Origin of the sequence: Culturomica massiliensis (assembly GCF_900091655.1) — a bacterium.
In the GTDB taxonomy this organism is placed as follows: domain Bacteria; phylum Bacteroidota; class Bacteroidia; order Bacteroidales; family Marinifilaceae; genus Culturomica; species Culturomica massiliensis.
The window spans coordinates 1,211,101-1,326,443 of the sequence record NZ_LT594621.1 but is presented as its reverse complement, the minus strand read 5'-3'; the positions used below and the strand labels follow the sequence as shown (position 1 = coordinate 1,326,443).

Below are 115,343 nucleotides of genomic sequence, written 5' to 3'. Positions count from 1 at the left end.
AAGATTGGAGCCGACGGGGTGCATCTCGGTAAGCAGGATATGCCGGTGGGGGAAGCCCGGCGGTTTTTGGGAACTGCATTCCGTATCGGCGGGACAGCTAATACGTTTGAAGACATACGGCGACATGCGATGGACGGTGCCGATTATATCGGTTGTGGCCCTTTTCGGTTTACGACAACCAAGCAAAAGTTAGCTCCCGTGCTCGGATTGGAGGGATATCGAGTTATTTTAGGCCGGATGCATGAGGTTGGCATCGGATTACCGATTGTCGGAATTGGCGGTATTACAACCGAAGATATCCCGCCCTTAAAAGCTGTCGGATTAAATGGAATTGCTCTAAGTGGTAGTGTATTGCGTGCAGCCGATCCGGTAGCGGAAATGAAAAAAATCATTGAATTGACAAAATAAATTCCGGATAATTATGAAAGATCAAATTAAAATTACGTATCCCGATTCGGAGAAAATTTACATGCCCGGTAACTTGTTTCCTGAGCTACGGGTCGGCATGCGGCGTGTAAAGCTGACCCCGACGGTAACTGTGGTGGATGGCGAACAGGTGATGACCGAAAATACTCCGGTCTATATATATGATACCAGCGGAGCATATAGCGATCCGGAAACGGATATTGATTTGAAAAAGGGATTGCCTCGTTTGCGTGAAGAATGGATCCGGCAGCGCGATGTGGAGCGTCTGCCGGAGATCAGTTCCGAATACGGTAAGGCCAGGCTGGCTGACAGGAGTCTGGATCATCTTCGTTTCGACCACATTCAATTGCCTTACCGGGCAATAGAAGGGCGGGAGATATCCCAGATGTATTATGCCAGGCAGGGTATTGTTACGCCTGAAATGGAGTATGTGGCTATTCGTGAGAATATGAATTGCCGGGAGTTGGGTATCGACTCATACATAACAGCGGAGTTTGTACGACAGGAAATTGCGGCCGGTCGTGCGGTATTGCCGGCCAATATCAATCATCCCGAAGCCGAACCGATGATTATCGGTTCGAAATTTCTTGTCAAGATCAACACCAATATCGGTAATTCGGCAACGACGTCTACGATCGAGGAGGAAGTCGAGAAGGCGATCTGGAGCTGTAAATGGGGTGGAGATACCCTGATGGATTTGTCGACGGGCCGGAATATTCATGAAACCCGCGAATGGATTATCCGTAACTGCCCGGTACCTGTAGGAACTGTGCCGATGTATCAGGCAATGGAAAAGGTAGGAGGAAAGGCTGAAGAACTGACCTGGGAACTGTTTCGCGATACGTTGATTGAGCAGTGTGAACAGGGGGTTGATTACTTTACGATCCATTGCGGAATTCGTTTGAAAAATATCCGTTACGCCAATAGTCGCCTGTGTGGTATGGTAAGCCGTGGCGGTAGTATTATTTCCCAATGGTGTCTGGCGCATCGGAAAGAAAGTTTTTTATATGAGCATTTCGATGATATCTGTGATATTTGTGCACAATACGATGTGGCTTTGTCTCTGGGAGATGGGTTACGTCCGGGATCGATTTACGACGCCAACGACAAGGCTCAGTTTGCTGAGTTGGATACGATGGGCGAGTTGGTGCAACGGGCTTGGGCAAAGAATGTACAAGCATTTATTGAGGGACCGGGACATGTGCCGATGCATAAAATACGGGAGAATATGGAGAGGCAGATTGAGAAATGTCACGGTGCTCCGTTTTATACCCTCGGACCGTTAGTGACCGATATTGCTCCGGGATATGATCATATAACGAGCGCCATTGGTGCGGCTCAGATCGGCTGGTACGGTACGGCAATGCTTTGCTATGTAACTCCGAAGGAGCATCTTGCATTGCCTCAGAAGGAGGATGTGCGCGTGGGAGTCGTGACATATAAGATTGCAGCCCATGCGGCAGATTTGGCCAAGGGCCATCCCGGGGCCGATGTACGTGATAATGCATTGAGTAAGGCTCGTTATGAGTTTCGGTGGAAAGATCAGTTTAATTTAAGTCTTGATCCGGAGCGTGCTTTGCAGTACTACCGTGAAGCCAACCATCTGAATGGAAAATACTGTACAATGTGCGGACCTCATTTTTGTGCGATGCGTATCAGCCGGCAATTGCGTGATTGTGAATATACGGCTGAAACCGAGACAGAATCGACTGTCGGAGTAGAAAATAATCCATGTATAAAATAAGCTGAAAAGATGATTGAAACAAGAGTATCACAGGGAATCGTAAGTACCTATTTTGACAAATTACAGAGAAATCTTGATTTGGATGTTGCCATTGTCGGCGGAGGGCCGTCGGGTATCGTAGCTGCCTATTATCTGGCTAAGGCCGGTTTGAAGGTAGCTCAGTTCGACCGTAAACTTGCTCCGGGAGGAGGTATGTGGGGCGGTGCTATGATGTTTAACCAGATTGTTATTCAGGAGGAGGCAATGCCGGTTGTACGCGATTTTGAAATCCGTTACGAATCATGCGGAGACGGACTTTATGTTATGGATTCGGTTGAAAGTACTTCTTCATTACTTTATCATGCTGTGCATGCCGGGGCTACGATTTTTAACTGCTATTCGGTTGAAGATGTGATTTTTAAGAATAACAAAGTAAGTGGGGTTGTTGTAAACTGGACGCCTGTTTTGCGTGAAGGATTGCATGTCGATCCGTTGAATATTTTGGCTAAAACCGTTATCGACGGTACGGGACATGATAGTGAAATAGCTTCTACGGTTGCCCGTAAAAACGGTATCAAGCTGGCAACAGAGACCGGAGGTGTTATCGGTGAACGTTCCCTGGATGTAACTGCAGGTGAAGAGGAAGTTGTAAACGGTACGAAGGAAATTTATCCCGGTCTTTATGTTTGCGGTATGGCGGCTTCGGCTGTGTCAGGTACTCCGCGTATGGGGCCGATTTTCGGCGGTATGCTGATGTCGGGTAAGAAGGTTGCCGATGAGATTATTGCTCGCTTTAAGAAATAACGATTTTCAACACAAAAAAACAACAACCCTGTTCTGCCAAATGGGCGGGACGGAGTTGTTGCCTGTTTAAGAGACGGTTTGAATCAGCTTATCCAGATGCTGCAGAAAGGCTTCGGTGTCGTCGGGAGAGCGATAACGGTTCCAGACATCACCCAAAAGAGCTGCTCCGCCGAATCCCAATGTCCGGACCGTCGTAAGATTGTCGGCCGTTATCCCTCCCAGTGCAATGATTTTGGTATCTATAATGCCTTTGCGGGCAGCAGTCCGGAGTTGCTCCATTGAAAATTCCGACCGATACCCTTGTTTGGAAATACTGTTGAAAATAGGACTGAGAAAGAGGTAATCGGTTTGTTTTTTGTATTCGGTAATTTCTTCCAGTGAATGGCAGGAACGGCTTATCGAACCGTTATAACCGTCCGGTATGTCCGGGTTACGCTTGTTGAGATGTATTCCTGCCAGTCCGTACCGTTGCTGAAGGGTAAAATGATCGTGTAAAACGATGCCGGCACGATGTGAGGCCGGTAGCTCCTCGATCAGGGCTGCCAGCTCTTTTTCACTGCATCCCGGTTTACGTAGGTGAAGACGGAAGCCCTTATCGAGTATGGCTGTCAGTGCGGTTGCTTCCTGAGGCAGGAAATCCGGTGTTGTCAGGATGATCAGGCGTAAGTTCATAAGCATTTACTGTTTAGTGTATCCGGGAAATGCCATAGCGGACCGTTTCCCGCGCCGAGGTGTAAGTCACGGGCAGCAGCAATGGCATTGTCTGTGTATCTTTTGGCCTGCCGGACAGCTTCGGACAATGTGTAGCCGTATCCCAACAAAGTGGCGATTGCCGATGAGAGGGTACATCCCGTACCGTGGAGATTGGAGGTGTCGATGCGTGGACTGGTGAATACGTGTAATGTGCCGTCGTAAAGTACATCCGTCGTATCGTTTCCTTCCAGATGACCTCCTTTGACCAGAAAAGCACAACCATAACGGTTATAAAGGGTTGTTGCTGCGGTTTTCATTTCAGAAACAGTGCGTACCGGAGTGTCTAATAGCAGAGAAACTTCGTCCAGATTCGGAGTTACCAGGCAGCAAAGCGGAAACAACTCATGACAAACGGCTTCGATGGCGTCGGGTTGGGTTAAGGTTCGGCCACTGGTAGATACCATTACAGGATCGAGTATGACATTGCGGCAAGGGTAATGTCGGAGAACGGTGGCAACTGCCTGGACAATACCGGCAGTTCCCGTTATACCGATTTTGATTGCTGCGGGTTTCATGTCGCTTAGTACGGCTTCTGTCTGTTGTCTGACAAGTACAGGTTTCAGATATTCTACAGTCCTGACGCCTTGGGTATTTTGTACTGTAATGGCTGTAATGGTTGTGGTAGCATATCCGCCTAAGGCGGATATTGTTTTGATGTCGGCCTGTATTCCGGCGCCGCCTGACGGATCGGAACCGGCAATGGATAGTATGATAGGAGGCGTATTCATATTACGGAATCCGTTGATTTATTCTTTCAAGTCTTTATTCTTCCTGAATGGAGATGTCTGTGATTTGGGGTATTTATATTGACAAAGGTACATTTTAATTGTAGATTTTAGATTAACGGTTTTAGATTCTGTCTTACTTTAAAGAATAATAGCTTACTTTGCTTACAATATGCCATAGTTTCGTGGAAATTATAACCGGAATCAGTATATTTTACTTCAGGTTGTATGTTTTAACTGTAAATTTAAAATTACTTGACAGACCGGTTTGTTATTGGATTTATTCAATCCGGAATTGTAAATTTGCAATTAAAGCCTGTGGTTTATCAGTTAGCTGAAAACGGATTTTGGAAATTACTCTTATCTTTGCCGGCAGTGCGATACTAACTAAACTATACAATGATAAAAAACAACATCTTGGATACTATCGGGAATACCCCGATGGTAAGAATCAATTCATTATGCCCCAATCCCCGGGTAAATATCTATGCCAAATTGGAAGGGTTTAATCCGACAGGAAGTATAAAAGACCGTATTGCCTTGCAAATGATCGAACAGGCTGAACGGGAAGGGCGTTTGACGAAAGGAAAGACGATTATCGAGCCGACTTCCGGCAATACGGGAATAGGACTGGCTATTATCGGTATTATCAAAGGTTATCCTGTGGAAATTGTGATGAGTGAAGGTGTTTCAGTAGAACGCCGGAAAATTATCCGTTCTTATGGAGGTAAAGTAACTCTTACTCCGGCAGCAGAAGGGACTGACGGAGCTATTCGTAAGGCCCGTCAATTGGTGGCAGCCGCTCCGGAAAAATATTTTATGCCGGACCAGTTTTCCAATGCGGCCAATTATCAGGCGCATTATGAGAATACTGCCATAGAAATCTGGCAGCAGACAGAAGGAGAAATCGATTATTTGGTATGTGCTTTAGGGACTTCGGGTACGATTATGGGACTTTCGAAATTTTTGAAACGTTGTAAGCCGGAACTGAAGGTGGTTTGTGCCCATCCGATCAAAGGACATTATATTCAGGGACTTAAAAATATGGAGGAGGCCATTGTACCGGCTATCTATGATCCTTCCCGTATCGATATACAGGTGATGATCGAAAGCGAGGAAGCGATAGCGATGGCCCGGGAGATAATAGGCAAAGAAGGTATTTTTGCAGGAATGAGCAGTGGTGCGGCTATGCTCGCTGCATTACGTACGGCAGAACAGATCGGATCCGGAAATATCGTCGTCGTATTTCCGGACCGGGCGGAAAAATACCTCAGTACCCCGATGTTTGCTAATCTGGCGGATTACTGATCGGGTATTTCAGAACTGAATAGATAGATCAGTAAATGGGAATTTTATAGAGTAATCCCAAAGACAGGTATTGCGGATGTTCGTTTTTCATACCGAACGTCATAGCCCGGTCGGTATAATCGATTTGCCGTCCCCGGTAGAGAAGGTAGAAACGGAGATTTTCTTTCATGGGGAAATATTCGATTCCCCCCTGGTAACCGTAAGAAGTACGGTATTTGCCCTGTTCTGGCAGATTGGTTCCGGAACGGGCTGAAACGGTTTCGTACGATCCTTTGACAAAAATATTCAGTTTGGGGAAAATACGGTAGTTGAGCCGGCTCACCAATGAGAAATAATCACTGTGTGTCGCTCTGTACGGTTGTTCGGCATTACCGGATATTTCGGATAAGATTCCCAGTTTGTCGATTTCTTCGACAGAGTATAAACCGTCGATGTACATATTGAAATTCTCCTGTTCCCAGGCGGCAGCTAATGCCAGAAAGTATATATTTTGTTTCCGGCCTTCGTGGAATAAGGAAAAAGAACAGCGGGTAGTCAGTCTTTCATCCAAAAAATTCCCGTTCCAATTTATGGTGTATCCCAATGGAGTTTTGGCGGTTTTGTAGCCTTCGGGCTGTATTTCGTCATTTTCCTCTGCTTTGTCCGAACGGGCATCTGTGATTTGAAACCTGATTTCCTGAGTAGGAGTAAACCACCAGGACAGATTGATACCGACCAGAAAACAGGTGATATAATCACCTATGTCAGAATAGGAATATACCTCTGCCGGATCGGCATCGTATTCGAATCCTCCGAAATCGGCATATTGTTTTCCGGCAAAAGCCGATAGGGTAGGTGTGATATGAAAGCCGACACCCAGGCAATCGATGGAGGAAGGCATATTGTCCAGACTATTAGGTTTGTTGCTCCGGTTCAGGTGCTGCATCCATTTGTAGTAAATGCGTTCGGTGACATTGCCGGTTACTTCCAGACGCAGATAATCCATGCGGAAGGCCGATTGCTCCCGATCTCCTTCTGAAATGGCAGAATGAAAGGCCATACGGGTGTTGAGTTTTACGTTTAAAAAATCATTTTGCTTCCGGATGTGCGTAATCGTTTCATACAAGCTTTTTTCGGGGTGCAGAGTATCTTGTGCTGTTTGAAAATTAGCCATCACGGGCGAAACAATGATTGTACCGATAAAAAAATATAGGATTGAAAATGTCTTCATATTTTATTAAGCTGTCGGTTTCTTATACAGCCGGCAAAAATAGTAAAAACAGGGAGATATCCGTTATATATTTGTTGTTGTGTTTGCGAAGTAGCGGTACTGGTTTCTGAATTTCTGTTTTGAACCTTAACGAATAAAACAGGGCGTGATTTGTGTCGCGCCCTGTTTTATCTAGTAGTTGTTAAAGTATGTCTGTATGACTTTCGGATCTTTGGTTCGGGTTAAGGCAAGCATCAACAGAATGCGGGCCTTTTGGGGATTGAGTTCTTGGGAAGCAATAAAACCGTAACGGGTGTCGTCAACTTCGGCATCCTGTGTTGTCGGGCCAGTAGGTACCCGGCTGGAACGGACAACCAATATACCTTTGCTGCTGGCATTTGCTAATTTATCGAATAAGTTTTTGTGGATATTGCCGTTGCCGACTCCGGCGTGGACGATACCGGCGTAGTTATGTTCGATTAGGGCATTTAAAGCTTCCGGTTCGACATTGGAATAGCTGTAGACGATGCCTACTTTCGGAAGTGTATTCAGGTCGGAGACATCGAAAACGGATTGGATGGTATGTATTTTGTCTGTATTTTGATTATAGTTTGCCTTGCCGTTGAATACGTAACCCAAAGGGCCGGAATTCGGGGCCTGAAAAGCCTGAACGTTTATGGTATTCATTTTGGTTGCGGCATGTGCTCCGAGGATACTGCCGTTCATAACGATAAGTACGCCTTTCCCGATAGATTCAGGGGATCCGGCAGTAACGACGGCATTGTAAAGGTTCAGCGGACCGTCGGCACTAAGTGACGTAGAAGGGCGCATAGCACCGACCAGTACGACGGGTTTGTTACTTTTTAAAACGAGATTCAGGAAAAAGGCCGTCTCTTCCATTGTATCGGTACCGTGGGTAATTACCACTCCGTCTACATCCGGACGCTTGAGTAGTGTATTCAGGTAGTGAGCCAGTTTCAGCCATACTTCATCGGACATATCCTGGGAACCGATCTTGACAATCTGTTCTCCCGTAATGTTAGCGATTTTTTTCAGTTCCGGGACGGCATCAATCAGGTCGGCTATAGCGACTTGTCCGGCAGTATAGGCCGTGCCGGTGGCACTACTCCCTGTACCGGCAATCGTACCGCCTGTGGCGAGGATATGAATATTAGGGAGTTTTTGTGCTATTCCTTGCGCTATAGATAGCGCCGTAAGGATAAAAAAGAATAGAATGAATCTGTAGGTTTTCATGGTAGTATTAGTTTAGTTTATTTGTCAGAATATCAGTTTTACAAGGATGAGTCCGGTTGTCACTGATACAATGGTCGCTATCAGTCCGGGCATCATGAAAGAATGGTTGAGGACGTATTTCCCGATGCGTGTCGTACCCGTCCGGTCGAAATTAATGGCCGCAACGACCGTAGGGTAGTTGGGGATAAAAAAGTAGCCGTTTACAGCCGGAAACATGGCGATCAGCAGATAAGGCGAAATACCTAGGGCAAGGCCGAGGGGCATAAAGGCCCGTACCGTTGCGGCCTGGCTATAGAGCAGTATGGACATGACGAACAGGGCGATACCGAATAGCCAGGGCATTTGAGTAACGATGCCTTCGATGGAAGTTTTTAGGGCTGTCATATTGCCTTGCAAAAAAGTGTCACCCATCCAGGCGATGCCGAAAATAGCAACCACAGCCTGCATCCCCGCTGAAAAAACGCTGCCTTGTACGGCTTTCAGTCCGTTGGTTTTAGTCAGAAGCAATATAAGGGCGGCAGCCGACAGCATCAGTATTTCGATAATGGAGGGCATATCGGTTATGACGGTTTTTCCGTCGATGATGTGGGCCGGACGCAGGGTATCGAAAGAACCGAATATCACGATGAAAACTGTAGCCACGATAAATATCAGAACCGATAGCAGTGCTTTGTGTTTATTGTGTATATCTTTCAACTCATAATGACTGTCATTGAGCAGGCCCTCTTTCAAGCGGCGTTGGTATTCGGGGTCTTCTGTCAGGTCTTTACCTACCCGTAACGAGTAAAGGGCTCCCAATAGAACGCCGAACAGAGTCGCCGGGATGGTAATCATCAGAATCTGGATAAGCGAAATATTGAAACCGGCCAGTAATCCCAGTAAAGCTACTGTTGCGGCCGAAATAGGACTGGCGGTGATAGCTTGTTGTGAAGCTATGACAGCGATTCCCAAAGGCCGCTCCGGACGGATTTTAGTTTCGCGGGCGACTTCTGCGATAACCGGAAGTACGGAATAGGCGACGTGCCCTGTACCGGCCACGAAGGTGAAAATGTAGGTTACCAGCGGACTGAGGAGGGTGATCCTGGACGGATGTTTTCTGAGCAAACGTTCGGCTACCTTCACCATCAGATCGAGTCCTCCTGCTGCCTGCATGCAGGAGGCGGCCGTAATTACGGCCACAATCATCAGCATGACATCGATAGGGGGAGAGGTCGGTTGCAGTCCGAAAACAAAGGTCAGTATCCCCAGGCCTATACCTCCCATCACACCCAGACCGATACCTCCCAGGCGTGCTCCTACGATAATAGCAGTCAAAACAAAAGCTAATTGCAATAGCATCCGATTGTATTTAAGTTATTGAATTTTGTACTCCCAAAAGTATAAAAATGTTTCAAAAATACAGTGGAATAGCTTCACCTTATCCTCTGGTACGGGAACACACAGAGACAAAGCAAATATGTGTACATTTACCCCGTCCCCGGATGTTTACCCGGAGTTACTTATAAAGTTCTTGAAATAAAGTAATGACTTTACTTATGGAATATATGACTAACCCCAACAATCCTACTTCCACAAAAACAAAAATTGTATTTAATGTATCGAAATGCCAGAAGGAAAAAGTACTGACAGAAATTATTTCAATTGTGCTGGGTAACAAAGTATAAAATACGATTGTATAAATCAAGAATACAGGAATAAGTTTAAAATACAAGATGTTTTTTATCTTTTTTTTATACTTTCTCATTTTGTCTTTGTGTTCTTGTTGAGGTCTTTTGGACAAAATCGTTTCTACGTTTTGCTCTATTGAACTCAAAAGAACTGTAAGAAAAACAAGTAAAACACTGACTGCCGATAAAGTTTCTGCCATAAGATTATGCAAGCTCTTTGTTTAATAAATTGTAAGTATCGATAGAACACTGATATTTGCAAGCTGATCCTTTTACTTTTGAAATCGCCTCTAAAGCTCCTTCTTTTTGACTTATTATCAGATTCAATTCTTCAATGATGGTAGGAGAGGTACATATGAATTCGTAATAGTCAGCTTCTTTATTAAGAACAAAGGAACGAAATGTGGTTAATAAAGTTGCTTTTATAAAATTTGCAATTTTGGTTCTATATCTTGACTTTGTATTCCGTAATAATGATTTACTTTGCGATTGTGTCAGTTGAAAAATAGACGATAGTTCGTTTTCTGTAGGTAAACGATTACCGAAATAGTGAATTAACAGAAAAAAGAGTCTTTCTTGTTTGATCTCATCGGCCCTTGTCGGAAGTCCTTTTTCAATAAACATTTTCGTATATTCCATAAAAGAGGATTTAGCCAATTTAGACAAAGCATGAGTAAATGTAGTTTCATCCTCTATCCCGAGACATTCTTTTATGAGATTTTTTTCAGAAGCTGATAATTCTTCCTCTGTGATATTGATGATTATTTCCATAGATTGTAAATTAATAATGATAAAGATAATATTTTTTAACTATATTTCAAACAAATATGGAATTTCATTTGTCATAAAAGAGAATTTATTGTGAGAGTCGTTTTTTACTTCTACAGGTTGGAAGTTGTATTCGGTATACGTTTACTTATGGCTATATTTACGACGCTACAGCTGCGGTATAACTCCGGTATAAGAACGGTCTCCACCGCAGTTGTACCGGAGTTATACCGGAGTTGTACCGGAGTTAATAAGGCGAATCTCCGGCGAATCTCATGTGAGGAAGGCAAGGGGACAAGGCAAGTGTGTGTACAAATGCCCCGTCCCCATCTGTTTTAAGCGGTCTACTCATGAGTAAGGCTGTATTTATTCGGCAAAATTTACCAGCAATTAGCACTTTATCCCCGTCCCCGGGTACTGGCAAGAGCGGATTAATCGTCTAGCGGTTTAGCTTGCAATTTTTCAAATTCTGCGCGTAATTCAGGAGTATTTTTATATTCGATGCCATTAATTAAGACTGCAAATTGGTCTAAATAAATATTACATACCTTGTCGGCATTATATAGCTCTATTTTAGCACGGGTATTTATTCCGAAAGTACTGTCCCTATCTTGTACTTTTAATTCTTTCAGTAAATGGAGAATTTTATTAATATAAATTGAATCTTCATATATTTTAATGTAGCAATCATCTACAAATGCAACATCAAAATGTTGTGGAGTAATTTCTATTATTGTTTCCAAATCAAATCCGGCATATTTTAAAATGATTTTATCTGCGCTTTTCAGGCAATCCTTACTATCGACTTGTAATAATAATAGTAAATTAATTATCAATATCGTTTTCATTTTTTTTCTTCGATTTAGTAGGTTTTACAGTTGTTTCATTTACATCTTTATTTGAAACTGAATTTTCTGTTGTAAATAAAATCCCTTTAATATTTGTGCGAGTTACCTCTCCCTCTTTTATTTCTCCTGGAACTTTTGCTGTTAGTTGCTCTGACCCTGTAATAACCCGCCGTTCTTCTTCAGTCCTATACTCTTTATTCTTAGTATTTGAATCTTTCCAGTGCCCTTTAGGATCATTATTATGGCGTAGAGCATGGTCAACTTCATGATTTAATACTGTTGTTGGTGATAAAGCGATAAATTTATCTGTTAATACTCCCTGGCGGGAATTCCCAAAAATAGTTCTAATACTAGCTTTATATATACTTCCCTTGATAGGATTACCCTCTGCAATATAATATATTGTATTCGGAACGTTCTGAGAATTTGGCCATTTTGCTATTTCAGTGTTTTGTTCATGTGGTATACATGTATTATTTTTTTACATACTTGTTCCATATTTTCAACATGTGATTTGTTGGAAGAGTTATAGTCTAATCCCATATTGTTTACTAAAATATCAGTCAAACAATTCATTAATGATTGCTTATCATGAATAGATTTGAGGATTAGTGGTATATATCCTTTATATTCATCTTTTGCGGTAAATTCGCCGACACCTATAGGATCCCATTCGGCTAAAACTTGATTGATATTTTCAATTAGAGTTTTCATGATGATGGAAATGATATAAAAAATCCTTTATTTAGTCCTTGGGTTGTTTCTGGAGCGTTACTAAATACACGAATAACTTTCCCTTGGGCATTTACAACAACGGTATTCCCTCCTAATGTATACGTGATTGAGAACCGAATCGCCCAACTGCCTCAACCGTTTTCCCTTCTCTAACAATCTTTAAAATGTCAGAAGTTTTAAATCCATGTGTTATTGCTTGATTAATACAATGCTATTCGAAAAAATTTACTAGCAATAATAATCCACTGATGTTAATTTGTTGTTTGAAAAATTAAAATCCAATGTGGGAACTCTTCAATATATGGTAATTATTTGCCTGTTTTATAATTAAATTGTTTCTTTTTCCATCTTCTATTTAGTTTAATTAAAACTTATTATTTCCAACGATCGCGTTCAATATTAAAAAAATCATTAAAAAATAAATAATCAATCCTGTATTTATTTTTATTAAAAATGATACGAATGGCTACAATTATTTCACTGGAGAGTACAGCATTTTCAATTTCTTCTTTTTTTATTTCTACTGTATTCCATTCAGATACCAATTTTGTCATGTAATTTGTAAAAGATGATTCATTTTCAACATTGAATGTTTTTCCTTGATCTTCAGAAGAAACAATTAAAGAATCCTGTCGGTTCCAAATTGTTGAGGATAGTGCATATGATTCTATACTATTTCTTTGGAGAATGAAAACAGTATCAATCATGGAAATAGTTTTCATCCTTTTTAAAAACTCAGAATTTTTCCATAAGTTGTAAAAACCATAAATAGCACATTCATTATCTTTTACTAGAAAGTGATTTTTATATATATCCTTAAATATTTTATTCCAGTTTTGTCCGGATACATACACAGTTATTAGCAACAGACATCCTAACAGAATGATAAACTTTGTCTTCATATTATTAATATTTATGAGGTATTGCAAAAATTCTAGTTCCTGTAATCGATACAGTCTTTGTATAAAATCGGCTGAATCTTGTCCCGGGATATAGAATGCTTGTAGAATTAATTCCTGGACTATAATGACTTCTTAAAGGAAGGCCATGTTCTGCCCTTAATTGATTCTCAATATGGGTAGCATATTTTTCACAATGGGGAATTCTTATCACACCATTTTCTGTATTGATAGTTATCCAAGGTGATCTGTCGATAGTTCCATTCCAGGCATCCTGAATATGTGCTGCTTCATGCCCCAAACCAATATAGGGAGGTCTGGTTGTATTTCCTGTCTGGTCAGGACCTCCTGTCGTGGAATTCGGATCCCAGATAATATATTTTCCGTTCGGATCTGTAGAATTTTTTTGATTGCTTCTTGCTCTTCCTATTTCAACAATATTTGTTGAATTCATTAAATTATTTACTAATTTTTGTCCATTAGTTCCGCTTCTCAAATTTTCCAAAGCAATTGTTAATTTTGTAACAAATTGATCGTCTCCGGTATATAATTGTCCTTGATTATTCACAAATCCATAATTACCATTCACGTCTTTACCATAATAATAGGTTATGTTTCTTGTAATTCCATTTTCAGTAGCAGTGACTACAGTTGTTATACTATCTCCTCTTAAATCGATGTTTCCTATCGGACTGTTTCCGCAATACACGTACGGACTTAAGCTGTAGTATTTTTCGGAAAGCGGGTCGGCATTGAACCACCTTCCCAGCAGAGCGTCGTACATACGGGCCCCGTAGTCCAGAAAACCGAGGTTGCCTACGGTTTGCAGCTCCTTTCCGTTGTATTTGAAACGGTTGGCGGCCAGCTGGGGCAGTTCGCTTCGCGGCTGTCGCTGCCCGAAGGCATAGTAGTCGTTTGCTTCCAGCAGTTTCCCGTTTCCGTCGATGACGGCACGTATACTTCCCAAATGGTCCTTCAGGTGATAGCAGATGCCGCTGCCGTCTACCGTTCCCTCTCCGAATATTCCGCATTCAAAAATGTAAGAACTCCCCGTACACATATACACCAGGCTTCCCAGGTATGCATATCCTTTCCCGTCGCTTGCGGTCACCCTGAGTTTGCTGCCTGTATAAGCGTATTCGTATTCTGCCTGCAAGCCTGTACCTTGTTTAACAGAATGTATCAAATTTAGGATATTATATTCGAAATTCAAATTTTTGCGGCTGTCTTTTATCAGGTTTCCGTACCCATCGTAATCGTATGTTGCGGTGGCGGCATTTTGGCGCAGATAGATGTCTCCCGTTGCCGGGGTGGCTGCTTCCGTAAGACTGCTGAGTCGGTTACCGCTGTAGGTGTAGGTGAGGTTGTCGACGAGGGCGCCGTTGTTGAACCGTTTCAGCGACAGTATGTTTCCGTTTTTATCGTATGTGATTCCCTGTTCGGCATATTTGTTTACCAGAACGCCGTTTTCGTAATGGTTTCCTCCTGTAAATCGTCCTGCATCGTCGTAATTGAACGTATATGTCTGCTCCGGCTCTGTCCTGTAGCTGCATGTCCATTCCGCAATATCGCCGGCATAACGTGGAGTTGCTTTCAGTGGTTTTTCATACCTGAGTCCGATCCTGAACAGGGGTGATTCCCGGCTTGTTGTTCTTCCCTGTATGTCGTAGCTTATTTGTTCGGTAAGAATGTCCTCACCGTAACTCCGTTTTGTCAGTTGTCCGGGTGCATCGTATCCGTAACCGACTTTTCCCCTGTAGGCTCCGTTGAGGAATATTTTTGCGGACAGCAGCCTGCTGGCGTGGTCGTATGTATTTCTCTTTTCGATGGTCGTGGTTTCATTTCCGACCGTATGTTCTTCGCGTTCAGCGGTAATATTGCCTACGAAATCGTAGGCGTAGGAATACCTGCTGGTGCCTCCGAGGTGGTTTTTCTCCACCTGTTGAATGATGCGTCCTTTTTTGTCGTAATAGAAGCACCTTTCTATGTAGCGTGGTGATATGCCCGTTTCCGTCTCAGTGCTTCCGTCCAGTATGCGCTCTTTTTCGTATGTCAGCAGACCGTTGGTACGGGTATCGTATGAAGGGTCGTATCCGGTAATGGCAGTGAATGCGAGTCCCGTAACGGAGGGGTAGGTGTCGTATGCCCGCTGCAATACCGTTATGCTGTTTCCGTTTGCGTAGCGGTAGTATTCGTTCAGCAGCCGGTTGTGTGAGTCGTAGGTTGTAGTGAAATGCCTGTTGTCCTGGTCGCGTGCCATCGGCAGACCGGCGTCATTATATGTAATTTTTTCGGGAGCGAGTCCGGGCAGGCTACGTTCCGTAACGTTTCCGCGTTTGTCGTAGGCATAGCGGTAGCAATAGGCGGCTGTCTCTGAGGCGGTAAGGACGGCTTTCCCTCCCAGGGCCGGGGGGATGATGCATACGGGCCGGCCGAAAGTGTCGTAGATATAATAGGTGTCCAGAGTTTTTCCGGAAGAGATGCAGAGCCTTTCGAGTACGGTATTTCCCCTGTGGTCGGTAAAGGTTACCTTTCGGCGGTTGTCTTCGTCCGTAGTTTCCTGTTTGTATAAATATCCGGATGGATAATAGCCTGTGCCGTTGAGGGAGCCGTTGTCGTATGTATAAATCCGTACCTCGTTTGCCGTGTTCAGGGCGTAACTGTAGCGTAGGGTATGTCCGGCGGAGAGGCGGAATGCGTTTCCGGGGCGGCTGCTTTCTATCAGGCGTGCGGCCCCTGATTGTTCGTATCGTTTTTCTGTATATGCACAGGCATCTCCCTGGGTCTGTCCGAATATTCCGGCATAATAGTTGTTTTGGGCTTCCTGTGCGTTTTTTGTGTATAGGCCTTTGTCCGTGGTGCCCTGATAGGGGATATAGTCTTTCACACCCTGTCGGTTGCAGAAGTCGGGTATTACGGGTTTTAACAGGTCTAGCCTTGCGGGTGTGGCACCTGTTTCTACGGTTTGAATGCATCTTCCGAGTCCGTCGAAATAATTGATAGTTGCTTCTGCTTCCGATAATCCGAGTCTGTGTGAAATGGATTTTACCGGCAGGTGTGGGCGGTAGTGTATGGTGTAGTTCCGGTCGGAAGAAGGTGTGATGGTGTGCAGTGGCGGAAGAGGGATCAGGGAGTCCGGTTTGGCTTGTCCGGGTGCAATCAGTGCGTGCATTAGAAAGAGTAAACAAGATGTAGCTTTCATGGCAATAAGGATTTAAGTGAAGAAACAGAAATGTTGTTTTTTAATTGTTATTTTTTGCTATTAAATTTAATGGGTAAATGTGAATAATATTCAGATCAGAACACACAAAAACCTTATCACTGTCATTATAATGTATTGAAAATCAACAGCCATTTTTATAAAAACCTTATCACTGTAAAATGGCCCTGTTTTTTCCCTGCATGAACAGCGTAAAAATGCCTTTTCTTGTTTGTTGGATAAAAACGGCCGTCCGTTGATGTAGCACTTTACCCCCGTCCCTGGATGCTATTTTTTGAATGTGAGACGTTGGTTTGTAAATAAATAACATGGGGTGTATAATAGGTGATGTGGAGATATTTGAGGGAGTAGGGAGGGTAAATAAATGTTTAAAACCTTTTCGGAGATATTGGGAAAGTAAAAATGACCATTGGGAGATAATATTTCGTGGTAACGGATTGGAAGCTTATTTTTAACGTAGTGATAGTAGCACTTTAGCCCCGTCCCCGGGTGCTATGATGTTGTTTAGAGGAGAATAAAGGTCATTGGGAAGCGGGAAAGGGAGATTGGGAAATATTATTTCATTCAGGGAATAATGGAAATTATTTTTGATACGTGGATGGGGGATTTAAGCGGGAGAGATGTGAAGGTGCAGTTTTGCATATGGCTTTAAAGAATGCGGAAATGATAGATAAGGTTTTGGTGTATATAGCGGAAGGTTTGGACGGTTATCTGGGGAATCTTTATGAGGAACCGGCAGGACTGGCAAAGGTCGGAGGGCTTGGGGGAGAGGAAGGAGAGGTGCCGAACCAGATGGTGGTTGCGTTGTTGAATGTGGAGCGGGAAGGGGCGATGGGGATTTCTGCAGGGTTTCAGACCGAGGGAAAAGGTTTTTTGCAGAAGATGCCTCCCTGGTATTTGAATATGTATTTTGTGGTGGCATCGGTTTTTGAAGAGAAACGGTATACAGACGGGATAAAGATGTTGTCGGAATCGATCAGTTATTTACAGCAACATCCGGTTTTTTCCCCGGGGGTCGGAAAAAAGTTTATGATAGAACCGGTGACCTTGAGTATACAGGAACTGACGAACGTATGGAGTATTTTAGGGGGACGGTATTATCCTTCGGTGGTGTGTAAGGTGCGGATGTTGAGGTTTGAAGGGGACGATATCAGCCGGATGGTGGGAAGTGTGAGAGGAAAGTGAGAGGATGTTGATTTACGATTTACGATTTATGATTTTTGATTGAATGAAGGATGGTGGGTATTTTAGATTTTAAATTGAAGAGTGGGGTTGGTAAGAGAAGCGGGAGTATTTTTAGATTAGGTAAGAATTGATAGATTGGTGAATTGGGAGAGGGGGCCGTGAGAATTATGCTTTTTATTCGGGAGAAATTATGGACAGGATAGATTTAACAATGGAGCGGTTTGAGGTGTTGGTACGTTGGGAGGTGTGGCACGATTATTTCGAGGGTGGGGTATGCAGGTGTGTGGAGTTGATTCCTGACAGGCAGAGTATGGGGTTACTGAAACGAAGAGATGTGAAGTTTAAAAAACTGGAAACGAATGTGTGGGGATTGGTGGGGAAAAAAGATACGGTGTGGGACCCGGAGGATGAGGTGATACTGGAAACAGAAATAACGGATTCTTTTTTTGCCTGTTATACGGATGGGAATTTGCCGGAAGAAGTAAGATGGTCTCCCGGGGGAAAAGAAAAGACTGAATTGAGGTGTAAGGCGAAATGTCTGAAATGGGAATATGTAATATTGATGAAGGAGTGGCGGCCCGGTTGTCAGTGGGAATTGAAAGAAACGACAGGAAAAATGGAGTTCAGAAATGAAGGGATGATCCGAATGAACGGACGTCAGGGATTTCGGATGGTAGCGACGGTTCCGGTGATGTTACGGGAAAAATACGATTATACGATCCGGTTGAGCGAGCGGAAGTCGTTTGGGAATAAGGTGATATGCAAGCAATTACCGTGGCCGGTTCCCGGCCGGTTTCCGGAGTGTGGAGAGGGATGTGTGAGACAGATAGTAGTGGTATAGTTATTATCGGATAGGATGGAATATAATTATTTACATGTTTGTAAATTAAATAAATGCGAGTAGTAATTTAAATTAAAAGTGTATGGCAGCAATGAAAACACCAGGCGTTTATATTGTAGAAAAAAACGCTTTTCCGAATTCGGTCGTCGAGGTGGCGACAGCTGTTCCGGCTTTTATCGGTCATACCGAAAAAGCTATGAACGGGAACAAATCTTTAATCAATAAGCCGTGGCGTGTTACGTCTATGGCTGAATTTCGCTCTTATTTCGGCGGCGAGCCGACTCCTGTATTTGAAATTCAGGAAGCGGAAGGTACTGAACCGGAATTACTGTTGAACGGCAAAGGGTATAAAATGCAACAATCGAATACGGCCTATACGTTGTATTACAATATGCTGCTGTTTTATGCCAACGGTGGCGGACCGTGCTATATCGTTTCTGTCGGAGATTATACGATGGATTTCGATGCCGAAAAGTTTACCGCAGGTGTTGAGACTTTGATTAAGGAGCAAGAGCCGACAATGGTGTTGGTACCTGAGGCGATTTATCTGGAAAAATCGGCTTGCGTGGCTCTGCAGCAGGCCGTATTGGCCCATTGCGGTCTCAAAATGAAAAATCGTTTTGCTTTGTTGGATATTTACAACGGCTACCGGAGCCGTCAGGATCCGGAAGGTGATCCGGTAAATGAATTCCGGGAAGCCATTGGCAGCAATCATCTGGCTTTCGGAGCTACGTATTATCCGTGGATCAATACGTCAGTGGTATCGGAAAAGAGCATTACTTATGCAAATGTGGATGTTGCAAAACTGAAAGAGTTGATCGAGGCTGAAGTGGCCGAATGGAAGGATGAAAAACGGCAGGCACAGATTGCCGAACAGTTGCCGAAATTGGAAGATGCGGAATTGGAGCAGGTTGATAAGGATTTATTGCATACCGTGTTATTGCAAAATAGTCTGGTATACCGTTCCGTATTGAAAGAGATACGGCAGAAGGTAAACCTGTTGCCTCCGGGGGCAGCTATGGCGGGTGTTTATACGATGGTAGACAATACCCGTGGGGTATGGAAAGCGCCGGCTAATGTTTCGGTGAGTAATATTGTAGCACCGGCCGTAAATATTTCACACGATGAACAGGAGGATCTGAACGTGCCTTTGTCCGGCAAGGCCGTGAATGCAATCCGGACGTTTACAGGTGAAGGTATCAAGGTATGGGGAGCCCGTACATTGGACGGTAACTCGCTCGACTGGCGTTATATCAATGTAAGACGTACAATGATTTTTTTGGAAGAGTCGGTTAAAAATGCTGCCCGGGCCTATGTTTTCGAGCCAAATGAAGCGAATACATGGCTGAATATTAAGAGTATGATTGAGAATTTTCTGAGAGGTATATGGAAACGGGGCGGGTTGGCCGGATCGGTTCCGGAAGATGCTTATAGTGTGCATGTCGGTTTGGGAGATACGATGACACCGGAGGATATTCTCGAGGGAATTATGCGGATTACCGTGTTGGTAGCCATCACTCGTCCGGCTGAATTCATCGAGATCACTTTCCAGCAGCAGATGCAGAAGAGCTGATAATAGATTTGGATTTACGATGCTGTATTGTCGTATTCAATGAGCAGAAGTAAACCAGAACTGTTGTCACTCGCTGGGATACAGGTCTTTTAAACAGAAAAAAGAATTATTCATTTTTAATTTATAGAATTATGGCAGGAGAAGCACAAGACAGTGTATGGCCGTTACCTAGTTTTTATTTTAAGGTAGAAATCGACGGCATAGGGGAAATCGCATGCAAAGAGGTATCCGGTTTGGATATCGAGGCGCAGATTATCGAGTATCGTCACGGTAACAGCCCGGCTTTTTCAACGATTAAAATGCCGGGAATCAAGAAATCGAGCAATGTCAGTCTGAAGAAAGGCGTATTTGCCAAGGACAATAAGTTCTTCGATTGGTTTAATATGATCAAGTTGAATACTATTGAACGGAAGCCTGTTACAATCAGCTTGCTGGATCAGGACGGCAATCCGACAATGGTGTGGAAGCTGGAAAATGCCTGGCCGACGAAGATTACAGGTGTTAGCCTGAAGTCTGATGGAAATGAGGCTGCGGTAGAGTCTTTGGATATGGCTCATGAGGGCTTGACAATAACCAACGCATAATGGCAAAAAAGGCTGTTACTACATGGGCGCCTCCTGTCTCCTTTTATTTTAAAGTGGTGTTTCAGGGGGCACCCAAAATTGAAGATGCCGGTTTTATGGAAGTTTCGGGATTGAAAGAAGAAATGGAGTTGACGGAGATACAGGAAGGGGGAGAAAACGATTATTTCCATCAGGTTCCCAAGCGGGTAAAACATGGTAATCTGGTGTTGAAGAGGGCTTTGGAGGGATTGGATAATGGATTGGAAAAATGGATAAAAGAAACCATAGAGGGTGGCTTTGCCCGGAGAATAAAGCCGAGAAATATCGTAGTTATGTTGCTGGATGCAGAGGGTAAGGCTTTACGTTGTTGGTGGTGTTCGCATGCGTATCCGGTGAAATGGGAGGTGAGTGCGTTCAGTTCCCAGGAAAATAAACTGGTTATTGAGACGTTGGAATTGTGTTATAATTTACTCGAGAGGAAAAAATAGAAAAAGCGATATATCGGGGAGCTAAAGAAGGGGAGAAGCAAGAACGTAATAATTAAAGTCAATGTCCGCTTTAAGTCCTGAATTGTAGGTCTGAAATTCAGATGGTCCTTATTGTTTCTTCGCTTCTAAGTTCCTTGTGTTAAACCTGGAATAATCCGTGTATGACGATTGTAATTAAAGAGATTGTCGTGAAAGCGACGGTGGAAAACGAACGCAAGGAACGGCAAACGGAAGTGGTATCCGAAGAATTGATTGCCCGATTGAAGGATGATATTTTGAGAGAGATTCGGAGTGCCCGGTTAGTGGAAGCAGGAAAAAAAGAAAGGTAAAATAAGTTTTGGGTAGAGAAAAGGCTGTCAGTCTGTTCGGAGAATTGAAGCCGTTATAAATTTACGATTTTTGATTTACGATTTTAGATGAATGAATCTGACAACAAATCAGGTTGCCAAACAATTTAAAATCTGTATCAACCTTTTATATTGTGGATTTTGATTTACCGTTTTCTCTTTTTTGTAGGGGGGGGGATTGTGGGTTCAATCTAAAATCCAGAATCGTAAATCTAAAATTTATATGAACGTTTTTAGACTGATGTATTATGGAAAAGATGAAATTGACGGGGTATTCCGATAAGAATTTTAAGAATGAGATCGGGAATATGGTGGTGCAGATTGTGCCTAAGGAATACAAAGGGAAAAAAGGAATAAAATACGAAACCGGACAGGAAGGAGGGCAGAATGTACAGTCGCCTGCGTTTACAGGACAGCAGAATGAAGAGCTTATACTCGATTTTAGTTTTGATTGTACGGGTGCGATAGAGGGAACGAAAGACAGCGATACGATCGAGAGTAAGCTAAAACAACTCGATAGTATCGTTTACCAGTATAATGGGGATAAGCATGAACCTTCGTATGTGCAGGTAGCTTGGGGGACATTTCTTTTCAAAGGCCGGTTGAAGGAGATGCAGACAACGTTCGGATTGTTTACGCCGGAAGGAGTTCCGTTACGGGCCAAGGTAAATTTGACTTTTATTCAGTTTGTCAGTGCGGAGAAAGCTGTAAAACTGGCTAATAACCAGTCTCCCGATATGTCGCATTTGGTGACTTTGAAAGACGGGGATTCGATTGCTATGTTGTGTCAGAAAATATACGGGGATTCGACTTTGGTAGATGAGGTAGCCAAGATAAACGGACTCTGTGGTTTCAGGCGGATAAAACCCGGGACACTATTGTTGTTTCCACATTTGAGGAAAGATGGCTGATTCTCCTGCAAAATATAAGGATGAAGTACTTTGTTATACGGTGTATAGCGAAGGAAAGAAAGTCGGTGAGAAGTTCCGGTTGACGGAGGCGGAGGTACGTTTGGGGGTGAACCGGATCGGAAAGGCGACATTGTGGTTCGAGGCCGGGGATATGGCGGCCCGGACTTTCAAAGAAGCTGATGTTGCGGTATTTAAGCCGGGGGCTACCGTAAGATTGGATTTAGGCAGAAAGGAAGAGGAGAAAACGGTTTTTACCGGAAAGGTGGTGAGTTTGAATCTGGATATTGCTCCCAACCGGCGTTCCCGGATGGTTGTCGAATGTCGGGACGATTTGTTTACAGCTACATTGGTACGCAAAAATAAGGTTTTTGAAAAAATGAAAGACAGTGAAATTATCTCGGAGGTGCTGGGAGCTTATGGGTCGGTAGATGTGAAAGCAACGGATTTCAAGCATGCTGCTTTAGTACAGTATTATTCCTCGGATTGGGATTTCGCTTTGTCCCGTGCGGATGCTAATGGTATGTTGGTAGTGATGAGAGACGGTAAGGTGTCGGTTAGGAAACCCGATCCGGGTGCTAAAGCTGTTTTGACGGTGACTTACGGTGTGGACTTGATCGGTTTTAACGGAGGAGTATCGGCAACGGAACAGGTACCGGCAGTGGAGGCTGTAAGCTGGGATCCTACTCAGCAAAAAGTTGTAACGGTTACTTCTTCTGCTCCTGTTTTGAATAAGCAAGGGAATATCGATTATACGGAATTGGCGGGAGAAGATAAATTGTTACTGCAAACGGATGCTCCGACGGAAAGTGGGGCTTTGCAGGCCTGGGTGGACGGTTTGGCACAGAAGACCGGATTGGCCCGGTTTCGGGGGCAGATAACGTTTCATGGTAATGCGGCGGCTGTGCCGGGGTGTATTATCGAGTTGGCCGGATTGGGGGAGCGGTTTAACGGGAATGCTTATATCGGTTCGGTAGAGCATGTCGTTCGCAATCACGTGTGGACTACGAAGGCGGAAATGGGCTTAGCTCCCGAAGGAATTACGGAAGAGATGGATGTGGTGGCTCCTCCTGCTTCGGGGTGGCTGCCGGGAATAGAAGGGTTACATATCGGTAAAGTGAAAAAACTGGATGAGGATCCGGCCAAAGAACAGCGGATTTTGGTGGAGTTGCCTTTGCTGAACGGAAATAAAAATGACGTATGGGCCCGGTTGGCTCATCTGTATGCGGGGAACGGTATCGGTAGTTTTTTTGTACCCGAGGTGGGCGATGAGGTCGTTGTCGGTTTTTTCAATAACGATCCGGTTCATCCGGTAGTTTTAGGTAGTATGTACAGTAGCAAGCAATTGCCTCCTTATGAATTGAAAGCGGAGAATTATAAGAAAGCCGTAGTGACCAAAGAAAAAATGAAGCTGGAGTTCGATGAGGAAAAGAAGATCATCACGTTGGAAACACCGGGTAAGAACAGTATTGTCATCGATGACGACGGGACGCAAATCAAGCTGGCGGATCAGAATAAAAATGAGATTATCATGGATAAAGACGGTATTACACTGAATTCGGCGGGTAAGATTGTGTTGAAAGCAAAACAGGATATTTCCGGAGAAGCTACGGGGAAAATCAGTATGGCAGCTAAAGCTGATGTCGAGTTGGATGGAATGAATGTGAAAGCCACCGCAAAGACCGGATTTACGGCGAAAGGAAATGCTACGGCTGAACTGTCGGCTTCCGGACAGACGACCGTAAAAGGGGGTATGGTGATGATAAACTAGCAGAATAGAGAATTACAATGGAACAAAAGTATGTACAAAGAGTGTGTCAGGCAATGCAGAGCATTCGCCGACGGCAGATTTCGGTGGGTAAAGTGATTAGAGATCACCGTGTGAGTGATTTGTTACAAACAAAGAAAGCAATTGAGAGCGGTAATGTAAAGAAACCACCTATAATAAAAACGATGAAGGATTTGGATAAACATGTTTATAAGCATCAAGGAGAAGAAGATACAACAAACGCTTTCGCTGAACATGGATTGTCATTTGAAAAGAAGTCTTTGTTACCTTTTATTCAAAAACATGACATGATTGAAGTGGACGGATTTTATGATGTATTTTTAAAAGATTGCAAGGACCCCAGAAAAGCTATTTTTCTCGGGTATCAAGTTGAAAGTGAGGAAGCTACACTGAAACATGCTGGGCCTTTTGGAGTGGAACGTACAGCACAGTTGTAATATAAAAAGTATATAAATATTATGCCACCGGCAGCGAGATTGACAGATATGCATACTTGTCCGATGCAGACACCGGCTTTTCCTTCTCCTATACCGCATGTGGGAGGGCCTGTGATCGGACCGGGAGCGCCTACGGTTCTGATCGGAAAAATACCGGCGGCGGTGATGGGAGATAATTGCGTGTGTGTAGGGCCGCCGGATGTAATCGTTAAAGGATCGGCAACGGTGATGATTTGCGGAAAACCGGCGGCCCGGATGGGTGATCAGACGGCTCATGGCGGGGTGATTACAGTGGGGTGTCCGACGGTGCAGATTGGAGGATGAAGGGGGAGTTGTGATTTACGATTTACGATTTTTGATTTATGATTAAGTGGAGGGTGATAGGTATTGGGGATGTGAGAGGCAGAGGGAATTTTAGATTTTAGATTTACGATTGGGTATGGGGCGTATGGTTGGGGATTTGGGTAAAGTATGGTGGTTGGGGATTTAAAATTTTAGATTTTAGATTTAAAATTGAAATACAGGCAAAGAGTTTTAGAAGCACAGAGCTATTCTGATTTTAAGTTGAAATATTGTTTTACGGATAGATTATGATGAATAAGTCGTTTTTGGGAAAAGGATGGAGTTTTCCGCCGGAGTTCAGAAGGGAAGCTTTACCGAGCACAATGGTGACGGAGGAAGAGGATATCGGACAAAGCCTGCATATTCTGTTGGCAACGCGTCCGGGAGAGCGGGTACACCGGTTTGATTTCGGTTGTGGGATATACCGTTTCGTACACGAAGAGATGACTGTTACAAATCAGACTTTGTTGAAAGAGTTGATTGCCGATACCGTATTGATGTATGAGCCGCGGGTAACTCTGAACGAGGTGGCTTTCGATCTGGAATCGATATACGACGGAGTTTTGATTATTTGTCTGGATTATACGGTGAGACGTACAAATTCGCGTTCGAATATGGTATTTCCTTTCTATTTGCGGGAGGGAACGGCGTTGTAGGATTTACGATTTGTGATTTTTGATTTACGATTGAGGGAGGGGATTTATTGGTGGGTTTGAAAAGAAGCAAGAGAAGTTTTTGATTTACGATTTATTGATGGAAGGATAAGTGGTATGCGGGTTTGATGGTTGGTAAGTTTAAGAATTTGGATTATGAATACACTTTGGTATACGGATGGAACGGATCGGCGGCAGTTTGAAGGGAGGAAAGATATTCCTTGCCGGGTTGCTATGATTGAAGACGATTATCGGGTGCTGATGGGGCGGGTGATGGATATGGCCGGGAGTATCCGCTATTACAATTTGAAAAATCAGCCGGAAGGATATTGGCGGGAATTGTTTCGTTATCAGCCTTTGGCAATCTTATCGGAGATTGAAAGGACAGATATTCACGAACTTGAAAATCGTTTTCTGAAGTCGGGGAGAAGGCAACCGGAGATGATGCTCAAGCTGGCGAAAGAATTAATGGGGCGTTTGGATGATTGGGAATTGCGGTTGGTGTATTATCCTCGTTTGCAGTTGGCAAAAGATTTGTCTTCCCGGACAAAATTCCGTTTACCGGAGGAAAAAGATGAATTGAAAAAATCATTCTATGCTCTTTTAGGAGCGGTGAGGAAACTTCAGGTGAATTACGAACGTTACCGGGAAGAAATCCGGACATGCGGAGAGAATGATCCTGCTGCGGCTTTGCTGGATTCTTTCCTGCGGAATTACGAAGAGATTGCAAACCGTTTTAATGCCCGTTGGCAAACCTGGCCGGATTTTTATTTCCGGGAGATTTTACATGCCGGGTGCCGGGGAATTGTACCCGATCGGGTTTGGTTGTCCGTTGTGCGCGTTCCGGGTTCCGGTTGTGTTGTCATACCCGAAGCAACTGCTTTTGTTGCCGGTAAAAATAAGGGGGGAGGAGCGGTGTGTTACCGAAGTGTGGAAGAAGTTGTCGTAGAAGATATGAAATTAGCGCAGTTGCGTTCTTTTTTCCAAGAAAAGGACGGGGAACGCTATCCGGCTGCCCGCCTGGAATTTGTGACCGCCATATCGCAGAATACAATAGATCTGGAAGATATCGGCGATCATCAGAAACTATTCGGGGAGGCATCCGATTCCCGTTTGGAAATGGGGTTGATGATTTGTTCTTCCATGCTGTTGTTACGTGAAGGAAGGCGGAGATTGACGGTGTCGTTTTACCTCACAGAAGAGGGGAGCGGATATTTTCAGAAGATATTGAATCAGGTAACGGAAGGTGCGGAGGAAAAGTCCGGGGAATCGGTTGTCAAGTTATTGAAAGATGCTTTCTGTCTCGATATTACGACGGGAATCGGTTGGGAGCATATTGAAGAATATGTGGCGACATTCCGGGATAAGCAGTGTATTAGTCTGTTGTTTTGTTTGGATAAGGAGTTTCCTGCAACAGCCAGTGGAGATATTTCGTTACATGGTGTACAGACACAATGGCCTGTGTTACGTATCCGGATGAATCCGGAGGCGTGGCTTTTTCCCTATAGTTGGATGTCTGCTGTAAAATGCAACCGGGTAAAGTTGAATGTAGAAGTAGCAGGACTTTCAACGTTGAAATTATACAATAATATCGGGGAGTTGGATACCTCTACTCCTTTTTATCCTTTCGGTGTACAGCCTGCGCGGGGAGCTCAGGTTGTTTTCGGTAGTTATGAGATGGCTGTGAAACCTTTACAGAAAGTGAATTTGTATTGTAAATGGTTGCAATTGCCTTCCGGACCGGAAGGTTTTTACGGACACTACCGGGAATATGGGCAGCAGATCGACAATTATTCTTTCCGGGTGAGGACGGAGTGGCTGGACGGAAAGAAATGGAAATCGGATCAGGTTGGGATACAGGGGCTGTTCGGTTCTCCGGGAGACGGATATTCGACAGCAAAAGGTACTTTACCGGAGGAAAGCCGGGTAAGTTGGTCTCCGGACGGTAATATACCTGTTGTAGGAGGGAATGAAGATCGTTATGCTTATGGAATGTCGTCGTCCGGTTTCTTTCGGATGGTGCTGGATGAGCCGGAAATGGGTTTCGGGCATGCATTGTATCATACTTTATTTGCAGAGGTGATGATTGCAAATGCTCATCGTAAACGTCCTTTGCCTGCACCTGCGCTACCGGTATCTCCGTTGATAGAATCGGTGGAAGTAAGCTATGAGTCGGAAGAAGAGCTTTATTTTACGGCCGGTCAGAACAGGGGAAATATTCGTTTGTTTTATATGGATTCGATGGGATTTTCGACTTTGGAGAGTATCGGCTCGGATGCCCCTTTTTATTTGGCGAAACGTTTGGGGGAAGCGGGGAATCTGTTGTTTGGATTTACGAAAGCTGTCGGAATAGACCGGATTCGTTTTTTTGTGGATATAGCCGCTGTGAGACAGGAAATCGATCTTCGGGACGACGAAAGGCAGAATCTTTCCCCGGTTTGGTATATCCGGCAAAAAGAAAACTGGATCAGGTTAACTCCGGACGCGCTTGTCCGGGATACGACGGGTGGATTTATCAGCAGCGGAATTGTCGAATTGTTGTTACCCGTCCCGGTGGCAGAAGATTGGCTGGACGAAAACGGCATATTTTGGCTGGGGGCACAGTTCGGTTGTGATGTCATTAAGCAGGTTGCGGTAAAAGGGTTTTATACAAATGTCGTAGAGGCTGTTTTAGATACGGATACTGTCGATTCAGACTGGGAATGGGATGGAGAATTACCGGAAGGAACAATTACAGCTGCCGTCAGAAACATACCGGGAGTGGCTGATATCCGCCAAATAGTATCCGGTAAGGGAGGCCGAAAAGAAGAAGATGAAGAGACTTTAAAAATCAGGATGATCCATCGGATTCGTCACCGAAACCGGGTTGTAACTCCCCGGGATTTTGAGGACCGCATTATGGAACAGTTTCCTCAAGTCGCTAAAGTGAAATGTTTGCCGGGATTGGATAGTAAATATATGAACAGGCAGGGAATTGTCACTTTGGCAGTTGTTCCCCGGTTACAAAACGGCGTGGGTTTTCCGCTTTGTACTCATGATTTGTTATTGGAGATCGAACGTTTTTTACAGCCTTTGGCCGGAGCTTTTGTGCAGGTTGACGCTATAAATCCCCTGTACGAAGAGATGAAGGTAAGATGTAATATCGGGATCGGACCGGGATGGAGTGCGGCAGAGACGATACTTCGGTTACGAAGGCGTATCGATGATTTGATTGTACCTTGGAAAAACAGTGACGGTATACCGGTATTCGGTTATCGTTTCGGTTTACAGGAACTGAAAAACCGGATTATGGAAGATGAAGGAGTATCGGTTTTACACGGTTTATCGGTGTTGCAGGTGTGCCGGGAAGGTAGAAAGTTATACCGTTTGGGTGAAGTCGGTGATCAGTCGGACGGTGATCAAAAGATCGGGGCTTCTTGTGCCTGGGGAATTCCTGTGCCTGCACCGGTACATTTGATCCGTACGGATAAAGAGGATATATGGCGTCCGGAGGCCGGTATCGGAGAAATAGGTGTAGAAGAAACATTTATTATAAGATAAGGTGGATGTAACGGAGGAAAGCATAACGTATTAAAACTGGATTATGGCTAAAGCGAACAGGGAAACATTGAAAGGTTATTTCAGTAATGGGAAAATGCCTACCGGCAGTCAGTTCGGGGATTTGGTGGATTCTATGCTGAACATTGTGGATGATGGCATGAATCGTACGGAAGGTAACGGATTGCAGCTTTCTCCTTTGGAGGAAAACAGTCCGGTATTGGAATTTTATTCCGGTATTCTGGACGATAAACCTTTGTGGGAAATTCGGGTCGATCGTAAACGGGAAGCTCTGGAATTGAGTATAGGAGGGGATGATATTCCGTTATTGACTCTTTTTCCGGACCGGAAGATCTCATTGAACGGTGATGTCGAAGTGTCCGGTACTGTATCAGCTGCCGGTTTTTTGGGAAATTATCGTTGCGGGGAGGTGCTTGCAGATGGGAAATGGTATGATGTTACGGACGAGGATGAAGCTAATCCGTCGGGTTGCCGGGCTTATCGCATTGTAGCCGGATGCGGACGTAAAGGCAAAGGTAAATATGCTTTAACAGAAGCAACGGCCATACAATGCTATGGGGAACATAAAAAGGTCTATTATCGTCAATCCTGGTTCGGTATGCATTTCAACCGTTTGAAGTTTCGCTGGCATCAGGAAGGAAAGGCCTGGCGGTTACAGATGCGTAGCCGGTGTAATTACGGAAGAGAGGCGGTGATACGTTTCCGGATTACGGAATTATGGCAGGATTATTATATGGGAGAATGAGGTGTTTTGATTTACGATTTTAGATTTATGATTTTAGATTAACGATTGGGGCGGAGTTTTATGTGTTTGTGTTTTTTAAAAAGGAATGTGGCTGGAATTTTAGATTTTGGATTGAAATAAAAGGTTCGAGAGTATGAAGAGGGCCGAAGACTTTAGGTGTTAGGGTATTAAGCAGGAGAAAATGAAAGATGAGCTTTATATAAACCGGAGAGAGGCGGAAAATACTCTTTACCGGCAGTTACAGGAGAAATCGTTGGAACGGTTACAAGCTGCTGCCGGAGAGGTATGGACTGATTTTAATCCTCACGATCCGGGGATAACGATCAGCGATATATTAAATTACGGTCTTACGGAGTTGGATTATCGTTTGCGTTTTCCTTCGGAAGATTATTTGGTGGCAGAAAAACAATCTTTTGTTCCGGAGCGTTTCGGTTTGTTTTCACCGCTTCGGGTGTTTCCGGTTGATCCGGTGACACCTGTCGATTACCGGAAATTATTTATCGATCGTATCGATAAGTTGGATAATGTGTGGATTTATCCGACGAAAGAACGGGGATGGTATGAAGTTTTGGCAGAGTTGTCGCCTTTGGCTTCAGTGTGTTGCCGGGAAGAAGTACAGCGGCAGATTGTGAGGATTTTCAATGCTTATCGTAATCTTTGCGAAGGATTGCGGGAAGTCAGATTTATTACGCGTAAGCCTTTGAAATTAACCGGAGATATCGAATTAAAGGCAGGGGCGAATGCTTTACAGGTTTTAGCGGATATTTACCTGGAGGCTCAGCATTTTTTTATGGGTGGTGTCCGTTATCGGGGAATAGAAGAATTGTTGGCAGAAGGGAGAAAACCCGACGAGTTATTGGATGGTCCGGAATTGAGATATTGGGCTATCGACGAGAGTTCGTTGCAGGATTTACCGACTCGTTATTCCGTGGCGGTGCTGTTTCGGCGCTTGATGAATCTGGAGGGCGTGGAAGTTGTGAGATCATTGGGTTTTACAGATGGGGAACAGGTTTATCCGGATATTATTCCCGTGACTGATCCGGTAAATTCCTATACAGTAGAGATTCCGGATAATAAAGAGAAAGCCGGAGTGAAGCTGTGGTCGGGAGGCGGTTTGATGAAAACGGATTTATCGGTATTGCCTTCTTTGCTTTATGCCCGTTATATCCGGTATTATGGCCGGCAGAATCGTACGGAAAATTTGTCGGAGTTACAATCTTTTCCACAGGGCACTTTCCGGCAGATGTATGATCATAACAGTGTGCAGCATGATTTTCCGGAATGTTATGGGATCAATAATTGGGGAGTGGCTCCCGGGGAACCGGAATTGCGGAAGGCACAGGCAAAGCAGTTGAAGGGGTATATGTTGTTGTATGACGAAGTATTTGCCCGGGGATTGAAAGAGTTGGAAAATTTACCGCAGTTGATGTCGATAGAAGACGACTTACTGGGAGAGGGGACAGTCGGAGTCGATGTACCGGGTGGGATGTGGGACGTATTAACCGATGAACAGAAACTGAAGGATGCCGGATATACTAAAAATAGATTTTTCAGGCAGAAGGAGAGTATGTTGGAAGTGTGGGAAGGTATATACGGAGAGGATAGTAATCCCGGATGGTTGAAAGAGTATGACTATTACGAAGAAACAGAGGTGGAGAGCCTGGGGAGGCGTTTCGGTTTTTTAAAACGGATACCGGAATGGGGACGAAGCCGATACAAGGGGGTGGATTTGGGAAATGTCGATCCCGAGAATGTACCGGGAATCAAAGCTTATGTAGGCAGTTTGCTGGGGTGGGAAATGACGGTGGAAAAGCCCGTTGTGAATGTATTTCCGATGTACAATCTCCGGTTGGTGGAGGACGATTATTTTTATAGCCGGCCGATGGGATTGCTGAGTCATGATTTGGTGGCAGAGGATATTTTGAAGCCGGAGTATATGGAGCCGGTAAATATGCCTGAAAAAGCTTATACAAATGCCGATTATCTGGTATTGAAGGATAAATTATCGCTGTTGCATTATAATTTATTATTCGAGGGATTGTTTCGGGAAGGTGTACGGCCGGAAAATTACCATATTCTGAATATACCTCAATATCTTGATCGTTTGTTGGTGTTTCATCATACGCAACGGGGAGAATGGATAAATCTGGGGCGGTTCGATTCGCAGGAAGAGCTCGAGGAGACGGCCGGTTGTTTGCGGCGTTTTCTGATTATGTTGAATCAGAAAAGTGAGAGTATGTATGTTGTTGAACATTTGCTGTTGAGAAAAGCAAACGGAAAGGAGATGGAAAATCCTGCAGTACCGGAAAGCGAGAATTTTGTCGTAACTGTCGTGTTTCCGGGATGGTCGGTACGAATGGCAGATCTTCGGTTCAGAAAAGAGTGTGAAAAGTTGGTATGTAGCCGGTTACCGGCCCATTTGAATGTTCATTTTCAATGGAGAGGGGCTGTGGAGATGTGGCAGTTCGAAAGGGCTTATTACGATTGGCGGAAAGCATTGGCGGCAGGAGAGAGCGGGAGTGCCGAAGCTCAAAAATTAAGGGAGGTATTGGCCGGACAGGGGGAGGAGGGATTTTAAATTGTAGATTTTAGATTTTAAATTGATGGAGGAAGTTGGAAAGGAAGGGAATGATGATTTTTGATTTACGATTGGGGAAAAGTTGACTGGTAAGAGTACGTAGAAAGAATGGATTTAAAATTGAAGAAAGTGAGAAGAGAAAGATTGGAAATAGTGTTATAAGGTTTGTAAGCATATTAGAATTGATTTATGATTTTTCTATGAATCAGGCAGGTTTGTAAGGGTGATTTAAAATCGTAAATCTAAAATTAACAGGAATGATTACGATTCATGACATAAAGCTGGATTTTAGCGTGGAAGATTCCCGGTTTGCACGGGAATTGTACGGGCGTTGGGATATGTTTTGCCATACGGGGGTGGAGGAGGTCATGGACCGGGTGTTGAGTCGTTATGACTCGGATGAAGAGGTGATTCGGGTCGGAAGAATGGAACTGGATTTAGGTGTGTTACCGGAGGACGAGTTTTATGAACGGTTTCCGAAAGCGTTGGAAGAAAAGTTGGGGGACGTTTTTTATGATTTGATCCGCCACCGGGAAGGACGTGATGTGAATATCGTTTCCTTGCGCAAGGACGGTTTGCAGGCTCTGCTGTATTTTTTATTGTATGGCGGTTTACCGGCAGATATGCCCGAAGAATACCGGGATTTGAGACGTTTGCTTGAAATTGTAATCGACAGGGAGGGGCATGAGCTGGGAAAGGCTTTGCGCTATTACGGCGAAAAGGTGGAATTACGCCGTCGTTTGGTGTTGCAGTTCAGAGACCGGGAACTGGAAAAAGTTGTAGAGGTGACAGAGCCTTCCGAAGCTGTATTTATTAAAGTATATACTCGTAGTCTGATTAGCTCCTGGCCTCGTTTACGGCGTCCGGAGATTACGTTGGGAGACTACCGGAATGTCGTTTGGGAGGTGGTATGGGCTTATTTGCTTTACGACGGAAGAGGTTTTTTCAGTCGGAAACAGTTGGTGAGGCAAACGATAACGGAACTGGCTTCCCGTTTTAATTTAAAGTTTTTTTATTTGCTCGTTTTGTTGACGACCGGATTGAAAAAAATGATATCCGGGTGGTTGATTTTGCCGGAATTATCGGTGATACTGGCCGAGATCAGGAGAGAAGAGGCTGAAAAAATGCAGGGAGATACCGGAAAATGGCAAAAGGTAATAGAGGAAAACGGTGCATACGAGTCTGCGGATGATCTGCGGAAATTGTTGTCGGATCCTGTTTTATGCCGCCGTTTGTTGCAACCGATGAAGGAGGAGGATATTTACCGCCTGACGGAGGTTGTCATACCTACGGAAAGCCGTTTTGTCATTTCGTATGCCCGCCGGTTGGAACAGGAAAAGGAAAAAGGGATGCTGGAAGGAAAAGCCGGCAGTGAGTTCCGGGTTTTAAAGTGGGAATTTTTATTTCAGGTTTTGCTGAGTGCCCCGATGTCTGTTTTTCACCGGAAACGCTTTGTGCTGGAAGTGATCCGGCGTATTGCCGCTCATTATAATATCGATCCGTTGTGTCTGTTGGTATATCTCTGTACCGATCAGGAAGATGTTCCGGCAGATTTGCGGGTCGTGTTACAGCAATTGTATAAAGAACAGACGGAGAGCGAAATTTTAAAAATAGCGGAAGCCTTTGCTTATCGGATACCTACCGAACGGGAAACGGAATACCTGAAATCCGTTTTGTTACATCCCCGGACGGCAAGACAATTATTAGGGGCTTTGCCTGAAGCCGGAATTTACCGGTTGGTCCGGGTCGTGATTCCGGCCGAGAGTACATTCGTCGTTTCGTATGCCCGTACCCTGGACCGGGAAAAGGAGAAAGGAATGCTGGAAGGAAAAGGAGGGGAGGAATTCCGGGTGTTGAAATGGGAGTTTATTTTTATCATGATTTTGAGTGCTCCGGTATCGGCTTTCAGCCGACGTCAGTTTGTACGTTCGGTTTTGGGGCAGATTGCCGCGCATTATAATTTGGCTGCTAACGATTTGGTACTCTATTTCTATAGGGCGCTGGCAGACCGGAAGACCGGGTTTTCACAGGGGGTAGCTGAGGTGTTGAAGGAGTGGCTGGATGAACAGCGAAGAAATGAGCGGTTGGAATCGGAAAAAGAACGGGAGGCAGCTTCCCGGGATACCGGTAGAAAATTGAAGGAATTGATGATGTGTCCGGAGATGACGGTAAAGGTATTGGAAAAAGCAGGAACAGAAGTCCTTTGCGAATTATGGGCAATGTATAAGCAAACGGATACGGTCGTATTTATCCGGAATTATAAAAAATTATTGTGGGATTTTATAGGATCGTCTGTGGTGAGTGTAAAGAGGTTATACCGGCAGATGCAGGTTGTGGAGGGATTAGCGGATTTTTTGGTAAAAGAGTATGGAAGAAAGGCCGTTGCAGACCTTTTACGAAAGATCGGAATCCGTTTGCAGGACTCGGAACGTTTGTTGGAAGCGGCTTGGCGGGAGGCTTTGTTGAAAAAAGAAGTGGATCTGATTCGGGAGATTGTGGCCCGTTCGCCGGATTTTTTACGGCGGAAGATATCCGTTTTGTCTCCCGGGGAGCGAAGCAGTTTGGAGGAAATGCTGAAAGCAAGCCCGGAATTGTTACGGAAATGTCTGGTGTGTATCGGTTCTCCGGCTATGCGGCGGGCGGTGGAAGAGGTTATATACCTGAAAAGGAAGGTAGGAGGCGAAGAAAATGACGGAGAATGGTTGTTGGGTTTATTATGCATTTCTTATTCCGATATCCGGATGTTTTCGTATCCGGAAATACTAAGGCGTTTTTTGAGTAAAATGGCGGACCGATGGACTCTTGCACAACGAATTGAAATTTACCGGCAAATCAGAAGACAGTCGTATTTGTCCGTACACTGGGAGAAAATAATAGAAGAGGAGCAAAAAATGGAGGAAGCCGTGGAAATGGTGAAGCGGGAGGAAAAACAGAATGACGAAATACAACTAAACCATACGGATATGAAAACAAGAGATGTAAAAGACGCGCCGGAAGATAGGAATATTTCCGGAAATGGGCGGGAAGCGGATGCAGCTGGAAAACATGTACGGGAATCCCGTGGGAACAAAAACCGGTGGAAGTTACCCGATTCCCGGAAAGAGGAAGAACGGATTTATGTGGCGAATGCCGGAGCAATTATATTGGCACCTTATTTTCCCCGTTTATTCGATTTGCTGAAAATGACGGAAAAAGGGGCTTTTATGGATGGGGCGGCCCGGGTCCGGGCCATGTTTGCCATACAGTATCTGGTATTCGGTCAGACGGAATTCGCGGAAACGGAGCTGGCTCTGAATAAATTATTGACGGCATATCGTCCGGAAGAGCCTTTACCGCTATCGGTGGAATTGACTTCGGAGGAAAAAGAGGTGCTGGATTCTTTGTTAAAAGGAGCTATGGGTAACTGGAGTGTGATGAAAGGTACTTCTGTAGACGGTTTCCGGGGGAGTTTCCTGATCCGTAACGGAGTAATGGCGGATACGGGAGAATTGTGGCAATTGACGGTAGAGGAAAAGTCTTACGATATATTGCTGGATTCCATTCCCTGGAGTATTTCTCCGGTCAAGTTTCCGTGGATGGAGAAACCGTTGTATGTGAATTGGAGGTGAAAGAATTTACGATTTGAGATTTTATAAGACTAATAATTTGGATAATATGAACGCAGAAAAACAATTTCAGGAAATGCCTTCGCGGGTGATGCAACCGAAGCGGGAAGGCGCAGCTTTGCAAATGTACGATAACCGGCAGGATGCGGCTTTGCAGGCAAAGATGATCGACACGATTCAGCGGGAAGGTGAAGACGAAGATGAGTTACTACAGGGAAAGTTTGCCGTACAGCGACAGGAGGGGGAGGAAGACGAACTGTTACAGGGTAAGTTTACGACTCAATTAGCCGAAGAGGATGAGGAGCTTATGCAGGGAAAATTCGTTACTCAATTAGCGGAGGAAGACGATGAACTGATGCAAGGTAAGTTTGTCACTCAGATGCAGGACGAGGATGAGTTGATGCAGGGGAAGTTTGAAACAGCCCAACGGCAAACGGAAAACCGGACGGGTATACCGGATGCGGTAAAACAGCGGATGGAAGATTCGTTCGGTACGGACTTTTCATCGGTGCGGGTGCATCCGGATTCCTCCAAGGCGCCCGAAGTGGGCGCATTGGCTTATACGCAGGGAACGGATATCCATTTCGCTCCGGGCCAGTTTAAGCCCGATACGGCCGCCGGGCAGGAATTGTTGGGGCACGAACTGACGCATGTGGTACAACAGGCGGAAGGCCGGGTACAGCCGACAACGGAGATCGGCGGTATGCCGGTGAATGACAGCGAAGCACTGGAGCATGAGGCGGATGTGAGGGGAGCACAAGCGGTGAGGTAATGAAGTTAAATATTACAGGGGCTGTATATTGTATGTGGCGCTGCAGGCTTATGATTTGATATTAGATAGAAATTTTTATGGAACAATGGATTGCTTGGTTTTATGAGGTGTTGAATGCGGCTTTGCAGTTGTATTTCCGGCAGGAGTGTGCGGTGAGTTCGGTTTATGAGATTGCTGTGCCGGAAGGGAATGGGTTGGAAGAGGTGTGTGGCCGGGGATTGACATTCGATGAGCAGGCGGTGGTGATGCTGGCGTTGATGCCGCATTTGTGTCCGCAGGCTTTGGATATTTTTTTCGTGAATAATAAGAATTTCGACCGGCCTTATACGGAGTTCGGTGGCTGGAAGGGAATGTCGCACGGAGGTTTTTTACCGACGGGAGAGACGGCAGCCTTTGTTTTGGGCGGAGAGGATACGGGAAAGCGTTTGGAAGTGATGCGGATGTTCGGGAAAGAGCATTGGTTTTGGCGGGAAAATGTATTGCGCTTAGAAGGTCAGGGACGGGGCGAACCGTTTTTGAGCGGGCAGTTGCGGGTGTCGGAGGAGGTGTTGAGCCGGATACTTTACCGGAAAGAATATAAACCGGATTGTACTATGGAGTTTCCGGCCAAGCGGGTGACAACGGTTCTGGAGTGGGGGGATATGGTGGTGGATTACCGGGTGGCTTTGGCATTGGAGGAAATTAATACCTGGATTACCGGACAACGGACGATTATGCAGGAATGGGGACTGGAACGTTTTCTGAAGGCCGGATACCGGGCTTTGTTCTATGGACCACCGGGTACGGGAAAGACTTTGGCGGCAACATTACTCGGTAAACGGAATGATATGGATGTATACCGGGTAGATTTGTCGATGATCGTGTCGAAATATATCGGGGAGACGGAAAAGAATCTGGCACAGGTGTTCGATATGGCGGAAAACCGTCGTTGGATTCTGTTTTTTGACGAGGCGGATGCACTATTCGGTAAACGGACTTCTACAACGACTTCAAACGACCGGCATGCCAATCAGGAAGTGGCTTTTTTGTTACAACGAATCGAAGATTTTCCGGGTACGGTAATCCTGGCTACCAATCTGAAGTCAAATTTGGATGAAGCTTTTTTACGTCGTTTTCAGGCGATGGTCTATTTCCCGATGCCGGACGAAGAGTCACGGAAGTTGTTGTGGCAAAAAATGTTGCCGGCAACCTGGTTGCAAGAAGACAGGGATACTTTGTTGGGATGTGCCGTGAAAGCTGAATTATCCGGGGGATCGATTGCGAATGTCATCCGCAGTTGTGCTTTGCAATTATTGGCGACGCATACGGATAAATTATCGAAAGAAATGCTGGATTATGCTTTGAAAAAAGAACTGGCTAAAGAAGGAAACATCGGATAAAATTTAGAAAATTATGAGACTATCGGGGCAAATTTTAAAAGGAAGGTATGATGGAATTATCCTTTTAGTTGTATTGATGATGCTGGGGACGGGAAAGTTGAATGGACAACTGAGCGGGTGGTCGTTCGACAAAGCTTATGCTACCTATCGTCAGTATTATTATCAACCTCTTGACAAATGGCGAAGCATCCGGGAGGGAACGTTTTCCCGCACAGGTTTGGAGGATTCGTTGCGGCAATATACGCGGGGTAAAGTTTATAAGGATGTTATTTGTCCGTGGTGGGTGGAGGATTTGTACCGGCCGGATGTCATTCAGGCCCGTTTTCAGAGGATCGGTTATGTGGGGTATGTGCTGGATCCGTTGACAGGTTCGCCTTTGTTGACGAATTCCTGGAACGATTCGACTTTATTCGATGCTGCCTGGCAGAATATTCCGGTCGATTTAGTCGTGTATTGTAATGGTGCGGATGCCTTCGATTATTTTCTGAAATGTGATTCGGCCCGCCTGACTTTTTTAAAGACTGTTTTCGACCCGGAAGACGGGTTGATTAATAAGCGGCATTTCGGCCGGCGGCCCGCAGGGTTACATTTTTATTTACCGAATTTTTCTTTTCGGGAAAAAAAGGCTTTTATGCGTTTTGTATGTGCGGTCAGTATGGTAATTGATCATTATTGCCGAAATGAGGAGCGTCCTTATGCCGGAGACAAATGCTGGCTTACATTTACTTTTTCTCCTTCGGCAAAGAATGAACTGGATTATTTATCGGGTGTCCTGGGATTGGCGGATGAGATTCATTTTGTAACTTACGATGAATACGGTTTGCCTGTAGCAACGCCGGAGGTTTATACCTATCGGAATGATCCGACTTCTGTATTATACCGGGTGTATAATCAGTTTTATCTGTTTTCTTTTTTTTCCGATGTGGTATCGGATACGGAATGTTGCAGCGATATCGCCCGTTTGTCGCAGGCCAGTTATTCGGAGCATAACTGGAAATTTTATTTACTGTTGGACTTTGCGTTGGTGCTGGCTTTGATTATATCGGTACTTGCGTATAATTTGTACAGTCCGTTTTATATGCTGGTTGAGCGTTACTGTTCATTCATTATACCGGTCCTTATTACTTTGGTGACGGAGATTATCATTGTTTTTCTGTATATGGTGGAAGCGCTGTCTCCGAATGAATTATTGTTTAGTCTTGACGAGGGGACACATCTGTATTTATTGGCACTTCCTTTGCTTTTTATCGTTTTGCATATCGGCTTGAAAATGCTCGGAGGACGACGGGAATTGCCTTGACTGCTGTCCGGAATAGCACCCGGGGACGGGGGTAAAATGCTAACAGGAGGTTAGCATTTTACCCCCGTCCCCGGGTGCTAACAACCTTCCTGTGCTTATCTGCTCTTATTCTCAAGTATTTTTTTTACCTTTGCTCAAGTAAGCTGCGCCTCACATAGCTCAAATAAGTTTGGTTCTGCATTCGGCTTGCACTATCTTTGTAAACAATTTGATGTTTTAATGTATGAAAGGAATCGTATTAGCCGGAGGTTCGGGAACCCGTTTATATCCCATTACAAAAGGTGTATCGAAGCAATTATTACCCATATACGATAAACCGATGGTGTATTATCCGATATCGGTGTTGATGTTAGCGGGGATCCGGGATATTCTGATCATTTCGACTCCGCAAGATATTTCCGGGTTTCGGCGTTTGTTGGGAGACGGTTCGGATTTCGGCGTGACCTTTCAATATGCGGTACAGCCGCATCCGGAAGGATTGGCACAGGCGTTTCTGATTGGCAAGGAGTTTATCGGGAACGATTCGGTATGCTTGGTATTGGGGGATAATATTTTTTACGGACAGTCGTTCGGGAAGATGCTGGCAGAAGCTGTAAATACAGTTGAGAAAGAGCAGAAAGCGACAGTATTCGGTTATTATGTGAGTGATCCGGAGCGATATGGGGTTGCGGAGTTTGATGTAAACGGCAATGTGTTGAGTGTGGAAGAAAAACCGGAAAAACCGAAGTCGAATTATGCAGTGGTCGGTTTGTATTTTTATCCCAATGGGGTGGTGGATATTGCTTCCCGGATAAAGCCTTCTGCCCGGGGAGAGTTGGAAATTACAACGGTGAATCAGATTTTCTTAAGTCAAAATGAGTTAAAGGTACAGGTGTTGGGCAGGGGATTTGCCTGGCTGGATACGGGGACGCACGATTCATTGTCGGAGGCCTCTACTTTTATCGAAGTTATTGAGAAGCGCCAGGGATTGAAAGTGGCTTGTCTGGAAGAAATTGCTTACCGGAAAGGCTGGATTACTGCCGGTAAACTTCGTGAAATAGCAGAGCCGATGAAAAAAAATCAGTACGGACAGTATCTTTATAAATTGATAGCAGAATCGGGAAATTAGATTTGGACAGGAAGAAAGTCGTTTTGTTGGGTTACCGACGTATTTTTCTGCCGCAATAAAGCAGAATAGAAGAAGATGAACGGGTCTTTTTTCCTAAAACGAAAGATTATGAATGTTATTGAAACAGCTATAGCGGGTGTGGTAATTATCGAACCGCGTATTTTTACAGATGGCCGGGGGTATTTTTTCGAAAGTTTTTCCCAGCAGGAATTTGAGGAGAAGGTGGGAAAAGTTAATTTTGTTCAGGATAATGAATCAAAATCGCGATACGGGGTTATCCGGGGATTGCATTTTCAGCGGCCTCCCTATGAGCAGGCAAAGTTAGTGAGGGTTGTTAAAGGAAAGGTTCTGGATGTGAATGTCGATATTCGAAAAGGGTCGCCGACTTTCGGAAAGTATGTGGCTGTAGAGTTGAGTGAGGAGAATAAACGACAGATTTATATACCCAGAGGTTTTGCTCATGGTTTTGCCGTTTTGAGTGAGGAGGTTATTTTCCAGTACAAATGTGATAATTATTATGCGCCGGGATATGAAGGGGGAATCCGGGTGGATGATCCGGAACTGGGGATCGATTGGCAGATTCCGGAACAGGAACGTATTTTATCGGATAAAGATAAGAAACATCCGTTGATTGCAGATTTATAATTTGGGAGGGATTGACATGTCTTGGGTATTCGGAAAGGAGGGATCGGGTTTGGAACAGATGTGGCATTGAAGGGGAGAAATATGGTTTTTGAAACCGGAAGTTTTTAAGAATAACGATTATGGCAAATATATTAGTAACCGGAGCAAACGGACAATTGGGAACGGCCTTGAAAAGGATCGGTTTTACGATGCTGGACGATGTTTTTTATACGGACTTAGCTGAATTGGATATTACAGACCAGGAAGCTGTCCGGAGGTTTGTGCAATTGCATGAGATTGATACTATTATAAATTGTGCAGCTTATACGGCAGTCGATAAGGCTGAGGATGAGCCGGAAAAGGCTGCCCTGATCAATACGGAGGCTGTGGCTAATTTAGCAACGGTTGCTTATGATGAAGATTGTCTGTTGATTCATGTATCGACGGATTATGTATTCGACGGAACGGCTACCGAGCCTTATACGGAAAAAAGCCGGGTAAATCCGCAGAGTGTATACGGCCGGACAAAGTTAGCCGGAGAAAAAGCGATAGCCGCTTCGCATTGTTTGTCCGTAATCATCCGGACGGCCTGGTTGTATTCGGAAGACGGGAATAATTTTGTAAAAACAATGTTACGTTTGGCAAAAGAAAAGGGGGAGTTAAGAGTGGTATCGGATCAAATCGGGTCACCGACGTATGCGGGTGATCTGGCAAAGGCGATTGTAGCGATTGTAAGTGACGATAATGTAATGGAGAAGCCGGGTGTGTACCATTATTCGAACGAGGGCATATGTTCCTGGTATGAGTTTGCACGGGAAATTATGAGTGCTGGCGGTATGGAATGTCGTGTCGAACCGCTGACGACAGAGCAGTATCCGACGAAGGCGAAGCGTCCGGCTTATTCTGTTTTGGATAAGACGAAGATAAAGAAAAGTTTTAGCCTGGAAATACCGGAATGGCAGGAAGCACTGACTCGTTGTATGTATAATTTGATACCGGAAAACCGACGATAGTCGATGAACGGAAACAGAATAAGCATGTTTGATATTTAATTTTCAATTTTGATGAGAAATATATTGATTACCGGAGGTGCCGGATTTATCGGTTCGCATTTGGTGAGATTGATGGTGAATAAGTATCCGGAGTATCGGATCATCAATCTGGATAAGCTGACTTATGCCGGAAATCTGGCGAATTTGAAAGATGTGGAGAATAAGTCCAATTATGTATTTGTGAAAGCGGATATTTGCGATTTTTCTATGATGCAGTCTGTTTTTACAGAATATGGGGTAGACGGGGTTATTCATCTGGCTGCAGAGAGCCATGTGGATCGTTCGATCAAAGATCCCTTTGCTTTCGCCCAAACGAATGTGATGGGGACATTGAGTTTATTGCAGGCGGCCAAGCTGGCCTGGGAGGGTAAATTCGAAGGGAAATTATTTTATCATGTATCTACAGATGAGGTGTACGGGTCTTTACAGCCCGACGGGGGATTTTTTACGGAAAAGACCAAATACGATCCCCATTCCCCTTATTCGGCATCGAAAGCCTCGTCGGATCATTTTGTAAGGGCGTATTACGACACCTACGGTTTGCCTGTAAAAATTTCGAATTGTTCAAATAATTACGGTTCTTTTCAATTTCCGGAAAAGTTAATTCCTTTATTTATCAACAATATCCGGCACAATAAAGAGTTGCCGGTATATGGAAAGGGGGAGAATGTACGGGATTGGTTGTTCGTTGAGGATCATGCGAGGGCAATCGATTTGATTTTTCATCGGGGGAAAGTGGGAGATACCTATAATATCGGCGGATTTAACGAATGGAAGAACATCGATTTAATTAAAGTGATTATCCGGGTTACGGATCGTTTGTTGGGAAATCCGGAAGGGACGTCCCTGCATTTGATAAGGCATGTAACCGACCGGGCGGGACATGATGTACGCTATGCCATAGATTCGACGAAATTAAAAAATGAATTGGGCTGGGAACCTTCCTTACAGTTTGAAGAAGGGATCGAGAAAACCGTGAAGTGGTATCTGGAGAATCAGGAGTGGCTGAATAATGTAACGAGCGGGGAATACCAGCAGTATTACGAAAAAATGTACGGGATGAAATAATTGCACCTGATTTTGGTATATTGAATGTATATGAGTCCGAAGGCGTAAGTCTTCGGACTTTTTGTATTGTAAATAAAATTTCAAAAAGAATGCGTTGTTTTTATTTATTGTATTGTTTGTGGGTAATATGTTGTGGGTTTACCGAAGAAAATACAAAAGATTTGTTGTATAAGATCCGGGAAATTAAGTATCGGGATCCTCAAATGGCTTTGGTTTTGCTCGATTCATTAAGACGAATGGAAGAATCGAATCATTTTCAGCGGGTTCCGGAGTTCAGAATAGACATTGCACAAGGGCAGATCTATCAAATTATGAGGCTGGACCAGTTGGCTGTAAGATTTTGGGAGAAAGCTTTGCAGGCAGATTCCGTTCGTGTGCGTGATGCGTATTTTTTTACCGTACTGAATGGAATCGTGAATGTTTATTACCGAATGGCGGATTATGAGAATGCACTGGAATATTGTTTATTGTTATTGGAACGTGGGGAGAAGTCAGGAGATGAATGGAGTATCGGTGACTGTTATTTTATGATCGGGCAAATCGAGTGGCAGATCGGAAGGAAAGAACAAGCATACCGGGATTTTAAAAAGGCTTTGAATATCTTGGAGAATGGAAAAAATCCCGGTACAAAAAAGTTGTTGTCGTATGTTTATGGAGAAATTATGACTATGGCGGATGCGGACGGTCGTTTTTCCTATGCCTTGGAAATCGGAACATTGCGGGAAAAGTTATTACGCGAGATGGAAGAATTGGGTGGACAGGAAGGGTATATTGACCAGCAGCGGGGATATTTATATGCCAAGCTGGCTTATCTATATCAGAAGGAGGGAAAGTGTAGGTTAGCCGGTTCTTATTTTGAAAAGTTCGAAAAGACACATTTTGCAACAACATTGGAAGGGCGGGAATACGGTTTCCCTTATTTGAAGAATGCCGGACAATATGAGAAAGCCCTTTGTTTTTTGAGAGATATGAGACGGGAGTATGAGGTGATGAAGAAAGATACAATAGATATTAATATGAGGGTTTGTTATGAAAATCTATCGGAGATTTATGCTGACCTGGGACAATGCCGGAAGGCTTATCATTTTTTGAAAAGAGCTTTGGTTTTGGCGGATAGTTTACAAGAACGGCAGCAGCGTAGCCGGATTACGGAAATGTCCGTATTGTATAGTGTTAAGGAAAAAGAAAAAAGAATTCAGGAACAAGAAGGGATTATAAAGAAAAAACAAACATTTATAGGCAGATTATTCGGCTTTGTTTCGGTAGGTATTATTATGTTGATTGGTGTCGGAATATATGCTAACAGAATGAAAAATAAAAACCGGATATTGGTCGGAAAAATAGAGGAAGGCATTCATTATCGTCAGATGCTGAGGCGGATCGGTATGTTATATAAAGGTGAACATAAAATACAGGTGAATTGTAAAGAGAGAGAATTGTTTGAAAATTTGGATCGCTTGGTTGTAATGGAACGTTTATTTTTACGGCCCAATTTAACCCGGGACGAAATGGTGAGTCGTTTGTGTACCAATAAAAATCAATTGGCTAATGCGATCCGTTTTTGTACGGGTCAAAATTTTACGGAATATATCAATAGTTTGCGTCTGGAGTGTGCCTTGAAAATATTAACGGAAGGAAATGAAAAAATAGAGGTCGTTGCGGAAAGATCCGGGTTCGGTTCCGCCCGTAGTTTTTACCGGATTTTTAAAGATTATTTTGGATTGTCTCCTGCTGAATATCGTCATTTTTGCAGTAAATAAAGCTCGTTTTACTTTGAAGCAGTCTCGGGTTCGTCTGACTGTTTAACACAAATTGATGACTGATTTTCTTATTTAAAAATAAGATTCCGATGCTTGTTTGTTTAATATTTATTTTATTTGCTTTGGAAAAATGAGGGGTGTTTATGCATAATGGATTGTTGCTTATTAAAAAAAAAGCAATTTATTCATTGATAATTAATATATAAAATATGAATTAAAAATTGAAATTTATATTATACAAACAAATATGGCTGTTTGTAAATTTAATTTCAGTGATTTTTACTTAATGGCTACCTTTCTTTGTGCAAATATCAATGTCAATGTTATGGAAAGATATTTATCTGTCGAAACTGTGAATGGTGTGTTATTGATTCCTGTGTCGGAGTGTTTGTATAAAGATATTGTGAATTATCTTGAAGATTCCGCACATCCGGAGGTTGCCTCTTTGTCGGATTTCTGTCAGGGCGGAACGAATGAGGATTTGTCGGAACAACTGAAACTATGGGTAGCCAGGGAACAGATGAATTCTATTTTTGTAAAGGATCGCGATTATTTCAAGCGTATAGATTTCGATACTATTCGTTGGATTGAAGCTTCGGGAAGTTATTGCCGCCTGTATTTAAGGGATGGTTCAAAAATGTTGTTATCCTTTAATTTAAGGGAATTAGCAGTACACTTACCTGTCCGTCTTTTTATTCGTGTGCATCGTTCTTATATCGTCAATATTACGTATATCGATTCTTTTATCGGAAATCGGTTATGCATCGGAGATCATCGGATTCCGGTGAGTAAGCAGCATAAACGCAATGTTATTGCACGGTTGAATGTATTGGGAAGTGTTAAGGATTAAAGGTAAATTGGGATTGTATATTCTGGCTTGTGAATTTGAAAATAAAACTGTATCTTTGCCGACGCTTTGATAAAAGTGGAAAATATTGATAATCAGCATAAAAGAATATAGGAATGATTGCAGTTTCAAATTTAGAAATTCAGTTCGGAAAACGTGTTTTGTTTCAGGATGTAAACTTGAAGTTTACACCGGGAAATTGTTATGGGGTGATTGGGGCCAATGGAGCCGGGAAATCTACTTTATTACGTATTTTAAGCGGAGAGTTGGAGCCTACCCGGGGAAATGTGATGTTCGGTCCCGGAGAACGTTTGTCGGTATTGAAGCAGGATCACCATGCTTATAATGAGTGTACGGTGTTGGATACTGTATTGCAAGGATATATGGATTTGTGGAATGTAATGAAGGAGAAGGATGCTTTATATGCCAAACCTGATTTTTCAGATGCCGATGGTGTACGTGCTGCGGAACTGGAAGAAAGATTTGCCGAAATGGACGGTTGGAATGCCGAAAGTGATGCTGCAGCTTTGCTTAGTGGATTGGGAATACAGGAGGAGTTGCATTATTCTTTAATGAAGGATTTAAGCGGTAAGCAAAAGGTGCGTGTCTTGTTGGCGCAGGCTTTGTTCGGTAAGCCGGATAATTTGTTATTGGATGAGCCGACGAACGATTTGGATATTGAGACTGTGATGTGGCTGGAGAATTACCTTTCGAATTATGAAAATACGGTATTGGTCGTGTCCCACGACCGTCATTTTCTGGATGCCGTGAGTACCCATACCGTGGATATCGATTTTGGGAAAGTGCAGTTGTTTGCCGGTAATTATAGTTTCTGGTATGAATCCAGTCAGTTGGCACTACGTCAGGCTCAGGCTAAGAATAAGAAAGCAGAGGAAAAGAAGAAAGAATTGATGGAATTTATTCAACGGTTCAGTGCAAATGTGGCGAAATCCAAACAGACAACCAGTCGTAAAAAGATGTTGGAAAAATTGAATGTGGAGGAGATTATGCCCTCTACCCGCAAGTATCCGGGGATTATTTTTACACCAGAGAGGGAAGTCGGGGACCGGATTCTGGATGTACGCAGTTTGAGCAAGCAAGTGGAGGGAAAATGGTTGTTTAAGGATGTGGAGTTTACAGTGGAGAAGGGGGATAAGATCGTATTCTGGTCGAAAGATCCGCGGGCTATGACAGCTTTGCTGGAGATCATAACCGATAATGTAAAGCCCGATAGCGGTAGTTATAGTTGGGGAGTTACGGTGACGACTGCTTATTTGCCGATGGATAATTCAGCTTATTTCGATACGGATATGACTTTGATCGAATGGCTGGGACAATTTTCTTCCGATACAAGTGAGACTTTTTTACGGGGTTTTTTGGGGAAGATGTTGTTTTCGGGGGAAGATATTTACAAGAATGTGAAAGTATTGTCGGGGGGAGAGAAGATGCGTTGTATGATTGCCCGGATGATGTTGAAGAATGCGAATGTATTGGTGTTGGATTCCCCTGCCAATCATCTGGATCTGGAATCTATTCAGGCATTTAATAATATGCTGATGTCGTTCAAAGGTATTGTGTTGATGAATTCTCACGACCATGAGTTTATTCAGACGGTGTGTAACCGGATTATTGAATTGACGCCGAACGGAACGATAGATAAGCGTATGGAATTCGATGATTATATCACCAGTGAGGCTATTCGTGAGCAGGCTGCAAAGATGTATTTGTAAATTTACGATTTTGGCCTATCGGCCTGTATCGCTTCGGTGAGAAAAGGATTGGCTGCAGAATATTTACTCTGCAGCCAATTGTATTTTTCAGATGCAGATTGAGTGGGTTCGGAGGATGGAGAAATAAGGAAAATCTTATATTTGTCAGGTTTTAATATGGATGGAATGACACAGGATTATATTATTGTGGAGGGTGCCAGTGAGAATAACCTGAAACATATTTCTTTGAGGATACCGAAAAAACAGATCACTATTTTTACCGGTGTGTCCGGTTCCGGAAAATCGTCTTTGGTTTTGGATACGGTTGCCGCCAAATCCCGGCGGGAGTTGAATGAGACTTTCCCTAGCTTTGTACAGCAGTATTTGCCGAAGTACGGCCGGCCGCATGTGGATAAGATTGAAAATTTGCCGGTAGCTATTGTGATCGATCAGAAAAAGCCGGCTCCTAATGCCCGTTCTACGGTGGGAACCTATACGGATATCTATGCTTTGCTTCGCTTGCTTTTTTCCCGGGTAGGGAAACCTTTTGTCGGTTATTCCGATATGTTTTCTTTCAATCATCCTCAAGGCAGGTGTACCCGTTGTGACGGATTGGGGACAATAACGGAACTGGATGTGCATAAATTAGTTGATTTCGATAAATCTCTGAATGAGGATGGGGTGATCAATTACGTTGCCTTCAAGCCGGGAGAATGGCGGTGGATTCGTTACGCATGCAGCGGTTTGTTCGATTTGAATAAGAAAATACGGGATTATTCTGCGGAGGAACTGGAGTTGTTTTTGTATTCACCGCAGATCCGGTTGAAGAATCCTCCGGCAGAATGGCCGAAAACAGCCAAATATGAAGGGTTAATGACCCGGATGTACCGAAGTTGTATCAATTCGGAGGAAGGAAAGCTACACCGGGCGATACTCGATCCGATGACGACGACCGGAATATGTCCCGATTGCGGAGGCTCGAGGTTGAATAATAAAGTACTGTCTTGTCGTATTTGCGGAAAGAATATGGCAGATGTCACGAGTATGGCTGTTCCGGATGTGCTGGAATGGATACGGCATATCGACGATCCTTTGGCGGCAGATATGAAGGAGGCGCTGATCGGCCGTTTGTCGGCTTTGCTGGAAATCGGCTTGGGGTACCTGACGCTGGACCGGGGAATGGGAACGCTTTCCGGAGGAGAGGCACAACGTTGTAAGATTGCCAAGTATATAAATTCGGCCTTGTCGGATATGTTGTATGTACTGGATGAACCCAGTGTAGGATTGCATAGCCATGATATTCATTTGTTGAAAGAATCGGTACGGAAGTTGCGGGATCATGGAAATACCGTGTTGCTGGTCGAGCATCATAAGGAAATGATACAGATTGCCGATCATATTGTGGATATGGGGCCCGGTTCGGGTGTGGAGGGAGGAAATATTCTGTATGAAGGAGATTATGAGGGTTTACTGAAAAGCGGTACTTTAACCGGACAGATGATAGCAGAAAAATTGCCGTTGAAACAACATTTTCGTGTTCCTTCAGCTTGGTGGACGGTGGAAAATGCCTGTTTGCATAATCTGAAAGAGGTAACGGTTAAATTGCCTGTGGGAGTGCTGGCTGTTATTGCCGGTGTTGCCGGTTCCGGAAAAAGTTCGCTGATGCAGTGTTTCAGGGAAAGTTGTAACGGGGACAAAGGTTCGGGAACTGAAGAACCGGAAGGATCGCGTAAAGCTTCGGTCCGGTCGGTTGAGGAGCAGGGGGAGGTCGTTTATATCAGCCAGCGTAATATCGGAGTCAGTTTGCGTTCTACACCGGCTACCTATTTAGGTGTAGCCGACGATATTCGCAAAATTTTCGGTCAAAAGAGTGGTGCTGGGATAAGTATGTTCGCTTTTAACGGAAAAGGCGGATGTGCGGTGTGTGGTGGAAAGGGGGTTGTCGTTTCGGATATGGCTTTTATGGATGCTATTGAGACGGTGTGTGAGGCTTGCGGTGGTTTGCGTTATTCCCCGGAAGCATTACAGTATAAAGTGGACGGACTCACAATTGCCGAAGTAATGGATTTGACGGTACGAAAGGCTTCTGTCCGTTTTGCCGGTACTGTTATCGAGAAGAAGTTACTGCCGTTGATGCAGGTTGGATTGGGGTATTTGCATCTGAACCAGGCGCTTTCAACTTTATCGGGTGGTGAGTTACAGCGGATGAAACTGGCTTCTTATCTGGGAAGTAGAGGGAAAATATTTATATTGGACGAGCCGACAGACGGTTTGCATGTCAAAGATATACATCATATTATCGCTTTGTTTGATACCATGGTGGAGCAAGGCAATTCTGTGTTTCTAATCGAACATAACCTGGATGTTCTGAAAGCTGCCGATTATGTTATTGAATTAGGTCCCGGCGGAGGACAGATGGGGGGCCAACTTCTTTTCTGCGGTACACCTGCAGAGATGCTGGTTTGTAAACATTCGATAACCGCTCCTTTTCTGGCAGCTGAATTGCCTTTGGAGTAATGCCGTTATTTTTTGCCCCCGATCCAGGTGGCTTTTTTCCAAAGCCATTCGAAGGGTCCGTTTTTATGGGATTTCATCCACCAACAGGCAAAGCCGTATTGCAGGAGAAACAATACGATTCCGATAAAAAAACTTGCGGTAATTCCCATGTGTTTGTGTAATGCAAATCCCCAGCCATAGAACAACAGGGAACCCATGATCGATTGAGTGATGTAGTCTGTCAGGCTCATTCTGCCGTAAGGGATGAGTCTGCGCATGAGTCGGGCTATTTTAGAGGAGTAGAACAACAGGATCAGAATTGATATGATAAATACCATGAAAGCCAGATTGGCCAGGGATTGAAGGATGAGGTTCAGTGGTATCGTGACCGCTGTATTTGAGATAAATTCAGGCAGGATGCTGACTAATCCTGTCAATGGGAAAAAGACGATGATGCCGGTGAGTAGAGCTCTGAACCAGAATTTCATATTTTCTTCTGAATATAGGAATTTACCGGTACGCCCGATTAACATACCGAACATGAACAGTGCGGCCGTCTGGAATATACGGCCGTGTTCCCAGGCCCATGTGAGGCTGGCCAATTGGCCTTCCCACAAGTTCATTTTCAATGTTTCCCAGAATGTGCCGTTTTCCTGTACGGCAAATGCCTGTGTAAAATAATAACCGGCCAGTTGTTTATCTCCTGTATAAGCCGGGTCGGTTAAGGCCGAAAATACGTCCCAACAGGCTATAGGTTGTAACATTAAGAAGGTAGCAGTAATCAGTATCCAGCGGGTACTCCACCGGCATACGGCAATCAGGACAAAGCCAACCATGGAATACATAACCAATATTTCGGCCGTGAAGAACATGGCGTTTAGATTGCCCAGGAGGAACAATAGTGCCAGACGCCAGGCAAACCGGCCTCTGAAATCTTTTCCTTTTTCTCTTTGCCTGTTTTCCTGAATAAAGAAACTGAATCCGAAAAGTAAGGCAAATATGGCATAAGCTTTGCCACCGAAAGTAAAAAACATGGATTCCCAGATTACCGTATCGGTGAATTTCAGCCATTCTCCCGTCACTTCGGGGAAGGAATAGAAGTTGTAATGTTCGATGCTGTGTAAAACAATAATTCCCATTACCGCAAATCCACGTAATATGTCTGCGATGTCAATGCGTCCGCTTGGCGTCGTACCTCTTGGTGTTTCCATGTGATTAAGGTTGAGATAAATAGCTGTTATGCGAAGAATAAGTATTCCTCTCTGATGGAACAAAGATAACAAATATATGATAAATTGTAAATTTTAGATTGAGGGTGTGGTTGGTAAGGAAAAGAAAGTTGTCTGATGATTTAAAATTATATTTAAGAGCATAAGGATTAGGATTTGTAATTTTGAATATTTATCTTTAAAAAGTTAAAATTTTGAATTGCAGATAATTGTATGAAATAGGTTAACCGATTGGTTTTTAATGCAGTACTATGAAGGTTTATGTAAAAAGAATGATATACGGTGTGTTGGGTGCCGTGGTCATTGTTATAGGGATTATATATTGGTATATGAATCGTCCGGAGGTATTGTGGGAGAAGGCTCAAAAGGCAAGGGGAGAGAAAGCGGTGAGTTATTTGACGCGTTTGTCGAAGAAAAGCGATCCGGAATGGAGTGGTAAGGCATATTATAAATTATTTTTAAGGGGTGATGGGGATACTTCTTTACTTATGGCTGCTGCCGTCAGGGATGAGCCTGGGGCCTGTTTGTTTTTGGGACAGAAGTATAAATCGGGTTGTGAATGGTTGAATCAGGATGTGAGCAAAGCACTGAAGTATTTGAAGTTAGCGGCAAAACTACCGGAAGGAAAATATGTTTATGAGGCGGATTGTGAATTGATAGAAATTTATTTGTTTGATTCCCGTTTCAGGGATTATGATGAGGCTGCCCGGCTGGTCCGGAAGTATTATGATCCCAATGCAGGTTTTTCGACCCGGAACAGGTTGGCTAGAAATTATGCCGGAATACTGACTTATATGGGGAAAGGGGGATACAGCCAGAATATGGATAAGGCTTTTGTATTGTTGAAAGATGCCCAAAGAGGAAGTGCAATGTTTTATTTGGGAAATGTATGGTTGCGCAAGTCCTTGTACGGCACTGAACGAATGGAGTATTGTATGACAGAGGCTATGAATTGCTATGTGACGGCTTTTGGGGAATATGTGGAAGAGGAAGACAGGCGTATGCGGGATAAGATTCTTACTGATTTTATAAATGAGTATAATGCTGCCAACGATCGATCGCATATGTATGGAAGAGACGAATATTATTATACCGGTGCTGTCGTTGCGGATTGGGAGTCTTTTCGGAATTACGATACCCGTTTTGAGTATGACGGAAGGGTAAAAAGGAATATTCCTAACGGAATGGGTGTCGGAAAATGGGAATTGGAGAAAGAATTGTTTTGTGGCTTGTGGGAAGACGGATATCCCAAAGAAGGTATTTATGCTTTGAATAACGGAGATGTTTATGTCGGAACTTTGAATAAAGGAAAATTTGTAAAAGGGACTTATTATTGTCGGGATAATACAAAAGTACAGTATTGACGGTAGGTGTGAAGTGGGGTGTTTTTAGTTCCGGGTTTTAAATCCGGGACGATCTAAAACTTTATGTGAAAATCTTTGTTATCTGCGGGATATAGGGGTAAAATGCTTATCTTTGTACACTCGTAATTACTTGGAATAAATTATTATAGATTATAAAGCATGAGTATAGTTTTCTATCAGAAAGACGCTACGGTATATGCCGTACATTACAGGGCGTCTGAAAATCCTCTTGATGTCAGTAAGCTGGAATGGTTATTCAGCGGAGCTAAACGGTTGAAGGAAGATTCGCTCGACGGTTATTTTATCGGTCCTCGTCGTGAAATGATTACTCCCTGGAGTACGAATGCCGTTGAGATCACACAGAATATGGGTATCAGCGGCATTTTGCGTATTGAAGAGTTTATGAAGACCGATCGTGAGCAAACCCCTTTCGACCCAATGTTGAAGGCGTTTTATAAGGGATTGGATCAACATTCTTTTACAATAGACAAGAAGCCGGATCCGGTTGTATACATTGAGGATATACGTGCTTATAATGTACAGGAGGGGTTGGCCTTAAATGCAGACGAGATTGCTTATTTGGAAGGTTTGGCCCGGAAGTTGGGACGTCCGTTGACGGATTCAGAAGTATTCGGATTCTCTCAGGTGAATTCGGAACATTGCCGTCATAAAATTTTCAACGGTACATTTATTATTGATGGAGAAGAGAAAGAGAGTTCCCTTTTTAAACTGATCAAAAAAACATCGCAGGAAAATCCGAACCGGATCGTATCTGCTTATAAAGATAATTGTGCTTTTATTGAAGGACCGAGGGTAGTTCAGTTTGCACCGCATACCCATGATAAACCGGATTTTTATGAAGTCCGGGAAATCGATACGGTAATATCCTTGAAGGCCGAGACTCATAATTTCCCGACGACTGTAGAGCCTTTTAACGGTGCAGCGACAGGGACGGGCGGAGAAATCCGGGACCGTATCGCCGGCGGTCAGGCAGCCTTGCCCCTGGCCGGAACTGCCGTTTATATGACTTCTTATCCGCGTTTGGATGCAGACCGGGCCTGGGAGGAACAGATTAATCCCCGGAAATGGTTGTATCAGACGCCGGAAGATATTTTAATCAAAGCGTCGAACGGGGCTTCGGATTTCGGAAATAAATTCGGGCAACCGTTGATTTGCGGGTCTTTGCTGACGTTTGAACATGAGGAGGACGGACAGACTTACGGATATGATAAAGTGATTATGCAGGCCGGGGGAGTCGGTTTCGGTAATCGCGAACAAGCTATGAAACACACGCCCGAGGTCGGGGATAAAGTGGTGTTGCTGGGGGGAGACAATTACCGGATCGGTATGGGCGGTGGTGCTGTGTCTTCTGTGGATACAGGCGTATATGCCGGAGCGATTGAACTGAATGCCGTACAGCGTTCTAATCCGGAAATGCAGAAACGGGTTTGTAATGCGATCCGGGCTATGGCTGAAAGCGAAGTGAACCCCATCGTTTCCATTCATGACCACGGTGCAGGCGGGCATTTGAACTGCCTGTCGGAATTGGTGGAGGAAACCGGTGGTAAGATTCATATGGAAAAATTACCGGTCGGTGATCCCACTTTGTCTGCCAAGGAGATTGTCGGTAATGAATCACAGGAACGGATGGGATTGGTGATGAAAGAGAAAGATGTGATTACATTGCAGCATATTTCCGATCGTGAGCGGGCGCCGATGTATGTTATCGGGGAGACGACCGGAGATATGAAGTTCACTTTTGAGAATGCCAATACCGGAGAGAAACCGATTGATCTGGAATTGAAAGATATGTTCGGGAATCCTCCCAAGACGATTATGGAGGATAAAACGATACAGGAAAAGTATACCGGTCCGGAATATTCTGCCGATAAGCTGGAAGAATATGTCGAGCAGGTTTTACAAATTGAGGCCGTTGCATCGAAGGACTGGTTGACAAATAAAGTGGATCGTTCTGTGACCGGAAAGATTGCACGTCAGCAGTGTGTAGGTCCGTTACAGTTGCCTTTGAGTGATGTTGCCGCCGTTGCTTTGGACTATTCCGGTCATCGCGGTATCGCTACTTCCATCGGGCATGCTCCGGTGGCTGCTATGGCCGATGCTTCTGCCGGATCGCGACTTGCTATTGCAGAGGCATTGACCAATCTGGTATGGGCGCCGATTGAAAAAGGATTGAAAGGGGTATCTCTTTCTGCCAATTGGATGTGGCCTTGTCGTAATCCGGGTGAAGATGCCCGGTTGTATCAGGCTGTACAGGCTGCCAGTGATTTTGCTATCGAATTAGGCGTGAATATCCCGACCGGTAAAGATTCACTTTCCATGACTCAAAAATATGGGGACAAGAAGGTATATGCTCCCGGAACCGTTATTATTTCTACGGTCGGAGAAGTTACAGACTTCCGAAAGGTCGTGGTGCCGGTGTTGAAAAATGATCCGGCGACGGAGATTGTTTATGTCGATTTTTCATTTGATAAGCTGAAATTGGGCGGGTCCAGTTTTGCCCAGATTTTGAATAAAGTAGGTAGAGAGGTCCCTGATGTAAAGGATGGACAGTATTTTGCAGAAGCTTTCAAAGCTATACAGCAGTTGGTCGGGGAAGGGGTGGTTTTAGCCGGACATGATATTTCTGCCGGAGGTATGGTAACTGCACTTCTGGAGATGTGTTTTGCAGACAATCGGTTGGGATTGGATATCGATTTCTCTTTCCTGGCGGAAAAGGATATCGTCAAGATTCTGTTTGCGGAAAATCCGGGTGTGTTGATTCAGATTGCCGATAAAGATGCTAAGAAGGCGGCGGCTGTTTTTGAAAAAGTAGGAGTCGCTTATGCTTTCTTGGGAAAACCGGGAAAAGCCGGACAATTGAATATCCGAAAAGATGAGGCTTCCTGGATGTTGGATATTGCTTCTTTGCGCGATTTGTGGTTTAAAACTTCTTATTTGCTCGACCGTCGTCAAAGTGGCGAAGAAAAGGCGTTGGAGAGATATAAGAGTTATAAGCACAATGAGTTGAAATATAAATTTCCTGAAAATTTTACGGGCAGACTGGCTGATTTAGGGTTGGATATCCACCGGACGAAACCGTCGGGCGTGAAAGCTGCCATTATCCGGGAGAAGGGATGTCAGTGTGAGCGTGAAACGGCTTGGGCTATGCATCTGGCCGGTTTTGATGTCAAGGATGTGCATATGACTGATCTGATCAGCGGACGTGAAACACTGGAAGATGTGAATATGATCGCCTTTGTAGGCGGGTTTTCGAATTCCGATGTACTGGGATCGGCCAAAGGATGGGCGGGTGCTTTTAAATTCAATGAAAAAGCCCGTCAGGCCTTGGAGAATTTCTACAAACGTGAAGATACCTTGAGTATCGGTATTTGTAACGGTTGTCAGGTTATGGCGGAGTTGGGATTGATTTATCCGGAACATGAGGAAATGCCGAAAATGTTACATAACGATTCCCATAAATTTGAATCCGGTTTTGTAAATGTGACGATAGAGCCGAATGATTCCGTTATGCTGAAATCTTTGGCAGGCAGCCGATTGGGAATCTGGATCGCCCACGGAGAAGGAAAATTCAGTTTGCCGTATGCCGAAAATGAATATGTCATCCCGATGAAATTCAGCTACAATGCTTATCCGGCCAATCCGAACGGCTCCCCGTTTGCAACGGCTGCCATCTGTAGTAAAAACGGCCGTCACCTGGCTATGATGCCCCACCTTGAAAGAGCTATTTTTCCATGGAACTGGGCTTATTATGCAGAAGGACGTGCAGAAGATGAAGTGAGTCCGTGGATCGAAGCCTTTGTAAATGCCCGGAAATGGGTGGAAGCGCATAAGTAATATGGATTGACAAGCCGGAAAGACCGGCTTGGGTAATATAAAAGAAAAGCCGGGAGAACGCGATCATGTTATCGCATGTCCCGGCTGATTTTATAAATATGAGTTTACAACCGGATAAAAAAATTGGGAGAATGCTATGGTGTGTTTGAAGGAGAGGAATTGGTCGGGGAATATGTATTGTTGCCGCCCCGGCCTTTTACGGTGGAGTATAAACTGCCGGGAAGAGGGAATAATAAAGCCGATGTGTTGCCGTCCGGGAATGGCCCGAAAAATGACAGAGGCACATCAGGGGCGTAAATTGACTATCGGGAGTATTTTGCTTATATACCGTTTTTCGTTTGAAATCTTCGGAACAGTATAAAAGAGTTTACGGAAAGATATATTCAGGAAAGTGATATAACACCTGGTATTATTTTGTAATTTTGTGCCTGGGATTCCGCTTTTACTGCATTTATAATTTCCGAATAGTATGATGATAAAGGATAAGCTTCTTTCTCCAAGTTTTTGCTATATTCTTGCTGCTAATTTTTTATTGTTTTTTGCTTTTTATCTGCTTTTACCGGTATTGCCTTTTTATCTGAAAGAACAATTTTTAGCCGGTAAATCCATGATCGGTTTTATACTTTCTTGTTATACCGTAGCTTGCTTGTGTATCCGTCCGTTTTCAGGGTATATGCTGGATACGTTTAGCCGCAAGCCTTTATATTTGTTATCTTATTTTATTTTTACCGTTATTTTCGGTGGGTATATGCTGGCCGGGGCATTGGCTTTATTTATCACTTTACGTATTGTTCACGGTTTTGCTTTCGGTATGGTTTCTGTAGCGGGTAATACGATTGTTATTGATATTTTACCTTCATCGAGACGGGGAGAAGGGCTTGGGTATTACGGGCTTGCTAATAATATTGCGATGAGTTTCGGGCCCATGACCGGTTTATTTATGCACGGTGCCTGTTCCTATGAGGTTATTTTTACCTGTTCACTGGTGTCGGGCTGTTTAGGATTGATTATGGCTTCGTTGGTTAAGACTCCTTATAAACAACCGGTAAAGCGGGAACCTATTTCTCTCGATCGCTTTTTCCTGGTAAAAGGATTGCCTGCCGGAGTTTCTCTTTTGCTGCTTTCTATTCCGTATGGGATGACGACTACCTATGTCGCTATGTATGCAGAGGAAATCGGTATAAGGACCAGTTCGGGACTTTTCTTTACCTGTATGGCGGTGGGTTTGGCTGTATCCCGTATTTTTTCAGGACGGCAAGTGGATAAGGGCCGTATAACTCAGGTTATTTCTTTGGGTATGTATCTGGCGTGTATCAGTTTTTTTGCCCTTTCAGCCTGTGAAAGATTGATGGAATGGAATGCCGGAGTGACATCCGTTTTATTTTTGGGTATAGCCCTTTTGCAAGGTGTGGCTTTTGGAACAATGTTTCCGGCTTTTAATACTTTGTTTGTAAGTTTGGGTACGAACAGTCAACGAGGTACGGCGACATCGACTTATTTGACCAGTTGGGATGTGGGTATAGGCATCGGCTTAATGACCGGGGGTGTTGTGGCGGAGGCTTTCGGAGGTTTCAATCATGCTTACCTGATCGGAGGCTGCCTTACTGTCGTATCTACTTTATTTTTTGTTGTGAAAGTAGCTCCTCATTTTAACCGTAATAAATTGAGGTAGGTTTTTATTCGACTTCCTGCATTTCAATCAGATTATTGAGAATGGCAAACACCGTTAAGCCGGCCACCGATTTAATGCCGGTTTTCCGGGTAATATTTTTACGGTGTGTGATGACGGTATGAATTGAAATGTGATGTTGTTCGGCGATTTCTTTATTAATCATTCCTTTTGCCACAGATATCAGTATCTCTTTTTCTCTTTCCGTCAATTCGTTTTCCGGTGTTACCGGAGTTGTGGGATTTGAGTCTACGACCTGGGATAGTTTGCGGATCATTTTCCCCTGATCGTCGGCAATGTCTATTATGGCTTTGTAATGTTTTAAAATTTCCGGTTCTATGTATTGATAGACGAGTGCCACGAGGGGTATTTCTTCTTTCCCGTTAAAAATCTCTTCCACACAATGCCGGTATTTGAAATCGATAATCATCGGGTTTAAGATGATTAAATTCGGATTTAAATTCCGGATACGCTCGGTGTAATGGCTGCAATCGGCTAACACCGCAATGATTTCGAATTCTTTATACGGTTTTAATAATTCCTGGATACCGGCACTGATAATGGCTGAAGGCTCAATCAGAACGACCCGGTAATGTTTCTTAGTGTATGTCATAACCGTTTTCCAATTTTTGCACTAACGGAATCAGTATTTTGTCTTCAATCAAGGTGTGTTTTCCCAAATCTTCTTCCAATGAAAAGATGTCGAACAGAAGGCTTATTCTTTTCTGATTTTCCGAATGATCCGGTAAATATTTGATGATGATGTTTTTCAGATCGTTCAGCTTGTCTTCTATATTCGTGTGGTTTTGTTCGAATATATCGATGTTATAACCGCTTGTCTGTTTCCCTTCTTGTTTGTTCAGGATATAGGGGAAAACTGTTTTTTCTTCGTATTCGAAGTGGTTGATTACTTCATTTTTATATTCTTCAAAAAAGCGGTCGAATAGTTGTGCCTGTTGCTTATTGAGTTCCCGGGTTATCTCCGAAAGATTTTCCTGGATGTTTTGAAGACGGTTATATAGATAATAGGTATGCGAACGCTGTAAGTAAAGCAGTAGTTGCCGGATGTCGATTTTGGAAATATCTTCACTTCCGGGTAAGTAATGGTCGAAAGAATATACATTACATATCATCACCATCAATACCGGAGAGATATTACGTTTTTTACAGTATTCTTCTATGGTCTGATCACCGAACCCGAGGCTCATTTGGAAGCGGGGGAGCAACAGAAGCAGTTTATAATCGGCTAAGATCAACTCGGCCATTTTCATATCGCTATTGTAAAGAGAGGGTTTTATCATATTTTGCAGATATATCTTTTCGGAAGGCAAATTTAAAATTTGTCGGTTAGAAATTCAATCCCTATTTATGGGGATATCGAAGAAAAAGGATTATAAACAAAAAGAACCGGTAAAACCGGTCCTTTTTAGTAGCGCTAAGGGGAATCGAACCCCTGTTTTAAGAATGAGAATCTTACGTCCTAACCCCTAGACGATAGCGCCTCAATGGTGTGGTAAAATCGTTTTGATTTTGCGCGACAAAAATAGGATTGTTTTTTGAATTGTCCAAATTTTGAGCCGGAAACAAAAGATTATTTTTAAAAATACTTTCTGCTTGTGTGACTCGAACATTTTATAAAAAAAATCGTTTGTAAAAGAGATTTTATTGCTTTATGGCAGAATATTACCGAAGCGGAGATTTTCAAGGCTTATGAAAGGTCTGAAATAAAGCAAAACCCCTAAATACGATAAACGATGAAAGTTGCAGAACAATTGGTAGACATGTTGGTTGCTGCCGGAGTGAAACGGATTTATGCCGTGACCGGCGATAGTTTAAATCAGGTAAACGATGCTGTACGGAGGAACGGTAAGATACAATGGATACATGTACGGCATGAAGAAACCGGGGCCTTTGCAGCCGGAGCGGAAGCACAATTGCACGGTGGTTTGGCTTGTTGTGCGGGGAGCAGCGGTCCTGGTCATGTTCATCTGATAAACGGTTTATACGATGCCCATCGTTCGGGAGCTTCCGTAATAGCTATTGCTTCTACTATTCTATCGGAAGAGATCGGAACGGATTATTTTCAGGAGACAAATACGATCCGGTTGTTTGACGATTGTAGTTTGTTCAATCAATTGGCTGTAACTCCGGAACAACTACCGCGTATGTTGCAGGGAGGAATGCAGGCGGCTATTACCCGGAAAGGAGTTGCCGTAGTCGGTTTACCCGGAGATCTGGCTGCGGATACAACGGATAATTTATCTTCTTCACCTTGTGTATTTCCGGTTTCGGTAAGGGCTTGTCCTTCTTTTGATGAATTACAGGAATTGGCCGATATTTTGAATAATGCGGAGAAAGTGACTCTTTTTTGTGGAATAGGAGCAAAGGACGCTCACGATGAATTGATACAGTTGGCCGGTTTGTTGAATGCTCCGGTTGCTTATTCTTTTAAAAGCAAGATGGAAATTCAGTATGATAATCCGAATGAGGTAGGAATGACAGGGTTGTTGGGTATGCCTTCCGGATATGAAAGTATGCATGAAGCAGACGTATTGCTGATGTTAGGAACAGATTTTCCCTATGCTTCTTTTATGCCGGTACATAACCGGATTATTCAGATAGATATCCGGCCGGAGCGTTTGGGACGTCGTGCTAAAATAGAAAGAGGGTTGTGCGGAGATATAAAAACGACTTTACAGGCATTGATACCGCATATTTTGCCTAAGACCAACGATACTTTTTTACGTAAGCAATTGGCTCGTTATGCCGAAGTAAAAAAGTATCTGAGCGTGTATGTTGAAGATAAGGGAGGAGAGAATAAAATACATCCGGAATACGTCATGTCTGTCGTAAATGAACTGGCAGCCCGGGATGCTGTTTTTACGGTAGATACCGGAATGACTTGTGTTTGGGGAGCGCGCTATCTGGAAGCTACCGGACAACGTAAGATGCTCGGTTCTTTTAATCACGGTACGATGGCGAATGCGATGCCTCAGGCTATCGGGGCAGCTTTAGCTTATCCGGGAAGAGAAGTTGTCGCTCTTTGCGGAGACGGCGGATTGTCGATGTTATTGGGAGATTTAAGTACGATTGTACAGTATAAATTACCGGTGAAATTGATTGTATTCAACAACAGGGCTTTGGGTATGGTGAAATTGGAGATGGAGGTTGCCGGACTACCGGATTGGCAAACGGATATGCAGAATCCGGATTTTGCCAAAATGGCAGAAGCTATGGGAATGAAAAACTTTACCATACGGCACTCTGAAGAGGTTGCTTCTGTTTTGGGAGAGGCGTTTGATTTTGACGGTCCGGTACTCGTAAATGTTATGACAGATCCCAATGCCTTGGCGATGCCTCCGCAGGTCGAATGGGAACAAATGGTAGGGATGTTTAAATCTATGTATAAGCTTTTATTAAATGGTAAAGGCAAGGAAGTCATAGATACCATCCGCTCCAATTACAAACATATCCGGGAAGTTTTATAAAAACAGAATCCGGGAACTAATTATTCTGACTATGACTGTCTGACTTTCAGTTGTATATGAAATTCGTTTGTCGTCATGTCGATTCGTATATCGAGGTTGTTCTTTTCACATATACTTTTGACAATTGCGAGTCCTAACCCTGTCGCTTCTTTTTCGTGTCCCGATTTATTGAACCGGGCGAAAAGGTCGCCGGCAGGGATTATATTGTTGTAGGGATTCGTTACCGATAATGTAGAGTCGGTTGTTTGGATCCGGATATGGCCGTTTTTGATGTTGTACCGGATGGCATTTGACAGTATATTAGAGGTTAACATTTCAGCCAATAGGGGATGTAAGTAGAGTTTTAAATCGGCCGAATGTAATTTTTGTATTTTCAGGTTTTTCATTTCGATCATATCTTCATATGCTTGTAAAAAATCGTCAATGTAATTGTTTATGGAGATAAGTTTACCGGCAGGAAACTGGTCGTTGTTGATTTTTGCAATCGTCAGCATAAATCTGTTGAGACGGATGACACGGTCTACGGCACTGCTTACAGATTGAATCAGTTCCGTGTCTTTCATGCTATTCTGGTTGTTTTGTTGCAATAATTCAAGACGGGCCTTTACAATTGACAGAGGAGTTTGTAGCTCGTGGGAAGTCGTTTCTGTCAATTCACGTAAAGAAATATAGTCTTTCTGAATCCGGTCCAACATCCGGTTTAATACGCCATTTAATGTGTTGAATTCGTCAACCCGGCATTTGTTTACTTTTATTGTATGGAGGTTGAGCAGGTCGAATTCCTTTAACTGCTCCAATATTTGGTAAAAAGGATGCCAAAGGTTACCGACAAACCATTTGGTCCACCAGAGGGAGAACAGAGCAAATAAGATGAATAAAACCAGCAGGGATACACCTATGGCCCAAAGGACATCTTCGGTGTCTACTGTAGCTTGCCATAAAGTCAGCATATAATTATCGTTTTTCGTCTGTAGTGTGTAAGACAGAAGACGAAAAACTACCGTTTCTTTTTTATAAGGGCTGTACACCAATGTGTCACGGAAATATTCTTCCAGATAAATATCGGGATCTACGACTACGGCTGTTATACGACTATCGCTGAGTACCGGGTTGTCGGAGATAATCAGCGTGTCGTGTTCCCGGATGTAATGTTCTGTATTTTCCCGGTATTCTTTCAGTGTATGGTCGGCAGAACGGTGGATGAAGTAGGTGATGATACCGTAATGTGAGAGACTACCGATCATAAGTACCAATGATAGTGTCACCAGGGTATATCTTTTGTATATTTTGGATAGTTTCATTTTTCTTTCAGGGTGAATTTATAACCTACGGCATATATCGTTTCTATATAGTCTTCTGCTCCTGCATCCTGTAGTTTTTTACGTAATTTACGCATGTGTGTATATAAGGCATCGAAGGTATCGGCGCCGATACCCATATAGTCTCCCCACAAATGTTCTACGATGGCTTCTTTTGTCAATACTCTTTCCCGGTTGATAATCAGATAAGTGAGTAAATCGTATTCTTTCCGGGTAAATTCGATTTCGTTTTCGTTGACGAATACGGCATGTAGGTCGGGGAGAATCCGGATTTCGTTGTATTTGAATTCTTTTTGTCCACCGAAATTTCTTCGGCGCAGAACGGATTTCAATCGGGCGTTTAGTTCCGAAAGGTTGAACGGTTTTGCCAGATAATCATCGGCACCGATATCCAAGCCTTTGATTTTGTCGTCGGTTGAGTTGCGGGCGGAGATAATAATAATACCGGCATCGGCTTTACGGGATTTCAGTTTGTAGACAATGTCCAGGCCGTTTCCATCCGGCAGGGTCAAATCGACTATGACACAATCATAGTCATATAAGAGTATTTTTTCTTCTGCAGTGGCGTAATCGTATACACATTCACAGATGTAACCTTCACAGTGAAGATAATTTTCAATGGAACCCGATAAATCTTTTTCATCTTCTATAATCAGTAATTTCATAATTTTTTATGGTTTGAAATCAAAAATAAATAATAAAACCCATACAAACCGAGCTTTTGCACTAAATTTCAAAAAAAATGCCGGATAAAGTAAATGTTCAGAATTTCTTTAGAATTGGATATTTTCTTTGTTTTCCCAAATAAAAACGGGGTTGTCCGGATATAACGGCAAAAACTAAAAAGTATTGTGAAATTAAATTTTTATGTTATGAGCAAAAAATTATTTATTTTCGGTTTAATACTGGCCTTAAGTGCTGCATTTACGGCTTGTAGTGATGATGATGGAGGTAAAGGTTCGCTTGCCAGTAAGGAGGAGATATTGTTGAAAAAGTATCCGAAAGCGGCGAATATCAACTGGAAGAAAAGTAACGATAAAAAATACGATATCGCTACTTTTACTTTACCTAAAGTAACGCCCAGAGCTATGGATTCCAATGTAGATACCGTATCGGTATGGTTTGGGAATAATGACAACATCCGTTTGGTAGATCAGGAAATTTCGTATAGTGAACTACCGGAAGCCGTACGTCAATCTTTTGAGAAAACCAAATGTAATCCGGTAAAGGGAATTTCAGAACAGACATTGATCAATACCTTATATAGCGATGCACAGGTATGGGAAACCGATGATGTTTATAAATTAGAACGTGACGGTGTTGTATCTTATAAGATCGAAATGGAAAGTGTTCAGAATGAGGTGGAAATCGATCTCTATTATGATGTGCAAGGTATATTGCTCAAAGAAGTAGAGGATGACGGGGATCGGGAAGAAATGCCGCTTGAAATCCCGGATGCCGTTAAGGATTGGGTGGCCCGGAATCATGCCAATGCCGAAATTATCGATTATGAATCCGAGAAAGAGGATGGAGTCGTGGAACATGAGTTGGATTTAAAAGAAGGAAAGATAATTGTAGAGATTACTTTGGTGGAAGAAAACGGAACTCTTAAACTGGATGAAGAAGAGTATAACTATCCGGATATAAATGCTCTTCCTGCTGATATAAAAACTGAAGTGGAAAAGGCTATAGCCGCACAATCTGTCGTTACAGCAGAAGATATCGAAGACATTGAGATGGTTAAAGAGGAGGGGGCTGAAATATATACCATCGAATTTGAAAAAGGGGACGATGAGTATGAACTGAAAATTACCAGAAACAGCGATCAGACTATTACAGTCGGGGATATTGTTCTGGAATCCTGACAAACCAATTGAATTCAAACAGCCATTACAATGGAAAAGGTCGTTGATTGTCAACGGCCTTTTTTGTGTATTAATTCAGTAAGTCGTATCGTCTGAAATCTCTCATTGTCAATATCATTGTTCCGGTATCTTACCTGCAACCCAACGGCCGGTTTATCATTTCTGATTAAATATTTTAAAATCATTATCTGCGTAATTATGCTTTCTCAAACATGATATTCATAAATTTTATATTCATATTTGAATAAAAATATTAATAATTCGATAATTTGGATATATTTGTAGACAAATAAGTGATAACTTAATATTATGGACGATTTAAGATTAGTATTAATAGCTGATAGATTATACACAGATAATGTAGATGTGTCTTTTTCCTCTTCTTCTCTAGAACAAATAAGCGATGAATATTTCAATAATGTTTTTGAAGCCTTAAAAACTCTTTCTTCGCAAGTAGTCCATTACAATTCACCAGATGAATTTATAAATAACATTCAAAAGCATAAAAAGGATTTAGTTTTTACTATCTATGGAGGGGAAAGGTCGCGAAACCGCATGGCATTAATACCTGCAATATGTGAAAGTTATAGGATAAAATACTGTGGCGCTGATACATACGCTAGAATTATATGCCAAGATAAATATTTATCAAAATTATATTGTAATGATTTTGGTCTTAAATCAGCAAAAGGCTATTTGATTAGAGATATTAATGAAGTCCAATTATTAGATAATTTAGATTTCCCAATAGTACTAAAGCCTAACATGGAAGGAAGCTCTATAGGTATAACAGAAAACTCTTTAGTAAGCAATATTCACGAAGCAAATATACTTATAAGAGATTTGTTGAAAGTACATAAACAACCGATATTAGCAGAAGAATTTATAGGGGGAAAAGAAGTTTGCTTTTACATCATTGGAGATAATACAGGTTTAAAACTATTTTCAGCACTGGAGTTGTATTTCGAAGATGATGAATATTATATGCAAAAACATCTGTACTGTGCAAATTTGAAGCATCTTTCTGAAAAACTACGTTATAGAACTATCTTAGATAACATCTCATTATCTGAAATTGAAAAAATCAAGGCTATTTTTATCTCATTGGGTAAAATGGATTATATGCGAATAGATTGCAGAATAAAGAATGATGAATTGTATTTAATAGAACTGACACCCGATGCCCATATTGGAGCAGATTCTGGTTTTGGTTATTTGGCTTCTCGATTTGATATGTCGTACTCTGATTTATTTAAATCAATAATTAATACTGCATTAAACTATTATCGACCTCAAGATTCCAATTTGAGATAAAAGATAAACATCTATTTACAGTCGATTCAATATAATCGTTATCATTATGTTGAATCGGCTTATTATATAATCTAAAAGACCATATATTATTTATTATCAATGGTAGTTTATAAATTAATTCAATATATTTCTCTGCATTATTAATGTCTCCTATTTTTTCATAGAATTTAGAAATATTATAATAGCATCCTGCAGTAAGTTCAACACTACTAAATGTCCGTTGATCTAACCTTGTTAATAATGTTGATATAACAGATTTTGCTTCTTCATTTTCTTCACGCCAATCTAATAATGCTAAATAATTCATATAAAGAGCCGTTTTATCAAAGTCTCTCTGTGAAAGAGAGATAGCTCTATTAATATTCTCTTTTATTTCATTATTATAATTTCCTTGATATAAGTGTACTACAGAAATATTATTTAAAATAGAATGCCGTTCAATAACAACATTTTGTAATAAATTCCCTGCTATTTTGAATTGTCTTAATGCAATGCTAAATCTTCCCATCAATGCACTCTGAACACCATAAGTTATCCTAGAATAAGCTTCCATTTTGAAAGCCTTATATTTCTGGAAATGTTTTACACTCTCCCAAATAGGAGCAAGGCTATCTTGAAATGAAGTCTCGGAATAAATTAATTCTGCATTACGGAGGACAAAACCATATTCAAATAAATTGCAATATTTAGGATTATTGTATAATTCTGTATATTCCTGTAAAGCAATATCGTAATTCCCAATAACATAATTTATCATTAATCTTGTAGAACGAAGGGCTAATTCATAATTTATATTTTGGTGATTATTTGAATTCAATTCAAATTCACATAGACTTAAAGCCTCTTCTTTTTTTCCTATGTCTTCTAACACAAGAATTGTTATCAAATTTATTAGGGAACTATGATTATTAGTATCTTTGATTATCTCATAGGCTTTTTCCGAACAAGCAAGATTATAGTATAAAGAAATTAACCATGCATCAATTTTTTCTCTTGATGGAGTCGTTTTCTTTAATTTCTGTCTTACAATCAATACATATTCTATAATGCTCTCTGGGTATTTCGCTTTAAGTGCTTCAATATAAATTTCATTTAAATACGATACTATAACATTATCGAGATTTAGCTGTGAAGCAAAATACAATAACTTGCTTAATCTAACACTTTTTGAAACAAATGTAATAATGTTCTCATTCTGATATATATTATACCATAAATTTTTTGCTAATAATTTTTTTGAAAATAAAATGAGTGTAATAAATCCAGTAATAAATGTCTTTCATCATGTCTATTTACAAAATCGTCCATAATATTAAGTTATCACTTATTTATTCATACATTTGAACTCATAAGAAAGTCTATTTTGTCTTTTCAAAAACAATCCACAAATTATGAATATGCAAATCTTTACAAATGAACATGCTGTTCTTGCCGATAGTTCTATACATCAATTTTTGTTTCATTGTCGGTATGAGAAAAATCTGAATGATAAAACTTTGAATGCCTATGCGACGGATTTGAGGCAGTTTATCGGTTATATTCAAAATATGAATCCATGTGAGGATATTAAACAAGTGACCCGGGATATGCTTAAGAATTACTTTCAGGAAATATCCCATTTTAAGCCTAAGACGGTAAAACGTAAGATCGCTTCCTTGAAAGCGATTATGAATTTTCTGGAGTTTGAGGATGAGACATATGTCAGTCCGTTCCGGAAAATGAAGGTAAAATTCAAAGAACCTTATGTTTTGCCTGCCGTAATGACGATGGACGAAGTGAGGAAGATTTTTCAGTCGGTATATACGGAGCACCGGAACAATACATGCACGGATAATTATACTTATAAAGCCCAGGTCCGGAATATTGCCGTTATGGAATTGTTGTTTGCGACCGGAGTACGCGTATCGGAATTGTGTAATTTGAAATGTAGCGATATTGATCTTCAAAACGGTTTGGTAAAAGTTTTCGGGAAGGGGAGTAAGGAACGGATTATTCAAATCTGTCAAAGGGAGGTTTTGACAGCGTTGAAAAATTATTTCAGGTTATTCAAGCCGGTGACTTCATTTTTTGTCAATCGCCTGGGGTTGCCTTTGGCCCCTCAATCCGTGAGATTACTGATAAAAAAATATGCCCGGGCTGCCCGTATCGATAAAAGGATTACGCCGCATACGTTCCGTCATACTTTTGCCACTTTGTTGCTGGAAGAGGATGTTGATATCAAGTATATTCAAAATTTACTCGGACATAGCACTATTGCAACGACACAGATATATACCCATGTGAATGCGGAAAAACAGAAGAAAATACTTTCCACAAAGCATCCCCGAAGAAAAATGAATTTCGATGATAAACAGGTTATTGCTGTGTAACAGCGCGACCGGAAAGGAAACGAAAAATTTACGTTTGTTGTAATAAAATAAAAACTACTGATTTTTCAGTAGCTTTTATTTTAATCGGTGGAGCAGCAGGGAATCGAACCCTGGTCCAAACACGGAATCCATATGCTTTCTACATGCTTAGCTTTTTATTGGTTTTCGACGATGGTCCGGAAAAAAGCACCCAAGCCATCGCTTATCCTCTTGAATTTTCGCCTTTCGCCAAAGGTGGGCTCAGACTAACCTTATATTGACTGCACCCCGTATGCCGGCCGGAATAAGGTGGAACCACCGGCGGGATGTCTCGTCGCCGCTCCTTGAGCAGCAATTAAGCCAAAAATCTTCTAAAGATTAGGCAGCAAGAGCGTAATTATTTTCGCCAATTAAAGTTTTGTGTCCGGGATTAACGGGCCGTTTCACTGCTCCCGACATGCTTACATACCTATTCTTCATGCTGTCAAAGCCATGTCTGCCCCAAATTATTTCAGGTTGAAACCATGATAAATTCCCAATTGTCCGACCTAAAATATTTAGAAGGTATGTGAATGCAAAGATAGGAAATTAAAAGCGAAATGCAAATAGTTCGTTGAGGAGGAGAAACAGCAGAAAGAAATCGTAAATTTCAGTTGAAGTGTTTATTGAAAACAGGTGTGCTCGATAAGAATTTTGATCCCGATTCCGACTAATATGATACCTCCTAGTAATTCGACGTTAAAGCCTTTGATTTTACCGAAGTAGGAACCGCAACAAACACCGGACAAGGAAAGGAAAAATGTTGTAAATGCGATTATCAGAGTCGGTAACAGGATGGTTGTTTTCAGGAATGCAAAGCTGACTCCGACAGCCAAAGCATCTATACTGGTTGCGATACCCAGTGTGAGTAATGTCCGGGTGGAAAGCGAAGACAGGGAAGAGGATTCGTCCCGAAAGGATTCGTAAATCATTTTTCCTCCGAGATAAACCAATAAGATAAAAGCGATCCAATGGTCAAAGTCGGAAATGTAAGAACTGAATTTACTCCCGAGTGCCCATCCCAACAGTGTCATTCCTCCCTGGAAGAAGCCCATGATAAAAGCCATTTTCAGGGATTTCCGAATACAGAATTTTTTCATGAAAATACCACCGCTGATGCAAACAGCCAGGCTGTCCATCGATAAACCGAGTGCAATTAATATAATCGTCAGGTATCCCATGCATTGAATTTGAGTATGCAAAAATAAGAAAAAATACACTTTGTGAAACGAACCGGGATAAAAGTTATAATTTTTGTTTTAACGTTTGGAAACATTTTTAATAAAAAAGTAAGAAAAAGTTTGGTAATTAAGTTGTTTGTAATTATTTTTACACAAATTTGGTTTCGAATAAAATATCTGATTAATAAGTAGATACTTCTTAAAATATGAAGATGGATTTATTAAAGTTAGGCATAGTGCCGTTAGCAGCTTTGATGGCCGGTTGTGCCGGGAAGGCCAAGAAGGGAGAAAACAGGCCGAATATCATTGTCATTATGGCCGATGATCTGGGGTATGGTGATGTCAGTTGTTATGGGGCGGAAGAGATCCAGACTCCCGGAATAGACCGTTTGGCGGAGGAAGGTTTGCGTCTGACGAACGGACATTGTACTTCGGCAACCAGTACTCCCAGCCGTTTTGCTATGTTGACGGGGATGTATCCCTGGCGGGTAGGGGCGTCTATATTACCGGGAGATGCTCCGATGTTGATTAAGGAAGATATGCCTACTTTTCCGAAAATGTTGAAACAGGCCGGCTATGCGACGGGAGTGGTCGGCAAATGGCATCTGGGGTTGGGAAATGGTAATTTGAATTGGAATGAGCATATAGCTCCTTCTCCGAATGATGTCGGGTTTGATTATTCTTATATTATGGCGGCTACGAACGACAGGGTACCGACGGTGTATGTAAGGAATGGGGATGTTGTGAATCTGGACCCCGATGATCCGATTGAGGTGAATTACAGAATGAATTTCCCCGGGGAGCCGACGGGTAAGGATAATCCGGAACTTCTCCGGTTGCATCCGAGTGTGGGGCATAATATGTCTATTACCAACGGTATTCCGCGTATCGGTTATATGAAAGGCGGAAAGTCTGCTTTGTGGGTGGACGAAGATATGTACAGTGTATTTTTGGAGGAAGCAAAAAATTATGTGAAAAAACACAAGGATGAGCCTTTTTTCTTGTATTATGCTTTGCATCAGCCGCATGTACCCCGCTTGCCGAATATCATGTTTGCCGGTAAGTCAAAACTGGGGGCCCGGGGGGATGTGATACTGGAGGCTGATTATTGTGTGGAGGAATTTTTGAAATACCTGGATGAATTGAAATTAACGGAGAATACCATTGTCATTTTTACCAGCGATAACGGTCCGGTTTTGGATGACGGTTATAAGGATATGGCGGAGGAATTAAACGGAGTACACCGGCCTGCCGGTCCTTTTGCAGGATGGAAATGTTCGCCTTATGAGGGAGGAGCACGTATCCCGATGATTGTTCGGTGGCCGGAGAAGGTGAAGGCGGGTACGACATCGGATGCTTTGGTATGTCAGTTGGATTTCTGTCCTTCTTTTGCTGCTTTACTGGAGCAGCCTTATGAAGTAAGAGATGGGATGAATGTGTTGGACGCTTTATTGGGAGTTGCGAAGGAAGGACGGGAATGTCTGGTGTTGGAAGGATATGGTATCGATTTGTGGTTGAAGGAAGGGAATTGGGCTTGTATTCCGGAATATACAAACCGGAGAGGTGAAGTTGTCGGAGCGCGGCTCTATGATCTGGAGGCAGATATTGCCCAACAGTATAATTTAGCGGAAAAGTATCCGGAGCGGGTAAAGGAAATGACGGAAAAACTGAATGGAATAAAAGGATACTGAATATAACCGGATTTGAAAGATCATGGAATTTCGAACAAGGGTTGAGATAGAGACCGTACAGAGTAGGGTGGATTATGATTCCCGGATATGTATGCTGGGCTCGTGTTTTGCTGAGAACATAGGACAACGGTTGAAATATTATCGGTTTCGGACAGAGTTGAATCCTTGCGGAATTGTTTATAATCCGATGTCGGTAGCAAATGTTTTGAAGTTGATGCTGGAAAAGTATCGTTTTACCGAGAAAGACCTTTTGTATAATGCTGATAAATGGGTGAGTTTGTATCACCACGGTTGTTTTTCAGCTCCGACAAAAGAGTTGTGTCTTGAGCATATCAACGAGCGCTTGGGACGGGCGGCCGATGGGTTTGAGAAAACGGATTTATTATTGATGACTTTCGGTACCGCCTGGGTGTATCGATACAAAGAGAGGGGAATGATTGTCGCCAATTGTCATCGTTTTCCTGCGGGTGATTTCGAGCGTTTTTGCCTTACCCCTGAAGAGATTGTCGGTGCATATCGACTGCTGATACGGCAATTACGTGAAGTCAATCCGAAGTTGAGGATTGTTTTTACGGTAAGTCCGATACGGCATTGGAAGGATGGTGCACATGGCAATCAGTTGAGTAAAGCCGTACTTTTATTGGCAATAGATAGGCTGGTACAGGAGTTTCCTGAGGTGTATTATTTCCCTGCCTATGAAATCGTTATGGATGAATTGCGGGATTACCGTTTTTATGGGGAGGATATGTTGCATATATCGTCTTTGGCTGTGGAGTATATATGGGAGAAATTCAAGGAAACATGGATATCTCCGGCTATAGAACCTCTGATGAAACGGGTCGATAAATTGAATAAAAGTTTGGCCCACCGTCCTTTTTCGCCGGAAAGCGATGCTTACCGGATGTTTCAGCAACGGTTACGCCAAGAAATCGAAACGTTGCAACAAATGAATCAAAGTATTGATTTTACTTCGGTGTCTTCTTCCGGCGTTTGAGGTTCCGGATGGCTTACTTTTATCAAATCGCTGACCGGAATATCCATTTTTACCGGGTAGCTGGACGGATATTTACGACGGATACGTTTCAGCATCGGAATACAATCCAGACGGTTGCGGAAATTCCCTGCCCGGATTTTAAAATCCGGATCGAAGTAGTTGAGGTATACCGGTATATCCGGGAATTCGGTTTCGAAGTCTGTTTTCATTTGCTGCAGACGTTCAATGGAATAATCATAGGAATTTCCCGAAAAAATCTGAATGCGGTAGCCTGTCACTGTTTTTTGTTCCCGGTTCATACGAATGTGGAGCTTTACCACATCATTAGCGGCAGTTTCTCCCTTGAAATTCACCGTTCCTCCGTTGTCGTTTATTTGTATAAATTCTTCAAATAAGTCCGGTAAAGTTTCTATTTTCACGGAATCGGGGGTCTGTCCGAAAATGGTGTTTGAACACAGTAGCAATATGACGATGATCCGATACATAAAACGACAAATTTTGTGCGAAGATAGAAAATTAAAGTAGAAATATCTCTCTTTTATCCTTTTTTTCTGACTGGAGCTGAAGTGTTAAAAAATATTAATAATACGCTTGATTGTATCAAAATGTAACAGAAATGAATAAATTTGTTACAATTAAAAATAAAAAAGTAACGATATGTATCAGGTTACAGATGAACAGATTATAGAGATTTTAAGACAGGAGTCCGTGCCTGCTTTAGGATGCACTGAGCCCGTAGCCTGTGCATTGGCGTGTGCCCGTTGTCGGGAGGAATTAGGAGGAGTTCCGGAACAGATTGAGGTGTGGGTGAGTGGAAATATTTATAAAAACGGGATGGGGGTCGGGATTCCGGGGTCAGGGATGACGGGTTTACCTATAGCGGCGGCCTTGGGCGCTGTATGCGGAAAAAGTATGTATGGCCTAGAGGTGTTGAAAGATGTATCTGTCGGTGATAATTTGGAGGTCGCAAAAAATAAGGTGACGGAAGGGGCTGTTTCCGTGAAAATGAAAGAGGATGCCGTGGACAAGCTGTATGCAGAAGCGATATGCCGGAAGGGGAACGATACGGTGCGGACTGTCATCGTACATGCCCATACGAATATCGTGTCGGTGGAGAAGAACGGAGAGACGGTCTTTAAAAAGGAGTACACGGTAGATGCATGTGATAAAAAGGAACGTCCCGAATTGAGTGTTGCCCGGATATGGGATTTTATACAGACGGTAGATATATCCCGTATCGAGTTTGTATTACAGGGAGCAGAGATGAATAAGGCTATTTCGAACGAGGGGTTGAAGAGTGCTTATGGTTTGCAGATAGGACGTACTTTGCAGGAGAATATTGCTAAGGGACTTTTGGAGGACGATTTGTTGAACAATGCCCTGATTCAGGCGACGGCGGCTTCGGATGCCCGTATGGATGGATGCGAGAAGCCGGTGATGACGAATTCGGGTAGCGGGAATCAGGGAATTACGGTTATTTTACCGGTAGTGGTTGCAGCGGAACGGTTGGCATCGACCCGGGAACAGTTGACGAGGGCATTGGCTTTGAGTAATCTTATAGCAGCCCATATTCATTATTATTTGGGGCATTTATCGGCTTTATGCGGTATCCTGATAGCGGGTACCGGATCGGCTTCTGCTATTACTTATTTGATGGGAGGGGATTATGATAAAGTCGTGAATACAATCAAAACGATGTGTTCGAATTTGACGGGGATGATGTGTGACGGGGCAAAACAAGGATGTGCATTGAAAGTGTATTCCGGCGTATCTGCTGCGGTACAGGCGGCTTTATTGTCGATGAAAGGGATCAGGACAAATAATGACGGTATCATCGAAGACGATATAGAACAAACGATTCGGAATGTCGGTATTATCGGTACTGCGGGAATGGAGCAGACCGATAAAACGATATTGGATATTATGACGAAGAAGAGAACGAACTATTGAAACCGGATATGCGGATGAAATCAGAGGGGCAGGAAAGGGTGAAGTATGTCGATGTTCATACCCATAAACGGGGGAAAGACATCTATTTACTGGATATTAGCGATGGCCGGCTAGCGGAGGAAGGCGAGTTGTGTTCGGCCGGAATACATCCTATGTTTATCGGAACGTCGGAGCCGGTCAAACGGATTGAAGAATGGGCTGAACGGAAGCGGATTGTTGCTGTCGGGGAAGCCGGTTTCGACCGTAATTCAGAAACCGGGATAGCAGCTCAGACGGAGTTATTCGAGGAGGAGGTACGTATTTCCGAGACTTATAAATTACCTTTGATTATTCATTGTGTCAAGGCTTTCCCTGAATTATTGGCAGTGTATAAGAAAATGCGGCCCAGGCAGGCTTGGATTATACACGGGTATAATAATAACCGGCAAATTCTGGATGAGTTGCTGAAACACGGACTGTATATATCTGCCGGAAAAAAGGTATTTGTTGAAACGTCAAATATCCGGCAATTGCTTCCTTTTATTCCTTTGGAACAGCTTTTTATAGAAACCGATGATTCGGATTACACGATAGAAGAAGTATATGCGAAAGTGGCTGATTTACTTCGTATCCCCTTAGATATGTTGATCAGATGCATGTATCGGAACTGGTTGTCCGTTTTTTCCGGTGTTTGAATTTTTCGATTTTAATTTTATTTTATATGATAAATTGGTTAAGTAGAACGGAGCTTTTACTGGGAGTAGAAAGACTGGAGAAATTGAGAAATGCTCATGTATTGGTAGCCGGATTGGGAGGGGTCGGCGCTTATGCAGCCGAGCAGTTGTGCCGGGCAGGTATCGGAGAGATGACTATTGTAGACGGAGATGTGGTAGAAATGACTAACAAAAACCGGCAATTACCGGCATTGGATAGTACGGTGGGTTTACCGAAAGCCGAGTTGATGGCAGCCCGTTTCAGGGATATCAATCCGGAAATCAAGTTACATGTCATCAATGATTTTATCCGGGACGAGGGGATGATTGATTTGCTGAGAGCTGCTGCTTATGATTATGTAATAGATGCTATCGATACTTTGGCACCCAAGATATTTTTAATTTACCATAGTTTGCAATTGGGACTTCCGGTTGTAAGTTCGATGGGGGCCGGGGGAAAATTGGATCCGTCCCGGATTACCGTAGCCGATATTTCCAGGAGCTATAATTGCAATTTAGCCAGGATGCTACGGAAGAGGTTGCATAAACTGGGCGTATATAAAGGAGTAAAGGTGGTATTTTCTTCGGAGTTTACGGACCCGGAAGCTATCGTACTGGCAGAAGGGCAGAATAAAAAATCAAATGTCGGGACAATTTCTTATATGCCCCCGCTTTTCGGTTGTTTTGCCGCTTCGGTGGTGATTCGGGATATTATTGGTCTGAAAAATGAAAAAGATGCCTGATAACAAGCATCTTTTTTATAGCATCTGTCGGTACGTTTAATTAAATTTGATCGAAATCTACGTCAAATTCACTCTTTGCAGATTCGGTAGTTTTTGTAGTCGGGATTTCTCCTCCGATAGCAGCCTTGATGTATTTAACTACTTCATCAAGTCCTTCACTGAACTTTTCAAAATCTTCTTTGTATAAGAAAATTTTGTGTTTTTCGAAATTCTGTGTGCCATTATCATCGAATTTCTTTTTGCTTTCCGTAATCGTCAGGTAATAGTCGTTGTTACGTGTTGCTTTTACGTCGAAAAAATAAGTTCTTTTCCCTGCTCGCACTGCCTTAGAATAGATTTCTTCCCGATCACTCGTTTCCATTCCATCTTTTCTTTCGTATCCTTCCATTTATTGAAATTTTAATTAGACTTTAGCGCGTCAAATGTAGGAAAAAAACATAACAACCATAACAAATTCTTAATTTTTTTTAATGTTTAATTGTAAATGTGTTAAAAATAGGAGAAAAATATCCGTTTTTGATGAATTTATCCGGTGGGCAAAACACAAATCCTCTGAATAACTGTTAAATTCAAACATTAATCGCTACTCAAATTTAGTCAAGTTAAATAAAAGACTATCTTTGTGTGCAATTTCATATAAAAGTGTTAAAATATGGAGATAGTAGTAAGCGGAATACGTCCGACAGGAAATTTACATTTGGGAAATTATTTCGGAGCAGTGAAGAATTTTTTGCGGCTTCAAGATGAATATAACTGTTTTTTCTTTATTGCTGACTGGCATTCATTGACGACCCATCCCCATCCGGGAGATGTTACGAACAATGTCCGGAAAATATTGGCAGAATATCTGGCTTGCGGCATCGATCCTCAAAAGTCTGCGATATATTTGCAGAGTGACGTGAAAGAGATTCTGGAATTATATCTGTACCTGAATATGAATGCTTATTTGGGCGAATTGGAGCGTGTTACTTCTTTCAAGGAGAAGGCTCGTAAGCAACCGGATAATGTAAATGCCGGTTTACTGACCTATCCGACCCTGATGGCGGCAGATATTCTCATACACAATGCGGACAAGGTGCCGGTAGGAAAGGATCAGGAACAGAATATGGAGATGGCCAGGAAATTTGCCCGTCGTTTTAATACGATTTATGAGGTAGATTATTTTAAGGAGCCTCAGTCTTATTCTTTCGGTGGTGAAGCTGTTAAAGTTCCCGGATTAGACGGTTCCGGAAAAATGGGGAAGTCGGAAGGCAATGCTATTTATTTGTTGGACGAGCCGGCTGTGATTCGTAAAAAGGTGATGAAGGCCGTTACGGATAGCGGTCCGACGGTGCCGAACAGTGCAAAGCCCGAAGCGATAGAAAATTTGTTTAAAATGTTGAAGATCGTTTCTTCTGCCGATACATATGATTACTTTAACGATAAGTACAATGCTTGTGAAATTCGTTACGGTGATCTGAAGAAACAATTGGCCGAAGATATTATTGTGTTCACGACACCGATCCGGGAGCGGATTTTAGAGATTTCTTCGGATGTGGCCTATATGGACAGAGTTGCAGCGGAAGGAGCAGAGAGGGCGCATTGCAGTGCAGATAAAACCATTCGGGACGTTCGAAAAATTATTGGCTTTAAATAATTATGTACGAATATATAAAAGGGGCACTCGTGGAGGCGGGCCCGACATATGCCGTTGTTGATTGTGGAGGAGTCGGATATTGGCTGAATATCTCCGTTAATACATATTCTAAAATTTCTGCGGAAAAAGAGGTGTGTTTGTACGTGCATCTGATTGTGCGTGAAGATGCGCATTTGCTGTATGGTTTTTACAGCAAGGAGGAACGAGTGTTGTTCCGGCAACTGATATCCGTATCCGGGATTGGTGCGAATACGGCAAATGTGATGTTGAGTTCGATGACGGTGGATGAAATTGTCGGGGCGATTCGGACCGGGAATGATGAAGCGATTCGGAGAGTGAAAGGAATCGGGACGAAAACAGCTCAACGGGTTATTATCGAGTTGAAAGATAAAGTAGGTACGAGCGGGGCTGCTGAAAGCTTTGTTTTTGCATCGGGAGCGGTGAAGGAGGAAGCTTTGGCGGCTTTAGTTATGTTAGGATTTGTTAAGGCTCAGGCGTCGAAAGTGTTGGATAAAATTGTTGCAGGAGGTGGCAATAGGACGGTTGAAGAGCTGATAAAGTTGGCTTTAAAGCAGCTATAGTCTGGCTTTAGGGTGTGTAATAAGGAAGGTTGGAATGGAGAAACCGGGTTGGTTTTTTATTTCCAATGTTCAATGATCTTGGGATGTATGCGATTTTTGGTGGTGTTCTTATTTGTCCTGTTCGGGATGTTGTTTGCTGTTTCCGGGAAAACGATGTTTTTGCCGGTAGAGGGGATGCCATACCCGGAATATCCGGCAACAGGTCGCGATACGTTACAGTTTCCCATCCGGGAAAGTGCGGATAATGAAATCCGCCGGAATGTCCCTCCTTCTTCTTTGTTTTTAAAAAAACCTTCCAATGTAAGGGATACGGTGGTTTATGATCCTACAACCAAGCGTTATGTGGTTATGACGTTGATCGGGGATAAGTATGAATATTCGCGCCCTTATTCTTTGACGTTGGATGAATATGTTAATTTGCAGACAAAAAATTCTTTATACGAGTATAATCGTCGGCAAATTCAACAAGGCAATAAATATGATTTTAAAGAACTGGTATCTCATTTACAATTCCTGGATAAAATTCTGAACCCTATTTTTGGAAAAGATAAGGTAAAAATTAATGTACAGGGATCGGTAGAACTGACTTTGGGAGCGAAGATCAACAAAGTAGATAATCCGACTTTACCCATTGATTTGAGGAAGACCACGACCTTGGATTTTGATGAGAAAATTCAGTTTAACATAAACGGTAATATCGGCGACCTGATTAATCTGGACTGGAGTTACAATACGGAGGCGACTTTCGATTATGAGAATATGTTGAAGTTGAATTACGAAGGGAAGGAGGATGATATTGTCAAAAAAGTGGAAGCGGGTAATGTGTCTTTGCCTTTACCGGGGACATTGATTACGGGAGGCCAAAATCTCTGGGGATTCCGTACGGATTTGCAATTCGGTAAATTGACGATGTCTTCTATATTCACGCAACAGAAGAGCGAATCGAATATGGTCACTTTGGATAAAGGGGCGCAGAAGCAGGAATTTGAGGTGTCTGCCCATAATTATGAGGCTAATAAGCACTTCTTTTTGTCGAAATATTTCCGGGATACCTATGATGCGGCTCTGGCAAAACTGCCGATCGTCAACAGTGGGGTTACGATCACTAAAGTAGAGGTATGGGTTACCAATAAAAGTTCCCGGTTTGAGCAGGCCCGGAATATTGTTGCATTCGTGGATTTGGCCGAGAGTGCCCGGAATATTTCAAATCCTTTGTTTCAAGCCGGGGGAAGTATTTATCCGGATAATCAAACGAATAATTTGTACAGTAAAATGGACGGACAATATTCCGGTATCCGGGATATTAACCAGGTTACGAATACATTGGCTCCATTGGCTCCGGGATTTGCTTCGGGAAAAGATTATGAAAAAGTAGAAAATGCCCGTTTGCTGGATGCTTCTGAATACATACTGAATGACAAACTGGGTTATATTTCATTGAATCAGGCTCTGAATGCCGATGAGGTGCTGGCTGTTGCCTACGAATATACGGTAAGGGGGCAAATATATACGGTCGGTGAACTGACCTCGAATGCGCTTGCTGCTCCTTCCACTCTTATCGTCAAGATGTTGCGCAGTACGACTCAAAGTCCGGCAATGCCGACCTGGGACTTGATGATGAAGAATGTTTATAATATCGGTAGCTATAATTTAAGTGCCGATGAGTTTGTGCTGGATGTTCTGTATCAGAATGATAAGGCGGGAACGAAAGTGAATTACTTACCGGCCGGGGATATTAATAATAAAATTTTATTGTCGGTATTGAATCTGGACCGGTTGAATTCCCAATTGGATGCGATTCCTGACGGACGTTTTGACTATATAGAGGGAGTGACGGTATATTCCAGTAAAGGACGGATTGTTTTTCCGGTATTAGAGCCTTTCGGTTCCTATTTGCGGAAGAAGATCAACAATAATAGTGCTGCGAATCAATATGTCTTTGAGGAGTTGTATACGATGACTCAGAGCGATGCCGAGAAAAAGTCGGAAAAGAATAAATATTATTTAAAGGGGAGTTATAAGTCTTCGACGTCCTCTGAAATTTCACTCGGCGGCGGGGATATACCGCAGGGATCGGTAAAGGTTGTAGCAGGAGGTGTCGAGTTGTTGGAAAATATCGATTATATTGTCGATTATACAATGGGAACCGTGAAGATTATCAACCAGTCTTTACTGGAGGCCGGTACTCCGATCACGGTAAAAAGTGAGAATCGCTCGATGTTCGGTATGCAGACGAAGACCCTGATCGGTACTCATCTGGATTATAAGTTTAACGATAAGTTCAATATCGGGGCTACTATTATGCATATGAGCGAAAAGCCGCTCACTCATAAGGTGAATATCGGTGATGAGCCGATTTCGAATACGATATGGGGATTAAATGCTTCTTACAATACGGAATCGGGACTTTTGACGACGTTGGTCGATAAATTGCCTTTTATCAATACGAAGGCCAAATCGCATTTGAGTATAGATGCTGAGTTTGCGAAATTCCAGCCGGGGACGAACAAAGGGGCGGGAGGAAATGCTTATATCGACGATTTTGAAGGCAGTAAGATTGCTATCGATATGAAGGCGGTAACACAATGGAAATTGTCTTCCGTACCCCAGGACGAGGAGTTTCCGGAAGGGCAGCTTTCCAATCAGATCGAATACGGTTTCAATCGGGCCAAAATGGCCTGGTATGTAGTTGATCCGATATTTTACCGGATGTCGACGGCTACGCCGGGACATATCCGGGCCGATAAAGAACAACGTTCGAACCATTTTGTACGTGAGATCCGGCAGACGGAGATTTTTCCGAATAAAGACATTGCAGTCGGGGATGTGAATATTGTTCCGGCTTTGTCCGTTGCCTATTATCCGGAGGAAAGAGGACCGTACAATTTTGAAGTGGAACCGACCCGTTATTCACGGGGAACCGATAAGAACGGTAAATTGAAAGACCCGGAAACCCGTTGGGGAGGAATGATGAGGGCTGTATATACCAATGATTTTGAAGCGGCGAACGTACAGTATATCGAGATGTGGCTGATGGATCCTTTTGTGTATAATGCAGATCATAAAGGAGGAGAGGTATATATCGATTTGGGGAATGTATCGGAGGATATTTTGCGGGATGGGAGAAAGTCTTTTGAGAACGGTTTGCCTACGAGTGCCAATGTGATAAATGTAGATTCGACGAAATGGGGGCGTGTACCTACCGTACAATCCATTGTCAACGGTTTTGACAACAACACACAGGCACGGCGTTTTCAGGATGTCGGCCTGGACGGGTTGAGCGATGAGGATGAGCGGAGTTATTTTTCGGGTTATTTAGAACGAATTCGCCAGCAGTTTGGGGAAAATTCGGAGATGTACCGTCAGGCATACGATGATCCTTCCGGGGATAATTATCATTTTTTCCGGGGATCGGATTTCGATGCCCGTGAGACTTCTATTCTGGAGCGTTATAAAAGATACAACAATACCGAGGGAAACTCGCCTACGGCAGATATGTCGCCGGAATCCTATCCTACGGCAGCAACAAATCTGCCGGATGTAGAGGATATTAACGGCGATAACACGTTGAATGAAACCGAAGCTTTTTTCCGTTATAAGTTGAAACTTACCCCGCAGGGAATGAAGGTCGGAGAGAATTTTATTACAAGTATTACGGAGGCTGATGTGGATTTGCCTAATGGGACTCAGGGAAAAGTAAACTGGTATCAGATTAAAATACCGATCAATACTTCTAACCGGACTTCGTACGGAAGTATCAGTGATTTCAAGTCGATCCGGTTTATGCGTATGATTCTGAAAGGGTTTCAGGATAGCGTTGTTTTGCGTTTGGCCAGTCTGGATTTGGTAAGGGATAATTGGCGTAAATACGAATCTCAGATTGACGATGATAATTTAGTGACGTCTGACCGGACTATTTTTGATGTATCGGTCGTGAATCTGGAAGAAAATGCCAGCAAAACACCGGTTAATTATGTGATGCCTCCGGGAATTCAACGAGTGGTAGATGCGACGAACCCGCAATTACGGGAATTGAACGAGCAGGCTATGCTGTTGAAAGTCATGGACCTGGAAGAGGGGGATGCCCGGGGTGTTTATAAGAATGTAAGTCATGATATGTTGCGGTATAAGACGTTGCTGATGGATGTACACGCAGAAGCGATACAAGGTTATCCTTTGGATGATGAGGAATTGACTTTGTTTTTGCGCATGGGGGGAGATAATGTCAATAATTATTATGAATATGAAATACCGTTAAAGCTTACCCCTCCGGGGTTCTATACCGATGACGAACGGGGAAGGCTGGCGGTATGGCCGGCGGAGAATAAAATTCAGTTGCCGCTGCGTTTTTTACAGACGATCAAGCAAAAGCGGAATGCAGCAGCCCGGGCCGCAGGTAAGGAGGTTGACCTCACTGAGGTGTATGAGATGTCTGTTGCTGATTTGGGAGCGGATGTGGAAGCTGAAATGCTGAAACACATTGTCAAGGTCAAAGGTAAACCGAGTCTGGCGGATATAAGGACGATTATGATCGGAATCCGTAATCCGCGAAGTACGTATGTAACGAAAGGAGCCCGTTCTGCTGAGGTTTGGGTGAATGAATTGCGTTTGTCGGATTTCGATAACAAAGGGGGGTGGGCTGCCAATGTGCGTATGACAGCTAAATTAGCCGATGTGGCAACGGTTACTTTTGCGGGAAGCCGTATTACGCCGGGATTCGGAAGTATTGAGCAACATGCCAGTGAAATCAGCCGTGAAGATTACAGGTCTATCGATTTTTCGACGAATGTGGAGATCGGTAAGTTTTTTCCGGAGCGTTGGCGGATTCGTTTGCCGATGTACTACGCTTATTCACGTCAGACGACTTTACCGGAATACGATCCGCTGGATACGGATATTCCCTTGGATATCTCCTTGAATAATGCGGAGAGTAAGCATGTGCGCGATTCTATAAAACGCAATGCGGAAGATTATATGATGCGGAAAAGCCTTAATTTTACGAATGTCGGAATTGAAAGTAAAGACGGAAAGTCGCGGCTTTTCGATATTTCCAATCTGAATCTGACGTTTTCCTATAATAAGGCTAATGCACATAACGTGAATACAGAACGGGATTTGGAAAAGAATTACCGGGGATTAATCAGTTATGTATACAATGGGATGCCTCCTATTGTGGAACCGTTTAAGAAGTCGAAGTCGCTTAATTCGCCTTATTTGAAATTATTGAAAGATTTCAATTTTTATTATATGCCTTCGATGGTGTCTATTACTTCGGATATTACCCGCAATTACCGGGAAATCAAACTGAAGAATCTGGATAATCCTAATTTATTGATAGAGCCGACGGTAGATAAGGATTTTATGTGGACCCGGGATTATGCGTTTAAGTTTAATCTGACCCGTAATCTGAGTGTGGATTTCCGGGCTACGACACAGGCGCGTATTGATGAGCCGCAGGGAATTGTCGATAAGCAGCGCGATCCCGACCGTTATAAGCAGTGGAGGGATACGGTTTTGAATAATATTCTGGACGGAGGACGTCCGGTCAATTATAACCACGATTTTAGTGTACGTTATACTGTGCCTATTAATAAATTACCGGGATTAGACTGGACTTCGATGCAGGCTATGTATTCTACCCGTTATGATTGGCAGGCAGGAGCCATAACAGATGATTCGACGCGGCACGGGAATGTTATCCAGAATGCCAATTCGCTGCAGTTGAGCGGGGATCTTTCATTGACAAGTCTTTATAACAAGTCTAAATTTATACGTAATCTGAGCCGTGCTCCCCGTAGACAGAGAGGTAAGAATGTGAATTTCAATACAGAAGCTTCCGAATTGAAAAAAGGACGTGCATTTGTGATCAAGCATAAATTAAAGACCGGTGATATCAAGGTGAAGATGACGGCTAGCGACGGTACCCCGGTAAAAGTCGGTTATGAATCGCTGGGACGTAATAAGGTAAGGATCCGGCCGGCGGAGAATATGAATCTGGCAAAGATAAATGTAACGGGAGTTGTCCGTCAGACTGAGAGTCCGATGAGAGCTGTGGGACGATTTTTCGTGGGACTCATTACCGGTATTAAGAGTGTCAATATTGCTTATTCGGAAGACCGGGGAACTACTTTGCCGGGATTTCTGCCGGAGGCCAGATTCCTGGGGCAGGAGAGATATAACGGAACTTCTGCTCCCGGATTTAAATTCCTTTTCGGAGGACAGAGCGAACAATTCGGTATACGGGCAGCGGAAAAAGGATGGATCACTACCGATACGACCCTGAACGAGCCTTATCTGATGAATTTCTCTCAGAGTATATATGTACGTGCGTTGTTTGAACCGATAAAAAAATTGAGGATTAATTTAACGGCCAGTCGTACGCGCTCCCGCAATACGAGTGAATATCTGATTTATGACGGGGATAAGTTTTCATCTGTCAATAAAATGATAGCGGGTAATTTCAGTATGACGGTCGTTGGGTTGAATTCTGCTTTTTATAAGGTCGGAAATGACGTTTCAGCTTCGGCCGAGGTATATAACGAGTTTTTGGAGAACCGGAAAAAAGTATCGAAAGAAATGGCGATGAAGCGTTATGGAAAAGCATTTGAAGACGAAGCTATCGAAGTCAACGGTAAGAAAACCGGTTTTTATAACGGATACGGAGCAACTTCTCAGGAAGTATTGATTACCTCTTTTAACCGGGCATACGGAGTAGGGGATTATTCCGGACTGATCCCGAAGATTATGGCAATGCGCCCGAACTGGCGGGTTTCCTATACCGGGCTGATGGATATTCCTTTTATGAAAAAGGTGTTCCGTTCATTTAATCTGAATCATACCTATACTTGTAAATACAATATCGGATCGTTTGCCTCTAACCTGAAATATGCAGAAGATGCGATGGATGTGCAGGGAAACTGGATGGCTCTGTTCGATGTAAATACGGTATCGATTAACGAGCAGTTTAATCCCCTGATCAGTATGGATATGGTGTGGGTTAATAACCTGACGACCCGTTTCGATATCAACCGCAGAAGGGACGTCAGTTTGAGTTTGGTCAATGCCCAGCTTTCCGAAACTTCCAGCAATGAGGTGGTTGTCGGGGTGGGGTATCGTTTCGGTAATTTGCCTATTTTCTTTAAAAACAGGCAATTGAATAACGATATTAACGTTCAGTTTGATTATTCGATCCGTCGTAACAATACGATTATCCGTCGTATATCGGAAAGTGTGGACCAGCTGACGGCCGGACAAGAGGTGAAGAGTATTAAGGTTTCTGCCGATTATACTTTTAATAACCGATTGAATTTGCGTTTGTTTTATGACAGGGTGGTGAATACACCTTATGTGTCGTTGTCTTTCCCGACAACGAATACCAATTTCGGATTGAGTGTAAGGTATACTTTGACACAGTAATTTTTTTGATTTTACAACCTAATTTAAAGTCTAAAGTTTATCTTTTCGATTTGGAACACGTGATAATTTTATACTTTTGTTCCTGTAATTAATCTAAATGGGAGTATGGAAGTAAAGATTTTTGTGAACAATCCTTTTCAGGAGAATACAATTTTATTGTATGATGAAACGGGAGAAGCGGTTGTGATTGATTGTGGTTGTTTTGATGACGAAGAGCGTGAGGAGTTCAGAAATTTTGTAAGGGGTAAGGGATTGAAGCTGGTCGGTTTATTGGACACTCATCTGCATATTGATCATATTCTCGGAAATAATTTCATTAAAGATGCTTATGGGATAGATCCGCAGGCCAGTGAGGAGGATGATTTTCTGAACCGGGGTGCGATAAGTTATGCTGGTATGCTGGGGATTACCGGTATCACACAACCTCCTGCTATCGGAACTTATCTGAAAGAGGGGGATGTGATCAAGTTCGGTAATTCGGAGTTGAAGGTGATAGCTGTACCCGGACATTCTCCCGGGGGACTTTGTTTCTATAGCGAAAGCAATAAATTATTGATCAGTGGAGATGCCTTGTTTGCGGGAAGTATCGGGAGAACCGATTTGCCGGGAGGAGATTCGAAGCTTTTGCTGAAGTCGATACAGACAAAATTGTTTGTATTGGACGATGATGTGAGGGTTATTCCGGGGCATGGCCCATTGACGACTATCGGAGCGGAAAAAAGATATAATCCTTTCTTTTAAAGTAATCTATTGACAGGTAATCAGGGAAAGATGAAAATAGGCGTTATTGTGGCAATGAGTTCTGAGTTTGAACTGGTCAGTGCTCTGTTGGAGGCTAAAACAGAACGGGTTCTCAGCGGGATTGTTTTTCTGGAAGGACATATCGGCGATAAGTCGATCGTTTTGGCAAAAAGCGGTATCGGTAAAGTATGTGCTGCTGTTGGGGCATTGGAAATGATTCGGACATTTGCTCCGGATTGCATTATCAATACCGGGGTTGCCGGAGGTATAGACTGTAGTTTGCATGTGATGGATATTGTTGTGGGAGAGAAAATCGTTTATCACGATGTGTGGTGCGGGGAAGGGAATGAGTACGGACAAATACAGGGGATGCCGTCTTGGTATCTGGCCGATCCGCATTTATACCGTTTGGCTATGCAACTTAAGACGGATGTCCGGCTGGTCGGGGGGATGATTTGTACAGGAGATCGTTTTATTACCGACCGGGAGGAGTTGGAGGGGATTAAGGTAAAATTTCCTGCGGGACTGGCTGTCGATATGGAGTCGGCTTCTATTGCTCAGGTGTGTTATATGTATGATGTGCCGTTTTTGAGTTTCCGGGTAATCAGCGATACTCCGGGGGTAAAGGAGCATGAGGAGCAATACCGTAATTTCTGGACGATGGCCCCCCGGGAGTCTTTTCAGGTGTTCCGGCAACTGCTATTGAAAATATAGTTGAGATAAAAAATTATCTTTGCCTGTGAAATGTCAGTAAAAACAGTATGGCAGGTGGAGAGCAAAATTTTAATATAAATAATTATGAATAAGATACCTAGTTTTAGCATCAATCATGAAGCTTTATTGAGAGGCATATATGTATCCCGTAAGGATTATATCGGAGATGAGGTGGTTACGACTTTCGACATCCGGATGAAAGAACCGAATCGTGAACCTGCTCTTGGCGCAGGGGCTCTTCATACGATTGAGCATTTGGCTGCTACGTTTTTACGTAATCATAAAGAATGGGGAGACAAGGTTGTCTATTGGGGACCGATGGGATGTGCTACCGGAAATTACCTGTTGATGAAGGGAGACCTGCAACCTCAGGATATTGAGGGCGTGATGTTGGAAACTTTCCGGTTTGTCCGGGATTTTGAAGGAGAAGTACCGGGTGCTGCTCCCCGGGATTGCGGTAATTATTTGTTGCACGATCTGCCTATGGCCCGTTATGAGTCTGCCCGCTATGTAAGTGAGGTGTTGGAAGTTATGACGGATAAAAACCGGGTTTATCCGGAATAAAATCAGAGTTCTGCTTGATTTACAATCGGGTTTTATTTTCTTCTTTTTCATCTTCAATTTCTATCGGTTTATAGTCCCGGCGTTCGTTGGCATCGGTTGTATTGGCACAGTGGATGCCTTTTTCTTTTATGCGCCGGTTCCGGCCGATATGAGTTTCAGGAAATCCCCGTTTGAGAAGAATACCGATACTTAGTGCGACTAACGAAAGACCGACTAAAATAAGTACGATAATGAATAGTTTAACCAGCATGGTAATGTTTAAATAATGGTTTGATGTTTGTGTCTATCTATACAAATTTAAAGTTTTATCCGGAAGCCGGTACACCTTTTTTCTGAAAAAAAACTTAAAAATAGATTCAGTTTCATAAGCTTTTTTCTACATTTGAACATAAATTAAATTCTGGTGTTATGGAAAGATACGGAAATGATGATTTTACCGAAACCGGCGGGGATCGGGAAGAAGTGTATTCAAAAGTGGTGAAAGCGGGGAAAAGGACTTACTTTATGGATGTCAGAGCAACCCGTAATAACGATTATTATTTGACGATTACAGAGAGCAAAAAGAGTTATGATGAATTGGGAAATGTAAGTTTCTCCAAGCATAAGCTTTTTTTGTATAAAGAAGACTTTGAAAAATTTAAGGAAGGTTTGGAAGAAGCCATTGTAGTTGTCAAGAACGCTTTAGAAGGAAAATTGCCGGAATAATTTGCGGTAGGTAAATGATCCGGATTTCAGGTTAGGACTGATTTCCGGTAAATGAAAATGATTTTTACAGTATGGCGAAAAAAGAGGCTGTGCAGGGGATTTTTAACGATATAGCACCGAGTTATGATCGTTTAAATCATTTTTTGTCCTTGAATATCGATAAAAAGTGGAGGCGTAAAGCCATCCGGTGTTTACAGGGAAACGATAAAGGTAAATTATTGGATGTCGCTTGTGGTACGGGAGACTTTTCGATAGCAGCTTCGCAGGCCGGAGTTTCCCGGATCATCGGTATCGATATTTCGGAAAAAATGCTGGAAATCGGTCGGAAGAAAGTAGAGGCTGCCGGTTTAGCTGCAAAAATCGATTTGCGATATGGGGATAGCGAGCGGATGGAGTTTGCCGATGAGACTTTTGATGCGGTGACGGTGGCATTCGGGGTACGTAATTTTGAACATCTGGAAATCGGTTTAAAAGAAATGTACCGGGTGTTGAAGCAGGAAGGAAAAGTTGTTATTCTGGAATTTTCCATGCCCCGGTATTTTCCGATGCGTCAGTTGTACCGTTTTTATTTTAGGCATATTTTGCCGCTAGTCGGAGGTTGGATATCCGGTAATAAGGGGGCTTATGTCTATTTGCCGGAGTCGGTATCCCGTTTTCCGCAGGGTAATGATTTTTTACAGATATTGTCTGTTTGCGGTTTTAAAAGAACTTTTCAGAAGAGATTGACTTTTGGTGTTGCCAGTCTTTATGTCGGGTATAAATAGAATGTTGTCGGTTTTGACAATGTTTTAGTTATGTTTTATTCGATTAGGTGGGGTGTATGAAAAAACAAGAGAGACAGAGCTTGTAAGTTTTTGAAAATTAAATTTATAACGTTTGTGTACTTTTTTTATGCATTTTGTGATTTTTTTAAGTAATAAAGAAAAATGTATTGAAAAAAGGTGTATTTTCGCACAGATTTTCTCGGGTGAACGGAACTAGTTTCGGGTACCCTAGTGAGAAAACAAAAAGTCATACTAAAAGTTTTTAAACAAAATGAAAAACAGATTATTTCTGGCTGTTGCTGTCGTAATGACGGCATTTGTTGTATCAAGTTGCGGTAAAATGCCACAGGAAAGCATTGATGCTGCTAAAGCAGCGGTAGTTGCAGCCAAAACTGCTCAGGCTGACGTTTATATGGCTCCTGAGTATAAGGCTTTGGAAGATTCTTTGAATTCTGTAATTCAGGGAATTGAAGCTGAAAATTCAAATTTCCTTAAGGATTTTGATGCTCTCAAAGCTAAATTGGATACTTTGACTGCTCAGGCAGAACGTGTTGCACAGGCCGTGCCTGCTAAGAGAGAAGCCGTAAAGGCTGAAGCTGAAGCAATGATTGCTACTGTGAAGAACGATCTGGAAACAACAAAGGCTTTGTTGAAGAAAGCACCGAAAGGAAAAGAAGGAAAAGCAGCTCTGGAGCAAATGACGAATGAATTGAATGTCGTTACAGCCAGTGTTTCTGAAATCGAAACTGCTTTAGCCGGTGATGTGAATTATGCCGAAGCACTTGACAAATTGAATGCAGCTCAGAAGTCAGTGACTGACATTAATACGGAATTGACAGAAGCTATTGCCAAGAAAAATCGGAAATAATCAGATTCCGGTCATTTAGAGACATCCGGAAAGTCTACCGGCCATCATTCCGTGACAATCATTCCTGGCTTCTCCGAAATTTTGTTTCGGAAACAAAAAGGGATAAAAGATTGTCATACGATTCGCTTTTAAGTGAAAAAGGAATGACGAGGCAAGGCTTTCCGGATGCTTGTTATTGGAAGACCCGGTGTATGGCAGGATTTTAAGATAGGTGAATAAATGAATCTGGCGTGGAGAGCAAGCGTTTTATAAAAAGGTGGGGAATTGTGATGGTACTGCTCGTTGCAGGATGTATTCTTGTGTCTGTATGTATGGTAGAAAAGCCTCCGGTGAAGGAAATGGAGGAGGTGAGAGGCTTACTTTCAAAAGCCCGTGAATTGGAGGCTGCTTTTTATTGTCCGCAGGTATATGAGGAGGCTTGCAAATTATATGAATCGGCGATGACGGTCTGGAAGGGGGAGAATGAAAAATGGATGGTACTGCGAAGTTATAAGGAGGTCGATACTTTGGTTGTCCGGGCTTGCAGTAAGGCGAATGCTGCCATTCGGAAAGCGGAAGCAGGCCGGAAGAACTTAAAAGCGGTGTTACGGGAAAAGATCGACGGGCTCCGTTTCGAAATGAAGGAGTTTGAAGCTTTGTTTGCCGTACTGCCTTTGGAAACGGAGACCAGAAAGCAGCATGCCCGAGGGAAGATGTTGCTGAATGCTGCTGAGATGGCTTTTGAAAAAGGAGATTATGCCGGAGGCAGGGAAAAGGGAGAAGAAGCTGTGCATCTGATTCAAAGTGCTTATTGCGTTGCCCGTAAGAAGTTGGTGAATTATTTTGAAAAGTTACCCGTTTGGCGTAAAGAGGCCGGAAACGCTGTTGAATATTCCCGGAAAAATAAGGCGTTTGTCATTCTGGTAGAAAAACTTCCCGCTTATTGTCATTTGTATTATAAAGGAGAAAAAAAATATTCTTTTAAAGCAGAATTCGGAAGGAATTGGTTGGGAGATAAGCAGCAAGAGGGGGATTATGCGACACCGGAAGGGAATTACCGGGTTGTGAGAAAAATGCAGGGCCGGATGACTCATTATTATAAAGCTTTATTGCTGGACTATCCGAATGCACAGGATCGTTTGGAATTCCGGCGTAAGAAAGAAGAGGGTGTCTTACCACAGAAAGCCCGTATCGGAGGTCTGATCGAAATTCATGGGAAGGGGGGACGGCATGCCTATTGGACAGAAGGATGTGTTGCTTTGGAAGATAAAGATATGGATGTATTGTATGAAAAAGTACGGCAAGGAGTTCCGGTAGTTATTGTCGGAAGTACGAAAACCTTGGATGAGGCTCTTAAAAATTATAGTTTATGATTGAAAATGAATTGATAAAGGAAGAGGGCACTGTTCGTTCAGGAATGTCTGTGAAACTGAAGATTATAGGTTTTTCCTGGATGTCGGTTCTGGTTCTGTTGATTCTTTTGCTACCGTTATATATTGCTCCTGCTTTTCAGGAGGCAGGAAGAGATTCGTTGAAATCGGTAACTGTTGATTCTGCTTTATTGAATAAGAGTCGTGTGAAGAAAAAAATGAGACAGTTGAAGAATAATGTGGCATTGCTTGACCGGAAATTGGATCATTATTTGCCTCACGCTCCTTATATTATAATTAATACGACACGTAACCGGTTTTATTTATATGACCGCAAAGGAGTGCTTTTACGGGAAGGGTTTTGTTCTTCGGGAAGCTATACGAAGTTAGTGAGTGAAAACCGGACCTGGGTATTCAAAACGCCGAAAGGCCGGATGACCGTATTGTCGAAAACAGAAAACCCGGTATGGGCAAAGCCGGATTGGGCTTTTATCGAGGAAGGGCTGCCTGTGCCGAAAGCGGGAGATCCCTCCCGGTATGAACGGGGGGTACTGGGAGATTATGCCTTGCGGATGGCAGACGGCTATTTGTTGCACGGGACTTTGTACCAGCGGTTTCTGGGGATGCCTGTAACTCACGGCTGTGTCCGCTTTGGGGATGCCGATCTGAAAGTCGTGTATCAGACTTTACCTGTAGGTGCTTATGTATATATTTATTGATTTAGCGGAACCTGATTATGAATCGTAAATTTTTAAAGATATTGAAGATCGTTACCATACCGGTTATCCTGTTGGTGGTCGTTTATGTTTCGGCAATGCGGTTGGCGGTAAACCGACAGGCGGAACGATTGAATAAGGCATATTGGGAAAAAATGGAACCAGCTGACCGGGAGAATAAAGCGGAAATGCACCGGGTTCCGGGGTATAATGAATTATTGAAAAAGCAAGGATTGTTGAGGGGAATGGTGAAAATGGCAGCCGATGACTCGATCGGTTTATTTTTGAATTTACCGGATAGTACGCTCCGGTTGATGGTGAAAGGGGTCGGTGTAAGGGATATTTCTATTCAGGAAATAAGTAAAAGTTCTTTTTTCTCTAAAATCGATGTGGAGGTATTGTATGAATTGTTGTCCGGTCCTTTTCAAATTACCGGTTTTAAGGGGACGATTGCCAAAGAGCCGTTGAATATTGTACAGGCACCCAAGGATAGCAGTGATGTTATCCCTATGATACAGCCGGATACGACTCATGTCGAACCGGTATTTTTCATTTTGAATACCGATAAACGGGTCCGTTTTTATTTTTATCAGACGGAAGGTGGCTGGAAGGATAATTGGGCCGCTTTTGTTTTTGACCTGAAAGACCGGTATGAGCGTGCCAAAACGGAAATACCGGCTTTGTCGGTTTTTACCTTGCCCGAATATATTCCTACAATCCGGATCGGAATCCGCAAAAAAGATGCAAAAGTACTTTACCGGGCGATTCCTTGGCAGGGACAGGTTGTATTGACGTTATAAATTTATTACTTTTACCAGACTAAAAATTGAATATGGGACGTGATTTTTATATACTGATTGCTTTTTGCGTGTTTATGTTTATGTTGGGCGTTCGTTTGAAACGGCGTTGGAATAATCGTAAACAGAAAACGGCACATACACGGATCAATAAAAACCAGCGTCCTAAAATGGCGGCTTCGGATGAACCGCCTTTGGTCAGGGAGAAGCGATTGAGACGGGAGCGTAGAACCCGTTATTTTACGATTATTTTGCTGTTTGTCTTATTCGGACTCATGGTGTTTATGATACCTGCTCTGATTCGGGATTTGATGCAGCCTGAAGGTTTAGAAATTTCAAATCTTTTTTTACGTTGTTTGATTTTTGTATTCACAATTTACATATTTGTTTTGGGGTATTTGAAAGTATTCCGTAAGAAAGGTAAAGTAAATCAAGAATAAGACATTTGCCGGGGAATCAGAAACATGATTGTTTCTGATTTTTTTTTTGTAAAATCTAAACGTAGGCTTAACTTTTTTTAACTGGATCTGATTTAACATTTGACTCAAATATAAGTAATTTTGATAACGGATTGGAAAATGCCGGTGAAAACCGGATGATGTGAGGGTGAAAGTGAATTAATAACTCAATAATAAATATGTTTTATGATGAATACTGTTGATATTAAAGCGTTGAATGATCGCATTCAGCAGGAAAGTGCTTTTGTCGATATGATAAACATGGAGATGAACAAAGTAATTGTTGGACAGAAGCATTTGGTGGAGGGGTTGTTAATAGGCTTGTTGTCTGACGGGCACATTTTACTGGAAGGTGTCCCCGGATTGGCAAAAACATTGGCAATTAATACGTTGGCTACAACAATCGATGCAAAATTCAGTCGTATACAGTTTACGCCTGACCTTTTACCTGCGGATGTGGTCGGTACAATGATTTATTCACAGAAAAGAGAGGAGTTTGTGGTGAAACACGGACCTATTTTTGCAAATTTCATTTTAGCCGATGAAATTAACCGGGCTCCGGCGAAAGTGCAGTCGGCATTGCTTGAAGCTATGCAGGAGCGTCAGGTGACGATCGGAGATATGACTTATCGTTTGCAGGAACCTTTCCTGGTTATGGCGACACAGAATCCGATCGAACAGGAGGGTACCTATCCGTTGCCGGAAGCGCAGGTCGACCGTTTTATGCTGAAAGTGGTTATTGATTATCCGAAAAAAGAAGAGGAAAAATTAATTGTCCAGCAAAATCTGGACAAAGCTTTCCCTAAAGCTTCAACGATTTTGAAACCGGCAGATATCATAAAGGCGCGTGAAGTGGTGAAGGAGGTATATATGGATGAAAAAATCGAGAAATATATTATCGATATTGTTTTTGCAACACGTTATCCGGGAGAGAACGGTTTGGAGAAATTTACCAATATGATTTCTTACGGTGGTTCTCCGCGTGCCAGTATCAGTTTAGCCAAAGCAGCTAAGGCTTTTGCTTTTATCAAACGAAGGGGATATGTGATTCCGGAGGATGTAAGGGCCGTATGTCCGGATGTATTGCGTCACCGTATCGGATTGACATATGAGGCTGAGGCCAATAATATCACCAGCGAAGACATCGTCAATGAAGTGCTGAATGCCGTTGAGGTGCCTTAATCGGGGATCAGAGAAGGCGTTTTCAGGTTATACTATTTTTGTACTTTATGGAAACATCTGAATTATTAAAACGGGTAAGGAAAATCGAGATAAAAACCCGGGGCTTGTCCAGTAATATCTTTGCGGGAGAATACCATTCAGCTTTTAAGGGCCGGGGTATGACTTTCAGCGAAGTACGGGAGTATCAATACGGTGACGATATCCGGAATATCGATTGGAATGTGACGGCACGCCATAATCATCCTTATGTTAAAGTATATGAGGAGGAACGGGAATTGACCGTTATGTTGATGATCGATGTGAGCGGATCCCGCAATTTCGGCACGGTTTCCAGGCTGAAGAAAAATCAGATTACGGAAATTGCTGCTGTGATTGCTTTTTCTGCCATACAAAACAATGATAAGATTGGGGTGATATTCTTTTCCGACCGGATCGAGAAATTTATACCTCCTAAAAAAGGGCGGACTCATATTTTGCACATTATCCGAGAGCTGATTGATTTTTATCCGGAGGATAAGCAGACGAATATAGCTGCTGCGCTGGAGTATCTGACCAATTCTCTGAAAAAGCGTTGTACCTGCTTTGTACTTTCTGATTTTATTGATGAGCATGATTTCGAACATGCTCTTTCGATTGCGAACCGTAAGCATGATGTTGTCGCTTTACGGGTGTACGATAGACGGGAAGACGAATTGCCGCCGGTAGGCCTGATGTATCTGACGGATGCGGAGACCGGGGAACGGATGTGGGTGGATACGTCGGATAAACGCTTGAGGGATTATTATAAAAAATATGCTTTCGAACAGGAGCAGAAACTGAAAAATTCATTTAAGCGGGCCGGTGTTGATGTTGCCAATATCCGTTCGGATGAGGATTATGTAAGGGCTCTGATCGCTTTGTTTAAGAAGAGAGCATAAAAAACGTTGATTTTAAGTTTGCGGTTTTGTCCTATTACCGGATGAATCTATTGCAGACGATAAATCATAACAGGTAAATGTATGATGAGGTTTTTAAAACAAATACTCCTAGGTTTATTTCTTTCGGTGAGTGCCGGAGTTGTATGCGCTCAGAATATTGAATACGGGGCAGAACTGGATACGACCTATATGATGATCGGTGATCAGCAGCATTTGTCGTTTAAGGTGAAGAGCGATGTTCCATTGCGTATTTTGTTTCCGCAGCTGAAAGATACCGTGAGCGCCGGTATTGAGATTATATCCGGACCTGTCCGGGATTCTCTGAAAGGCAAGGATGGAAAATGGCTGTATGAGGAAAGATATGTCATTACTGTTTTCGATACGGGTGTATACATGATTCCCCAGATGCCGATTACCGTTGAGAATGACAATTACAATAACATTTTGCGGACGGATCCGTTAGGATTTGTTGTAAATACGTATCAGGTCGAAGAGAGCAAGGGAAATTACGATATCGTTTCTCCTTACGATGCCCCCTGGTCGTTTATGGAAATATTGCCGTATGTGTTATGGACATTACTGGGATTGGTCGTTATAGCGGTCGTCGTATGGCTTGTTATACGCTACCGTAAGCATAAGCCATTGTTCCAGCGGGAGGAAGTCGTCATCCCGCCTTATGTTGTAGCTATACAATCGTTGGATCGTTTAAAAGACGAGAAATTGTGGCAATCCGGACGGGTGAAAGAATATTATACGAAATTGACGGATACCGTACGTCAGTATATCGATGGGGAACTCGGAATCGCGGCGATGGAACAGACTTCTTTCGAGATACTCCGGGCGTTGGAAAATAACGATAAAGTAGAGGCTCAGGAGCGGGAGAAGCTGACCGGTTTGTTGCAGACGGCAGATTTTGTAAAATTTGCCAAAGCGACACCTTTACCGAATGAAAATGCCCATAATCTGGATATCGCTTATGAATTTGTGAATCATACGAATCAGAAGATAAAACAGGAACAGCAGAAGCTGGAAGCTCAAATGATGAAGGCAGAAGAGGAGGAGACCGAGAAACTGGCCGATGCTGAATAAATATCGGATTTAAAATTATCGAATATGTTTGGATTTGAATTTGCCAACCCGAAATACTTTCTTTTATTGGTACTGTTGTTGCCGATGATTTTATGGTATGTTTTTAAGGAGAAGAAATCGCATGCCGATTTGCAATTTTCATCCTTACGGGCTTTCCGCGGAATACGGCATGCCGGACGGGTATGGTTAAGGCACGTGCTTTTTGCTCTGAAAGTTCTGGCTATTGTCTTTCTGGTTACCGCTTTGGCGCGTCCGCAGTCCAGTAATAGCTGGCAGACCTATACGAGTGAGGGAATCGATATTGTATTGGGGCTTGATATTTCGACCAGTATGTTGGCGAGAGACTTTAGCCCGGACCGTTTGGAAGCGGCTAAGGAGGTGGCTACAAAATTTATCCTCGAACGTCCTCAGGACCGGATCGGTTTGGTGGTGTTTGCGGGAGAGAGTTTTACCCAATGTCCTTTGACGACGGATCAGGCGGTGCTGGTTAATTTGCTGCGTGAAGTGCAGAGCGGGATGATTGAGGATGGTACTGCCCTCGGGTTGGGATTGGCAAATGCCGTAAACCGCCTGAAAGACAGTCCTGCAAAATCGAAGGTTGTCATATTGCTGACCGACGGGGTGAACAACCGGGGGGCTATTGCTCCGGTGACGGCAGCTGAGTTGGCGAAAACTTACGGTATACGGGTATATACCATCGGTGTCGGTACATATGGTGAAGCTCCTTATCCGGTTCCGTCTCCTTTCGGGGTACAATTACAGAATATGCGGGTAGAAATTGATGAAGATGTGTTGAGGCAAATTGCTACCGTGACCGGAGGACAGTATTTCCGGGCCACTGATAATAGTAAGCTGGAACAGATATACAAGGAAATCGACCAATTGGAAAAAAGTAAGATGGAAGTAAAGCATTTCAGTAAAAAACAGGAACAATATTTCTGGTTCGGTCTTATCGGGGTATTATTATTGGTAGGTGAAGCACTATTGAGATACACGTTGTTACGGAAAATTCCATAATAAATGATTGTAAATTGTAGATTTTAGATGGTAAATTGTGAAATGGAAGAAGAGGGAATCCAAAATCTGAAATCTGAGATTTGAAATTTAAAATTAGTTGTCATGTTTAGATTTGCACATCCGGAACTGTTATATCTGTTGATCATTATTCCGTTGTTGATTGTCTTTTATGTCGTGATGTTGACCCGGAAGAAAAAAGCCATTGCCGAATTCGGTAATCCGGAATTACTTGCTCCGTTGATGCCCTTGCTTTCTTTTAAACGGGGGACCTGGAAATTTGTCATGATTTTATTGGCCTTGTTGTTTGTCATTACAGGAGCTGCCGGACCGCAGTTCGGTTCGAAGTTACAGCAGGTGCAGAAAAAAGGGATAGAGCTGATGATTGCGCTGGATGTATCCAATTCGATGATGGCACAGGACATCAAGCCGAGTCGTTTGGAAAAAGCAAAATTGGCCATTTCCAGAATGATCGAAAAATTATCAAATGATAAAGTCGGGTTAATTGTGTTTGCAGGAGATGCTTATGTGCAGTTGCCGATAACGACCGATTATTCTTCTGCACGGTTGTTTTTATCGGGGATCAATACGGATATTGTGCCTGTACAAGGTACTGCGATCGGAGCTGCGATCGATTTGGCGGCTAAATCGTTTACTCCGGAAACGGAGGCTTCTAAAGCGATTATCGTGATTACGGATGGAGAAAACCATCAGGATGATGCGGTTGCTGCTGCCCGTGCTGCCCACGAAAAAGGTATATATGTACATACTATAGGTATGGGGTTGGAACAAGGAGCCCCTATTCCTCAAAAAGGGAATCCGGGACAATTTATGAAAGACGGGAAGGGGAATGTAATTATATCGAAGCTGGACGAACAGACTTTGCGGGAAATAGCAAAGGCAGGCGAAGGGTTATATGTCCGGGCTACCAATACGGAAGTCGGTCTGAATACTTTGTTGGATGAAGTGAACCAAATGGAAAAGGCTTTATTGGAAGAAAGGGTATACAGTGACTATGCTGAAAAATACCAATATTTCTTTTTGGCAGGCTTATTTTTCGTGTTTATTGAGTTTATGATTCTGGGCCGGAAGAACAGGCATTTTATGAAGATCAATATATTTAAAACCGGCAAGGAGAAAACAGAGTAAATTTTGTTTGGACCTGCGGGTGGATGATGAGTTCGTTTTTAGTATGATTTTTGATTTACGGTCAAAGTTTTTTATCTTGATTTTAAATCTACAATTTAGAGAATGATATGAAAATAGCGTTGATATTGTTTCTGATCTCGATGGCTTTTACAGCAACAGCCCAAAAGGAGCGGAAATTTGTACGGGGAGGGAATGAACTGTATAATAAGCAGGATTTTGAAAAAGCGGAAGTAGAGTATCGAAAAGCATTGGATAAGGAGGCCGAATCGTATGAAGCGGCTTTTAATCTGGGAGATGCCCTTTATAAACAGAAAAAGTACGATGAGGCTTTGCAGCAGTTTGTTAATCTGGCAAAGCAGGAAACAAATCCGGAAAAACTCGGAGAATTATATCATAATATCGGTAATACTTTGCTGTCGATGGAAAAGACTGACGAAAGTATAGAGGCGTATAAGGAATCCTTGAGAAATCGTCCGGGTTCTGAAGAAACGAAATACAATTTGGAGTTTGCCCGTCATAAGAAACAACAAAACCAGCAGGACCAAAATAAAGATCAGAATAAGGATAACAAAGATCAGAAGGATCAAAATAAAGACCAGAATCAGGATCAGAACAAGGATCAACAAGATCAGAATAAAGATCAGAAGGATCAGGATAAACAAAACCAGGATCAGAACAAAGATAAGAACGACAAAGACCAGCAGGATCAGAATAAAAACCAGCAGGACCAAAATAAAGATCAGAACAAGGACCGGAATAAGGAGCAACAGCAGCAGCCGAACAAGATTTCAAAGGAGGATGCGCAGCGGTTGTTAGAGGCCTTGCAGAATGATGAAAAGAAAGTGCAGGAAAAGGTGCAGAAAGAAAAAGTACAACAACAGAAGGCTAAAAAAATGAAAATCGAAAAAGATTGGTAATTTTGCGGACTGATAAAATATAAGTCTAAAGGCTTAAAAAATATACAAATGAAAGTATTAGGGTTTATATTATTGTTTTTCAGTTGTTTGAACGTGTTTGGGCAAGGGGTTGAGTTTGAAGCTTCAGCACCTTCCGTCGTTGAAATCGGGGAACAATTCCGGTTATCCTATTCGGTTAACCGAAAAGGAACAAGTCTGCAGGTGCCGGCATTGGAAGGGTTTGACCGGTTGATGGGGCCGAGTATGGGTTCCTCTTCCTCCTTTACAAGTATAAACGGAAAGGTAACGCAGAATGTCGCTTATACCTATACTTACGTTTTAGAAGCGACAAAAGAAGGTACTTATCAGATTCCTGGAGCAACGATAACCATAGACGGCAAACAATACCGTTCCAATACATTGTCTATTCAGGTGATCAAAGGGAGTGGGAACAAGGCTGCCCAGAATGAGCAGCAGAACAAAAACCGGGCGGCACAACCTGATGCAACGGCTGCAATTAATGAAGATAACTTATTTGTGAAGGTGGATGTCAGTCGGCGGAATATCTATATCGGGGAGAGTGTGGTGGCAACGATAAAAGTATATTCGAAGGTGGATCTGGTGCGTTTCGGGCGCAGTAAATTTCCTTCTTTTGATGGCTTTTTGGCGGAGGAAATACCGACACCCCAACAGATTGAGTTGGTGCGGGAGAATTATGACGGAAAAATATACAATGTAGGGATCATCCGCAAGGTTTTGTTGTTTCCGCAACATACGGGAGAATTGACGATAGAGCCTTTTGAGTTGGAATGTATTGTCCGTCAACAATTGGCGAATTCCCGCAGTTTTTTTGACGATTTTTTCGGAAATTACCGGGATGTACGGGCTATGCGATTGAGTAAGCCGGTAAAGATACATGTAAAAGAATTGCCGGTGGAAAACCGGCCTCTCGGCTTCAGTGGCACTGTCGGGAATATTTCCATGCGTACTTCCGTTTCGACGGATACGTTAAAGGCTAATGATGCGATTACTTATAAGATCGTATTTCAGGGAACCGGAAATTTGAAGTTGCTGGAAGCCCCGAAGATGAATTTCCCGCCTGATTTTGAAAGTTATGAGCCGAAAGTAAACAAAGATATCAATACCGGAGAAAACGGAATGACGGGTACCGTTACTTTTGAGTATCTGCTGATACCCCGTTATGCCGGTGATTATACGATTCCTGCTCCCAGTTTTTCTTTTTTTGATCCGAATACCTATCGTTACCGGACAATATTGGGGAATGAGTATAAAATACACGTGTTGAAGGGAAATGAAAACAGCCGGGAAAGCGGTATCAGTGCGGTACAATCCTTTAAGAAGGAGGATGTCCGTCAGCTTGGTAAAGATATTCGCTATATTCGTACGGGAGATTTGAAATTACATCCCGTAGGCAGTCGCTTTTTCGGGACGACTTCTTATTGGTTGGCCCTTATCATACCGTTCGTATTGTTTGTTATCGGAGCAATTCTTAACCGGAGAAGAATTAAAGCCAATGCTGATTTGGTGAGGGTGAAGAATAAAGCAGCCAACAAGATGGCTAAAAAACGGATGAAAGCGGCAGACCGGGCAATGAAAGTTCATAATACGGAGTTATTTTACGACGAAGTATTGAAAGCCATGTGGGGATATGTCAGCTATAAACTGAATATCGATAAGGCCGAATTGAACCGGGATAATATCAATGAGATTTTGCAACGGAAATCTGTCGATAACGTTCTGATACAAGAGTTTATAAGTGTTCTCGATACCTGTGAGTTTGCCCGTTATGCCCCTGCCGGTAATCCCGACCAGGAAATGGATAAAGTGTATACGGATGGAATTACGGTTATTACGAAATTGGATAAGGCCATAAAGTAATTTACGGATGAAATCAGATCGGTCTGTTATAAAAATTGACGATCTGATCCGGAGATGGTTCTTTATGTTTATAGGAATTACGAAAATGATAAATGAGTCGGGTGACTTAAGATAAAAGACCATGAGAAAAATAGTATTGTTGTTATCGTTCGTTGTGTTATCGTTATGTAGCTTTGCTGCCGGTGAGAGCCTGAACCAGCAGGCAGAGGACGAATATAAGGCCGGGAAATACCTGGAGGCAGCCGATACTTACAAGAAGATATTGGCTGACGGACAGGAATCTTTTGCGTTGTATTATAATCTCGGCAATTGTTATTATAAGTTGGGCGAGAATACGCAAGCCATATTGAATTATGAGCGGGCCTTGTTATTAGACCCGGCTAATAAGGATGCTCAATATAATCTGAAAATGGCTCAAAATCAAGTGGTAGACAAGATTGAGGTGTTGCCGGAGATTTTTTTTATCAGGTGGTATAAGGGTTTGATTTCCTGGTTTTCTGCCGATCAATGGGCGTATATTTCAGTCGTATTGTTTGTGTTGTTTTTGGGAATGGTCGCCCTGTTTTTCTATTCTTCTTCGGTATGGATGAAAAAAACCGGTTTTACGTTGGGATTCGTACTGTTATTTTTTACGGTAATGACGATTGTTTTCAGTGTGAAGCAAAATAACCGGATTGTGGAGCGGGATAACGCTATCGTAGTAACGCCGAGTGTGACCGTAAAGGGAGCTCCTGATGCAAGCGGAACGAGTTTATTTGTCATTCATGAAGGTTTGAAGGTAAAAGTGATTGAATCTCTGGGAGATTGGGTAAATATCCGTTTGGAGGACGGAAATGAGGGGTGGGTCGCAAAAAGCGATGTGGAAAAAATATAATAGTCGGAAGACTTTGATTGTCAGAGCGTCATTGATTTTTAATATTTAAAAAGCACCAGAGGCTTGCTAAACCTGTCAAAGCTTATTAACTTTACGGCAGAATCTTTGTTGCTTTCAGTAGTGATTTATGGATAATTTTATAGTTTCAGCAAGAAAATACCGGCCTGCCAGTTTCGATACGGTGGTTGGTCAGCTTTCAATTACCTCTACGCTGCGGAATGCCATTATGAACCACCAATTGGCTCAGGCATATCTGTTTTGCGGTCCCCGGGGAGTTGGGAAAACGACATGTGCCCGTATTTTTGCCAAAACTATAAATTGCATGAATCTGCAGCCGAATGCGGAGCCTTGTAACGAATGTGAGTCGTGTAAAGCTTTCAATTCGGGGAGATCGTTGAATATTCATGAACTGGATGCGGCTTCCAACAATAGTGTTGACGATATCCGGGGACTGGTGGAGCAGGTACGTATTTTACCCCAGATCGGGAAATACAGTGTTTATATTATCGATGAAGTGCATATGTTGAGTACTTCGGCATTCAATGCATTTTTGAAAACTTTGGAGGAGCCGCCTGCCCATGCCATTTTCATTCTGGCAACTACGGAAAAACATAAGATATTACCGACTATTTTGTCTCGTTGTCAGATTTATGATTTTAACCGGATGAAAGTCGGAGATACGGTCGGGCATTTGAAATATATTGCTTCTAAAGAAGGAGTAAAGGCAGAGGATGAGGCGTTGGATATTATTGCTCAGAAGGCTGATGGAGCTATGCGGGATGCTCTTTCTATTTTCGATCAGGTTGTTAGTTTTTGTGGAAATGAGCTGACTTATGAAAAGGTTATTGCCAACCTGAACGTTCTTGATTACGATTATTATTTCAAGTTGACGGATTTGTTTTATGCCGGGAAGGTGTCCGAAGCGCTGTTGCTTTTTAATGAAATTCTGGAGAAAGGTTTTGATGCCGGCCATCTGGTGAGTGGGCTGGGTAAGCATTTCAGGGATGTATTGGTGGCTAAAGATCAGATTACGGTTCAATTGTTGGAAGTCAGTGCAAGTATCCGTGAGCGCTATATCAGGCAGGCTGCCGAATGTGACGTGGATTTCCTATACGAGGCCCTGAAGGTTGTGGAGCAATGTGAGATGCAATATAAGGTGAGGATGGAAAAGCGGCTTTGCGTAGAAGTGGCTTTTATCCGTTTGTGTCAGATCAATGAATTAAAAAAAAAAATCTGAAAGCCTCTGAATCAGGGGTACTTTTAAAAATTGATGGATTTACCGGTAAATTCGGGGAATCTGCTGCAGCCGCATCTGTTCCCGTTACGAATATCCCTCCTGTTACAACTTCAGTTCGCCGGGAAGAAGAAAAGATAAAGCCCCCGGCTTCATTTAAATTAAAGAAAGCTTTCGCCGAGACAGCCCAAAGCTATGACGTTTCGAAACCGAAGTCTGTCGGGGAACAGATCGTGCAGGTCGAAGCGCGGGAGGCTTTCGGCAGTGAAAAGGTCGTTGCGGCTTTGGATGCTTATATCCGGTCGCATGCACTTGAAACGACAGTAGCTATTGCTTTGAAAACACATACACCTTTGGTACAGGGAGAAGATGTTGTGTTGGAAGTCGACAATAAGTTGCAATACGAGAAGGTTGAGGCTATTAAAAGCAGTATTCAGAATGCGTTGATGAAACATCTGAATAACGGGCATTTGTCGCTGGAATTACGCTTTTTTGACGATACGAAAGGTAAGGAAGAACGCCGGCTGATTACTTCTCAGGATAAACTGGAATATTTTATAAAGGAAAATCCGGTTGTTGCCGAAATGAAAAGGATGTTCGGTCTGGAGTTCGAATAATCGTTCTTTTGCTGTTTTACAGCAAAAGAACGATCGGATTTATTTCCGGCATACGTCACGGGAATTTGCTTGTGCTGTCGGCATAATGACGATATCATTGAGGCAAACGTGCGCAGGACGTGTGATTGCGAAAATGATCGTATCTGCAATATCTTCGTTTGTGAGCGGTGTCATGCCTTTATATACGTTCTTGGCTGCTTCCGTGTCTCCTTTGTATCTGACAATTGAAAATTCCGTTTCAACCATTCCCGGGGCTATATTCGTCACTTTAATATTGTGTTTGAGCATATCTGTACGCATGGCTTTGGAAAGAGCATCTACGGCATGTTTGGTGGCACAATATACATTACCTCCGGGATACACTTCCTTGCCGGCAATTGAGGCAATGTTTACGATGTGTCCGTTATTGTTCCGGATCATCAGAGGTGCGATTTCCCGGGTGATATAAAGAAGTCCTTTTACGTTTGTGTCAATCATTCTTTCCCAGTCATCGATGATACCTTCCTGTATAGGACTGGTACCTACGGCTAATCCTGCATTGTTGACCAGAACGGCTATGTTTTGCCATTTCTCTTCCAGGTCTGTAACGGCTTTCTTTACTTCTTCTGCCTTCCGGATGTCGAAGCACAAGGGTAAAACTTCCCGCCCTTGCCGGCGGATTTCGGTGGCCAGTTCGTTTAAAAGTTCCTGACGACGACCGGTAATGATGAGATCATAACCGATTTCTGCTGCCCGTAAAGCTGTTGCCCTGCCGATACCGGAGGTCGCTCCTGTAATTAGTGCTATTTTTTTCATTTTGGGTGTTTTTCTGTTATACGGTTACGAAGTTATAGGTTTTACGTCATTTTGGGATGTTAAAATTCAAAATTATAAGAGAAAAAATGGTCATTCGCTTAAAATTGTATATTTTCGCTGATGTTATCAGGTGCTTTTAGTTCCGGAATATATACAGAATGGTAAAACGACTCGGATTTATATTGCTTTTAATGATGTTGGTATCTGCTGCCAATGCTCAGAAAATATTACGGAATACAAGTATCCTGAATTATCAGCGCGGTGACCGTACCTGGTTGCACTTCGGTTTTACCCTGGGGGTAAACTATATGGATTACCGGGTATTTATGTCCGGAGCCAATGCATATCGTGCTGAAACCGGGAAGATGGATGTCGGTTTTTTAGTCGGTATTATCTCCGAGTTGCGGATTACCGATGATCTGGGATTCCGCTTTTTACCGGGTTTGGAATTCGGAACACGCCGCATGATTTATACGAATGTGCCTGAAGAACTGGATGAATACGGAGAGAAAGATGGTAAAGTTGCTGCCTACAACGAGTCGGTATATATTACACTGCCTTTTATGTTGAAATATAAGGCTGTGAGATTGAATAATTTCCGTCCTTATCTGACTGCGGGTACCAGTTTGAAATATGATTTTCAGAAACATGACCGGCTGGATCTGGATAAGGGCGTATATTTCAGGACCAAACCTATAGACGTATTTCTGGAAGCCGGATTGGGATGCGATTTTTATTTACCTTATTTTAAATTGGGTGTCGAATTACGTTTTTCTTTGGGATTAACCAATACATTGGTCCGGGAATACGATTCGAAAAATCCGGGATACGAAGGCTATACTGCTGCATTGAAAAAGCTACAGGCCCGTATGTTTACTCTTTGCTTTAATTTCGAGTAGAAAGATTTAGGGAGAAAATGACTTTCGGAATAAGTTATCCGTATATTATATGTATAAAGAAATTGAGATCAGAATTCGTCCGGAGGAACTTGCGGATACGACGGCTATAGACCGTCAGGTTGCTGTCAGGTTAGGAATAGGGACAGAACGGATCAAACATATTGATATTATCCGTCGGGCGGTGGATGCCCGTCAACGGCAGGTGATGATGAATCTGTTGATCGGAGTGCACATTGACTGGATCGAGGAACGGGAGACTGTTTTTCGGCCGGCTTACCGCGATGTCTCAAAGGCTCCCGTTGCCGTGGTTATCGGTGCCGGACCTGCCGGGCTGTTTGCCGCATTGCGACTTATCGAAGGGGGAATTCGGCCGTTGGTGTTGGAGAGAGGAAAATCGGTGGACGGGAGGAAAAAAGATTTGGCGCATCTGTATAAGACGGGAGAGGTCAATCCGGATTCTAATTTCGGATTCGGAGAGGGAGGTGCCGGTACGTTTTCTGACGGAAAATTATATACCCGTTCTAAGAAACGGGGAGATGTGCGAAGAGCTTTGGAAATTTTGGTATATCACGGTGCAGACGAAAATATTCTGATAGATGCCCATCCTCATATCGGTACGGATAAATTACCTGCTGTCATTGTCAATATTCGCAAGACTATTGAAAGATTCGGCGGAGAGGTCAGATTCAATAGCCGGGTTACCGATTTTATGATCCGGGAGAAGCGGATAGAGGGGGTCGTTGCCGGCGGAGAGGAAATTTATGCTAAGGGAGTTGTATTGGCAACCGGACATTCTGCCCGGGATGTTTATCGTTTACTGCACAGGCATCGGGTGTATATGGAACCAAAGGATTTTGCCGTCGGATTGCGTCTGGAGCATCAGCAGAACCTGATCGATTGTATCCAATATCATACGAAAGACGGAAGGGGGAAGTGGTTGCCTGCTGCAGAATATAATTTTGTAACGAATATACAGGGGCGTGGCGTTTATTCTTTCTGTATGTGTCCGGGCGGGGTGGTGGTGCCTGCAGCCACGGGGCCCGGACAACAGGTTGTGAACGGTATGTCGGCTTCAGGGCGTAATACGCCTTGGGCTAACTCGGCAATTGTTACCTCAGTAGGGGAGACGGAGCTTGCACAGATGCAGTACCGGGGACTTTTTGCCGGAATGGAGTTTCAGGAGCAACTGGAAAAAACGGCCTGGGAACAGGGAGGGCGTAACCTGTATGCTCCTGCCCAATTGTTGACGGATTTTCTGTCGGGTAATTACAGCCAAACGATTCCCCGGGTATCTTATAAGCCGGGTGTGACGTCTTCGTTGTTGCATGAATGGTTTCCTGCGCTTTTAACGGAGCGTCTGCGGACCGGCCTTATTTTTTTCGGACAGAAGGCGAAGGGATATGTGACGGATCAGGCTGTTTTGCTGGGGGTCGAAACCCGGACGTCGGCTCCTTTAAAAATTCTCCGGGAAAAAGAGACATTCAGGCACGTTGAAATTGAAGGTTTGTATCCTTGCGGAGAGGGGGCCGGTTATGCCGGAGGCATTGTTTCTGCTGCGATGGACGGGGAGAAATGCGCCGAAAGTCTTTTGACGACATATTTTTAGTAAAAAGTAAAAAAAAAGTCGTTTTTTTTTTTGAAAACTTTGACATCCTCAATAAAATACATACATTTGTCTGTAGAGAAAAAGGTTATAAAAATTCTAACCCTAAAAATTAATAGTATGAATAAAGCACAATTAATCGATGCTATTGCTGAAAAAGCAGGTTTAACAAAAGCAGATTCAAAAAAAGCTTTAGAAGCTTTCGTAGAAACAGTTGGTGATGCACTGAAAAGTGGTGATAAAGTAGCTTTGATCGGATTCGGATCATTCTCTGTATCAGAAAGAAGCGCTAGAAGTGGTAGAAATCCACAAACTGGTAAAGCAATCACTATTCCTGCTAAGAAAGTGGTTAAGTTTAAAGCTGGTGCTGAATTGGCCGAAAAATGCTAATACCTGCAACTAAACAATAAAAAAAGGGGTGTCAACGAAAACACCCCTTTTTTTATATTGAAAAGAAGATGAAAAAGAAAGAAATATTACCCTGGAATGTACTTGGTTCCGAATATCTTTTTCGGGAACCTTGGCTTACTGTTCGTAAGGATCGGGTTAAGTTGCCCAATGGCAGCATTATTCCTTCCTACTATGTATTGGAATATCCGGCATGGATTTGTGTTATCGGTGTCACCAAAGAGGGTAAAATGTTGATGGAGCGCCAGTATCGTCATGCTTTGGGAAAAGTTTCGTATGAGTTGTGTGCAGGAGTTGCAGAGGATTCTGACGAGACTTATCTGGAAGCGGCTAAACGGGAGCTTTGGGAAGAAACCGGTTATGGCCGGGGAAATTGGTCGCATTTTATGACCATGTCTGCTAATCCGGGAACGCATACCAATTTGTCGTATTGTTTTCTGGCCACGGATATTGAAAAGATTTCAGAGCCACATCAGGAAATGACAGAAGATATTGCGATCGAATTACTGGATGTTCAGGAAGTAAAAGAAATGCTTCAAAAAGGTGAGATTGTGCAATCCATGCATGCCGCTCCTTTGTGGAAATATTTTTGCGAAATGAAAGAAGTGTAAGTTTGAGATCATGAGAACCGAAAGAGAACAACTGGAGTACCTCAAAAATTTTGTAACGGACGAAAGAAACCATTTATTTGATCGTTTGCTTCAGGAAAGGACAGATTATGTCACAGTTGTGCTGGAAGATTTATACCAGTCCCATAATCAAAGCGCTGTGATGCGGACAGCCGATTGTATGGGGCTTCAACATATACATATAATCGAGAACCGGAATTGTTATGATGTCAGTTCGACGGTTTCTCAAGGGGCCCGTGAATGGCTGACTCTTCATCGGTATAGAGGGGAACAAAACAATACACCGGCAGCAATCCGGCAGCTCCGTGAAGCCGGTTACCGGATTATTGCAACAACTCCCCACACCCAGGATGTATTGATCGATGATCTGGATTTGCAGAAGGGGAAAATGGCTTTTTTCTTCGGAACGGAATTGACGGGTTTGTCGGAAACCGTAATAAATGAGGCCGATGAATTTGTAAAAGTCCCGATGTATGGCTTTACAGAGAGTTTGAATGTAAGTGTATGTGCTGCTTTAATCATGTACAGTGTTGTTCAGCGTTTGAAAACGAGCGCCATAAACTGGCATCTGGATGAAGCCGAACAGGTGAGAGTGGCTTTGCAATGGTATAAGCATTCGATAAAATCTTCGAAGCAGATATTGGAGAGGTTTGAGGAAAAAGAGGAAATCGGATTGTAGATTTTAAATTGAATCGGGGAACGAGCGTTTATGTTGAAACCGCATTGTAAATCGAAAGTCGTAAATTAGTACCGGGATGATGTTGAAGAACAATATGTTTAGTCGTGTTGGAAAATTATTGGTTGCCGGATTGCTGGTTGTATACGGGAATGCCGGATATGCACAGAGTAACGTTCAGCGCCGGGCCGATACGTTGATGACCGAATTGGTAAAGGCAGAGACCGATAGCTTGAAAATCAGCTATGCAGATGAATTGGGACGGTTATTGACAGTACTGAAACCGGCGGATTATGATTTGCTCCGGCCGGTTAAATACCTGAATTATAAGAAAAGTCCGTTGACCGGGGCTGAAATGTTTTCCTGGCAGGTACAATTGACGGAAGGGGCGGCTTTTTATCATGTTTTTAAGTTCGGAGGTATCCGGAAAGATGTGGTGTGGCGTTATTTGCCCGGAGAACAGACGGAGATTCCGGATTATTTGTTTTATGATTGGCTGGCCTTTAAAACGGGTAAAAAATATAGCTATATACTTTTCGGATGGAGTGAAACGGCTAAAACAAACCGTAAAGGATTGTGGGTGGTGGATTTTGCAGCGAACGGCAAGGTAAATTTCAACCGTCGGTTGTTGCGGAAGGGTAATCGCCGGACCGCTTTCCTTGTTTTCGAATACGGAAAGGAAGTAAATATGATGTTGAAACACGACCGCAAAGGAAAACGTATTATTTTCGATCACTTGTCTCCGGCAGAGTCCCGGTATGCGGATTATTTCATGTTTTACGGTCCGGACGGAGAGGTGAATGCTCTCGAATTGAGAAAGGGAGAATGGTGGTTTACCGATAAAGTAAAAATAAAAAATACCGGAAATGAACTTCGATAATTACATAGCAGAAGAGTTTGATGATATCCGCATACTCCGCTATCGGGTGGATGTATTTGAGACCTTGCCTTTACAGGAAAAGTTGTTTGTCTATTATCTTAGCCGGGCGGCTTTGGCCGGGCGGGATATTCTATGGGATCAGAACAACAGATATAATCTTCGGATACGTAAAGTATTGGAGCGTATTATATGCAAGTATGAGGGGGATCGTTCGGTTGCTGAATTTCAGGCATTTTTGCTTTATGCCAAGAAAGTATTTTTTGCCAACGGTATTCATCATCATTATTCCATGGATAAATTTATTCCGGCATTTCCGGAATCCTATTTCCGCCTGTTGCTGGAGCAGACCGGACAGGGAGCTGTGTTCGAGGAACTGAGAAGCGTTGTGTTCGATCCGGGATATATGGCAAAGCGGGTAGCGTCTGACGGTAGCCGGGATTTGATAGTCAATTCAGCTAATAATTATTATGAAAACGTCACCCAGCAGGAAGTGGAGGATTTCTATAATAACCGGAAAGAACCGGAAACAAGGCATCCTTTGAATTCTACTTTAGTTAAGGTGGAGGGGGAAGTAAAAGAGCAGGTATGGAAAGCAGATGGAAAATACGGTAGGGAAATCCGTCGGATTATGGGATATCTGGAGCAGGCTTTGCCTTATGCTGCCAATGAAGAACAAAAGCAGGTGATCGGCTTATTGTTGGAGTTTTACCGTACCGGCGATCTAAAGGTTTTCGATAAGTATTCGATAGCTTGGGTTAAAGAAGGAAAAGCAAATGTTGATTTTATAAACGGATTTATAGAGGTATACGGAGATCCTTTGGCTTATAAAGCCAGTTGGGAGTCTGTGGTAGAGATTGTCGATGCGCAGGCTTGCAGCCGGACCCGGAAATTGGCTGAAAATGCCCTTTGGTTTGAAAAACACGCTCCTACGGATGACCGGTTTAAAAAAACTGAAATATCCGGTATTACGGCCCGGGTGATGCAGGTTGCCATGCTGGGAGGCGACTGTCATCCGGCAACGCCTATCGGTATTAATTTGCCGAATGCCGAATGGATACGGGAGACATACGGAAGTAAGTCGGTTACGCTGGATAATATCACTTATGCTTATCACCGGGCTTCAATAGGGAGTGGGGTAACGGATGAATTTGCATTTTCGGAGGAAGAGAAAAAGCTGGCAGAGAAATACGGTTATGAAGCCGGTAATATCCATACGGATTTGCATGAATGTTTGGGACATGGCTCCGGCAAGATGTTGACCGGCGTAACGACGGATGCTTTGAAAAATTATTATTCTACCTTGGAGGAAGCGAGAGCCGATTTATTCGCTTTGTATTATATTATGGATCCCAAACTGGTTGAGTTGGGAATTGTTTCTTCTCCGGAAGTAGCTCGTTGTGAGTATAACAGTTATATCCGTAATGGACTGTTGACACAACTGACCCGGATAAAACCCGGAAACAGCCTTGAAGAATCGCATATGCGTAACCGGCAATTGATAGCTGCCTGGGTATATGAGCAAGGGAAGGAAAGAAATGTCATTGAACGGGTTGTGCAGGAGAATAAAACTTATTTCGTCATACGTGATTATGAAGCTTTACGTATTTTATTCGGAAGGTTACTGGCAGAAGTGCAACGTATTAAATCGGAAGGCGATTATACGAAGGCCAGGGATTTAGTGGAAAATTACGGTGTAAGAATCGATATGGAGCTGCATCGGGAAGTGCTGGACCGTTATGAAAAATTACATATTCCTCCTTATGCGGGTTTTATTAATCCGGAGTATACGCTTGTTGAAGAAGGAGGGAAGGTGACGGATGTAAAGATCGGGTATCCGGGAGATTTTTTGGAGCAAATGCTGGCCTATGGCCGTGAAATAACCGGTTAATGCCTTTTTAAAAGCATTAACCGGTCTTCGGTGGTTATTTACTGAGTACAATATCGGAATAGGTTGTTGCAATTTTTATCGTGGCAGTCGGAGTTCCGGTATTACCGAACGAAGCAATGCCTTTGATTTGTTTCGTATAACGGTCGCTGCTGTCGTCGAGGGTTACATCTGAGAATTTCAGGCCGTTTGTACGGATATTTCCATAATGACTGGATAGATCGGCTTTAAATATGATGTTATTTGTCAGGTTGATCCGGACCGGAGTATAAGTGGCATCAATCGTTATGGCTTTGAAATTTTCGGATAAACCGTCTATTTTCACTTTACAGTATCTCAAACTGAGGGCTTCGAGTCTGTCGGATAATTGGTTGATGGTGATATTGCTATAGGCTGTATTGATAAAAAGGGTTCCGATATTCCCGATTTTGTAGTTGTCGTATTTGGAGTCGGCTCTCAATGTACCGATTTCCGTCGACGAAAGATTAGAATACGCACAATTTAAATTCCAGTCGTCGATTTTGTCTATCCGGACATTGCCGTATTTTATGTCGAGTGTCAGTTTCCCGGTTTCACCCAGTTCCAGGTTTCCGTATTTGAGAATAATGGAGTTGTCTTTCCCCGATAGGCGGCTGGCGTAAATATTACCGTATTTGACATCAGCTTTGAAGGTCTGTGTCGTTTCATCCAGCCGGATGTTTCCGTATTTGTTGATCAGGTTCAGGTAGACGGAAGCAGGTACATTGACCGTATAATTTACCGTTGTTCCACAGTTGTTACAATTGAAATTCCGTTGTTGTTCGAAATTGGTTTGAGCGGAAACTCTTCTTCCGGTCTGGTTGAAATCGATAGATACCCGGTCAGCCATTTGTTGGGCTATTTTCTCCTTGTCTCCTTTACCGATGATCTCGATGGAAAAATCGATGACCTCTTTATTCCATGCGTTGATGACAATATTTCCGTATTTGTTATTTATGTCCAGTTCACTACCGGCAGAAACATTGAATTGTTTGGTAATCACTCGTTTTATTTCATGAGTGTTGGCGGAAGCGTGGCTTGCTGAGAACAACAGGCAGAGCACGAATAATAAGAATGTGTTTTTCATAGTTTTATAATTTATGTTGTTGATTATTTGGAATATCCTCTAAAATGGCGCGTATGCGTTGCAGGGATTCCATTTCTGCGTTGTAGCGGAGTACGATTAATGCAATATGATCTTCTTCAGACATCCTGGGCAAAGATGCACCCCATTTCTGGAATTTAATTTGCATGTCCTCAATATTGTCCCGCACTTCCCGTTGAGACTGAAGGTCCGTGATATGATCGGTTTCTTCTCTCACTTTGCCGATTTCATCCTGCAATTGCCGGTTGTAATAGGCTGTAACTTCCTGTATCGATTCCGGATAAGACATCGCTTGCCGGGGACGGGAATATTGGAACATGAGGATAAGTGCAATGGCTGCAGCGGCGCTTGTCGTTATTATCCATCTGCGCCAGTGTGTGTGTTTCTTTTTTTCGTGGCGTTCGAGACGCTGTTCGAAACGTTCGAAGTGTCCCATAGGCGGAAGTGCATTGTCAAGCATTCCTGCCTGTTTTCTGATTTGTTCATCCAATGAATTGCTCATGGGGATAATGTTCTTTTATAAGTTGAACTAATTTTTGCTTGGCCCGGATATATTGTGAACGGACAGTGGAAGGTGAAATCTGGAGTTGTACCGCAATGTCTGCGTAATCCAGGTTTTCTATCAGATGCAGATTCAGGATCATCCGGTAACCTTGCGGTAAAAGCTGCATCATTTTATGGATGGCTTCCAGTTGCATTTCGATGTGTTCCTCTTCTTCCGGTTCGTCAGTGTATTCCACTCCTTCGTTTAATTCTATAAAACGAATTTTGCGTTTTCGACAGATGTCTATCGACCGATTGATGGCAATACGTTTGAGGATACGTTTCATACTATCGGCATCTCCCGTGTACTCGTCAATTTTGTCGAGCACCTTTAAAAAGGTTTCCTGCATAACCTCTTCCGATTCCTGGGGATTACCCAGTATACGGAAGCAACAATTGTATACGCTTTTATAAAATAGCATATAAAATTCGAGTTGGGCCCGTCTGTCACCTTTTTGGCATTGTCGTCGTATGATGTTGTAATCGCTCATTTTACTGCTTTCTGACTATATGACGTATAAGATATGAATTTGCTGCATGAAAATAACAGAAAAATGATATTAATAAGAATAAGAAAGTAATAATCTATTGAAAATTAATTTGATTGATTAGAAAATATAGGAATAAATTTTGTTAATATATCTTTTTTATTTACTATTGTAAACATATGTTTATGATTTTGATATATGAAATATTTAAGGTATAGCATTTTTGTCCTATTTTTTTCTTTGTTTATTCAGGCTTGTGATAACGATAAAGAAAAATTTGAACCGCCTCCAGTACAACCTCATTTCAGTGTGAAGGATAGCCTGGCCCTGGTTGATATCTATGAGCAAGGTGATGGAAAAAATTGGTTTGTTCGTTGGGATTTGACGAATGTTTATACCTGGGGTGGAGTGGGTGCCTATCTGGATTCGGTTGAAATGGAGTGGCGTGTGATTTATTTGGATATTCCCTGGGGAACTCAGAATGGAATGCTATCGCCAAAGGTTGGTGATTTGTCGGAATTGCGACGATTAACTCTGAGTGGACATGGATTTTACGGCATGATTCCTGCTGAAATAGGGAAGTTAAGTAAACTGGAATCATTACAGATTTATTCTACTGATATGGAGGGGGTTATTCCTAAAGAAATATTTGGATTACCTTATTTGTACGAACTCCGGATTGCGGATAATCTTAATCTGATACTTCCTGATGAAGTTTCCAATTATTCACCGGAATATTTTGGCGTGTGTCAGTTGATTAATAATAATTTCGGAGGGAAAGTCCCTTCGGGTATAAAGGTACAGATGAATCTGAGTGAAAATAATTATACGGAAGTACCTTTTGAATATTATACGGATACCTCTAAACCCTATTTAAATCTTAGTTATAACAAAATATCGGGTGTTATCCCTGATTATGTGTTGAATGATTCGGTAGCGATGTGTCGTTTGGTTTTGATGGCTTATCCGCAACAAAAAGGGTATGGATATACAAATATTCCGGAGAAATATATAAAAAAATATTATGGATACACGGGTATCCCCGGGGAACATTCCGGAAAATAAGAAGACAATCAGTTTTTTATAAATTAAAAATAGTCATGAAGTATTTCCGCATTTTATTATTATTTGTTTTTTATATTGGTTTATCATCCTGTCAGGAAGAAAGAATAAGTGAAAGTATAGAGAGTGAGAATGATTTTGAAGATGCAGAATATATGAAAGGGAATGTTTATCCTCTATCATTGGCTTATCGGAATTGGAAATTAAAAGCCAGAAGTGAATCAGTATTCGAATCTGATTGGGAAAATTGTTCGGCTATTACCTTAGGTTCCGGAGCTTCTGTAAAATTACCATGGAATAGTATTTCTGATAGTAATGTGCCTTACGATATTGCTATAGATATTCGGAAAAAAGATGGCTGGCAGCTTGTGTTTCACACATTAGT

The 115,343-nt window shown here is 42.8% G+C and carries 98 protein-coding genes, 1 tRNA gene, 1 other RNA gene and 2 pseudogenes (2 of these 102 only partly in view); 75 read left to right on the top strand and 27 right to left on the bottom strand.

Annotated features, from left to right (window positions below; genetic code table 11):
• The 3 genes in view from BN8908_RS06780 to BN8908_RS06770 are tightly spaced (at most 13 nt apart) and all read left to right on the top strand, a layout consistent with a single transcriptional unit that may run on beyond the window.
• On the top strand, nt 1-408 hold the 3' portion of the coding sequence (locus BN8908_RS06780) for a thiamine phosphate synthase (RefSeq protein WP_068689845.1). 213 nt of this gene lie to the left of the window's left edge; the window shows 408 of its 621 coding nt (coding positions 214-621); its start codon lies beyond the left edge, outside the window; its stop codon occupies nt 406-408.
• Between the two features lie 13 nt (nt 409-421).
• Nucleotides 422-2,170 (top strand): phosphomethylpyrimidine synthase ThiC, encoded by a 1,749-nt coding sequence (thiC, locus tag BN8908_RS06775; protein WP_068689843.1) that lies wholly within the window; start codon nt 422-424, stop codon nt 2,168-2,170.
• A 9-nt stretch (nt 2,171-2,179) separates the two neighbouring features.
• Entirely contained in the window at nt 2,180-2,953 is a 774-nt protein-coding gene (locus tag BN8908_RS06770; RefSeq protein ID WP_021988492.1) for a sulfide-dependent adenosine diphosphate thiazole synthase, read from the top strand.
• A 66-nt stretch (nt 2,954-3,019) separates the two neighbouring features.
• Here BN8908_RS06770 and BN8908_RS06765 read toward each other — a convergent pair whose 3' ends face one another.
• Complete coding sequence (locus BN8908_RS06765; protein ID WP_068689841.1) at nt 3,020-3,625, bottom strand: thiamine phosphate synthase; 606 nt, start codon at nt 3,623-3,625, stop codon at nt 3,020-3,022.
• Nucleotides 3,622-4,434: a bifunctional hydroxymethylpyrimidine kinase/phosphomethylpyrimidine kinase gene (gene thiD, locus BN8908_RS06760; protein WP_068689839.1), complete on the bottom strand. Its 813-nt coding sequence runs from the start codon at nt 4,432-4,434 to the stop codon at nt 3,622-3,624. Before thiD ends, BN8908_RS06765 begins: the two co-directional genes overlap by 4 nt.
• A 396-nt stretch (nt 4,435-4,830) precedes the next feature.
• Here thiD and BN8908_RS06755 point away from each other — a divergent pair, with 396 nt between their 5' ends.
• Entirely contained in the window at nt 4,831-5,739 is a 909-nt protein-coding gene (locus tag BN8908_RS06755) for a PLP-dependent cysteine synthase family protein (RefSeq protein WP_068689837.1), read from the top strand.
• Nucleotides 5,740-5,767: 28 nt separating this feature from the next.
• Here BN8908_RS06755 and BN8908_RS06750 read toward each other — a convergent pair whose 3' ends face one another.
• The 9 genes from BN8908_RS06750 to BN8908_RS06710 form a co-directional block, all read right to left on the bottom strand.
• On the bottom strand, nt 5,768-6,949 hold the full coding sequence (locus BN8908_RS06750; RefSeq protein ID WP_068689835.1) for a porin: 1,182 nt from the start codon (nt 6,947-6,949) through the stop codon (nt 5,768-5,770).
• A gap of 171 nt (nt 6,950-7,120) precedes the next feature.
• The gene (gene ansB / locus BN8908_RS06745; RefSeq protein ID WP_021988497.1) at nt 7,121-8,182 is read right to left on the bottom strand and encodes an L-asparaginase 2; all 1,062 of its coding nucleotides are present in this window, start codon (nt 8,180-8,182) and stop codon (nt 7,121-7,123) included.
• Between the two features lie 24 nt (nt 8,183-8,206).
• On the bottom strand, nt 8,207-9,520 hold the full coding sequence (locus BN8908_RS06740; RefSeq protein ID WP_068689833.1) for an anaerobic C4-dicarboxylate transporter family protein: 1,314 nt from the start codon (nt 9,518-9,520) through the stop codon (nt 8,207-8,209).
• A gap of 157 nt (nt 9,521-9,677) precedes the next feature.
• On the bottom strand, nt 9,678-10,049 hold the full coding sequence (locus BN8908_RS06735; RefSeq protein WP_068689831.1) for a hypothetical protein: 372 nt from the start codon (nt 10,047-10,049) through the stop codon (nt 9,678-9,680).
• Nucleotides 10,050-10,053: 4 nt separating this feature from the next.
• Nucleotides 10,054-10,620 carry a hypothetical protein gene (locus BN8908_RS06730; RefSeq protein ID WP_068689829.1) on the bottom strand — a complete coding sequence of 189 codons (567 nt, stop codon included), beginning with the start codon at nt 10,618-10,620 and terminating at the stop codon, nt 10,054-10,056.
• 428 nt (nt 10,621-11,048) lie between these two features.
• Nucleotides 11,049-11,465, bottom strand: a complete 417-nt coding sequence (locus tag BN8908_RS06725) for a hypothetical protein (RefSeq protein WP_068689827.1) — start codon at nt 11,463-11,465, stop codon at nt 11,049-11,051.
• 438 nt (nt 11,466-11,903) lie between these two features.
• Nucleotides 11,904-12,179 (bottom strand): hypothetical protein, encoded by a 276-nt coding sequence (locus BN8908_RS06720; protein ID WP_021988502.1) that lies wholly within the window; start codon nt 12,177-12,179, stop codon nt 11,904-11,906.
• 395 nt (nt 12,180-12,574) lie between these two features.
• Nucleotides 12,575-13,102 carry a hypothetical protein gene (locus tag BN8908_RS06715; RefSeq protein WP_021988503.1) on the bottom strand — a complete coding sequence of 176 codons (528 nt, stop codon included), beginning with the start codon at nt 13,100-13,102 and terminating at the stop codon, nt 12,575-12,577.
• Nucleotides 13,103-13,106: 4 nt separating this feature from the next.
• Nucleotides 13,107-16,301 carry a DUF6443 domain-containing protein gene (locus tag BN8908_RS06710; RefSeq protein ID WP_082989232.1) on the bottom strand — a complete coding sequence of 1,065 codons (3,195 nt, stop codon included), beginning with the start codon at nt 16,299-16,301 and terminating at the stop codon, nt 13,107-13,109.
• 681 nt (nt 16,302-16,982) lie between these two features.
• Here BN8908_RS06710 and BN8908_RS06705 point away from each other — a divergent pair.
• The 26 genes and pseudogenes from BN8908_RS06705 to BN8908_RS06585 all read left to right on the top strand — a co-directional run bounded on the left by BN8908_RS06705 (nt 16,983) and on the right by BN8908_RS06585 (nt 50,067).
• Nucleotides 16,983-17,504 (top strand): Pvc16 family protein, encoded by a 522-nt coding sequence (locus BN8908_RS06705; RefSeq protein WP_068692159.1) that lies wholly within the window; start codon nt 16,983-16,985, stop codon nt 17,502-17,504.
• Between the two features lie 190 nt (nt 17,505-17,694).
• On the top strand, nt 17,695-18,345 hold the full coding sequence (locus BN8908_RS06700) for a hypothetical protein (protein WP_148453225.1): 651 nt from the start codon (nt 17,695-17,697) through the stop codon (nt 18,343-18,345).
• Between the two features lie 82 nt (nt 18,346-18,427).
• Entirely contained in the window at nt 18,428-19,918 is a 1,491-nt protein-coding gene (locus BN8908_RS06695; protein ID WP_021987710.1) for a phage tail sheath family protein, read from the top strand.
• A gap of 131 nt (nt 19,919-20,049) precedes the next feature.
• The gene (locus BN8908_RS06690; protein ID WP_021987709.1) at nt 20,050-20,502 is read left to right on the top strand and encodes a phage tail protein; all 453 of its coding nucleotides are present in this window, start codon (nt 20,050-20,052) and stop codon (nt 20,500-20,502) included.
• Entirely contained in the window at nt 20,502-20,969 is a 468-nt protein-coding gene (locus BN8908_RS06685; protein WP_068689822.1) for a phage tail protein, read from the top strand. The genes BN8908_RS06690 and BN8908_RS06685 overlap by 1 nt, the downstream gene beginning before the upstream one ends.
• 161 nt (nt 20,970-21,130) lie before the next feature.
• On the top strand, nt 21,131-21,298 hold the full coding sequence (locus BN8908_RS18485) for a DUF5908 family protein (RefSeq protein ID WP_021987707.1): 168 nt from the start codon (nt 21,131-21,133) through the stop codon (nt 21,296-21,298).
• A gap of 266 nt (nt 21,299-21,564) precedes the next feature.
• Nucleotides 21,565-22,227: a CIS tube protein gene (locus tag BN8908_RS06680; protein ID WP_021987706.1), complete on the top strand. Its 663-nt coding sequence runs from the start codon at nt 21,565-21,567 to the stop codon at nt 22,225-22,227.
• Nucleotides 22,220-23,995, top strand: a complete 1,776-nt coding sequence (gene vgrG, locus BN8908_RS06675; RefSeq protein ID WP_068689820.1) for a type VI secretion system tip protein VgrG — start codon at nt 22,220-22,222, stop codon at nt 23,993-23,995. Before BN8908_RS06680 ends, vgrG begins: the two co-directional genes overlap by 8 nt.
• A 17-nt stretch (nt 23,996-24,012) precedes the next feature.
• A complete protein-coding gene (locus tag BN8908_RS06670) occupies nt 24,013-24,450 on the top strand; it encodes a hypothetical protein (protein WP_068689818.1) in 438 nt (145 codons plus the stop codon).
• A gap of 21 nt (nt 24,451-24,471) precedes the next feature.
• Nucleotides 24,472-24,774, top strand: a complete 303-nt coding sequence (locus tag BN8908_RS06665) for a PAAR domain-containing protein (RefSeq protein ID WP_068689816.1) — start codon at nt 24,472-24,474, stop codon at nt 24,772-24,774.
• Between the two features lie 266 nt (nt 24,775-25,040).
• Nucleotides 25,041-25,448: a GPW/gp25 family protein gene (locus BN8908_RS06660; RefSeq protein ID WP_068689814.1), complete on the top strand. Its 408-nt coding sequence runs from the start codon at nt 25,041-25,043 to the stop codon at nt 25,446-25,448.
• Between the two features lie 153 nt (nt 25,449-25,601).
• Nucleotides 25,602-28,985, top strand: a complete 3,384-nt coding sequence (locus BN8908_RS06655; RefSeq protein ID WP_068689812.1) for a baseplate J/gp47 family protein — start codon at nt 25,602-25,604, stop codon at nt 28,983-28,985.
• Nucleotides 28,986-29,028: 43 nt separating this feature from the next.
• Complete coding sequence (locus BN8908_RS06650) at nt 29,029-29,748, top strand: hypothetical protein (protein ID WP_068689810.1); 720 nt, start codon at nt 29,029-29,031, stop codon at nt 29,746-29,748.
• Between the two features lie 181 nt (nt 29,749-29,929).
• The gene (locus BN8908_RS06645) at nt 29,930-32,326 is read left to right on the top strand and encodes a hypothetical protein (RefSeq protein WP_068689808.1); all 2,397 of its coding nucleotides are present in this window, start codon (nt 29,930-29,932) and stop codon (nt 32,324-32,326) included.
• Nucleotides 32,327-32,583: 257 nt separating this feature from the next.
• Entirely contained in the window at nt 32,584-35,934 is a 3,351-nt protein-coding gene (locus BN8908_RS06640; RefSeq protein WP_068689807.1) for a contractile injection system tape measure protein, read from the top strand.
• Nucleotides 35,935-35,980: 46 nt separating this feature from the next.
• Entirely contained in the window at nt 35,981-36,703 is a 723-nt protein-coding gene (locus BN8908_RS06635; RefSeq protein WP_068689805.1) for an eCIS core domain-containing protein, read from the top strand.
• Nucleotides 36,704-36,780: 77 nt separating this feature from the next.
• Nucleotides 36,781-38,082, top strand: coding sequence for an ATP-binding protein (locus BN8908_RS06630; protein WP_068689803.1), 1,302 nt, complete (start codon nt 36,781-36,783; stop codon nt 38,080-38,082).
• Between the two features lie 13 nt (nt 38,083-38,095).
• A complete protein-coding gene (locus BN8908_RS06625) occupies nt 38,096-39,382 on the top strand; it encodes a hypothetical protein (protein ID WP_068689801.1) in 1,287 nt (428 codons plus the stop codon).
• Nucleotides 39,383-39,605: 223 nt separating this feature from the next.
• Nucleotides 39,606-40,490 carry a glucose-1-phosphate thymidylyltransferase RfbA gene (rfbA, locus tag BN8908_RS06620; protein WP_068689799.1) on the top strand — a complete coding sequence of 295 codons (885 nt, stop codon included), beginning with the start codon at nt 39,606-39,608 and terminating at the stop codon, nt 40,488-40,490.
• 108 nt (nt 40,491-40,598) lie between these two features.
• Nucleotides 40,599-41,135 (top strand): dTDP-4-dehydrorhamnose 3,5-epimerase, encoded by a 537-nt coding sequence (gene rfbC, locus BN8908_RS06615; RefSeq protein WP_068689797.1) that lies wholly within the window; start codon nt 40,599-40,601, stop codon nt 41,133-41,135.
• Nucleotides 41,136-41,254: 119 nt separating this feature from the next.
• Nucleotides 41,255-42,127: a dTDP-4-dehydrorhamnose reductase gene (rfbD, locus tag BN8908_RS06610; RefSeq protein ID WP_021986494.1), complete on the top strand. Its 873-nt coding sequence runs from the start codon at nt 41,255-41,257 to the stop codon at nt 42,125-42,127.
• A 51-nt stretch (nt 42,128-42,178) separates the two neighbouring features.
• Nucleotides 42,179-43,234, top strand: a complete 1,056-nt coding sequence (rfbB, locus tag BN8908_RS06605) for a dTDP-glucose 4,6-dehydratase (RefSeq protein WP_068689794.1) — start codon at nt 42,179-42,181, stop codon at nt 43,232-43,234.
• 89 nt (nt 43,235-43,323) lie between these two features.
• A complete protein-coding gene (locus BN8908_RS06600; RefSeq protein ID WP_068689792.1) occupies nt 43,324-44,994 on the top strand; it encodes a helix-turn-helix domain-containing protein in 1,671 nt (556 codons plus the stop codon).
• A 325-nt stretch (nt 44,995-45,319) separates the two neighbouring features.
• Nucleotides 45,320-45,844 (top strand): LytR/AlgR family response regulator transcription factor, encoded by a 525-nt coding sequence (locus tag BN8908_RS06595; protein ID WP_161945858.1) that lies wholly within the window; start codon nt 45,320-45,322, stop codon nt 45,842-45,844.
• Between the two features lie 110 nt (nt 45,845-45,954).
• A pseudogene (locus BN8908_RS06590) lies at nt 45,955-47,571 on the top strand (ABC-F family ATP-binding cassette domain-containing protein); the annotation flags it as partial.
• A gap of 156 nt (nt 47,572-47,727) precedes the next feature.
• Nucleotides 47,728-50,067, top strand: coding sequence for an ATP-binding cassette domain-containing protein (locus BN8908_RS06585; RefSeq protein WP_082989230.1), 2,340 nt, complete (start codon nt 47,728-47,730; stop codon nt 50,065-50,067).
• A gap of 5 nt (nt 50,068-50,072) precedes the next feature.
• Here the strand turns inward: BN8908_RS06585 and BN8908_RS06580 are convergent, their stop codons facing one another.
• Complete coding sequence (locus BN8908_RS06580; RefSeq protein WP_068689789.1) at nt 50,073-51,257, bottom strand: DUF418 domain-containing protein; 1,185 nt, start codon at nt 51,255-51,257, stop codon at nt 50,073-50,075.
• A gap of 269 nt (nt 51,258-51,526) precedes the next feature.
• On the opposite strand from BN8908_RS06580, the gene BN8908_RS06575 reads away from it, so the two are divergent.
• From BN8908_RS06575 to BN8908_RS06565, 4 genes are all read left to right on the top strand, one after another.
• Complete coding sequence (locus tag BN8908_RS06575; protein WP_021986487.1) at nt 51,527-52,639, top strand: SEL1-like repeat protein; 1,113 nt, start codon at nt 51,527-51,529, stop codon at nt 52,637-52,639.
• A gap of 159 nt (nt 52,640-52,798) precedes the next feature.
• The gene (gene purL, locus BN8908_RS06570; RefSeq protein WP_068689786.1) at nt 52,799-56,494 is read left to right on the top strand and encodes a phosphoribosylformylglycinamidine synthase; all 3,696 of its coding nucleotides are present in this window, start codon (nt 52,799-52,801) and stop codon (nt 56,492-56,494) included.
• Nucleotides 56,495-56,617: 123 nt separating this feature from the next.
• Nucleotides 56,618-56,791: a hypothetical protein gene (locus tag BN8908_RS18480; protein WP_154670135.1), complete on the top strand. Its 174-nt coding sequence runs from the start codon at nt 56,618-56,620 to the stop codon at nt 56,789-56,791.
• Between the two features lie 175 nt (nt 56,792-56,966).
• Nucleotides 56,967-58,166 carry an MFS transporter gene (locus BN8908_RS06565; protein ID WP_068692157.1) on the top strand — a complete coding sequence of 400 codons (1,200 nt, stop codon included), beginning with the start codon at nt 56,967-56,969 and terminating at the stop codon, nt 58,164-58,166.
• A gap of 4 nt (nt 58,167-58,170) precedes the next feature.
• Here the strand turns inward: BN8908_RS06565 and BN8908_RS06560 are convergent, their stop codons facing one another.
• The 3 genes from BN8908_RS06560 to BN8908_RS06550 form a co-directional block, all read right to left on the bottom strand.
• Nucleotides 58,171-58,776, bottom strand: a complete 606-nt coding sequence (locus BN8908_RS06560) for a response regulator transcription factor (RefSeq protein ID WP_068689784.1) — start codon at nt 58,774-58,776, stop codon at nt 58,171-58,173.
• Nucleotides 58,763-59,464, bottom strand: a complete 702-nt coding sequence (locus tag BN8908_RS06555; RefSeq protein WP_021986482.1) for a hemerythrin domain-containing protein — start codon at nt 59,462-59,464, stop codon at nt 58,763-58,765. Before BN8908_RS06555 ends, BN8908_RS06560 begins: the two co-directional genes overlap by 14 nt.
• A 129-nt stretch (nt 59,465-59,593) precedes the next feature.
• Nucleotides 59,594-59,665, bottom strand: a tRNA-Glu gene (locus tag BN8908_RS06550).
• Nucleotides 59,666-59,917: 252 nt separating this feature from the next.
• Between BN8908_RS06550 and BN8908_RS06545 the strand changes: the two genes are divergently transcribed.
• The gene (locus BN8908_RS06545) at nt 59,918-61,651 is read left to right on the top strand and encodes a thiamine pyrophosphate-dependent enzyme (RefSeq protein ID WP_068689782.1); all 1,734 of its coding nucleotides are present in this window, start codon (nt 59,918-59,920) and stop codon (nt 61,649-61,651) included.
• Between the two features lie 29 nt (nt 61,652-61,680).
• Here BN8908_RS06545 and BN8908_RS06540 read toward each other — a convergent pair whose 3' ends face one another.
• Both BN8908_RS06540 and BN8908_RS06535 read right to left on the bottom strand, forming a co-directional pair.
• Nucleotides 61,681-62,952, bottom strand: a complete 1,272-nt coding sequence (locus BN8908_RS06540; protein WP_068689781.1) for a sensor histidine kinase — start codon at nt 62,950-62,952, stop codon at nt 61,681-61,683.
• A complete protein-coding gene (locus BN8908_RS06535) occupies nt 62,949-63,635 on the bottom strand; it encodes a response regulator transcription factor (protein WP_068689779.1) in 687 nt (228 codons plus the stop codon). The genes BN8908_RS06540 and BN8908_RS06535 overlap by 4 nt, the downstream gene beginning before the upstream one ends.
• 207 nt (nt 63,636-63,842) lie before the next feature.
• On the opposite strand from BN8908_RS06535, the gene BN8908_RS06530 reads away from it, so the two are divergent.
• Together BN8908_RS06530 and BN8908_RS06525 are read left to right on the top strand one after the other, a co-directional pair.
• Complete coding sequence (locus tag BN8908_RS06530; RefSeq protein WP_021986478.1) at nt 63,843-64,835, top strand: PepSY-like domain-containing protein; 993 nt, start codon at nt 63,843-63,845, stop codon at nt 64,833-64,835.
• Nucleotides 64,836-65,144: 309 nt separating this feature from the next.
• The gene (locus BN8908_RS06525; protein ID WP_068689777.1) at nt 65,145-66,149 is read left to right on the top strand and encodes a D-alanine--D-alanine ligase family protein; all 1,005 of its coding nucleotides are present in this window, start codon (nt 65,145-65,147) and stop codon (nt 66,147-66,149) included.
• Here the strand turns inward: BN8908_RS06525 and BN8908_RS06520 are convergent.
• Nucleotides 66,100-67,293, bottom strand: a complete 1,194-nt coding sequence (locus tag BN8908_RS06520) for a hypothetical protein (protein ID WP_068689775.1) — start codon at nt 67,291-67,293, stop codon at nt 66,100-66,102. The genes BN8908_RS06525 and BN8908_RS06520 overlap by 50 nt on opposite strands.
• A 247-nt stretch (nt 67,294-67,540) precedes the next feature.
• On the opposite strand from BN8908_RS06520, the gene BN8908_RS06515 reads away from it, so the two are divergent.
• Entirely contained in the window at nt 67,541-68,518 is a 978-nt protein-coding gene (locus tag BN8908_RS06515) for a tyrosine-type recombinase/integrase (RefSeq protein ID WP_082989229.1), read from the top strand.
• Nucleotides 68,519-68,603: 85 nt separating this feature from the next.
• On the opposite strand, the gene ssrA is transcribed toward BN8908_RS06515, so the two are convergent.
• Nucleotides 68,604-69,000: a transfer-messenger RNA gene (gene ssrA, locus BN8908_RS06510) on the bottom strand.
• 159 nt (nt 69,001-69,159) lie between these two features.
• On the bottom strand, nt 69,160-69,717 hold the full coding sequence (locus tag BN8908_RS06505; RefSeq protein WP_021989016.1) for a manganese efflux pump MntP: 558 nt from the start codon (nt 69,715-69,717) through the stop codon (nt 69,160-69,162).
• Nucleotides 69,718-69,923: 206 nt separating this feature from the next.
• Between BN8908_RS06505 and BN8908_RS06500 the strand changes: the two genes are divergently transcribed.
• Both BN8908_RS06500 and BN8908_RS06495 read left to right on the top strand, forming a co-directional pair.
• The gene (locus tag BN8908_RS06500) at nt 69,924-71,408 is read left to right on the top strand and encodes a sulfatase-like hydrolase/transferase (RefSeq protein ID WP_068689773.1); all 1,485 of its coding nucleotides are present in this window, start codon (nt 69,924-69,926) and stop codon (nt 71,406-71,408) included.
• 22 nt (nt 71,409-71,430) lie between these two features.
• A complete protein-coding gene (locus BN8908_RS06495) occupies nt 71,431-72,402 on the top strand; it encodes a GSCFA domain-containing protein (RefSeq protein ID WP_068689771.1) in 972 nt (323 codons plus the stop codon).
• On the opposite strand, the gene BN8908_RS06490 is transcribed toward BN8908_RS06495, so the two are convergent.
• Nucleotides 72,360-72,887 carry a hypothetical protein gene (locus tag BN8908_RS06490; protein ID WP_068689769.1) on the bottom strand — a complete coding sequence of 176 codons (528 nt, stop codon included), beginning with the start codon at nt 72,885-72,887 and terminating at the stop codon, nt 72,360-72,362. The genes BN8908_RS06495 and BN8908_RS06490 overlap by 43 nt on opposite strands.
• Nucleotides 72,888-73,059: 172 nt before the next feature.
• Here BN8908_RS06490 and BN8908_RS06485 point away from each other — a divergent pair, with 172 nt between their 5' ends.
• From BN8908_RS06485 to BN8908_RS06475, 3 genes are read left to right on the top strand one after another with little or no spacing between them, the layout of a single operon-like run.
• The gene (locus tag BN8908_RS06485; RefSeq protein WP_068689767.1) at nt 73,060-74,352 is read left to right on the top strand and encodes an L-cysteine desulfidase family protein; all 1,293 of its coding nucleotides are present in this window, start codon (nt 73,060-73,062) and stop codon (nt 74,350-74,352) included.
• 14 nt (nt 74,353-74,366) lie between these two features.
• On the top strand, nt 74,367-75,026 hold the full coding sequence (locus BN8908_RS06480) for a TatD family hydrolase (RefSeq protein ID WP_161945857.1): 660 nt from the start codon (nt 74,367-74,369) through the stop codon (nt 75,024-75,026).
• 26 nt (nt 75,027-75,052) lie between these two features.
• Nucleotides 75,053-75,787, top strand: coding sequence for a tRNA threonylcarbamoyladenosine dehydratase (locus BN8908_RS06475; protein ID WP_021989010.1), 735 nt, complete (start codon nt 75,053-75,055; stop codon nt 75,785-75,787).
• A gap of 40 nt (nt 75,788-75,827) precedes the next feature.
• On the opposite strand, the gene BN8908_RS06470 is transcribed toward BN8908_RS06475, so the two are convergent.
• A complete protein-coding gene (locus BN8908_RS06470) occupies nt 75,828-76,175 on the bottom strand; it encodes a DUF3276 family protein (RefSeq protein ID WP_021989009.1) in 348 nt (115 codons plus the stop codon).
• A gap of 264 nt (nt 76,176-76,439) precedes the next feature.
• On the opposite strand from BN8908_RS06470, the gene trpS reads away from it, so the two are divergent.
• The 6 genes from trpS to BN8908_RS06440 all read left to right on the top strand — a co-directional run bounded on the left by trpS (nt 76,440) and on the right by BN8908_RS06440 (nt 87,439).
• Nucleotides 76,440-77,423: a tryptophan--tRNA ligase gene (gene trpS, locus BN8908_RS06465; RefSeq protein WP_021989008.1), complete on the top strand. Its 984-nt coding sequence runs from the start codon at nt 76,440-76,442 to the stop codon at nt 77,421-77,423.
• Between the two features lie 2 nt (nt 77,424-77,425).
• Nucleotides 77,426-78,004, top strand: a complete 579-nt coding sequence (ruvA, locus tag BN8908_RS06460; RefSeq protein ID WP_021989007.1) for a Holliday junction branch migration protein RuvA — start codon at nt 77,426-77,428, stop codon at nt 78,002-78,004.
• A gap of 87 nt (nt 78,005-78,091) precedes the next feature.
• A complete protein-coding gene (gene sov, locus BN8908_RS06455) occupies nt 78,092-85,420 on the top strand; it encodes a T9SS outer membrane translocon Sov/SprA (protein ID WP_068692153.1) in 7,329 nt (2,442 codons plus the stop codon).
• Between the two features lie 105 nt (nt 85,421-85,525).
• Nucleotides 85,526-86,161: an MBL fold metallo-hydrolase gene (locus BN8908_RS06450; RefSeq protein WP_068689764.1), complete on the top strand. Its 636-nt coding sequence runs from the start codon at nt 85,526-85,528 to the stop codon at nt 86,159-86,161.
• 30 nt (nt 86,162-86,191) lie between these two features.
• Nucleotides 86,192-86,875 (top strand): 5'-methylthioadenosine/adenosylhomocysteine nucleosidase, encoded by a 684-nt coding sequence (locus BN8908_RS06445; RefSeq protein ID WP_068689762.1) that lies wholly within the window; start codon nt 86,192-86,194, stop codon nt 86,873-86,875.
• Between the two features lie 84 nt (nt 86,876-86,959).
• Nucleotides 86,960-87,439 (top strand): S-ribosylhomocysteine lyase, encoded by a 480-nt coding sequence (locus BN8908_RS06440; RefSeq protein WP_021989003.1) that lies wholly within the window; start codon nt 86,960-86,962, stop codon nt 87,437-87,439.
• 19 nt (nt 87,440-87,458) lie between these two features.
• On the opposite strand, the gene BN8908_RS06435 is transcribed toward BN8908_RS06440, so the two are convergent.
• Entirely contained in the window at nt 87,459-87,689 is a 231-nt protein-coding gene (locus BN8908_RS06435; protein ID WP_068689760.1) for a hypothetical protein, read from the bottom strand.
• A 158-nt stretch (nt 87,690-87,847) separates the two neighbouring features.
• Between BN8908_RS06435 and BN8908_RS06430 the strand changes: the two genes are divergently transcribed.
• The 17 genes and pseudogenes from BN8908_RS06430 to BN8908_RS06350 all read left to right on the top strand — a co-directional run bounded on the left by BN8908_RS06430 (nt 87,848) and on the right by BN8908_RS06350 (nt 103,967).
• Nucleotides 87,848-88,144, top strand: coding sequence for a DUF3276 family protein (locus BN8908_RS06430; RefSeq protein WP_021989001.1), 297 nt, complete (start codon nt 87,848-87,850; stop codon nt 88,142-88,144).
• A 71-nt stretch (nt 88,145-88,215) separates the two neighbouring features.
• Nucleotides 88,216-88,908, top strand: coding sequence for a bifunctional demethylmenaquinone methyltransferase/2-methoxy-6-polyprenyl-1,4-benzoquinol methylase UbiE (ubiE, locus tag BN8908_RS06425; RefSeq protein WP_021989000.1), 693 nt, complete (start codon nt 88,216-88,218; stop codon nt 88,906-88,908).
• Nucleotides 88,909-89,179: 271 nt separating this feature from the next.
• Complete coding sequence (locus BN8908_RS06420; RefSeq protein WP_068689758.1) at nt 89,180-89,776, top strand: hypothetical protein; 597 nt, start codon at nt 89,180-89,182, stop codon at nt 89,774-89,776.
• 230 nt (nt 89,777-90,006) lie between these two features.
• Nucleotides 90,007-91,128 carry a L,D-transpeptidase family protein gene (locus BN8908_RS06415; RefSeq protein WP_118773589.1) on the top strand — a complete coding sequence of 374 codons (1,122 nt, stop codon included), beginning with the start codon at nt 90,007-90,009 and terminating at the stop codon, nt 91,126-91,128.
• Nucleotides 91,125-91,844 carry a L,D-transpeptidase gene (locus tag BN8908_RS06410; protein WP_068689756.1) on the top strand — a complete coding sequence of 240 codons (720 nt, stop codon included), beginning with the start codon at nt 91,125-91,127 and terminating at the stop codon, nt 91,842-91,844. Before BN8908_RS06415 ends, BN8908_RS06410 begins: the two co-directional genes overlap by 4 nt.
• Nucleotides 91,845-91,861: 17 nt before the next feature.
• Entirely contained in the window at nt 91,862-92,641 is a 780-nt protein-coding gene (locus BN8908_RS06405; protein WP_068689754.1) for a hypothetical protein, read from the top strand.
• A gap of 32 nt (nt 92,642-92,673) precedes the next feature.
• Nucleotides 92,674-93,078 (top strand): hypothetical protein, encoded by a 405-nt coding sequence (locus tag BN8908_RS06400; protein ID WP_021988995.1) that lies wholly within the window; start codon nt 92,674-92,676, stop codon nt 93,076-93,078.
• 204 nt (nt 93,079-93,282) lie between these two features.
• Nucleotides 93,283-94,278: an AAA family ATPase gene (locus BN8908_RS06395; RefSeq protein ID WP_021988994.1), complete on the top strand. Its 996-nt coding sequence runs from the start codon at nt 93,283-93,285 to the stop codon at nt 94,276-94,278.
• 47 nt (nt 94,279-94,325) lie between these two features.
• Nucleotides 94,326-95,195 (top strand): DUF58 domain-containing protein, encoded by an 870-nt coding sequence (locus BN8908_RS06390; protein WP_068689752.1) that lies wholly within the window; start codon nt 94,326-94,328, stop codon nt 95,193-95,195.
• A gap of 81 nt (nt 95,196-95,276) precedes the next feature.
• Complete coding sequence (locus BN8908_RS06385) at nt 95,277-96,284, top strand: hypothetical protein (protein ID WP_235837413.1); 1,008 nt, start codon at nt 95,277-95,279, stop codon at nt 96,282-96,284.
• Nucleotides 96,285-96,308: 24 nt separating this feature from the next.
• Nucleotides 96,309-97,301: a vWA domain-containing protein gene (locus BN8908_RS06380; RefSeq protein WP_068689750.1), complete on the top strand. Its 993-nt coding sequence runs from the start codon at nt 96,309-96,311 to the stop codon at nt 97,299-97,301.
• A 102-nt stretch (nt 97,302-97,403) separates the two neighbouring features.
• Nucleotides 97,404-98,447 carry a VWA domain-containing protein gene (locus tag BN8908_RS06375; protein ID WP_021988990.1) on the top strand — a complete coding sequence of 348 codons (1,044 nt, stop codon included), beginning with the start codon at nt 97,404-97,406 and terminating at the stop codon, nt 98,445-98,447.
• Nucleotides 98,448-98,554: 107 nt separating this feature from the next.
• The gene (locus tag BN8908_RS06370) at nt 98,555-99,364 is read left to right on the top strand and encodes a tetratricopeptide repeat protein (RefSeq protein WP_068689748.1); all 810 of its coding nucleotides are present in this window, start codon (nt 98,555-98,557) and stop codon (nt 99,362-99,364) included.
• 48 nt (nt 99,365-99,412) lie between these two features.
• Entirely contained in the window at nt 99,413-101,242 is a 1,830-nt protein-coding gene (locus BN8908_RS06365; RefSeq protein ID WP_021988988.1) for a BatD family protein, read from the top strand.
• Between the two features lie 121 nt (nt 101,243-101,363).
• Nucleotides 101,364-102,116, top strand: coding sequence for a tetratricopeptide repeat protein (locus BN8908_RS06360; protein ID WP_068689747.1), 753 nt, complete (start codon nt 101,364-101,366; stop codon nt 102,114-102,116).
• Nucleotides 102,117-102,243: 127 nt separating this feature from the next.
• Nucleotides 102,244-103,329, top strand: a pseudogene (locus tag BN8908_RS06355) (DNA polymerase III subunit gamma/tau); the annotation flags it as partial.
• A gap of 254 nt (nt 103,330-103,583) precedes the next feature.
• Nucleotides 103,584-103,967 (top strand): hypothetical protein, encoded by a 384-nt coding sequence (locus tag BN8908_RS06350; RefSeq protein ID WP_021988985.1) that lies wholly within the window; start codon nt 103,584-103,586, stop codon nt 103,965-103,967.
• 39 nt (nt 103,968-104,006) lie between these two features.
• Here the strand turns inward: BN8908_RS06350 and BN8908_RS06345 are convergent, their stop codons facing one another.
• Nucleotides 104,007-104,762: an SDR family NAD(P)-dependent oxidoreductase gene (locus BN8908_RS06345; RefSeq protein ID WP_068689745.1), complete on the bottom strand. Its 756-nt coding sequence runs from the start codon at nt 104,760-104,762 to the stop codon at nt 104,007-104,009.
• Between the two features lie 158 nt (nt 104,763-104,920).
• Here BN8908_RS06345 and porT point away from each other — a divergent pair, with 158 nt between their 5' ends.
• From porT to BN8908_RS06310, 7 genes are all read left to right on the top strand, one after another.
• Nucleotides 104,921-105,661, top strand: a complete 741-nt coding sequence (porT, locus tag BN8908_RS06340; RefSeq protein ID WP_068689742.1) for a type IX secretion/gliding motility protein PorT/SprT — start codon at nt 104,921-104,923, stop codon at nt 105,659-105,661.
• A 49-nt stretch (nt 105,662-105,710) separates the two neighbouring features.
• Nucleotides 105,711-107,267 (top strand): NAD(P)/FAD-dependent oxidoreductase, encoded by a 1,557-nt coding sequence (locus BN8908_RS06335; RefSeq protein ID WP_068689740.1) that lies wholly within the window; start codon nt 105,711-105,713, stop codon nt 107,265-107,267.
• Nucleotides 107,268-107,384: 117 nt separating this feature from the next.
• A complete protein-coding gene (locus BN8908_RS06330) occupies nt 107,385-107,654 on the top strand; it encodes an HU family DNA-binding protein (protein ID WP_068692148.1) in 270 nt (89 codons plus the stop codon).
• 68 nt (nt 107,655-107,722) lie between these two features.
• A complete protein-coding gene (locus BN8908_RS06325; protein WP_021988980.1) occupies nt 107,723-108,283 on the top strand; it encodes an NUDIX hydrolase in 561 nt (186 codons plus the stop codon).
• A gap of 10 nt (nt 108,284-108,293) precedes the next feature.
• Nucleotides 108,294-108,980: a TrmH family RNA methyltransferase gene (locus tag BN8908_RS06320; RefSeq protein WP_068689738.1), complete on the top strand. Its 687-nt coding sequence runs from the start codon at nt 108,294-108,296 to the stop codon at nt 108,978-108,980.
• Between the two features lie 76 nt (nt 108,981-109,056).
• On the top strand, nt 109,057-109,857 hold the full coding sequence (locus BN8908_RS06315; protein WP_068689736.1) for a hypothetical protein: 801 nt from the start codon (nt 109,057-109,059) through the stop codon (nt 109,855-109,857).
• Nucleotides 109,844-111,745, top strand: a complete 1,902-nt coding sequence (locus BN8908_RS06310; RefSeq protein WP_068689734.1) for a dipeptidyl-peptidase 3 family protein — start codon at nt 109,844-109,846, stop codon at nt 111,743-111,745. The genes BN8908_RS06315 and BN8908_RS06310 overlap by 14 nt, the downstream gene beginning before the upstream one ends.
• A 34-nt stretch (nt 111,746-111,779) precedes the next feature.
• Here BN8908_RS06310 and BN8908_RS06305 read toward each other — a convergent pair whose 3' ends face one another.
• From BN8908_RS06305 to BN8908_RS06295, 3 genes are read right to left on the bottom strand one after another with little or no spacing between them, the layout of a single operon-like run.
• Entirely contained in the window at nt 111,780-112,847 is a 1,068-nt protein-coding gene (locus BN8908_RS06305; RefSeq protein WP_021988976.1) for a DUF4097 family beta strand repeat-containing protein, read from the bottom strand.
• A gap of 4 nt (nt 112,848-112,851) precedes the next feature.
• On the bottom strand, nt 112,852-113,367 hold the full coding sequence (locus BN8908_RS06300) for a hypothetical protein (RefSeq protein WP_068689731.1): 516 nt from the start codon (nt 113,365-113,367) through the stop codon (nt 112,852-112,854).
• On the bottom strand, nt 113,348-113,899 hold the full coding sequence (locus BN8908_RS06295) for an RNA polymerase sigma factor (RefSeq protein WP_021988974.1): 552 nt from the start codon (nt 113,897-113,899) through the stop codon (nt 113,348-113,350). The genes BN8908_RS06300 and BN8908_RS06295 overlap by 20 nt, the downstream gene beginning before the upstream one ends.
• A 195-nt stretch (nt 113,900-114,094) precedes the next feature.
• On the opposite strand from BN8908_RS06295, the gene BN8908_RS06290 reads away from it, so the two are divergent.
• The gene (locus tag BN8908_RS06290) at nt 114,095-114,961 is read left to right on the top strand and encodes a hypothetical protein (protein WP_068689729.1); all 867 of its coding nucleotides are present in this window, start codon (nt 114,095-114,097) and stop codon (nt 114,959-114,961) included.
• A 35-nt stretch (nt 114,962-114,996) separates the two neighbouring features.
• Nucleotides 114,997-115,343: the beginning of a hypothetical protein gene (locus BN8908_RS06285; RefSeq protein ID WP_068689727.1), read on the top strand. Its footprint extends 1,372 nt past the window's final position; the window shows 347 of its 1,719 coding nt (coding positions 1-347); its start codon is at nt 114,997-114,999; the stop codon falls past the right edge of the window.

Bases quoted from the DNA above. Each gene is read 5' to 3' on its own strand.
- BN8908_RS06450 (WP_068689764.1), top strand. From the start codon at position 85,526: ATGGAAGTAAAGATTTTTGTGAACAATCCTTTTCAGGAGAATACAATT.
- BN8908_RS06470 (WP_021989009.1), bottom strand. From the start codon at position 76,175: ATGGAAGGATACGAAAGAAAAGATGGAATGGAAACGAGTGATCGGGAA.
- BN8908_RS06725 (WP_068689827.1), bottom strand. From the start codon at position 11,465: ATGAAAACGATATTGATAATTAATTTACTATTATTATTACAAGTCGAT.
- BN8908_RS06650 (WP_068689810.1), top strand. From the start codon at position 29,029: ATGGCTAAAGCGAACAGGGAAACATTGAAAGGTTATTTCAGTAATGGG.
- BN8908_RS06370 (WP_068689748.1), top strand. From the start codon at position 98,555: ATGAAAATAGCGTTGATATTGTTTCTGATCTCGATGGCTTTTACAGCA.
- BN8908_RS06750 (WP_068689835.1), bottom strand. From the start codon at position 6,949: ATGAAGACATTTTCAATCCTATATTTTTTTATCGGTACAATCATTGTT.
- rfbC (WP_068689797.1), top strand. From the start codon at position 40,599: ATGAATGTTATTGAAACAGCTATAGCGGGTGTGGTAATTATCGAACCG.
- BN8908_RS06400 (WP_021988995.1), top strand. From the start codon at position 92,674: ATGGGACGTGATTTTTATATACTGATTGCTTTTTGCGTGTTTATGTTT.
- BN8908_RS06485 (WP_068689767.1), top strand. From the start codon at position 73,060: ATGTATCAGGTTACAGATGAACAGATTATAGAGATTTTAAGACAGGAG.
- BN8908_RS06525 (WP_068689777.1), top strand. From the start codon at position 65,145: ATGGACGATTTAAGATTAGTATTAATAGCTGATAGATTATACACAGAT.
- BN8908_RS06645 (WP_068689808.1), top strand. From the start codon at position 29,930: ATGAAAGATGAGCTTTATATAAACCGGAGAGAGGCGGAAAATACTCTT.
- BN8908_RS06410 (WP_068689756.1), top strand. From the start codon at position 91,125: ATGATTGAAAATGAATTGATAAAGGAAGAGGGCACTGTTCGTTCAGGA.
- BN8908_RS06660 (WP_068689814.1), top strand. From the start codon at position 25,041: ATGATGAATAAGTCGTTTTTGGGAAAAGGATGGAGTTTTCCGCCGGAG.
- BN8908_RS06420 (WP_068689758.1), top strand. From the start codon at position 89,180: ATGAAAAACAGATTATTTCTGGCTGTTGCTGTCGTAATGACGGCATTT.
- thiC (WP_068689843.1), top strand. From the start codon at position 422: ATGAAAGATCAAATTAAAATTACGTATCCCGATTCGGAGAAAATTTAC.
- BN8908_RS06575 (WP_021986487.1), top strand. From the start codon at position 51,527: ATGAAGGTTTATGTAAAAAGAATGATATACGGTGTGTTGGGTGCCGTG.
- BN8908_RS06390 (WP_068689752.1), top strand. From the start codon at position 94,326: ATGGAAACATCTGAATTATTAAAACGGGTAAGGAAAATCGAGATAAAA.
- BN8908_RS06380 (WP_068689750.1), top strand. From the start codon at position 96,309: ATGTTTGGATTTGAATTTGCCAACCCGAAATACTTTCTTTTATTGGTA.
- ruvA (WP_021989007.1), top strand. From the start codon at position 77,426: ATGTACGAATATATAAAAGGGGCACTCGTGGAGGCGGGCCCGACATAT.
- BN8908_RS06435 (WP_068689760.1), bottom strand. From the start codon at position 87,689: ATGCTGGTTAAACTATTCATTATCGTACTTATTTTAGTCGGTCTTTCG.
- BN8908_RS06375 (WP_021988990.1), top strand. From the start codon at position 97,404: ATGTTTAGATTTGCACATCCGGAACTGTTATATCTGTTGATCATTATT.
- BN8908_RS06395 (WP_021988994.1), top strand. From the start codon at position 93,283: ATGATGAATACTGTTGATATTAAAGCGTTGAATGATCGCATTCAGCAG.
- rfbA (WP_068689799.1), top strand. From the start codon at position 39,606: ATGAAAGGAATCGTATTAGCCGGAGGTTCGGGAACCCGTTTATATCCC.
- BN8908_RS06500 (WP_068689773.1), top strand. From the start codon at position 69,924: ATGAAGATGGATTTATTAAAGTTAGGCATAGTGCCGTTAGCAGCTTTG.
- ansB (WP_021988497.1), bottom strand. From the start codon at position 8,182: ATGAAAACCTACAGATTCATTCTATTCTTTTTTATCCTTACGGCGCTA.
- thiD (WP_068689839.1), bottom strand. From the start codon at position 4,434: ATGAATACGCCTCCTATCATACTATCCATTGCCGGTTCCGATCCGTCA.
- BN8908_RS06670 (WP_068689818.1), top strand. From the start codon at position 24,013: ATGGAACAAAAGTATGTACAAAGAGTGTGTCAGGCAATGCAGAGCATT.
- BN8908_RS06700 (WP_148453225.1), top strand. From the start codon at position 17,695: ATGGACAGGATAGATTTAACAATGGAGCGGTTTGAGGTGTTGGTACGT.
- purL (WP_068689786.1), top strand. From the start codon at position 52,799: ATGAGTATAGTTTTCTATCAGAAAGACGCTACGGTATATGCCGTACAT.
- porT (WP_068689742.1), top strand. From the start codon at position 104,921: ATGGTAAAACGACTCGGATTTATATTGCTTTTAATGATGTTGGTATCT.
- sov (WP_068692153.1), top strand. From the start codon at position 78,092: ATGCGATTTTTGGTGGTGTTCTTATTTGTCCTGTTCGGGATGTTGTTT.
- BN8908_RS18485 (WP_021987707.1), top strand. From the start codon at position 21,131: ATGACGATTGTAATTAAAGAGATTGTCGTGAAAGCGACGGTGGAAAAC.
- BN8908_RS06600 (WP_068689792.1), top strand. From the start codon at position 43,324: ATGCGTTGTTTTTATTTATTGTATTGTTTGTGGGTAATATGTTGTGGG.
- BN8908_RS06315 (WP_068689736.1), top strand. From the start codon at position 109,057: ATGATGTTGAAGAACAATATGTTTAGTCGTGTTGGAAAATTATTGGTT.
- BN8908_RS06540 (WP_068689781.1), bottom strand. From the start codon at position 62,952: ATGAAACTATCCAAAATATACAAAAGATATACCCTGGTGACACTATCA.
- BN8908_RS06655 (WP_068689812.1), top strand. From the start codon at position 25,602: ATGAATACACTTTGGTATACGGATGGAACGGATCGGCGGCAGTTTGAA.
- BN8908_RS06740 (WP_068689833.1), bottom strand. From the start codon at position 9,520: ATGCTATTGCAATTAGCTTTTGTTTTGACTGCTATTATCGTAGGAGCA.
- BN8908_RS06445 (WP_068689762.1), top strand. From the start codon at position 86,192: ATGAAAATAGGCGTTATTGTGGCAATGAGTTCTGAGTTTGAACTGGTC.
- BN8908_RS06580 (WP_068689789.1), bottom strand. From the start codon at position 51,257: ATGGAAACACCAAGAGGTACGACGCCAAGCGGACGCATTGACATCGCA.
- BN8908_RS06440 (WP_021989003.1), top strand. From the start codon at position 86,960: ATGAATAAGATACCTAGTTTTAGCATCAATCATGAAGCTTTATTGAGA.
- BN8908_RS06475 (WP_021989010.1), top strand. From the start codon at position 75,053: ATGATAAATTGGTTAAGTAGAACGGAGCTTTTACTGGGAGTAGAAAGA.
- BN8908_RS06770 (WP_021988492.1), top strand. From the start codon at position 2,180: ATGATTGAAACAAGAGTATCACAGGGAATCGTAAGTACCTATTTTGAC.
- BN8908_RS06320 (WP_068689738.1), top strand. From the start codon at position 108,294: ATGAGAACCGAAAGAGAACAACTGGAGTACCTCAAAAATTTTGTAACG.
- BN8908_RS06545 (WP_068689782.1), top strand. From the start codon at position 59,918: ATGAAAGTTGCAGAACAATTGGTAGACATGTTGGTTGCTGCCGGAGTG.
- BN8908_RS06625 (WP_068689801.1), top strand. From the start codon at position 38,096: ATGAGACTATCGGGGCAAATTTTAAAAGGAAGGTATGATGGAATTATC.
- BN8908_RS06535 (WP_068689779.1), bottom strand. From the start codon at position 63,635: ATGAAATTACTGATTATAGAAGATGAAAAAGATTTATCGGGTTCCATT.
- ubiE (WP_021989000.1), top strand. From the start codon at position 88,216: ATGGCGAAAAAAGAGGCTGTGCAGGGGATTTTTAACGATATAGCACCG.
- BN8908_RS06680 (WP_021987706.1), top strand. From the start codon at position 21,565: ATGGAAAAGATGAAATTGACGGGGTATTCCGATAAGAATTTTAAGAAT.
- BN8908_RS06385 (WP_235837413.1), top strand. From the start codon at position 95,277: ATGATGAGGTTTTTAAAACAAATACTCCTAGGTTTATTTCTTTCGGTG.
- BN8908_RS06310 (WP_068689734.1), top strand. From the start codon at position 109,844: ATGAACTTCGATAATTACATAGCAGAAGAGTTTGATGATATCCGCATA.
- BN8908_RS06735 (WP_068689831.1), bottom strand. From the start codon at position 10,049: ATGGCAGAAACTTTATCGGCAGTCAGTGTTTTACTTGTTTTTCTTACA.
- rfbD (WP_021986494.1), top strand. From the start codon at position 41,255: ATGGCAAATATATTAGTAACCGGAGCAAACGGACAATTGGGAACGGCC.
- BN8908_RS06695 (WP_021987710.1), top strand. From the start codon at position 18,428: ATGGCAGCAATGAAAACACCAGGCGTTTATATTGTAGAAAAAAACGCT.
- BN8908_RS06295 (WP_021988974.1), bottom strand. From the start codon at position 113,899: ATGAGCGATTACAACATCATACGACGACAATGCCAAAAAGGTGACAGA.
- BN8908_RS06335 (WP_068689740.1), top strand. From the start codon at position 105,711: ATGTATAAAGAAATTGAGATCAGAATTCGTCCGGAGGAACTTGCGGAT.
- BN8908_RS06685 (WP_068689822.1), top strand. From the start codon at position 20,502: ATGGCAAAAAAGGCTGTTACTACATGGGCGCCTCCTGTCTCCTTTTAT.
- BN8908_RS06710 (WP_082989232.1), bottom strand. From the start codon at position 16,301: ATGAAAGCTACATCTTGTTTACTCTTTCTAATGCACGCACTGATTGCA.
- BN8908_RS06360 (WP_068689747.1), top strand. From the start codon at position 101,364: ATGAGAAAAATAGTATTGTTGTTATCGTTCGTTGTGTTATCGTTATGT.
- BN8908_RS06405 (WP_068689754.1), top strand. From the start codon at position 91,862: ATGAATCGTAAATTTTTAAAGATATTGAAGATCGTTACCATACCGGTT.
- BN8908_RS06720 (WP_021988502.1), bottom strand. From the start codon at position 12,179: ATGAAAACTCTAATTGAAAATATCAATCAAGTTTTAGCCGAATGGGAT.
- BN8908_RS06755 (WP_068689837.1), top strand. From the start codon at position 4,831: ATGATAAAAAACAACATCTTGGATACTATCGGGAATACCCCGATGGTA.
- BN8908_RS06290 (WP_068689729.1), top strand. From the start codon at position 114,095: ATGAAATATTTAAGGTATAGCATTTTTGTCCTATTTTTTTCTTTGTTT.
- BN8908_RS06300 (WP_068689731.1), bottom strand. From the start codon at position 113,367: ATGAGCAATTCATTGGATGAACAAATCAGAAAACAGGCAGGAATGCTT.
- BN8908_RS06365 (WP_021988988.1), top strand. From the start codon at position 99,413: ATGAAAGTATTAGGGTTTATATTATTGTTTTTCAGTTGTTTGAACGTG.
- BN8908_RS06555 (WP_021986482.1), bottom strand. From the start codon at position 59,464: ATGATAAAACCCTCTCTTTACAATAGCGATATGAAAATGGCCGAGTTG.
- BN8908_RS06630 (WP_068689803.1), top strand. From the start codon at position 36,781: ATGGAACAATGGATTGCTTGGTTTTATGAGGTGTTGAATGCGGCTTTG.
- BN8908_RS06325 (WP_021988980.1), top strand. From the start codon at position 107,723: ATGAAAAAGAAAGAAATATTACCCTGGAATGTACTTGGTTCCGAATAT.
- BN8908_RS06480 (WP_161945857.1), top strand. From the start codon at position 74,367: ATGAAATCAGAGGGGCAGGAAAGGGTGAAGTATGTCGATGTTCATACC.
- rfbB (WP_068689794.1), top strand. From the start codon at position 42,179: ATGAGAAATATATTGATTACCGGAGGTGCCGGATTTATCGGTTCGCAT.
- BN8908_RS06565 (WP_068692157.1), top strand. From the start codon at position 56,967: ATGATAAAGGATAAGCTTCTTTCTCCAAGTTTTTGCTATATTCTTGCT.
- BN8908_RS06305 (WP_021988976.1), bottom strand. From the start codon at position 112,847: ATGAAAAACACATTCTTATTATTCGTGCTCTGCCTGTTGTTCTCAGCA.
- BN8908_RS06640 (WP_068689807.1), top strand. From the start codon at position 32,584: ATGATTACGATTCATGACATAAAGCTGGATTTTAGCGTGGAAGATTCC.
- BN8908_RS06530 (WP_021986478.1), top strand. From the start codon at position 63,843: ATGAGCAAAAAATTATTTATTTTCGGTTTAATACTGGCCTTAAGTGCT.
- BN8908_RS06505 (WP_021989016.1), bottom strand. From the start codon at position 69,717: ATGGGATACCTGACGATTATATTAATTGCACTCGGTTTATCGATGGAC.
- BN8908_RS06705 (WP_068692159.1), top strand. From the start codon at position 16,983: ATGATAGATAAGGTTTTGGTGTATATAGCGGAAGGTTTGGACGGTTAT.
- trpS (WP_021989008.1), top strand. From the start codon at position 76,440: ATGGAGATAGTAGTAAGCGGAATACGTCCGACAGGAAATTTACATTTG.
- BN8908_RS06665 (WP_068689816.1), top strand. From the start codon at position 24,472: ATGCCACCGGCAGCGAGATTGACAGATATGCATACTTGTCCGATGCAG.
- BN8908_RS06690 (WP_021987709.1), top strand. From the start codon at position 20,050: ATGGCAGGAGAAGCACAAGACAGTGTATGGCCGTTACCTAGTTTTTAT.
- BN8908_RS06765 (WP_068689841.1), bottom strand. From the start codon at position 3,625: ATGAACTTACGCCTGATCATCCTGACAACACCGGATTTCCTGCCTCAG.
- vgrG (WP_068689820.1), top strand. From the start codon at position 22,220: ATGGCTGATTCTCCTGCAAAATATAAGGATGAAGTACTTTGTTATACG.
- BN8908_RS06715 (WP_021988503.1), bottom strand. From the start codon at position 13,102: ATGAAGACAAAGTTTATCATTCTGTTAGGATGTCTGTTGCTAATAACT.
- BN8908_RS06345 (WP_068689745.1), bottom strand. From the start codon at position 104,762: ATGAAAAAAATAGCACTAATTACAGGAGCGACCTCCGGTATCGGCAGG.
- BN8908_RS06585 (WP_082989230.1), top strand. From the start codon at position 47,728: ATGGATGGAATGACACAGGATTATATTATTGTGGAGGGTGCCAGTGAG.
- BN8908_RS06595 (WP_161945858.1), top strand. From the start codon at position 45,320: ATGGAAAGATATTTATCTGTCGAAACTGTGAATGGTGTGTTATTGATT.
- BN8908_RS06635 (WP_068689805.1), top strand. From the start codon at position 35,981: ATGAACGCAGAAAAACAATTTCAGGAAATGCCTTCGCGGGTGATGCAA.
- BN8908_RS06330 (WP_068692148.1), top strand. From the start codon at position 107,385: ATGAATAAAGCACAATTAATCGATGCTATTGCTGAAAAAGCAGGTTTA.
- BN8908_RS06560 (WP_068689784.1), bottom strand. From the start codon at position 58,776: ATGACATACACTAAGAAACATTACCGGGTCGTTCTGATTGAGCCTTCA.
- BN8908_RS06430 (WP_021989001.1), top strand. From the start codon at position 87,848: ATGGAAAGATACGGAAATGATGATTTTACCGAAACCGGCGGGGATCGG.
- BN8908_RS06490 (WP_068689769.1), bottom strand. From the start codon at position 72,887: ATGTATCGGATCATCGTCATATTGCTACTGTGTTCAAACACCATTTTC.
- BN8908_RS06495 (WP_068689771.1), top strand. From the start codon at position 71,431: ATGGAATTTCGAACAAGGGTTGAGATAGAGACCGTACAGAGTAGGGTG.
- BN8908_RS06515 (WP_082989229.1), top strand. From the start codon at position 67,541: ATGAATATGCAAATCTTTACAAATGAACATGCTGTTCTTGCCGATAGT.
- BN8908_RS06730 (WP_068689829.1), bottom strand. From the start codon at position 10,620: ATGGAAATAATCATCAATATCACAGAGGAAGAATTATCAGCTTCTGAA.